General features: G+C 63.2%; 77 protein-coding genes and 2 pseudogenes (1 of these 79 only partly in view). 33 read left to right on the top strand and 46 right to left on the bottom strand.

Annotated features, from left to right (window positions below):
- Positions 1-36: 36 nt before the first annotated feature.
- Positions 37-717, top strand: a complete 681-nt coding sequence (locus K3F48_RS04865; RefSeq protein ID WP_255608331.1) for a cyclopropane-fatty-acyl-phospholipid synthase family protein — start codon at positions 37-39, stop codon at positions 715-717.
- Positions 718-904: 187 nt separating this feature from the next.
- Here the strand turns inward: K3F48_RS04865 and K3F48_RS04860 are convergent, their stop codons facing one another.
- On the bottom strand, positions 905-1,363 hold the full coding sequence (locus tag K3F48_RS04860; protein ID WP_222574288.1) for a YaiI/YqxD family protein: 459 nt from the start codon (positions 1,361-1,363) through the stop codon (positions 905-907).
- Positions 1,364-1,590: 227 nt separating this feature from the next.
- Between K3F48_RS04860 and K3F48_RS04855 the strand changes: the two genes are divergently transcribed.
- The 3 genes from K3F48_RS04855 to K3F48_RS04845 are packed head-to-tail and all read left to right on the top strand — an operon-like array spanning position 1,591 to position 6,957.
- Positions 1,591-2,343 (top strand): ImuA family protein, encoded by a 753-nt coding sequence (locus tag K3F48_RS04855; protein WP_222574287.1) that lies wholly within the window; start codon positions 1,591-1,593, stop codon positions 2,341-2,343.
- The gene (locus K3F48_RS04850) at positions 2,258-3,781 is read left to right on the top strand and encodes a DNA polymerase Y family protein (RefSeq protein WP_222574286.1); all 1,524 of its coding nucleotides are present in this window, start codon (positions 2,258-2,260) and stop codon (positions 3,779-3,781) included. Before K3F48_RS04855 ends, K3F48_RS04850 begins: the two co-directional genes overlap by 86 nt.
- Positions 3,778-6,957: an error-prone DNA polymerase gene (locus K3F48_RS04845; protein WP_222574285.1), complete on the top strand. Its 3,180-nt coding sequence runs from the start codon at positions 3,778-3,780 to the stop codon at positions 6,955-6,957. Before K3F48_RS04850 ends, K3F48_RS04845 begins: the two co-directional genes overlap by 4 nt.
- A gap of 190 nt (positions 6,958-7,147) precedes the next feature.
- Here K3F48_RS04845 and K3F48_RS04840 read toward each other — a convergent pair whose 3' ends face one another.
- Positions 7,148-8,002, bottom strand: a complete 855-nt coding sequence (locus tag K3F48_RS04840; protein WP_370631357.1) for a Rha family transcriptional regulator — start codon at positions 8,000-8,002, stop codon at positions 7,148-7,150.
- On the opposite strand from K3F48_RS04840, the gene K3F48_RS24815 reads away from it, so the two are divergent.
- The 4 genes from K3F48_RS24815 (at position 7,985) to K3F48_RS04825 (ending at position 11,007) form a co-directional block, all read left to right on the top strand.
- Positions 7,985-8,113, top strand: a complete 129-nt coding sequence (locus K3F48_RS24815; RefSeq protein ID WP_370631356.1) for a hypothetical protein — start codon at positions 7,985-7,987, stop codon at positions 8,111-8,113. The genes K3F48_RS04840 and K3F48_RS24815 overlap by 18 nt on opposite strands.
- 913 nt (positions 8,114-9,026) lie before the next feature.
- On the top strand, positions 9,027-9,377 hold the full coding sequence (locus K3F48_RS04835) for a hypothetical protein (protein WP_222574283.1): 351 nt from the start codon (positions 9,027-9,029) through the stop codon (positions 9,375-9,377).
- Positions 9,378-9,481: 104 nt separating this feature from the next.
- On the top strand, positions 9,482-10,315 hold the full coding sequence (locus K3F48_RS04830; protein WP_222574282.1) for a hypothetical protein: 834 nt from the start codon (positions 9,482-9,484) through the stop codon (positions 10,313-10,315).
- Entirely contained in the window at positions 10,315-11,007 is a 693-nt protein-coding gene (locus K3F48_RS04825) for a hypothetical protein (RefSeq protein WP_222574281.1), read from the top strand. The genes K3F48_RS04830 and K3F48_RS04825 overlap by 1 nt, the downstream gene beginning before the upstream one ends.
- A 92-nt stretch (positions 11,008-11,099) precedes the next feature.
- On the opposite strand, the gene K3F48_RS04820 is transcribed toward K3F48_RS04825, so the two are convergent.
- From K3F48_RS04820 to K3F48_RS04800, 5 genes are all read right to left on the bottom strand, one after another.
- On the bottom strand, positions 11,100-11,528 hold the full coding sequence (locus K3F48_RS04820) for a DUF4326 domain-containing protein (RefSeq protein ID WP_222574280.1): 429 nt from the start codon (positions 11,526-11,528) through the stop codon (positions 11,100-11,102).
- A gap of 50 nt (positions 11,529-11,578) precedes the next feature.
- Positions 11,579-11,758, bottom strand: coding sequence for a hypothetical protein (locus K3F48_RS04815; protein ID WP_222574279.1), 180 nt, complete (start codon positions 11,756-11,758; stop codon positions 11,579-11,581).
- A gap of 36 nt (positions 11,759-11,794) precedes the next feature.
- On the bottom strand, positions 11,795-12,013 hold the full coding sequence (locus K3F48_RS04810; RefSeq protein WP_222574278.1) for a hypothetical protein: 219 nt from the start codon (positions 12,011-12,013) through the stop codon (positions 11,795-11,797).
- Positions 12,014-12,083: 70 nt separating this feature from the next.
- Positions 12,084-12,533, bottom strand: a complete 450-nt coding sequence (locus K3F48_RS04805; protein ID WP_222574277.1) for a hypothetical protein — start codon at positions 12,531-12,533, stop codon at positions 12,084-12,086.
- Positions 12,534-12,596: 63 nt separating this feature from the next.
- Entirely contained in the window at positions 12,597-13,175 is a 579-nt protein-coding gene (locus K3F48_RS04800; protein ID WP_222574276.1) for a hypothetical protein, read from the bottom strand.
- A gap of 1,051 nt (positions 13,176-14,226) precedes the next feature.
- Here K3F48_RS04800 and K3F48_RS24810 point away from each other — a divergent pair.
- The 3 genes from K3F48_RS24810 (at position 14,227) to K3F48_RS04785 (ending at position 16,962) form a co-directional block, all read left to right on the top strand.
- Entirely contained in the window at positions 14,227-14,655 is a 429-nt protein-coding gene (locus K3F48_RS24810; protein ID WP_370631355.1) for a hypothetical protein, read from the top strand.
- Position 14,656: 1 nt separating this feature from the next.
- On the top strand, positions 14,657-15,961 hold the full coding sequence (locus K3F48_RS04790; RefSeq protein WP_255608304.1) for a MobA/MobL family protein: 1,305 nt from the start codon (positions 14,657-14,659) through the stop codon (positions 15,959-15,961).
- Between the two features lie 500 nt (positions 15,962-16,461).
- Entirely contained in the window at positions 16,462-16,962 is a 501-nt protein-coding gene (locus tag K3F48_RS04785; RefSeq protein ID WP_222574273.1) for a hypothetical protein, read from the top strand.
- A gap of 71 nt (positions 16,963-17,033) precedes the next feature.
- Here K3F48_RS04785 and K3F48_RS04780 read toward each other — a convergent pair whose 3' ends face one another.
- Complete coding sequence (locus K3F48_RS04780) at positions 17,034-17,456, bottom strand: single-stranded DNA-binding protein (RefSeq protein WP_222574272.1); 423 nt, start codon at positions 17,454-17,456, stop codon at positions 17,034-17,036.
- 519 nt (positions 17,457-17,975) lie between these two features.
- Between K3F48_RS04780 and K3F48_RS04775 the strand changes: the two genes are divergently transcribed.
- A complete protein-coding gene (locus tag K3F48_RS04775) occupies positions 17,976-18,659 on the top strand; it encodes a BPSL0067 family protein (protein WP_222574271.1) in 684 nt (227 codons plus the stop codon).
- 915 nt (positions 18,660-19,574) lie between these two features.
- Here the strand turns inward: K3F48_RS04775 and K3F48_RS04770 are convergent.
- The gene (locus K3F48_RS04770; protein WP_222574270.1) at positions 19,575-19,982 is read right to left on the bottom strand and encodes a hypothetical protein; all 408 of its coding nucleotides are present in this window, start codon (positions 19,980-19,982) and stop codon (positions 19,575-19,577) included.
- A gap of 66 nt (positions 19,983-20,048) precedes the next feature.
- Here K3F48_RS04770 and K3F48_RS04765 point away from each other — a divergent pair, with 66 nt between their 5' ends.
- Complete coding sequence (locus K3F48_RS04765; RefSeq protein WP_222574269.1) at positions 20,049-20,333, top strand: hypothetical protein; 285 nt, start codon at positions 20,049-20,051, stop codon at positions 20,331-20,333.
- Positions 20,334-20,417: 84 nt separating this feature from the next.
- On the opposite strand, the gene K3F48_RS04760 is transcribed toward K3F48_RS04765, so the two are convergent.
- The 11 genes from K3F48_RS04760 to K3F48_RS04710 all read right to left on the bottom strand — a co-directional run bounded on the left by K3F48_RS04760 (position 20,418) and on the right by K3F48_RS04710 (position 33,780).
- Entirely contained in the window at positions 20,418-20,738 is a 321-nt protein-coding gene (locus K3F48_RS04760) for a hypothetical protein (RefSeq protein WP_222574268.1), read from the bottom strand.
- Between the two features lie 299 nt (positions 20,739-21,037).
- A complete protein-coding gene (locus K3F48_RS04755; protein WP_222574267.1) occupies positions 21,038-21,316 on the bottom strand; it encodes a hypothetical protein in 279 nt (92 codons plus the stop codon).
- A 311-nt stretch (positions 21,317-21,627) separates the two neighbouring features.
- Positions 21,628-23,292 carry a ParB N-terminal domain-containing protein gene (locus K3F48_RS04750; RefSeq protein ID WP_222574266.1) on the bottom strand — a complete coding sequence of 555 codons (1,665 nt, stop codon included), beginning with the start codon at positions 23,290-23,292 and terminating at the stop codon, positions 21,628-21,630.
- A gap of 239 nt (positions 23,293-23,531) precedes the next feature.
- Positions 23,532-23,915 (bottom strand): hypothetical protein, encoded by a 384-nt coding sequence (locus tag K3F48_RS04745; protein ID WP_222574265.1) that lies wholly within the window; start codon positions 23,913-23,915, stop codon positions 23,532-23,534.
- A gap of 276 nt (positions 23,916-24,191) precedes the next feature.
- Complete coding sequence (locus tag K3F48_RS04740; protein ID WP_222574264.1) at positions 24,192-29,249, bottom strand: DEAD/DEAH box helicase family protein; 5,058 nt, start codon at positions 29,247-29,249, stop codon at positions 24,192-24,194.
- Positions 29,250-29,363: 114 nt separating this feature from the next.
- Positions 29,364-29,690, bottom strand: coding sequence for a hypothetical protein (locus K3F48_RS04735; protein ID WP_222574263.1), 327 nt, complete (start codon positions 29,688-29,690; stop codon positions 29,364-29,366).
- 217 nt (positions 29,691-29,907) lie between these two features.
- The gene (locus K3F48_RS04730) at positions 29,908-30,342 is read right to left on the bottom strand and encodes a hypothetical protein (RefSeq protein WP_222574262.1); all 435 of its coding nucleotides are present in this window, start codon (positions 30,340-30,342) and stop codon (positions 29,908-29,910) included.
- A gap of 65 nt (positions 30,343-30,407) precedes the next feature.
- Complete coding sequence (locus K3F48_RS24190) at positions 30,408-30,959, bottom strand: phosphoadenosine phosphosulfate reductase family protein (RefSeq protein WP_255608327.1); 552 nt, start codon at positions 30,957-30,959, stop codon at positions 30,408-30,410.
- A gap of 506 nt (positions 30,960-31,465) precedes the next feature.
- Positions 31,466-32,443: an ArdC family protein gene (locus tag K3F48_RS04720; RefSeq protein WP_255608298.1), complete on the bottom strand. Its 978-nt coding sequence runs from the start codon at positions 32,441-32,443 to the stop codon at positions 31,466-31,468.
- 246 nt (positions 32,444-32,689) lie between these two features.
- Positions 32,690-32,914 carry a hypothetical protein gene (locus K3F48_RS04715; protein ID WP_222574259.1) on the bottom strand — a complete coding sequence of 75 codons (225 nt, stop codon included), beginning with the start codon at positions 32,912-32,914 and terminating at the stop codon, positions 32,690-32,692.
- A gap of 494 nt (positions 32,915-33,408) precedes the next feature.
- Positions 33,409-33,780 (bottom strand): ArdC-like ssDNA-binding domain-containing protein, encoded by a 372-nt coding sequence (locus K3F48_RS04710; protein ID WP_222574258.1) that lies wholly within the window; start codon positions 33,778-33,780, stop codon positions 33,409-33,411.
- A 352-nt stretch (positions 33,781-34,132) separates the two neighbouring features.
- On the opposite strand from K3F48_RS04710, the gene K3F48_RS04705 reads away from it, so the two are divergent.
- Entirely contained in the window at positions 34,133-34,621 is a 489-nt protein-coding gene (locus K3F48_RS04705) for a MucR family transcriptional regulator (RefSeq protein ID WP_222574257.1), read from the top strand.
- Positions 34,622-35,187: 566 nt separating this feature from the next.
- Here K3F48_RS04705 and K3F48_RS04700 read toward each other — a convergent pair.
- The 6 genes from K3F48_RS04700 to K3F48_RS04680 all read right to left on the bottom strand — a co-directional run bounded on the left by K3F48_RS04700 (position 35,188) and on the right by K3F48_RS04680 (position 42,767).
- On the bottom strand, positions 35,188-35,823 hold the full coding sequence (locus K3F48_RS04700; RefSeq protein ID WP_255608325.1) for an alpha/beta hydrolase: 636 nt from the start codon (positions 35,821-35,823) through the stop codon (positions 35,188-35,190).
- Entirely contained in the window at positions 35,708-36,304 is a 597-nt protein-coding gene (locus K3F48_RS24185) for a hypothetical protein (protein WP_255608295.1), read from the bottom strand. The genes K3F48_RS04700 and K3F48_RS24185 overlap by 116 nt, the downstream gene beginning before the upstream one ends.
- 35 nt (positions 36,305-36,339) lie before the next feature.
- The gene (locus K3F48_RS04695; protein ID WP_255608293.1) at positions 36,340-38,616 is read right to left on the bottom strand and encodes an adenosylcobalamin-dependent ribonucleoside-diphosphate reductase; all 2,277 of its coding nucleotides are present in this window, start codon (positions 38,614-38,616) and stop codon (positions 36,340-36,342) included.
- A 185-nt stretch (positions 38,617-38,801) separates the two neighbouring features.
- Positions 38,802-40,919 carry an ATP-dependent helicase gene (locus tag K3F48_RS04690; RefSeq protein WP_255608291.1) on the bottom strand — a complete coding sequence of 706 codons (2,118 nt, stop codon included), beginning with the start codon at positions 40,917-40,919 and terminating at the stop codon, positions 38,802-38,804.
- The gene (locus K3F48_RS04685; protein ID WP_222574255.1) at positions 40,903-41,829 is read right to left on the bottom strand and encodes a hypothetical protein; all 927 of its coding nucleotides are present in this window, start codon (positions 41,827-41,829) and stop codon (positions 40,903-40,905) included. The genes K3F48_RS04690 and K3F48_RS04685 overlap by 17 nt, the downstream gene beginning before the upstream one ends.
- Positions 41,826-42,767 carry a DUF3991 and TOPRIM domain-containing protein gene (locus tag K3F48_RS04680; protein ID WP_222574254.1) on the bottom strand — a complete coding sequence of 314 codons (942 nt, stop codon included), beginning with the start codon at positions 42,765-42,767 and terminating at the stop codon, positions 41,826-41,828. Before K3F48_RS04680 ends, K3F48_RS04685 begins: the two co-directional genes overlap by 4 nt.
- A 258-nt stretch (positions 42,768-43,025) precedes the next feature.
- Between K3F48_RS04680 and K3F48_RS04675 the strand changes: the two genes are divergently transcribed.
- The 8 genes and pseudogenes from K3F48_RS04675 to K3F48_RS04645 all read left to right on the top strand — a co-directional run bounded on the left by K3F48_RS04675 (position 43,026) and on the right by K3F48_RS04645 (position 53,222).
- Positions 43,026-43,382 (top strand): WGR domain-containing protein, encoded by a 357-nt coding sequence (locus K3F48_RS04675; protein WP_222574253.1) that lies wholly within the window; start codon positions 43,026-43,028, stop codon positions 43,380-43,382.
- Positions 43,372-45,558: an ATP-dependent RecD-like DNA helicase gene (locus tag K3F48_RS04670; protein ID WP_222574252.1), complete on the top strand. Its 2,187-nt coding sequence runs from the start codon at positions 43,372-43,374 to the stop codon at positions 45,556-45,558. Before K3F48_RS04675 ends, K3F48_RS04670 begins: the two co-directional genes overlap by 11 nt.
- A 446-nt stretch (positions 45,559-46,004) precedes the next feature.
- A pseudogene (locus K3F48_RS24180) lies at positions 46,005-46,121 on the top strand (IS630 family transposase); the annotation flags it as partial.
- Between the two features lie 265 nt (positions 46,122-46,386).
- A complete protein-coding gene (locus K3F48_RS04665) occupies positions 46,387-46,707 on the top strand; it encodes a HigA family addiction module antitoxin (RefSeq protein ID WP_222574251.1) in 321 nt (106 codons plus the stop codon).
- Positions 46,708-46,728: 21 nt separating this feature from the next.
- Positions 46,729-48,699, top strand: coding sequence for a site-specific DNA-methyltransferase (locus K3F48_RS04660; RefSeq protein ID WP_255608288.1), 1,971 nt, complete (start codon positions 46,729-46,731; stop codon positions 48,697-48,699).
- Entirely contained in the window at positions 48,699-51,035 is a 2,337-nt protein-coding gene (locus K3F48_RS04655) for a DEAD/DEAH box helicase family protein (protein ID WP_222574250.1), read from the top strand. The genes K3F48_RS04660 and K3F48_RS04655 overlap by 1 nt, the downstream gene beginning before the upstream one ends.
- Before the next feature lie 442 nt (positions 51,036-51,477).
- Entirely contained in the window at positions 51,478-51,918 is a 441-nt protein-coding gene (locus tag K3F48_RS04650; protein ID WP_222574249.1) for a hypothetical protein, read from the top strand.
- Positions 51,909-53,222 carry a hypothetical protein gene (locus K3F48_RS04645; protein WP_222574248.1) on the top strand — a complete coding sequence of 438 codons (1,314 nt, stop codon included), beginning with the start codon at positions 51,909-51,911 and terminating at the stop codon, positions 53,220-53,222. Before K3F48_RS04650 ends, K3F48_RS04645 begins: the two co-directional genes overlap by 10 nt.
- Positions 53,223-53,416: 194 nt before the next feature.
- Here K3F48_RS04645 and K3F48_RS04640 read toward each other — a convergent pair whose 3' ends face one another.
- From K3F48_RS04640 to K3F48_RS04620, 5 genes are all read right to left on the bottom strand, one after another.
- Positions 53,417-53,899: an amidase domain-containing protein gene (locus K3F48_RS04640; RefSeq protein WP_222574247.1), complete on the bottom strand. Its 483-nt coding sequence runs from the start codon at positions 53,897-53,899 to the stop codon at positions 53,417-53,419.
- A 43-nt stretch (positions 53,900-53,942) separates the two neighbouring features.
- On the bottom strand, positions 53,943-60,215 hold the full coding sequence (locus tag K3F48_RS04635; protein WP_222574246.1) for a hypothetical protein: 6,273 nt from the start codon (positions 60,213-60,215) through the stop codon (positions 53,943-53,945).
- A 3-nt stretch (positions 60,216-60,218) separates the two neighbouring features.
- On the bottom strand, positions 60,219-67,583 hold the full coding sequence (locus tag K3F48_RS04630; RefSeq protein ID WP_222574245.1) for a hypothetical protein: 7,365 nt from the start codon (positions 67,581-67,583) through the stop codon (positions 60,219-60,221).
- A 491-nt stretch (positions 67,584-68,074) separates the two neighbouring features.
- A complete protein-coding gene (locus K3F48_RS04625) occupies positions 68,075-71,299 on the bottom strand; it encodes a patatin-like phospholipase family protein (protein WP_222574244.1) in 3,225 nt (1,074 codons plus the stop codon).
- A 669-nt stretch (positions 71,300-71,968) separates the two neighbouring features.
- The gene (locus tag K3F48_RS04620) at positions 71,969-72,391 is read right to left on the bottom strand and encodes a hypothetical protein (protein WP_222574243.1); all 423 of its coding nucleotides are present in this window, start codon (positions 72,389-72,391) and stop codon (positions 71,969-71,971) included.
- 335 nt (positions 72,392-72,726) lie between these two features.
- Here K3F48_RS04620 and K3F48_RS04615 point away from each other — a divergent pair, with 335 nt between their 5' ends.
- Positions 72,727-73,119, top strand: a complete 393-nt coding sequence (locus tag K3F48_RS04615) for a hypothetical protein (RefSeq protein WP_222574242.1) — start codon at positions 72,727-72,729, stop codon at positions 73,117-73,119.
- A gap of 43 nt (positions 73,120-73,162) precedes the next feature.
- Here K3F48_RS04615 and K3F48_RS04610 read toward each other — a convergent pair whose 3' ends face one another.
- From K3F48_RS04610 to K3F48_RS04590, 5 genes are all read right to left on the bottom strand, one after another.
- Complete coding sequence (locus K3F48_RS04610; protein WP_222574241.1) at positions 73,163-74,191, bottom strand: 2Fe-2S iron-sulfur cluster-binding protein; 1,029 nt, start codon at positions 74,189-74,191, stop codon at positions 73,163-73,165.
- A 74-nt stretch (positions 74,192-74,265) separates the two neighbouring features.
- Positions 74,266-75,930: a hydroxylamine reductase gene (hcp, locus tag K3F48_RS04605; RefSeq protein ID WP_222574240.1), complete on the bottom strand. Its 1,665-nt coding sequence runs from the start codon at positions 75,928-75,930 to the stop codon at positions 74,266-74,268.
- 142 nt (positions 75,931-76,072) lie between these two features.
- On the bottom strand, positions 76,073-76,507 hold the full coding sequence (locus tag K3F48_RS04600) for an Rrf2 family transcriptional regulator (RefSeq protein ID WP_222574239.1): 435 nt from the start codon (positions 76,505-76,507) through the stop codon (positions 76,073-76,075).
- A 125-nt stretch (positions 76,508-76,632) separates the two neighbouring features.
- Positions 76,633-76,950: an RHS repeat-associated core domain-containing protein gene (locus K3F48_RS24175; protein WP_255608281.1), complete on the bottom strand. Its 318-nt coding sequence runs from the start codon at positions 76,948-76,950 to the stop codon at positions 76,633-76,635.
- 290 nt (positions 76,951-77,240) lie between these two features.
- Positions 77,241-77,603, bottom strand: coding sequence for an Imm8 family immunity protein (locus K3F48_RS04590; RefSeq protein ID WP_222574238.1), 363 nt, complete (start codon positions 77,601-77,603; stop codon positions 77,241-77,243).
- A gap of 405 nt (positions 77,604-78,008) precedes the next feature.
- On the opposite strand from K3F48_RS04590, the gene K3F48_RS04585 reads away from it, so the two are divergent.
- Positions 78,009-78,152, top strand: coding sequence for a hypothetical protein (locus tag K3F48_RS04585; RefSeq protein ID WP_222574237.1), 144 nt, complete (start codon positions 78,009-78,011; stop codon positions 78,150-78,152).
- Positions 78,153-78,843: 691 nt separating this feature from the next.
- Here K3F48_RS04585 and K3F48_RS04580 read toward each other — a convergent pair.
- From K3F48_RS04580 to K3F48_RS04565, 4 genes are all read right to left on the bottom strand, one after another.
- On the bottom strand, positions 78,844-82,026 hold the full coding sequence (locus tag K3F48_RS04580) for an efflux RND transporter permease subunit (protein ID WP_222574236.1): 3,183 nt from the start codon (positions 82,024-82,026) through the stop codon (positions 78,844-78,846).
- A complete protein-coding gene (locus tag K3F48_RS04575; RefSeq protein ID WP_370631354.1) occupies positions 82,023-83,597 on the bottom strand; it encodes an efflux RND transporter periplasmic adaptor subunit in 1,575 nt (524 codons plus the stop codon). The genes K3F48_RS04580 and K3F48_RS04575 overlap by 4 nt, the downstream gene beginning before the upstream one ends.
- A gap of 45 nt (positions 83,598-83,642) precedes the next feature.
- Positions 83,643-83,972 carry a hypothetical protein gene (locus K3F48_RS04570; RefSeq protein WP_222574235.1) on the bottom strand — a complete coding sequence of 110 codons (330 nt, stop codon included), beginning with the start codon at positions 83,970-83,972 and terminating at the stop codon, positions 83,643-83,645.
- A 228-nt stretch (positions 83,973-84,200) separates the two neighbouring features.
- Positions 84,201-84,608 carry a hypothetical protein gene (locus tag K3F48_RS04565; RefSeq protein WP_222574234.1) on the bottom strand — a complete coding sequence of 136 codons (408 nt, stop codon included), beginning with the start codon at positions 84,606-84,608 and terminating at the stop codon, positions 84,201-84,203.
- On the opposite strand from K3F48_RS04565, the gene K3F48_RS04560 reads away from it, so the two are divergent.
- The 4 genes and pseudogenes from K3F48_RS04560 (at position 84,602) to K3F48_RS04545 (ending at position 86,172) form a co-directional block, all read left to right on the top strand.
- A complete protein-coding gene (locus K3F48_RS04560) occupies positions 84,602-85,009 on the top strand; it encodes an IS1 family transposase (RefSeq protein WP_222574233.1) in 408 nt (135 codons plus the stop codon). The two genes, K3F48_RS04565 and K3F48_RS04560, sit on opposite strands and share 7 nt — an antisense overlap.
- Positions 85,010-85,066: 57 nt before the next feature.
- The gene (locus K3F48_RS04555; RefSeq protein ID WP_370631353.1) at positions 85,067-85,345 is read left to right on the top strand and encodes a type II toxin-antitoxin system Phd/YefM family antitoxin; all 279 of its coding nucleotides are present in this window, start codon (positions 85,067-85,069) and stop codon (positions 85,343-85,345) included.
- Between the two features lie 3 nt (positions 85,346-85,348).
- Positions 85,349-85,765, top strand: a pseudogene (locus K3F48_RS24805) (type II toxin-antitoxin system VapC family toxin).
- Positions 85,762-86,172, top strand: a complete 411-nt coding sequence (locus K3F48_RS04545) for a hypothetical protein (RefSeq protein WP_222574230.1) — start codon at positions 85,762-85,764, stop codon at positions 86,170-86,172. Before K3F48_RS24805 ends, K3F48_RS04545 begins: the two are co-directional and overlap by 4 nt.
- Here K3F48_RS04545 and K3F48_RS04540 read toward each other — a convergent pair.
- Positions 86,133-86,480 carry a hypothetical protein gene (locus K3F48_RS04540; RefSeq protein ID WP_222574229.1) on the bottom strand — a complete coding sequence of 116 codons (348 nt, stop codon included), beginning with the start codon at positions 86,478-86,480 and terminating at the stop codon, positions 86,133-86,135. The genes K3F48_RS04545 and K3F48_RS04540 overlap by 40 nt on opposite strands.
- 129 nt (positions 86,481-86,609) lie before the next feature.
- On the opposite strand from K3F48_RS04540, the gene K3F48_RS04535 reads away from it, so the two are divergent.
- A complete protein-coding gene (locus tag K3F48_RS04535; protein ID WP_222574228.1) occupies positions 86,610-86,876 on the top strand; it encodes a helix-turn-helix transcriptional regulator in 267 nt (88 codons plus the stop codon).
- A 337-nt stretch (positions 86,877-87,213) separates the two neighbouring features.
- Here the strand turns inward: K3F48_RS04535 and K3F48_RS04530 are convergent, their stop codons facing one another.
- Positions 87,214-88,305: a hypothetical protein gene (locus tag K3F48_RS04530; RefSeq protein ID WP_222574227.1), complete on the bottom strand. Its 1,092-nt coding sequence runs from the start codon at positions 88,303-88,305 to the stop codon at positions 87,214-87,216.
- A 275-nt stretch (positions 88,306-88,580) separates the two neighbouring features.
- Positions 88,581-89,696 carry an RHE_PE00001 family protein gene (locus tag K3F48_RS04525; RefSeq protein WP_222574226.1) on the bottom strand — a complete coding sequence of 372 codons (1,116 nt, stop codon included), beginning with the start codon at positions 89,694-89,696 and terminating at the stop codon, positions 88,581-88,583.
- A gap of 325 nt (positions 89,697-90,021) precedes the next feature.
- On the opposite strand from K3F48_RS04525, the gene K3F48_RS04520 reads away from it, so the two are divergent.
- From K3F48_RS04520 to K3F48_RS04510, 3 genes are read left to right on the top strand one after another with little or no spacing between them, the layout of a single operon-like run.
- On the top strand, positions 90,022-90,447 hold the full coding sequence (locus K3F48_RS04520) for a putative toxin-antitoxin system toxin component, PIN family (RefSeq protein ID WP_222574225.1): 426 nt from the start codon (positions 90,022-90,024) through the stop codon (positions 90,445-90,447).
- A complete protein-coding gene (locus K3F48_RS04515) occupies positions 90,444-90,710 on the top strand; it encodes a toxin-antitoxin system HicB family antitoxin (RefSeq protein WP_222574224.1) in 267 nt (88 codons plus the stop codon). The genes K3F48_RS04520 and K3F48_RS04515 overlap by 4 nt, the downstream gene beginning before the upstream one ends.
- Before the next feature lie 43 nt (positions 90,711-90,753).
- Positions 90,754-91,668: a recombinase family protein gene (locus K3F48_RS04510; RefSeq protein WP_222574223.1), complete on the top strand. Its 915-nt coding sequence runs from the start codon at positions 90,754-90,756 to the stop codon at positions 91,666-91,668.
- Between the two features lie 40 nt (positions 91,669-91,708).
- On the opposite strand, the gene repC is transcribed toward K3F48_RS04510, so the two are convergent.
- The 3 genes from repC to repA all read right to left on the bottom strand — a co-directional run bounded on the left by repC (position 91,709) and on the right by repA (position 95,431).
- Complete coding sequence (gene repC, locus K3F48_RS04505; protein ID WP_222574222.1) at positions 91,709-93,043, bottom strand: plasmid replication protein RepC; 1,335 nt, start codon at positions 93,041-93,043, stop codon at positions 91,709-91,711.
- A 211-nt stretch (positions 93,044-93,254) separates the two neighbouring features.
- Positions 93,255-94,241 (bottom strand): plasmid partitioning protein RepB, encoded by a 987-nt coding sequence (repB, locus tag K3F48_RS04500; protein ID WP_222574221.1) that lies wholly within the window; start codon positions 94,239-94,241, stop codon positions 93,255-93,257.
- Complete coding sequence (repA, locus tag K3F48_RS04495; protein ID WP_222574220.1) at positions 94,238-95,431, bottom strand: plasmid partitioning protein RepA; 1,194 nt, start codon at positions 95,429-95,431, stop codon at positions 94,238-94,240. The genes repB and repA overlap by 4 nt, the downstream gene beginning before the upstream one ends.
- Positions 95,432-95,953: 522 nt before the next feature.
- Between repA and K3F48_RS04490 the strand changes: the two genes are divergently transcribed.
- A protein-coding gene (locus K3F48_RS04490) for a DUF3658 domain-containing protein (RefSeq protein ID WP_222574219.1) crosses the window boundary here: on the top strand, positions 95,954-96,004 show its start. 762 nt of this gene lie beyond the right edge of the window; only the first 51 of its 813 coding nucleotides appear in the window; it begins with the start codon at positions 95,954-95,956; its stop codon lies off the right edge, out of view.

Raw genomic sequence — 96,004 nt, 5'->3', positions numbered from 1 at the left:
GCGAACTATGACGCCGCATGGCAATTCGAATCGTGGATGGGCCCAAATGTGCTTTGGCTCGCGGAGTGGACGAGCCAGGCGGTCCCCTTGCGGCCCGGCATGCGCGTTCTGGACATAGGCTGCGGCAAGGCGGCGAGTTCGATCTTTCTGGCGAAGGAATTCGGCGTCACGGTCTGGGCTGCGGATCTATGGATCAAACCTTCCGACAACTGGCTGCGAATCGAGGCGGCCGGGGTCGCCGACCGGGTTTTTCCGATCCACGCCGAGGCGCATGCGCTCCCTTTCGCGCACGACTATTTCGACGTCATCGTCAGTTTCGACGCCTACCATTATTTCGGCGCGGACGATCTCTTCCTTGGGTATGTCGCGAAGTTCCTGCGTCCAGGTGGCCGCCTCTGCTTCGTCTCGCCGGGCGTAACGGAAGAGCTGCCGGACGGACCACCTGAGATGCTGCGCCCCTATTGGGAGTGGGAGTTTTGCAGCTTTCACAGCCCGGCGTGGTGGCGGCGGCACTGGGAGAAGACCGGGCTCGTCGAAGTGGAACTGGCCGACCTGCTCCCCGACGGTTGGCGACACTGGCTCGAATGGAACGAGGTCTGCGCCGAAGTTGGTGCTGGCTTCGATCTGACCAAAGAGAGCGAAATGCTTCGGCTCGATGCGGGGCGGACGCTCGGGTTCACGAGGGTCGTCGCCGCCAGACGACCCTCAGGAAAATAAATTCGGCACCTTATTCCCTCTCTCCGTCAGCGGAGAGAGGGTAGCAAATTTATGACCCTCGCAAGGCTCGAGCAGTTCATCGGTTCGAAGCAACCTCACCCTCGCGAATGGCAGCGGTGGGTCAAAAGTAGGCGTCACCTCATCACCAGATATCGTCGAGCAGCCGGAGCGGCAAGCGCAGGTCGGCTCATAGCCGCCGTCTTTGCTCTCGGGTAATGGCTTGGTCCAACGCTTGAAGGAACTGCGACCGGTTAGCTGAAGAAAATGGCGGAGGGCCGCCGGTGATTTCGCCCGTTGAGCGGATATGCTCCATGAGCGAGCGTTGCGCGAGAGCCAAACCGATCGAGTCCTGTGTAAAGGCGCGACCATAGGGTGCGATAGCATGCGCGTCCTTTGCCAATATCCGTCCGGCCAAAGGAATATCGCTGGTGACGACCACATCTCCAGCAACCACCTGCTCTACGATCCAATCGTCGGCCACGTCGGCTCCGGCGTCAACGATTATCCTGGCGATCAGCGGCGACCGCGGGATTTGTATAAAACTGTTGGATACGACGAAAGTCTGCAAACCATAGCGAGAGGCAACTTTGTAAGTTTCATCTTTCACGGGGCACGCGTCGCCGTCGATGTAGATCTTGATCGTCATGACGCATCCTAACCTATCGGGCGTCGGGTCGTCGCCGCACGGAAGAAAGTCCCATTCATTCTTTCCCGTTCACGAACGGCGAGGTCGTGCCACACTTACACGTTCCTGGATCGTGGCCTTACGCGCAGAGAAATATCCGCAAGCCCGTCCTCTTGACTCCCGACCTCGAATGGGAGAACATTTAGAGAACATGACATTGAGCCCACACCCAGAGGTCGAGAAGGCGATTGCGGCACGAGCCCGCCATAGAGTCGTTGCGCGCGCAGATCGAGAAGATCGAAGGCCGAGCCCGGCGCGTCAAATCGGTCCTTCCGTTCGGAATCGCCGACATCGATGCGCGTCTTCCGGGCGGTGGCCTCCCCCTCGGCGCGCTCCATGAGATCGCTGGCGGCGGCAACGGCGCCGTGGACGGCGCGGCCGCGGCGCTGTTCGCCGCCGGGATCGCGACGCGTACGAAAGGCAAGGTTCTCTGGGTCATCACGCGATCCGACCTCTTCGCCCCGGCGCTGGCGCAGGCGGGCTTGCCGCCCGATCGCGTGATCTATGTCGAGGCCGGCAACGACAAGACCGTGCTCGCATGTGTCGAGGAAGGCTTGCGGCACGGCGGTCTCGGCGCGGTCGTCGGAGAAGTCGCGCGTCTCGACATGACCGCGTCCCGGCGTCTCCAGCTCTGCGCCGAGGGAAGCGGCTCGATCGGGCTCGCGTTGCGGCGCTGGCGCCGGCAATCCGAAGCCGTCGACTTCGGTCAGCCGACCGCCGCGGCGACCCGATGGCGCGTCTCGGTCCTACCCTCAGCGGCCCTGCCGATCCCCGGCGTCGGCCGCCACCGTTGGCTCCTGGAGCTGATCCGCGTCCGCGCCGGTGAAAGCGCGGATTTCGAAGTGGAGGCGTGTGATGGCTCGGGTCGCCTCGCTGTTCCTGCCGAGCTGGCCCACGGACCGGCTTCGAAGGAAGGCCGGCGAAGCGGCGTCGCCGGCTGAGACGCCGCTCGTCCTGATCGGCCACGACGGAAGGAGGCAGGTGGTGCGGGCTGCGGACGCCTCGTCCATAGCTGCGGGCGCGCGCGTCGGAATGTCGGCCGCCAAGGCGCGGATTCTCGTGCAAGGCCTCGTCGTTCGAGATCACGACGCCGCGGCCGACGCCCAGGGCCTCGACCGTCTCGCGCTGTGGGCGCTCCGACGCTACGCGCCGATCGTCGCGGCTGATTCCCCGGACGGCTTGGTGATCGACTCCACCGGCGCCGATCATCTCCTCGGCGGCGAAGAAGCGATGCTCGCCGGCCTGATCGACAGGCTTTCATCGTCCGGCGTGCGCGCTCGCGCGGCGATCGCCGACAGCTGGGGCGCGGCGCACGCCTTGGCTCGCTACGCCGGGCGGCCCGCGCTGATCGCACCGCTCGGCCATGGCGGTTCCGTGCTGACGGGCCTTCCGCTCGCCGCGCTTCGCCTGCCTGCCGACATGGTCGCGGCGCTCCATGTTCTCGGCTTCGAGCGGATCGGCGATCTCCTCGCGCAGCCGCGCGCGCCGCTTACTCTGCGCTTCGGGCCGCAGCTCGGGCGACGCATCGATCAGGCCCTGGGAATTCTCAGCGAGCCGATCGAGCCGATCCGCCCCGACGAGCTGATCGAGGTGAAGCGCAATTTCGCGGAGCCCATCGGCGCGGCCGAGACCATCGCCCGCCATATCGGCGAGCTGGTCGTCCAGCTCTGCGCCGGACTGGAGGCCGAGGGACTGGGGGCCAAGCGCCTCGACCTCATTTGTCACCGGGTCGACGATCGCGTGCAGGCGGTCCGTGTCGGGGTCGCCATGCCGGTGCGCGACGTGAAGCGCCTCACGCGGCTGCTGACCGACAAGATCGACACGATCGAGCCCGGCTTCGGCATCGAAACCCTCAGCCTCGCCGCGACACTGGCCGAGCCGCTCGCGGAAAAGCAGACCCTGACCGCAATGGTCGATGACGGAGCGCCGGACGTGTCCGATCTCGTCGACACCCTCGTCAACCGCGTCGGTGAGCGCAGCCTCTACCGAGCTGCGCCGGTCGCCACCGAGACGCCCGAGCGCTCGGTGCGCCGAATTCCGCCCATGGCGCCGGACACAGGCGCGACATGGCAGGGGCGCTGGCCTCGGCCGTCGCGGCTGTTGCCGTCGCCCGAGCCGATCGAGACAATGGCCGCCCTGCCGGATCATCCGCCGGTCGCCTTCACCTGGCGCGGCGTCCGGCGACGCGTCCGCCGGGCCGACGGCCCCGAGCGTATCCGCGGCGAGTGGTGGCGGAGCGATGCAGAGCTGACCGCCGTGCGTGACTATTTCCGCGTCGAGGACGACGCCGGCGAACGCTATTGGATCTTCCGCTCCGGAGATGGCGAGGACCCCAACAGCGGCTCGCAGCGCTGGTTCCTGCACGGAGTGTTCGGATGAGCGGCCCATTCCGCTACGCCGAGCTGCAGGTCACATCGCATTTTTCGTTTCTGCGCGGCGCGTCATCCTGCGATGAGCTTTTCGCCCAGGCTGCGCTTCAGGGCGTCGAAGCGGTCGCCGTGGTCGACCGCAACTCGCTGGCCGGCGTCGTGCGCGCATTCGAAGCCGCCAAGGCGACCGGCGTGCGCCTGATCGTCGGCTGTCGCCTCGATCTCATGGACGGCATGTCGGTGTTGGTCTATCCGACAGACCGCGCCGCCTATGGCCGCCTTTGCCGGCTGCTTTCGCTCGGCAAGAAACGCGGCGGCAAGGCGAAATGCATCCTCGAATGGGCCGATCTCGTCGCCTATGGCGAGGGCCTGATCGTCATCCTCGTTCCGGACGAGCCCGATGAGACCTGTGGCCTGCGATTGCGCCGGCTGCGCGACGCTTTCGGCGACCGCGCCTATCTCGCATTGACGCTTCGTCGGCGCCCCAACGACCAGCTTCGCATCCACGAGCTCTCGACCATGGCCGCGCGGATGCGCGTGCCGAGCGTCATCACCAATGACGTGCTCTATCACGCGCCCGACCGGCGCATGCTGCAGGATGTCGTGACCTGCATCCGCCACGGCGTCACCATCGACGAGCTGGGCGATCGGCGCGAGCACGGCGACCGCTACATGAAGCCGCCCGAGGAAATGCGCCGGCTGTTCCCGCGCAATCCCGAGGCGGTCGCGCGCACGATCGAGATCGCGGCACGTTGCCGCTTCGACCTCAGGGAGCTTTCCTACCAATATCCGGAAGAGCGCGACGATCCGACGCTCACTCCGCAGGAGACGCTGGAGAAGCTCGTCTGGGAAGGCGCAGAAACGCGCTATCCCGAAGGCGTGCCGGAGAGCGTCCGGGCGTCCCTGCGGCACGAGCTGGGCCTGATCGAGAAGCTTCGATACGCGCCGTATTTTCTCACGGTGAACAGCATCGTCCGCTTCGCCCGCTCCCGGGATATCCTCTGCCAGGGTCGTGGGTCGGCCGCCAATTCCGCCGTCTGTTACGTGCTCGGCGTCACCTCGATCGATCCCGGCCGCAACGACCTCCTGTTCGAGAGGTTCGTCAGCGAGGAGCGCCGCGAGCCGCCGGACATCGATGTCGATTTCGAGCACGAACGGCGCGAGATCGTCATGCAGTGGGTGTTCGACACCTATGGCCGCGACCGCGCGGCGCTTTGCTCGACCGTCATCCGCTATCGCGCCAAGGGCGCGATGCGCGACGTCGGCAAGGCGCTCGGCCTCACCCAGGATGTCGTCGAGACGCTGTCGAGCCGTGTCTGGGAACAATCGGAGGGCGCCGAGGACGTACACGTCGGAACCCTCGGCGACCGTCGCTTGCGCTTGGCGCTCGACCTCGCGCGTCAGCTCATGGGGACGCCCCGGCATCTGTCGCAGCATCCCGGCGGATTCGTGCTCACCCAGGACAGGCTCGACGAGCTTGTCCCGATCGAGCCGGCCGCGATGGACATGCGGCAAGTGATCGAATGGGACAAGGACGCCATCGACGCCTTGAAGTTCATGAAGGTCGACGTGCTGGCTCTGGGGATGCTGAGCTGCATGAAGCGCGGCCTCGACATGCTCGCCGATCACAAGGGAATCCATCTCGATCTCGCCGCCATCCCGGCCGAGGACCCGCGGACCTATGCGATGATCCGGCGCGCTGACACGCTCGGAACCTTTCAGATCGAATCCCGCGCGCAGATGTCGATGTTGCCGCGGCTGAAGCCGCGGACCTTCTACGATCTCGTCGTGCAGGTCGCGATCGTCAGGCCGGGACCGATCCAGGGCGACATGGTCCACCCCTATCTGCGCCGCCGGGAAGGGCTGGAGCCCGTCGTCTTCCCGAAGCCGGAGCTCGAAAAAGTGCTCGGCAAGACCTTGGGCGTTCCGCTCTTTCAGGAACAGGCCATGCGCGTGGCGATCGAATGCGCCGGCTTCACGCCCGGCGAAGCCGACATGCTGCGCAAATCCATGGCCACTTTCAAATTCACCGGCGGCGTCTCCGGATTCAAGCAGAAGCTGATCGAAGGGATGGTCGACCGCGGCTATGAGCGCGACTTCGCCGAGCAGACCTTCCGCCAGCTCGAAGGCTTCGGCTCTTACGGCTTTCCGGAATCGCACGCGGCCTCTTTCGCGCTCATCGCCTATGCCAGCGCCTGGCTGAAATGCTGGCATCCCGATGTGTTCTGCGCGGCGCTGCTGAACGCTCAGCCCATGGGCTTCTATGCGCCGGCCCAGATCGTCAGGGACGCGGTCGCGCATGGAGTCGATGTGCGGCCGGTCTGCGTCAACGCCTCGCGCTGGGATTGCTCGCTGGAGCCGACCGAGGACGACAGCCGCTTCGCGGTGCGCCTCGGCCTGCGCATGGTCAAAGGTCTCGCCAACGCCCATGGGGGCGCCATCGTCGCCGCACGGGCCGACCGGCCCTTCGCCTCGGTCGATGATCTCTGGCGGCGCGCTGGCGTCCCTTCCGCGGCTCTGGTCCATCTCGCCGAAGCCGACGCCTTCCGTCCGGCCCTGGGGCTCGCCCGCCGCGAGGCGCTATGGGCGATCAAGGCGCTGCGGGACGAGCCGCTTCCTCTCTTCGCGGCCGCCTCCGCGCGGGAGGCCGAATTCGTGCCCGAGGTGAACGAGCCCGTCGTTACGTTGCGGCCGATGACGGCGGGCGGCGAGGTCGTCGAGGACTACGGCCATGTCGGACTGACATTGAGGGCGCACCCGCTCAGCTTCCTCCGCGAGGATCTCCGGCGCCGGCGCATCGTCACCTGCGCCGAGGCCATGGCGGCGCGCGACGGCCGCTGGCTGGAAGCCGCGGGCATCGTCCTCGTCCGCCAGCGTCCGGGCAGCGCCAAGGGGGTCATGTTCGTCACCTTGGAGGACGAGACTGGCATCGCCAATCTCGTAATCTGGGCGAAGGTGCTCGAGGCGAACCGGCGCGCCATCCTGTCGGCCGGCATGATGGCGGCGTACGGCCGCGTCCAGCGCGAGGGCGACGTCGTTCATCTGGTCGCACAGCGCATCACGGACCTCTCGGCCGACCTCGCCAGCGTGGGCAGCCGGGAAGCGGCGTTTCCTCTTCCGCATGGCCGGGGCGACCAGCTCCGCAGCCGGGGCTCGATACGCGTGAAAAGCCGGGATTTTTGCTGATCGAAATCTCTACAGCCGCCTCGCCGCGACGGCTGCGTCGAGATAAGTCGACGCAGCCGCCAGGGTCGAGAGCGCATCAGCGATTTTGGAGCGCGGATGTCTCCTCGACGGGCGATGACCCGCGCGCCGAGAAGCTGGAAAGCTGCGGAGATCCGCTCGCCCTTTCGTGACGCGATCTTTTATCGAAAGATCAATGTCCTCGGCGCGGCAAGCCGACGATGAGCTGCTGGTCCGCGGCTTGGGCGGCGCTCGAGATCACCCGTTCGAAATTGTGGAACGCCGGTATTTCATCGAGACCCGCTCCGGGCGAGACCGACTCTCGGAAGGACCGGAAGTAGCTCTCGAGCGTCTTGATCTGATAGGAGAGGGCGACTGCGTCGCTTCCCGCAGCAATGTCGTAGGGAAAGAGACCGCCGGGGCCGGCGGGCCAAGCAGTATTGAGCTGGCGACGATCGAACGCGAGCGCATAGAGAGCCGCCTCCGTGATTGCTTCGCGCTCGGTCGGCCCACCGCCGAAATCGACCGTGACGAACCCTTTGGCCAGCGCGGGAAGACGCCCGAGGGCGGCGTCCTTATTGCCGATCCCGAGCGCCTCGCAGGATTCTTTTGCGAGCAGCGGGAAGCGCTTGTCGCCGGTGTAGGGGATATTTCCGACGAACAGGATTTTGAGCAGGTAGTCCGGGCTGATGAAGTCGCCGGAGTAGATATCCTTGAAGCGCCGGCGGCAGTGCTCGGCGAATTCCGCTGACGCGGACAGGGGCTCCCCGGAGCCGCCGGCGCGCTGGAGGCCGAGCTCGGTCTCCATGGCGTTGAACGCGTCGATGTATTTAATTTTCCACTCCAACGCTTCATCTCCAGTGAAGCCGAAGGCGAGAAGCGCGAAGCCGTCGCGGGTCATCGCGAAAGAGCGAATGGCGCGGTCCTGCACGGTTGGATGAGGGTGAGAAATCTCCCTAAACCAATGTTTTTGCGCATCCCTCAATTTTGAGGACTGGAGCAACCCGTCGATATCGCGCAGGACGTTGTCATGGCGTTTGCCGAACACATCGGCGACCTGTCGGCTGTCGGCGAGGACTCTCCCATCGGCGACGGAGACGAGGATTTTGACCGGCAGGTTTTCGGCCGGAGCGCCGGCATCGTGGTTTTGATGTTCTGACATTTTCCACTCCGTATTGAAATATCAGCTGTTTTCCAAACAGCCGCTATGCGCCTGGGGCTGTGCCCGGGCACCACGAGAATCAGCTTGCGAGTGGTGTGTGCGAATATGAAGCGCTGCGGCGGCCGGAAATTCGCGCAAGAGGCCGCTCAAAAAATTCATCGGACCGCGCCGCGCGCGCCGAATTCCGCGCCGGCACCCCCTTCGAATTCAACTTTTGCGTATTTTTCTGCGCGCCAGCGCGTTTTGCGTGTGATGTTCGCCGGTTCGGCTCTGAGCGCCCCGGAGGGGCGTCCGGCACCAACGGTGCAATGGTCCATAATGGTTGTTTTTGAGTGTCGCGACATTGACTCCCGACTGACGCGGGAGTGTCGCGAGAGTGCTGCCGAGCCGCGGCGCGCAAGCAAGACTGGGACCAGCATAAGAGGACGCGCCAAAAAAAGATAGTGACGGGCCGAATTTCAAATTGGGGTTCGCGCACCTTCCGACTTTCATCGCGAGACGAGAGCCGCGGCGAACGGCGCCCTGGGCCTGCCGGGGCGGTGGCCTGTGGCCGCAGGAGCGCGAGGAATGGGCGATGACAGAGCGCAAAAAATCGCTGATCGAACTGAAGGCCTATAGCCGACACGGCGACATCTACCGATGGCTGCGGGAAAATTATGCCCGCGTCGAGCCCGAGATCGTCGGATTGAAGCGGACTTGGGATTCGATCGCCGCGGACATCGGTCGAGAAGGCGTTCAAGGGCTGCGAGGCAAGACGCCTTACGGAAATTCGGTGCGACGAATCTGGCCGCGCGTCTGCCGCGACGTCAACGCGGAACGCGAACGACAGGCTGCCGAGGCTCGTGAACGCGAATCGAGGGCGGAGCAGAGGCGAAGCTACCCGTCACGACAACCGGCGGACTTGCGGCCGATGGTCGCGACGAATGGCGCGGCGAGCGCGGTCGGGAGCAGCGCCGTGGGCGGCCGCGTGCTCGCCCTGCCGAAAGCGGGGGCGCCTGGGGTTCGCGAGGGGCTGGTGCGACATCCGATCGAGCCCCAGCGGGCGGTGCAGCAACGTGTCGCGGCCGAGGCGGACATTCGCACACGCATGAGCGAGATCGGGGAGGACGGGCGTCTGACGCCGCGCGCGATCGAACTGACAATGGCGTGGAGCGGGATGCAGGCGCGCCGGGCGGACAAGTGGACGGGCTTGGCGCAGGGACTGCTCGTCCTCGAGGACGAGGTGCTTCTGGTCGAGTTCGAAACGGCGAGGCGACCATGACGAAGGGACAAAAAAATCCGAGTTCATATTCGCGCACGGTCGGCCGACGTTTGCGGCGTCGGCGCGGCCAAGACGGCGGCGGTCGAGAAGCGGAGGCTATCACCATGGCAAAGGTCGAAAACCAAATCGAAGACACGGGAACCGCGGTCACTGGCGCGTCGAAGGCGGGCGAGGCCGCCGCGCTTCCCGTGCTGATCATGATGCTGGGCCGGGGTCGAGTCGGGAAGACGGCGACGGCGACGACGCTCATTCAATACTATCGGTCGGCGGGCGGGCAGTTGCAGGTCTGGAATGCGGACCAGCAAAACGAGACGCACAGCCTGTCGCGTTTTCATATGGACGCGCTCGAACCGCGCCCGGGGAGCACCTTCGAGGACCGAAAGCGCTGGCTGGAGGATCGGATTCAGGATCAGAGTCGGGGGCGATTTCACGCCTTGATCGACTTTCCCGGCGGGGATTCGACCGTGCTGAAGCTGGCGCAGGAGACGCGTCTCGTTCGATTGCTGAAACGCATGGGCATTCGGCCGGTGGCGGTTCATGTCGTCGGGCCGGAGAAGGCCGATCTCGATTATCTGCGACATATGGCGGCGGCCGATGTGTTCATGCCCGAGGCGACGCTCATCGTTTTGAACGCGGGGCTCGTCCAGTCGGGTCAGTCGATCGCTCAGTCGTTTGCGGAGATCATGACGGATAGCGTCGTTCGGGACGCGGTTTCGAAGGGCGCGGTGGTGATCACCATGCCGGCGCTTCCGTGCATGTCGGAGATCATGGATCTGGGGATCTCGTTCCGCGACGCTGCGGATGGGAGGTTCGAGGGCGACGAGGAGCTGCTGTCGCTGTTCGATCGTGCTCGGACGGAGATTTTCTTGGAGGAGGAGCTTGCCGAGGCGTTGAGCGGGATTCCGCTCGCATGGACGCCCGCGGCGAAGGAGGCTTGATGATGTTGGATCACAGCAATCGGTCGGGAGGCGCTCAGGCGTCCGAGGCGGCGACGATTACGGAGCCGCTCGAAGGCGCGATCCGCGAGGTCGAGCAGGCGGCTCACGGCTGGGGCGTTCGGACGAACCATCCAGAGGGCCGGTTCATCGCGGTGTTCATGGCGGCGCTGCGGGCGCTCGGGTCGCTCGTTGCGGGATCGGTGGCCGAAATGCGGGAAATCGTTCGTGGCGCGCAGAGCGCGACGGATGCGGAGATCGCGCGGCTTCGAGAGGCGAACCGGATGGCGGCTCTGGCGATCCGGCAGGCGGAAGTGGTGCAGGAGACGATCGTCAGCAACGTCTGCAAGGACTTGGTGAAGAATCTGACGAGCGAGTCGCAGCAATGGCTAGTGCTGGCGGAGAACAATATCCACCGTCGCCGGACGCGCATTTTCGCGATGAAGATGAGCGCGGCGGCGTTGGCGCTGCTGAGTGTGAGCTTCTGGTCCGGTTATCAGATTCGCGTATTGCAGGACGAGCCGGCGCTGCAATCGCTGGCGCGCTGCGCGAAGACGCCGATGCGAGTGGCGATACAGGGTCAGCCGACGGGTGACTGGGTGTGCAAGCTGGAGACGCTGGCTCCGCGGGAGTGGCGAGATTTGCCGGACGAGCTGAAGCGTCGGTGGCTGACATGGTGGCCGTTTTCGGGCTGAGGCCGAGCCGGCGGGTCTGACACGGAGGAGGGGCGAATGCGCGGCGCGCGTCTGCCCCTTTTTTTCCGAGCGGACTGCTCGGCCTGCAATGTTCAATCGCATGTGAAGGCGAGCAATTTCTCGACGCGGTCTTTGATGAGATCGCCATGGCACGGCTTGTCGAGCGGGGCGCCGTGACACCAGCACATGAGGATGAGGCGCTCGCCGGCGCGCACGCGCTCGGCGAGCTTTTCGGTCGCGGCGGACATCGGCCCGCCGCGCGCGATGTCGGCGTCGTATTTCTTCTTGTAGAGCGCGATGACTTCGGCGCGGCGGGCGTCGTCGCGGTGATTTTGGAGAATGAAGGGATTGCCGAGGATCGGATTGCATCTGTCGATATCGACGACGGATTCGCCGGGGCGCGGCTTGGCGGCGGCGCCCTTGCGCTTGTTTCCGAGGCGGAGGCTCCCCGAAGCGGCGCGGATTTGGTCGCGTGCGGCGGCCGCTGCGGAGGGGTCTCGTCGGGAATCGAGGGCGTTCATTCGCTTGTCTCCTGTCAGAGTGGCGAATCCGAAGCGCTGAGGGCGTTCGGTCATTCGGGGTCGGGGGGCTGCTGACTGGCGCGGCGATAGGAGGCCTTGCCTTTTTTCGGCGCGATGATTTTGGGGCGGGCGTCGAGAGCAGTCTCGGCGCCGGCGTTGGCGGCGCGTCGGCGCAGGGCGCGGGCGGCCTGGTTGATCGGGCGAGCGATGCGCCGCCGGGAGAGAGGCATAGCGATGACTTTCGTGGTGGCGAGGCGAGCGGCGAGCTACCATTCACCATAGAGTTCGCCGTCCTCTAGGCGCCAGACGTCCCAGTCGAATCCGGAGGACGTCCCGTCGCCGTAGAAGGCACGGCCGGTCACTTTCAAGACGGCTCCTCCTTCGAGCGAGGCGACCTCGTCGTCGATCTCGATGTGCACGCAATTTTCGGATGACGTCATGAGGCGCGCGACATAGCCTTTTGCGGTTTCCGCGGTGAGCTGCATTGGTCGCTCTCCTGGTCGGGTGGATACGTTACTGAAATGCGGAAGCCTTGTGGCTGCTGCAGGTCGTGCGTCAAGCGTCGAAGGCGGCGATTTCGGCGTCGGGCGATTTGCGCTCTGCGGGCTCGGCGCGATCGGCGGCTTTCACGAACTGGGCGACGAAGGTGAAGCTCGTTCCCGAATTGCCATTGAACGGCTTCCAATAGCCGCGCAGGTCGAGCGTTGCGCCGATCGCATATCCGGCGACGATCGTGTCGAATTCGTCGCGGCTCATGTGATCGGGGGCATACCAGACGGCGCGGGCCTCGCGGCCGTTCGGCTGGTCGCCATAGAAATGGATGGCGCGGTCGCCGGCGATGGTGAAGCGGGCGTCGGGGTGATCGGTGAGGGTGACGCGGAGGGCGTCGCGGGATCGCAGGAGGCGACGGGTGTGGTCGGCGGCGATGGCGTCGGCGCGGCGGCGCTGTTCCTGCTCGCGCTGCTCGGCTGCGTTCGGGCGGCGGAGCTTGGTGAAGTCGAACATGTCGTTCTCCATCGAGATCACGAGATAGGGAGGCGGGGACCTTTCGATCCCCGCCGCTCGGGCTCAGCCGAAGGCTCCCAATTCGGCGGCGGCGGACTTACGCTCGACGCTTTCGGTCTCGCTGTGGGCGACGTAGGGCTTCCAATCTTCGCCGGTGATTTGGAGATAGGCCTCGACGGCTCCCTCGGCGGCGGCGAGGAGGGCGTAGGCCTGGATGGCGAGATCGGCGGCGAACTGGCGAGCGCGCTGGGCCTTGGACTCGAAGCCGGCAGGTGCGTCGCGATCCTCGTCGCGGGCTTCGTTGGCGAGCTTGGCGGTGAGGGTTCGGGCCTCCGTCACCTTTTCGGAGTAGAAGCGTCCGGCTCCCTGGGCGGAAGCGACGTAGGTTCCGACAAGGCGCTGAAAGTGCATTTTGGTGGCGGTCTCGTTGAGCGCTTCGTCGAAGGCGGTCCAGGTCTTGCGGAGCAGCGTGTCGTGGGCGTCGCGGATCCCGGAAAAGTCGGGCACGGAGAGGGCGAAGGCTGCGGCGACGTTTGTCGCGATCGCGTCGTTGGGGCAGAGGAGGCGCGCGCTCTCGAGGGAGATCGGGGGACGAGCGGGCTTATTGCGTTTCGCAGCGGACGTTTGGGGACGCTTGGTCATGATCGTGATCCTGATTTTCTGGGCCGCGGGTTTCGCCGGCCCGATGCCGGTTTGTTCCCCTCGGTGCGGTCCCTGAAAGCCTGGCCATGAGAGCGGGCCTGCACCCACGTCCGGCGACCATCGGGCGGCGGCGCGGGCCGTAGCGGAGCGAAGGACGGCGAGACGCCGACTTTTTTGCTTCGCGATGCAAAGATGTCCGGGGCGAGGAAAAAAGATCCGGCGCTCGCGCCGGTCAAAAAATGAACTGCCCCGGCATCGGCGGAAAAAAGTCGGGGGCCGCCGTTGCGGGGCCGGTCGGCCAGGCTTAGGGACGCAACAAAACCGAGGGGGCAAACCGACGTATCGGGCCTGCCGAGCGAAACGCCCCCAGAGAAATCAAGCGATCTTCGAGACCGAGCGTGATCTCCCGACTGCCGCGACTGCGAGACGCATCCCGCCGAACCCTCGATCGACCGGAGCGCGCCGACGACTGCCGACGCGCGCGACGAACCGTCGATACCGCGGCCTCGACCTCGATCGCCCCCGACGATCGCCCGCGGCCCATGACGCGCGCCGCGACCGGACCGCCCACGGCGCTCGACGAGACTGGCGCCCCAGCACATCAGCGCATCGGACGGACCGAGGCGCGCACTGCCGGGAGCCCGCTTTCTCGGAGACAGCGACGAGGCTCCCACCCCGACAGCGCGCTCGCCATCGACAGCGACGAGGTCGCGCCCGCCGTGCGAGAGACCCTTGGCCAGCGCTCGCCTTCGCGCCGAGCCATGCAGGGCTACGCCTGCCGCCGGCCGTGGCGCCCACTCGCCGATCACAACGGCGAGATTGGCTGCCCACGGCGCCGCGAGATCGCGGCGAGCGCAAATCCGACGCGCTTCCGAAGGGGCGCCCGGCCCGAGCGGCGGGATTGAAGGGCGCCCGCCTCTCCGCACGCCCGCCTCTTCAAAGTGAGGGAACCGAATCTTCGTTCTGAAAACCGCATGCGGACGCATGTGCGGAAACTCGTCCCGCGCGCGGGAGCGCGCTGGGGAGAAACAGCCGTCGTCAGGCCTTTGGCATGCAGGGATTGTTCGCGCGTCGGATCGGTTCGCGCGAAAGCGATCGTAACCGGAACGGCCGAGACGTCGATTGCGACGGCTCGGTGAGCGCCGCGCGCGGCGCGAGTAGAGCGCGGTTCCGATTTATCGGAATTCGCCTATTGGTGGAGAATCGGAGCGGCCGGAATGAATCTCGTGAGGGCGGCCACGGCTCCGACGATGGTTCCGACCAAGACGAGGGTCTGAAATCCGATTGCGCTGATGACCCATTTGAGGGTGTTGGCGTTTGTCTCGGTGATTTTCCGATCGAGGCCCTCGATTTTGAGCTCGAGGCGGTGCTCAGCGCTTTCGATTTTTTGGGCTTCGAGATTCGCACCGATTTCGCGGAGCCTCTCGGCCGCGCGTCGGAATTCCGGCACGGGCTGGAGCGACGCGCGGCGAGGATTTGAAATGGCGATACATTTTTTGAACGTCGGCTCGGTTCGGCGGTCCGAAGGGCGCAGCGTGATTTCGGCGGCGGCGTATTGCGCGCGATCGAGGCTGAAGGACACGAAGACACTTCGCGAGGTGGACTTCTCCGCCGGGAACGATCTCATTCATTCGGAGATCTTGCTGCCTCTCGGCGCAGATGCTCGGTGGGCTGAGCGAGAGATCCTCTGGAACGAAGTCGAAGCAGTCGAGACGCGCAGCAATGCGCAGCTCGCGCTGGAAATCGAGGCGGCGCTGCCCGACGATCTACCTGCGGGCGACGAGGTGGGGCTCTGCAGGGAATTCGTGACGCCGCTATTCGTCGAGCGCGGAAGGGTGGTGGACGTGAACCTGCATCGCGCCGTCGGCGCCGATGGACATACCCGCGTGTATCTTCATGCGCTGTTGTCGATGCGGGAGATCGGATCGGATGGTTTCGGGAAAAAGCTGGATGATTGGCATGGGCCGAAGCTCCTCATGCAATGGCGCGAGCGCTGGGCGATACTCTCGAACAAATATCTTCTCGCCGCGGGCCGGGATCGGTTGATCCGGGCGGGCGCGGATGCGGTGCGCGGCCGAGGGCTCGAACCACTTTTCGACGACGCCGAAAGCGAGCGCCTGGCGGAGAACTATGAAATCGCTTGGCGCAATGGCGAGCGACTGCTCGGTGAGCCCGATCTGGCGCTGAGGGCGTTGACCAATGCGAGCGCGACGTTCTCGCACCGCGAGATGATCGCGTTTGTGAGCAAAAATACTGCAGGAAAAGAGCAATTCGAGACGGCGCGGGCGCGCGTGGAATGTTCGGTCGAGCTTGTCCGGCTCGCCGACGGCGAGAGTTTCAGCACGCGCAGCCTCGTCGCGACAGTGCAATGCGCGCCCAGCCAACGCGGAGCCGTTGCTATGGCTTCCGGCGGCCTCGACGCGACGGAGACGAGCCAGACGCTGGAGGAGGCGATTTCTCAATGGGAGCGCGCAGGCCTACGGCTTCGCGGGGTGGGCTTGACATATGAGACGGCGAAGGCGTTTGAGAAGAAGTCGGGCATCAAGAGCGTCGGTGTTCACGGACTTCTCGGCCGGTGGAAGAAGAAGCAGGATCGACTGGCGTCGACGGACGTACTGGTCGTGAATGACGCCAAAGGCTTGAGCGCGCGGCAGAAGGAATGGATGTTGCGGGCGACGCGCGCGGCGCGGGCGAAGCTGGTGTTGGTCGACGGAACCCGACTCGTCGAAATCGACGGCGGCGCGACCGGACTGAGCCCCGAAGAAATGACGGCCGTGAGCTGTTGACGGCGAGCGAACTGCGCACATCCTTTAAGCACAGGCCATTGTCGAAGCGATAGTAAGCATTTGGAGAGAAGTGTCGATGAACGCCCTCATTAAATTGACGGATATCGATCGCCCGCGCGAACCGCTCGAGGTCGAGGTCGTGGAAACGAACGCGCGAGCGATGATCGTGGGGGTTCCAGGCACGATCATGGAATTCGAGTTGCGACGCTCGCTGGATGGCGCGTGGTTCGAGGGAACGATCGGCGGGCGGCATTTTCGCTTCGATCCGAACGCGTCCACGACGCGCGAGAGAGCGAGCGCGGCGACAAAGGGAAGAAAAGTCGCGGCTGCGTGACTTTTCCTCTTATATTCAATAGGTTGAAGTTGCATCCCGAAGCCGCGTCTGATTTGATGAAACGATCGGCAAGAGGAGAGTGGCCATGCGCATTGAATTGACGCCCGGCATGACGAATGTCGTGCGCTTTCCGATCGAGCGGCGAGCAAAGCCCTCGATAGACCTCGTGCGCGATATCGCGCCGGATTCGCGAGAAGTCTCATTGGTGATCGAGTCGTTCGGATTCGACGACGACATTGATGACGTTCGCGACGCCGCCGATCGAAAAATGACGGAATTCATCGCGGTTACGGTGCGTCGGGAGCCCGGCTCGCAGCGACAGGCGGAGCTCGACCTGCTGCTGCAGCCGATCGTCGAACGCGCGGTGTCGCTGTGCCGTGAGGCGCATGACGCGTCGTTGGCGGCGGTGAAGGCGCAGCGCCTGGTGGTCGAGGCGCAGTCGGAAGGTTGCTATTGGCTGACGCCGCTCAGCGAGCGGGCGTCGGCGCATACCTTCTACGCTGCGCGATTGCTGGTCGACGCGCATGTAGCGTGTCAGCGCGCGGCGGGCGCGTCGCGTGCGATCGAGATCGCGAAGCGCGGCGAGACCTGGGCGCCGTTCGACTTGCACGCGGAAGCACTTGCGTTGTGCGTCGACGAGCTCGCAGCGAGGTCGTCGAATCGCTGAAGCTTTCCCGGTTTACGGCGCTCTAAAATCGGGACGAGGGGAGGCGTCGAACCTCCCCTTCGGGCGATCGATCAGTAGGGAATGGCGTCATCCGGGGAAGGAGATGCGCTCCTTTGCCGGCGCCCGAAGGAGCCGTCCCGCGCATCGGCGTCGCGGTGCTCCGCGTCTCGATTGTCGGCGGCCTGCGCGAGGCGCGAGAAATCGTTGCAGATGAGATCAACGGTGAACACGCGCTCGCCATCGTCCCGCTCATAGCTGTTCTGGCGGACGCGACCGCGTGCGTGAACGAGATCGCCTTTGCCGATATGGTTTTCGATGTGTCGAACGATCGAGGTCGAGAACACGACGAGCTCGTTCCAGTGCGGGTCGTCCCGCCACTCTCCGCCCTCGTCCTTGTAGGAGTAGTTCGACGCGATGGTGACGTGCGTGGTTGAGCCGACCTTCTTGACCACGCCAACGCGTCCGATGATCTGAAATTCTGCTATGTTTCTCATTACATTTCTCCGAGCGGGGCCGCAGCCCGTTGCACGGCGTTCACGAACAGCCGGAAAGGCGATCCGGAGCCTCCGGCCGCAAGGCCGGAGGTCGAGCTTCAGCGCTGAGCTCCTGGAGACCCTGAATTTTGCGCCGCGAGGAATGTCCGCGCTCGGGCGCCCCGCCGTTCGAGGCGGGGCGGCGCGGACAGGGGAAAATTCTGCGGCGCCTGGAGCCGAAGGAGTCGACGACGACTGTAGAACGCCGACGTGCAATCGGGCTTTCGGCTTCTCGCTCGATTCGATTCTTCATTCTTCCCTTTTTCGAAATTCCTCGCATCTCGCGGGGGCGACGCTGCGGCGCGCCGGCATGAGCGGCGGCCGGACTCCGCTCCCGGAAGCCCGTCGCAATCAGGAATTAGCCAAAGGCGAAGCGACGACACGGCCGGAAGATCCCCGACGATGATTTCGCGGTTGACAGGAATTTCACATTCGCGCCGAGGAGAGCAATGTTGAGAGCCTTCTGCAAAAGGAGGTCTCATGTTGCGAAAAATGAATGTGTCCCCTCCGCGCGACGGCGGTGGTGGAAACGGCGGTCGGCGCAGTCGACGCGGCGACTCATGCCGATTGATCGTGGCGGCGCTGGCGGCGGTCGCTGGATGGCCGCTCTTGGGGAGGGCGCCGGCAAGCGCCGATCCGACTCCCGTCGTCGAACGCGGATTGCCCGCGACGGTGATCCCGACCTATCGCGAGAAGGGAGCGCCGAATTTCAGTTACCCGACCGGCGGCTCGGATACAGGTCCCGGAAACGGAGGAGGAGGAGGAAATGGCGGCGGCGGCTACAATGGTGATGGCGGTATTGGCGCGGGCACGATCGCTACCGACTACAGCCAATACAACGGCCAAAGCGTCGGAAGTGGGCAGTGCGTCGCGCTGGCGCAGGTCACATCGGACGTCGGGCTGACTTCCACCTGGGTTCCAGGAGAACAGGTTCAGGGCGCGAGCGACATCGCAACGGGGACTGTGATCGCGACATTCGGCGAGGACGGAACCTACACGAACACGACGGGCCAAAGCCACACGGCAATTTACCTCGGTCAAAATGACCAGGGCATACAGGTAATGGACCAATGGCTGAATCAGCCAGCCCATTACCGGACGATATATTGGACAGGGAACAATCAATATGAGACGGGGGACAAATTCTATGTCGTATCACACTAGGGCGCTCGCCATCCTGATGCTGATGGCTCCGACGGCGGCCTTCGCCGTCGAACCTTGCAAGAATAACCTATCGGGGATCACGATCATTTCGGGACTGGCGGACCCGCCGGGGACACTCACGCCGGACACGGAATCGCTGACGCCCGACGGCTCTCTGAAGGAGCAAGGATGGCATAATCTCAAGAAGGCGCATCAACCGCTAAAACTGGTGTGCCGATATAAGGATGGAACGCGCGAAACTTTTGTTTTCAAGAGTCCGATTGACCAATGCGTGTACACTCCTGGGCATGTGGTGTGCAAATAGAGCTGCCCGTCGACTATCGAACTACGAGGGAGGGTCGAGTGCAACCGCAGCATTCGACCCTCAATTCATATTCGCGCACATGGAGCGCACGGTTGCAGTGCGGACGATCTTGGAGCGGCCGCCTGCAATTCGGGAGCCTTTCATGAATAAGGAATCGTCGGCGTCACGTCTTCATCCGAACGCAAGTCGGGTTTCGAGCTCTCTCGTCGGATTCCTTGTGGACGCCCTTTCGATAGCGATCGGAGCGGGTGCGCTGGGAGGCGCTGTCGCCGGCATTGTCGTGGCTCTGTTGGACGGTCCGAGCGCAATTCGAGGGCGTATGCTCGATGCGCCATTCATTCATCCTGCTTCGCGCGTGAGCGACGACTTGGCGCGACTATTCGAAAGAAGTGCGGGTGAGCGAAGCGAAGCTTCGGAATCCCAACTCGCGGGCATGAATCTGTCGCAACATAAGCGGATGGCGCCGCGCTCGACTTTTCGGAGCGATGGAACTCGGGAGCATCTGCCGCTCGCAAGCGGAGAGTGAGGCTGCGAGCGAGTGCATTCTCGACACACTCCGGCGCCCTCTGCGTCCGATTTCGTTGCTGGCGCAAACGCCGGGCATATCCACATTACGCGGCGATAGGTCGAAGCCGTAAATTGCGATCAGACACCCACGGCAGAGACGGATATTCGGTCGCTTGCTTGCACATGCCGAGATCGTCGTGAAGGATCAGTGTGCGGACGGCGATCTTGCGGATGCGCCCATCACGGAGGGACCGCACGATGGCGAGATCGGAGCGGCCGCTCACATAGACGTCTTCCCATTTCCCTGTGGCGACGCTGCGGCGGGAGGCCGCGACAACGCCGTTCAAAAACGCCAGAACAATCCAGGGATCGCGGCACACAGGCGTGCCGCGAAATCGATCGCGCCAATAGCGATCGTTCTGTAGATAGTAGATGGATCCGACGGCGATGACGCCGACGCCCTTCGGATTGTCGCCGCCCTGACGGCGCTGTGCATAATATTGCCGAATCATATCGAAACTCCGAAGCTGGGGACATCCGGTCGCAAAGCCTCCGTGTCAGTCCGCCCAGGCGCCGACATGAAGAACGGACCCGTCTTTGAAAGTGACCCGAATGCCGACGCCGCATTCGATTTCGGTCTTCGCGTGATCGATTTCGAAGGGCCAGTCCCTTTTGATCAGCCTCATGGCGTATTCGACGGTCATCTCTTTGCTGTCTTCGCCGTCGAATGCGAATTGCGCCAGATGCGCGATGCTGGTGGCGCTCCCGAATATTTCGGCGGCGACATCGACGTGTGTCCTGGCCATCGTCGTGTCTCCTGGAGTCCGCCAACCGAATGGGCGAGGCGGCGAGAATGGGAATGACCGCCGCCTCGGCTCTCGAGCACGATCAGGCAGCCCTGACGATCGTGTTGTTGGGGAATTGGACGGTGGGATGACAACGCCACATCATGGACCATCTTCCGCCGCCGTCGTCTTGGAAGGCGGCTGAGCAGGAGAGGGTGGTGTATTGAGATCGATCTCCTCGACTTCGTTGCCGTCGTCGTCCAGCAATACGCAATAGACGTGCGTTCGAACGAGATTGTCGGGCTCGATGCGGGCGCTCTGCCCGTCCGGCAGAGAGACCCAATTGGAGGATTTCTCACGAGCGCGCGCATGGGCGTCGACGAGAATATTTGCGCCGTCTCGGGGCGTGGGTGCAGCGACTTTGAATTCTGCACAGTCGCTTTCCACCTGCTCTTCGATGAGAAGGATGCGGTAGGTCGGCATTCGGGGGCTCCATAGGTCGAACGGCTATGAACGCGCGGGGCTTTGCGCCGTGATCTCGGTCGCCTTCGTGAGAATGCGAACGAGGTTTCGTGTCTCGTCGAAGGTGAGACTCGCGTGCCCGAAACTGTCGCCGAACCGAAATTGCACGGCGACGATACGCGGGGACTCGTTATAGACGCGAATGCAATCTTGTGCCGTCATTGGTCTCTCGGTCTTGGGAACGCGTTTCAGAAGTGGAGCGCGCCATCGCGACGCAATTTGCAGTATTGCATCCATTGTCGGGCCTCCTCCGATTTCGGTTAGTCCTCGGCGTCGGCGCCGGAATGCCGAATTGTGAACGGTTCGCTGCGGTCGAACAGACTCGCGAAGGCGTGCGCTTCTCTGGCCTGAAGCGCGAACTGATCGGCGAGCCGCAACGCCGAGTCTCCCGTCGGGAGCAGCGATTTTGTCTCCAGCGATGGAGGAGCGGCCGCCAGCGTGCGGAATTCCGCTTCATGCTCTTTGAAGCGCTCCGCGGCGACGCGGCAGATATTGGCGAGCGTGGCGAGATCGTGTTCGGTGATGAATTTCGATTTCATCGGGGTTCCTCATGTTTGCGTCGAGAGTCGTCGGAGACGAGCGCGCGAAGTTTTTCGATCGCCGCATTCGCGTCACGGCGGCTGAGGTAGGACGCTTCATAGAGATCGTAGGCCTCCGTCCTCGGCTGAGGAGGAGGTGATCGACTGTTCGTCAAGAAATCGATGCGCCAGCTTCCGTCCTGGAATTGAAAGGCGTACATGGTCGGACCTCCCGTCTTCGGCTGGTAATTCGCCGTGTTCGGCCTGACGACCAAGTCGCTGGCGCCTCTATGGGCGCGGCCGGCGTCAAGCCGGCCGCGCCGTCGCCGCGCTCAGGCGAATTCCTCCGCTTGGTGATCCTCTTCGGGATCGGGGTCCTCGTCGGAGGCGCCGATCTCCGGATCGGGGCCGTCGACATTCCCCTCTTCCTCCTCGGAGCATTCGGTCGCCCGGGCGAGCTCGCTCGCGATCTCCTCCTCGGAAAGGGCGAAACGCGCGGCCGGAAGCACGAATGTTCCGCCGGAGACCTCCTCGATGAGAGCGGCGCGCGTCTCCTTGGCGCGCGGACGCGGCAGCACCGAGTGCAGCGCGGCGGCCTTTTCGAGCGCAGCCTTCGAAAGCGCCGACAGAAAATCGTCCGTCGCCATATTGGGAAGATGCGCATCCGCGCCGATCGCGTCCCCGACGAGGCGGGCGGCGACGCCGCTCGAATGATAGCCGGGGCGGCAGTTGAGAACATGGGCCAGCATGTCGCGCGCGGCCTTCCGAACGAGGGCGGCGTCCTGGGTGATGCGTCCCTCATTGGCGAGCCGGTGCGCGAGGCCTCGACGCATGCGCGAGGAGTAGCCGCTGGCTTTCACATCGACATTGTCGGCCGCGAAGGCGAGGACGAGCAGACTGAGAAGCGTGAAGTCGTCGATTTCGTTTTCCGCGAGCGCTCTGACGAGGGCGTCGGTGCGGAAGTCGCCGATGATCGCGAGACCTTTTTGCGTGATCTCGGGGCGGGTGCGAGCGGGCTCCGAGAGCGTCTCGGACGTCGCGCCGGAGGCTGCATTCTTTCCCTTCTTCGGCTCCTCCTTCGGCAGGCGGTAGAGGATTTCCTTCACGGATCCGTCGCGGGTGTCGACGTAACGGCCGATTGTGTCGCTCTTTCTCGGCTGTCCCCAATTCCGCTCGGCTTTCGGCGGAAGCTTGCCCTGGCCGTATTCGTCAATCTGCAGGAGAACGCCATTCTTTGGCAGATTGGCTTCGATCCATGCGGCTTGTGCGGCGAAGAACGCCTCGACCTGGGTGGTGTAGCGGCTGTCCTGATCGCCCTGCTCGAACAGATCGTCCTCCCAGACGATGCCGAAAGCCTGCTCTTCGTCCGGGCCGAACTTCGCATTCTTGGCGTAGATGCGCCGTTTGTCGAGGGCGCGAGAAACTTCGTGCCAACTGACCGTCTCCTGGCCCTTCTTGGGCTTGTGCTTCTTCCAGACAGATGCCTGCTCGTCGGCGCCGGCGGCGGCGATGATACGCAGGTGGCTCTCCTGCGGCATGTCGCCTTTTGCGATATGATCGAGGATAGCTGGATGGACGTTGGCGAGCAGGCGCAATTTCTTGATCGTCCGTACCGGCAGGGCGAGAGCATCGCCGATCGCCTCTTCCGTCCAATTATCGGAAATGAGCGCTTCGATGGTGCGCCATTGGTCGACCGGCCCCATCTGAACTCGGACGACGTTCTCGGAGAGCGCGCGGAGATTGTCGGCGCCGTCGTCGGGGCCGCGGACGAGGACGATAATCTCTTTCAAGCCGGCGCCGATGGCGGCGCGCACGCGGCCGTGGCCGGCGACGATGACGAGATCGTCGCCGTCGGGGCGCACCACGGGCGGCTGTGTGATGCCCGTCGCCTTGATATTGGCGATCATTTGCCGGTCGGCATGCTCGCTGGGAGCGATGCGGCGGGGATTGCTGGGATTGGGCTTGAGATTGCGGGGGTCGACGTGACGCAGTTCCATGTCGATGAACTCCTCTTTCAATTCGAATTGCCGTTCTTCTTTTCGAAGACGAGGATCGAACGCCCCGATCGCGGACGGCGGGGCAAGAGCGCGCGGAACGCGCGGGAGCAGAGCGACGCACTCTTGCGGCGACGGCCGCGCATGGGGCAAATCGCCTTTTTCTTCATTCTGATTTTCGTGTTTGTTCCTCTCGGCGCTCGCCTATCCTCGACGATCGCAGCGCGCAGGAGCCGCGTCGTTCATTCGGAGAAATCAAACAGCGATCCTTGGCGCAGGACCGTCGGCGGCTCGGGCGCTGTGGCCGGCGACGCCAGACCGGAGAGCGCATCCGGTCGGGGCATCGGCTCGTATTTGGCTTTCAGACGCTCGAGCAACTCGCGCTCTCGGCGAGCGATGTCACTGTCGCGCTGCGCCTTTACGATCGCGAGAAGGTTCGCCGTCGTGATCCGCGATTGGACGAGGATCTCCACGTCGCAAAATGTAAATTCCGCGGAGCCATAACAGGGCCATTGCAGCGTTTGTTCGAGGAATTCTGCCTTCGTTTCCAAAGCCAGAAAGAAGTGCTCGAAGAAGCCTTGCCTATCGTAGTAGGCAATGTTTCCAAAGCTGTTGGAGAGGCGCACATACAGTCGGTCAGTGAAGCCGCTCTTCGGGCAGTCGTCGGCGAGGAATTTCAGCAGCGAGTTGGCGAACTAGGCCTTGTCGTCGACCGTATGGAATTTGGTCGGCGTGAAGTCGGCGGCCGTCAGTTGCGGCATTCGGAGAGATCGAGTGATTGCGGTCGGGAGCATCGAAGATCTCCTGATTGGAATGGGGCGGGCGCGGCGCGTGGCGATGCGGGCTCCATGGGATCGCCCGCGCCGAGATGCTCAGACCAGCCTGCGCCGAAGGTCCGCGCGTCAGGCCGCAGAGGGGGCTTCGGACTTGCCGTCGTCGTTCGCGGCGAGCGAAGCGTCGAGCGCCGCCAGCTCGTCGCGCTTCATGTCGAGCTCGTTTTCGTAGGCGAAAGCTTTATCGAGACGCCGGCGATAGGCCGGGAGGCGTTCGGCGGCGTCGTGCATGGCGCGCTTCTGCTCGGCCAACTCCACTTCGAAGCGCGAGAGGCAATATTCGAGGCGTGAAACGATTCCGAGCGGCGTCAGATCGTGCGAATACTCGATCTCCATATGTCGGCCGGCGGGCTGCATCGTCAGCTCGACCTGCGCGAGCTTCTGGCGCGCGACGGATCTTGCCGTGACGGACAAATCGAAGCCGCCGATATTGGCGATGCGCCATTCGCCGCCCTTGCCTTCGAACTCCCTGGCGCGGATGCCTCTGAGGAGGGCGGCGCCGGCGTCCTTGCGTTCGACGAATCGCTCTCCGTTCACCTCCATGCGGAAGGCGTCGCCGCGGGTCGGGGTTCGTCTGGCGATGTCCTGCTCGATCTCGGCGATCCGCTTTTCGGCGTGACGGAGCGAGGCCTCGGTTGTGGAGATCGTGCGGCGGACGGCGTATTGATCGTCGAAATGCGCGTCGCGCAGGCGTTCCAGGCGAGCGATCTCGGCTTCGAGCCCGGCCTTCTGCATGAGCCTCGGGTCGCCCGATGCAATGGCCTTCGCCATGGCGAATTGATTGACCTGCGATCCGGCGTCCTCCAGCCGACGGATGCTGCGGTCGCCGGACATGGCCATCTCGATGAAGCGGGCCTTCCGTTCGAGCAATTGCCAGCCCGTGGCGTCGACACTGCCCTTGGTGGCATAGGCGTAGAGCTCGATCTCCTCATTCTCGTTGCCCTGGCGCTCGATACGGCCTTCGCGCTGTTCGATGTGCGAGGGGAGCCAGGGAACGTCGAGGTGATGGAGCGCGACTAGACGGCGCTGGGCGTTGACGCCCGTGCCCATCGTGTCGGACGATCCGATCAGGATGCGGGTCTTGCCGGCGTTGATGTCCTGGAACAAACGCTGCTTGGCGCTCGACTTCTTGTAATCCTGCATGAAGGCGATTTGCTCGGCGAGAACGCCGAGCGCGACGAGCCGCGACTTGATCCAGCGGTAGGCCGAGAAGCCGCGCGTCGCCTCCACATTGAGCGTGCCGAGATCGGAGAAGATCATCTGCGCCGCGCCGGGCAGGAGGTAGGGGACGCCGTCGGCCCTTGTGTAGCGGCGGTCCGCCGTCTCGCGCCAGATCGCAAAGACGTTATCGATCAGGGCATTGAGCTTGTTGCCGTCCTCATTCGCATGGCCGGGGAGGACGAAGCGCAGATCGATGGCGGCGTGGCGGCCGTCGGTGATGACGGAGAGGAGAATGTCGTCGCCCTTCTCAGGCTTGGTCTTGCGCTTCTCGATGACGGCGATGCGCTCGGCGAGGATTTTCTGGTAGGCCTTGAAGGCGGCGGTCGGCTCGGCCGTGACGATCTGGCGCTTGCCGCCCTTGACGCTCGGCAGACGCAGATAATGGCGCAGGTCCGATTTGAGCACGACGTCGGCGACCGAGCGATACATGGCCATGAGATCGGCGACATTGACGAATTCCGAAAAGCGCGTGACCGGCTTGTAGAGGCCGGATGGCTGCAGCTCGAGCTCGGTGCGCGTCTCGCCGAAGGTCGCGGCCCAGGCGTCGAACTCGTGAATGCCCCGCTCTTCGAGCGTCTCCGGCTGCATGAAGCGTTGCAGGGTGAACATCTCGCCGAGCGTATTGGTGATCGGCGTGCCGGAGGCGAGGAGCAGAGCCCGGCCGGGGTTCTTCTCGTCGACGAAGCGGGATTTGACGAAGAGGTCCCAGGCGCGCTGCGATCCGTCCGGATCGACGCCCTTCAGGCTCGTCATATTGGTGGCGAAGGAGAGCTTGCGAAACTCCTGCGCCTCGTCGACGATGAGCTGGTCGACGCCCATCTCGCCGATGGTCAGAAGGTCGTCCTTGCGGCTCTGCAAGGCTTCGAGCTTGGCTTCCAGGCCTTCCTTCATGCGCTCGATGCGCTTGCGCGAGATTCGGTCGTCGCCATCGATTTTCTCGAGCAATTCGGAATAACTGGCGAGGTGGGTCTGAATGAGCGCCTGCTCGAAGGCGGCGGGCGCCGGCACGAATTTGAAGGCGCTGTGGGTGATGATGATGCAATCCCACTGCGCCGTGGCGGCGCGAGCGAGGAAGCGCTGGCGCTTGTCCTTGGAGAAATTCGTCTCGTCGGCGACCAGAATGCGGGCGTTCGGATAGAGCAGGAGGAATTCGCGGCTCGCCTGCGCCAGGCAATGGCCAGGAACCACCAGCATCGCCTTGGCGACGAGGCCGAGCCGCTTCTGCTCCATGATGGCGGCGGCGATGGTGAAGGTCTTTCCGGCGCCGACCGAATGGGCGATGTAGGTCTTGCCGGCGCTGACGATGCGCCAAATGGCGCGCTTCTGGTGGTCGTAGAATTTGATGACGCTGCTCGCGCCGGGAAGCTGGAGATGGGCTCCGTCGAAATGCCGCGGGACCAGATTGTTGAACTGGTCGTTGTAGATGCGGGTGAGCCGCTCGGCCCGTTCGACATTGGTCCAGACCCAACGCTCGAAAGCCGTCTTGATCTTGGCGAGCTTCTCCTTGGCCGCCTCGGTCTCGGCGGCGTTCAGCTCGCGCCGCTCTCTGCCGTCCTCCTTCCAGACGTCGTAGATTTGCGGGATCGAGGAATTGAGCGCGTCGCCGAGCAGCAGGCCGGCGTTGCGCCGCGCCGTGCCCCATTCGGAGGTCGCCTCGGCGCGACCGGAGAAGGCGGAGAGCTCGACGGTCCAGGAGGCGATCTCGATGGTGTGGCGGATCGAGGCCTCCACGCCGATGACCTCGGCGACGAAGGCGGTGACATCGGCGGTCGGGATCCATGGCGCGCCGAGCCGCGCCGAAATATCCGAGGGCTTCAGATCCTCGGGCTGGACCGGGCCTAGCGCCTCGACATTGCGCCGATAGCGCGCATCTCGCTCTGCGGCGATGATCGCGGCGGCGAGCTTGGTGCGCACTGGGCCGGACAGATAGGCGTCGGCGGTCTGCCAGCTTTCGAAGCCCTCGATCGTGGTCTGAGGATCGAGGAAGACGCGATCCCCGAGCTCGGCGAGCGCTTCGTCGCGCGAGCGGCCGAGGAGCTCGGCGATGCGGTCGATGTCCACATGGCCGAGCTCGTGCAGGGTGACGGCGAGGGCGTCGGCCGCGCTCTCGATCGTCGGCGTCGCCGGCGGATGCAGCACGCGCTCGGAGAAGATCGGTCCCTTCTTCGCCACGCCGGTCTCGACGTCATAGTCCTCGATCGAGGCGACGAGCCAGACGTCGGGGTCGTCGAGGAAGGGCTGGAGATTGGGGCGGCGCTGGGTCTCGCGCGCCTCGCCGGTTTTCGGATCCGTCGTCTCGCTGATGGTGGTGAGATTGATCGCTCCGAAATTGCGCAGGAAGCTGTTGTAGGCGATGCGCAGGCGCGTCTGGGCCGGACCCCAGGGCTCATTGGCCTCCTGGGCGCGCAGGACCTCGCGGATGGCGTCGCGGATCGGAATGAGGGTGCGAATGATGCGGGCGTGTTTTGCGGGAATGCCTTCGCCCCCCTTGCCGCCGCGCACCTCGATCTTGCAGGGCGCGCCGTCGATGATCTGCATCAGCGCGTCGTCGACGATGACGAAGCTGCCCTCCTTGATCGTCGCGCCTTCGGCCGCCGTCCCGACGCGAAGGGCGGGCCGGCTCGGCGCGGTCGCGGCGACGCGCTCGCTCGGCTGATGGATTCCGCGCGGCAGGCGCGAAACGGCGGCGTCGATCTCGTCGTCGAGCGCGGCGCGGTCCTTTCGCAGGCAGGTGTAGGTCGGCCCATAGGCGCTGCTGGTCCGCGCATGGAGCCCCATGACCATCTCTGGATGATCGATGAAATATCGATTGATCGAGAGAGCCTCCTCGCCATCCTCGGCGGGGATTGCCTCGGCGAGGTCCTGCCAGAGCGCGCCGGCGGGCTCCTGGTCAGCGGCGCGCCTCTGCAGGAACAGGATGTCGATGACGACGTCGGTTCCTGCGGCGGCGTTCATGGCTCCCTCGGGAAGCCGGATCGCGCCGACGAGATCGGCTATGACGGCGATATGGGCGCGCGCCTTGTCGTCGACCTTGTCCATGGTCCAGCGGCTGGTGACGAAGGCGGCGAGACCGCCCGGCTTCAACCGTTCGACCGACCGCGCGATGAAATAATCATGCAGCGAAAGGTCGAGGCGCTCTGCCCCCTCGAGACGCGCGCGCCGGTCGCTGAACGGCGGATTGCCGATGACGAGCTCGAAGCTCTCGGAGAGGCGCGCCTTCGTAAAATCCTCGCGCCGGATCCAGGCGTTCGGAAACAGCTGCGATGCGATGCGTGCGGTGGTGGCGTCCATCTCGACGCCGGTGAGGCTCGATTTGCCGGCGAGCGCTTCCGGCATGAGGGAGAAGAAGAGCCCCGTCCCGCATCCGGGCTCCAGGATCGCGCCGCCGGCAAAGCCCATGCGCTGGACGGCGCGCCAGATGGCGCGAATGATGAATTCGGGCGTGTAATGGGCATATTGCGTGGCGCGGGCGAGGCTCGCCAGCTCTTCGCGCGGGACGAGCCGCTCCAGCTCCTCGCCAAGATCCTCCCAGCCCTCGGCGAAGCTCTCGCCGGCGCGGCGGAACATTATATCGGCGAGGTCGCACGCGCCGAAGCCGACGAAGCGGCTCAGGACGTCCTGCTCCTCCGAAGTCGCATTCCGCTTTTCAGCCTCGATTTCGAGGGCGAGCCGGATGGCGGCGAGATTGTCGGCGGCGCGGGCTTTCCAGCCGTGGGCGAGCTGGCGGTCGCCGCGCAGCACGAAGTCCTGCGCAGGAATGGCGGGCGGCGCCAGGACGGCCGGCGCTTCGTCCTCTTCGGGGACATCGGTCGAGGGACGGAAACCTCCGCTGTCGAGCGTCAATCCTCCGGAGAGGCTGGTCGAGTCGAACAGAGAAAGCGTCAGCTGATTGCTGTCCTTGGCCATGGCGAGAAGTCCTTTCGGCGAGCACGAAAAAGCCCGGCGCGCGATGGGCGGCCGGGCATGGGCAGTCGAGCGAATGATCGAAGGGGAAGGCTCGGGAGCCGGCGGTCGGCGGACTCACCAGTGTCCGAAGGCGGCTTCGATGGCGAAGCGCTCGCGGCGATCGACGAGATCGAGCGCTTGCATGTGAAGCGCGGAGCCCGCACGCACCCGCGCGACGACATGCGCCCAGGCCTCTCTGTCGTCGCGAAAACTCGGTGAACCTTGCTCCGAATTGTCGAACTTCTGCAGCTCGATGCGGGGTGCGCCGTCGCGATAGCTGCCGCAATCGGATATGACCCAGCCGTCGCGGCGCGCGGCGTCGTGGTCCAACGCGTCGAGGCCGAACGCCGCCGCGGTGGCGGCATCACGAGTTTCGGATTCAGTCGTGCTGATCTGTTGCATCGGAGTCTCCTCTCGATCTTCTTCTCGAAGACCCCGATCACGCACCGAGGACGAACGGCTGGGGCAAAGGCGGCGCTCGTGCGCCGGGATTGATCCGGCCCAGCGAAGCGGCCGGAGCGACCCACCCTTTGCGGCGGCCGTTCGTTCGCGGTAACGACTCCTTTTTCTGCTTCTTCTTTTTGGATTTCCTTTTTTCGAACCTACGAATTGCGCGGCGTCACGAATGGAGCCGAACGAGCCGAGCCGCCGGCGTCTTGTCACGCGCGATACGTTCCGAGAGCCAGCGCCGACAATCGATCCTGTCGACGACGCGCTGCTCGCCGAGATCGAGCAGGCAAGCTGCGCCACCGAATGCGTCGAACGAGGGGAACACGCAGCCCTGACTCCAATGGAAACCCCATAGGCCGGTCAATCCGAACGTTCTCGCACAGCGCTGAACGAATGCGATCACTTGTTCGGGATCGCCGTCGTCCCCGGAGACGATGCGAAGACATCCTCTATCGGCGTCGCTGGCTTTCACTGTGAAGCAGACGTGCTCAAATCTGGCGTCGAGCTCCTCGGCATATTGCTCATAGAGAGCAATCGCCGGTGGCACGAATTCGGAACGGCCGAGGGGAAGGACGCAGGAAAAATGCGTGTAGGAGCGGGACATGTCGATGTCTCCTCTGGGAGGCGAGAAACGGATTGTGAAAAAGGGGAAGCCGAGACCCGCAGACGTCAGCCGGGACCGGCGGCGTCGCCGAAGGCGCCGGCGGGCAGGCGCCAGCGCTCGGGAGATGTGCGTATCGCCGGCGACCAATGCTCGGACATGGCGAGCTGCACGAGATCTGGCCGAGCGAGCGCGGCCGGATAGGGTCTGCCGCGATTGGCAACGGCATGGATGGAAGCATCGCGTTTGACGGTGCAGCCGAAGCGCCGTTCGTATTCGGCGATCATCTCGAAGCGCTCCGGCGCCATCCATCTGACCGTCGCCAACTGATCGGGCGAGGCGAAGATGCAATGCATGCAGGAGACGCGTCCAAAGCCGAGTTGATAGGCGACATGCGGAACGACGCCGTGACGCCGGAGCAGATCCCAGACTTGTCGTTCCTCCAAGCCGTGGATCGGACGCCAATGATCGACGTGGCGACGCCGGCGGGTTCCGCCGCGCGTATCGGTGCGATGCGGTTCGAACGTCAGATAGCGAGCCCTCGCTGGGCTCTCCTCGGCGCGCTCGCCGGTGACGACGAGCGTGCGCTTGCCGAGGAAGCGGGGCGAATTGCAGATCATGCTTCGCATCACGTCGATCTTCGCGACGGAACTGCACCATCGAAGCCGCAAATCGGCCGTGACCTGGGGGAAGCGCAGACGCGTGCCAGGACCGCCGCGGCCGCAGAATGTCGCGATACTTCCCTCGGGCGTTTCGAACGCCACGCAGGCGGTGGGCTCGTGATCACGCAACATCTCGCGGCGCAGGCCTCCGTCGCGCCAGGAAAAGTAAATCTGAACGCCGAACGCCGCGGCGATCGCTCGGCAGTAGCCCGCGGTGATCGGCCAATCGAACGTCGGCGGCCCGCGACCGTCGACGTCATGATGATGCAATTCGATACGAGCGGGATCGGCTCCTTGATCAATGAGATGGATTAGACAAGCGAGCGAATCTTTGCCGCCAGAGCAAGCGACAAGAATGTGATCGTAGCTCCTGAGATCGGGAGCAATGGAGGTTTCGGGGCGAGAGCGAGCGTGCGGATGCTCGCCGCCTGCGGGGTTCGTCGATATGGCGCGTGTCATGGCGATCACGCGGCCTCGACGAGGGGCGCGTCGCTATCAGCGGCGTCCTGTTCATCCGAGTCGCTTTGGCTTTCGGCGAAGTCCGGATGAAAGGCGAGGCAATAATCCGCGGCTTTCTGCGCCGCCGCCGCAGCGCGAAAGATTTCGCGTTTGTCGGTCTTGAGTCTCTCTAGCCAAAACGCTACATAGCTCGCGTGGTTCTCTATGTCTGTCGGCAGACCGAGTTCTGTGTTGACGAGACAACTTGTAATATCCGCGATTAGTTCCTCGAGCGCGTATTTCGCGGAGCCGAATTCTCCTGTCAGATCTCGGTTCAGACGGCCTGGCGCCGCACTCCAATGGGCGAGTTCATGAATCGCGACCGACGCGAGTCCTTCCGGCGAACGGAACGCGTTTTTCGGCGGCAAATGAATGCTATCGGTAGCCGGACGGTAGAAGGCGCGATCACCGCCGATGCGGATGACGGCGCCGCTGTTGCGCATGATGATGTCCGCCGCGTCGAATCGACGCCATGGCGCCTCTTCGATCGTGGGCGGCGTAAAGGCGGGAATGCCGTCTATCTGCGAACCGTTAAAAACAGTGAAGGAGCGAAGCAGCGGAATGTTACGCGTGTGCTCCTTGCCATCCGCGGGAGCGTCGCGATCTTCGACGCGTAGGCTCTTGTAGAAGTAAACGGTTGTGCCTCTCTCGCCCGCTCGAACCTGCCATCCTCGATCCTTCGCCTGCTTGTAGCTGCAAAAGCGAGGATCGCCGTTCGCGAATGAAAATTGCGACAAGCCGAGCAAAAGGACGTTGATCCCGTGATAGCGACGCCCCGTGACGGCGTTGATCGGCGAGAGCGATCCTCTCGATTTTTCGGGATCCCAGGGTCGACGCCAGGGAGGCGTGCCGGCTTCGAGAGCAGCGACGATTCGGTCCGTCACTTCTTGATAGTGATCGCGGCGCGTCGGCACATGGGCTTTGTGCTTCTTGAAATTGCTCATTTGGTTCGTCCTTTCCATTCTGGTCTCGAAACGAACCTGGACGCCCCGCATCACGGCCGCCGGGGCAAGGGCGGGCCTCGGCCCGGGCGCTCGCGCCGGACCCTTGCGGCGGTGGGCGGGCATGCGGGATGGAGCCTTCAAATCTCCTCTCTTGGCGTCTTCCCTTTTGTTGCGACCCTCGCTGTCCTGCTGTGCCATCCGCTCATGTCGCCGAGGCGCCCTGGACACATGAGCGGCCGACGTCGATCACGACTCGACCACAAGTCCCATGAGCATGATTTCTTCCGCGCCGTAGACGTGCCGCTTGCCGCAGTCCTCGCATTCATACCGGCGGGCATCTGGTTCACAGCAGTCTCTCACCGCGCCGCAGGCGACGCAAAAGCCCTGCATCAGCTCCGACGCTTCCTCGATCTCTTCGAGGGTGAATCGCGTGGGGATGATCTTTCCGGATTTTGCATACTGGATAGCCATGGTGGATGCTCCTTCGATGAAATTGCAGAAAGGGGATATGTTTCGCGGCCGCCAACTGTCGTCACGGTCGCGCTAGTTGCTCGTCGTCGTCTTGGTCGGAATTCGATTCTCGCGAGCGCAGCGCGATGTCGTCGTCGCGCGCATACTCTTCGACCAGATTCCTCGCCCACCGACGGGCTTCATAGAGTTCGTCGCCGAAATCCTCTCATTTGTATGAGACCCGCGCGCAAGCAGCGCTGACGAGTTCGGAGAGGGACGGGTCGTTCTCGAAATCTTCGTTCAGCTCTTCGAGCACATCGTCGTCTGAAAGCATCAAAAGCGGATGCCAGCCGGCGGGCGTTTGACAATCGACGAAGATCAGCCTTGCCTCTTCTTTCGAGAGACGCCCGATGCCGTAGAGAAGTCCTCGGCGGAGGCGCAGAAGGAGCGATCGCACGCGAAGCCGCCACAGGCGAACGCGCTGGCGAAGAGGAGCGTCGCCTATCCATGATTGGTCAGTCATGACAATTCTCCTTCGCCGCGGGAGCGTGTCGGCTCGCCCCATCGAGCCCCGCTTCCAACACGAGATCGTCGAGAATATCGTGCGTCGACTTGCCGACGACGGTGTCTTTGGTGATGAGGACGGCCATGCCGCCGAAGCCGTTGCGGCGCATCCTCGTGCAGGTGAAGGACGACACGACGGTCGGATAGGACAGAACGTCGACGGCGTTGATCGGCGAGAGCGGTCCGCCCGATTTTTCGGGATCCCAGGGCCTGCGCCAGGGAGCCCTGCCCGCTTCGAGAGCAGCGACGATGCGGTCTGTGACGCCTTGGTAATGATCGCAACGCGCGGACGCGCGTCCATTGCTCTTCATGTTGTTGTTCATGGGATTCGTCTCCGTTTCATGCTTCGGAACGAACTCCCACGCCCCGCATCACGGCCGCCGGGGCAAGGGCGGACTCGCCGCTCGTGGCGAGAACGGGCGCGCGCGCCTTCACCCTTGCGGCGGTGGACGCGCATGCGGGAACGCCGCTTCGCGCTTTTCGATCTTGTTTCGCTTCGGCTGTCGGTGTTTTCTACTTGCGCCGATTATCACCACGCCGAAGCCGCTCGGCGTGGTGAGGAGCAGTCCATTCGACCCGTCCTAAGAAAAAGTCGCTGAAAGCGCTTGCGCTGGTATCGAGGAGCGGCCAATAGTTACGAAATCTTATTCGTCATGAACTTCGAGGAAAATACGAATGACGGCTTCCGAGGCAGAACCTTCTCATTCGACCACGCTCGCGGCCGAGGTCGTCGCGGCCTTCGTCGCCAATAATTCCCTGCCGATCGGAGATCTGCCTTCGCTGATCCACGCTGTGCGCGGTGCGCTGGAGAACCTCGGCAAAGCGTCGATCGATACAACGCCGCCACTGGTGAAACGGGAGCCGGCAGTTTCGGTCCGCAAGTCGATCACGCCCGATTTCATCATATGTCTCGAAGACGGAAAGAGCTTCAGATCGCTTCGACGCCATTTGAGGGCTCTCGGCATGAGTCCGGAGGAGTATCGGGCAAAGTGGAACCTTCCGGCGGACTATCCGATGGTGGCTCCCAATTATGCGGCCCAGCGATCAGAAATGGCAAAGAAGATCGGGCTTGGTCAGCATCGCGAGAAGGCCGCGCCGCGCCAGAAGGCGGTCGCCGTCGCGCCGGTCAAGCGTGGACGCCCTGCTAAAAACACGAAGGTGTAATCAGCGACTACTTCGCCTCGGCGACGCTCGTCATGGAGGCGATAGGCTTCGCACGCCCAAGGCGATGACTCCGCCTCGACCTGAGCCCCATTAACGGATCCGACACGAGTTCGTCGCTGGAATCACACGTCCCCGATTCGGACATTGTCTGTTCGACATACGTACGGAAATTCCAAGAATGAAACGCCGCCATGACGGTCTCTTGCAACTTGTTTGAAAGAGGCTGAGCCGGTCCGCGCGGGACCAAGTCGCCGAGGGTCATTTCGAGCTGATCGAAGCGATACCGATTTTGCTCGAGACTCCTGGTCGCCTTCGCCGATCACGCCGCGGCGCCGCAGCACGTCTCGTATTGCTTCCCACGACTCGCAGGAACGAGGATCGTAATGGCCCCCGGCCGCGCTTTCCGGACAACGGGCGCGCGCTTGCGGGACCGCCTTCGACAATCCGTCACTGATCCGCCTCGTAGAAGCGAAAGCAACAATTTTTCCCGGTGCGTCTGACGCCGCCCTCGACGATATATTGGGCCTTCGACGCGGCTCCGACGACCGCGCTCTTTCGGCGCGAATTCAGAGATGCTTGCCGAAAAAGCCCTGGATTCTCTCGCGATATTCGGCGTTGGTGCGGAAATAAATGTCCTCGTGGCCGACCCCTTCAACAGCCCAGAAGGCCTTCGGCTCTGGAGCGCGGGCGAAAAGTTCGCGCGCTTCGTCGATATGGGTATTGGGGTCGCGAACGCCCGAAATGACGAACACCGGCGCGCGGAGCTTCTCGATCCGGTCGATCGGACGCAGAAACGCCGGGTCGAGGCCTGTCATTGTCCGCCCGACGACGAGCAGCGCCGGCGTCACGAGATGGCCGAGCGGACCGAAAGGCGCCGTCAAACGGTCGTCGATGGCGCGGCCGATGTCGGGATAGACGGATTCGAGCACGAAGGCGTCGGCCGTGATCGGTCCCTGTCCCAGGAGCGCCGCGGCGCCGCCGAGCGACTGCCCGATCACGGCGATCTTTCGACCCGGCAGCTTTTCTCGCATATAGGAGAGCGCCGCGGCTGCATCGGCGCTCTCTTCTTGACCGAAAGTGATTTTGTCACCCGTGCTCTCGCCGTGCGCGCGAAAGTCGATCGCGGCGACGGAATAGCCGGCCTCGTTCAAAAAGCGCATTCGGGCGATCATCGCGAGCCGGTTGGCGCGCACGCCATGCAAGAGCAACACGCCGCCGCGTTCGGGTGCGCCCGCCACGAATGACGAACTCCCGCGACTTTCGAAATGGCGGATTGCAACAGATGTTGTCCGGCGCCTGCCTTCCGGCGTCCTCGGATAGGAAGTCGACGGCGCGATCACAGAACATGGATCGAGAAACCAGGTCCTCGCCCCGGACGTCATTGTAGCCCGCGGCTCTTGCGGCCTCGACGATGCGTCCGAGCCCGCAGGCTGGATCGTAGATCGAACCTTCGAAGGCCTCCTCTTCGAAGAAGCGATGATCGACCCAGCTCTCCTCCACGTACCAATCCTGCGGATGCCGCACCCAGAGATGGGCGTTGAGCGCGCGATCGGGCACGGCTGAAAGGATTTCTACTGGCTGGGGGCGGTCGTGGCGCTGCCGGTGTGACTTGCGGCGCGCAGGCATGATCGGGCGGTCCAGCTCGACCGAGATCGAGGACGGCCGTAGGGTCAAGTCATTCATGAAACGTCTCCTCATACGAGGCTGGCGATGAGACCTCAGCCAGAGCATTTCGACCAACCGCAGTGACGGCAGGTCAGACAGCCGTCGTTCTTGATGAGGCCCGGCTGGCTGCATTTCGGGCAGAGCGGGCCGAGCGTCCGCGCCAGCGGATGTTCGTCGGAAGCGTGCGCGACAATCGCTTCAGACGGAGCGAGAAATCCGATGTCGATCATGTGTCGCTCGATGATCGAGCCGAAGGCGGCGACGAGGGAGGGGACATAGCGCCCTTCGCTCCAATGCCCGCCGCGCGGGTCGAACACGGCCTTCAACTCTTCCGCGACGAATCCGACGTCGCCGCCGCGTCGGAACACCGCGCTTATCATGCGCGTCAGGGCGACGACCCAGGCGTAATGTTCCATCGACTTCGAATTGAGGAACACTTCATAGGGCCGCAGCCTCCCATCCTCTTCGATGTCGTTGATCGTCACGTAGAACGCATGCTCGCTTTCCGGCCAGCGCAGCTTATAGGTCGCGCCGGCGAGCTTCTCTTGGCGTGGCGTGATCGCCGGATGCGGCTGTTCCGGGGGAACGGTTGCTGCGGGCGTCGTCGTCGACAGGATGGAGCCGGTGATCTCATTCGGACGATAGGTCGTGCAGCCCTTGCAGCGGGAGCGATAGGCGTCCACGTAGATCGTCTTGAAGTCCTCGAACGAGATATCGGCCGGGCAATTCACCGTTTTGGAGATCGATGCGTCGACGTGGTCCTGAATCGCGGCCTGCATGCGAATGTGATCGGCGGGCGTCAGGGTCTGCGCGGTGACGAAATATTCCGGTAGTTCCGCGTCGACGCCGAATTTTTCGCGGTAGAGGCGTACGGCGTAGTCTTCGACCTCCTGCTCGCCGAACGAATTGTCGGGTTGGCGTGTCTTGCGGAGATAGGTGAGATCGAAGATCGGCTCGATTCCTGATGACACATTTTCGGCGAACAGCGAAATCGTCCCCGTCGGCGGGTCCGAGGTGAGCAGGGCGTTGCGAATGCCATTCTCGAAGATTCCGGCTTTGATGTCGCTGTCCAGATTGCGAACCGTCTCGCCGGCCAAATAGGCGTCGCGGTCGAAGAGCGGAAAGGCGCCCTTCTCTTTGGCGAGTCCGATCGACGCGATATAGGCGTGTCGATTGAGCAAGCGATTCCAGCGGGCCGCCATCGCGGCGGCCTCCGGCGTCCCATAGGTCAGCCGGCACATGGCCAGGGCGTCTGCGACGCCGGTGACGCCGAGACCGATGCGCCGCTTGGCCAGCGCTTCCTCACGCTGTTCGGGGAGCGCGAATTCCGACACATCGATCGTATTGTCCAGCATGCGCACGGCGACTGCGGCGAGGCGTGCGAGGCTGTCCTCGTCGAGGTGGGCGCGCTCCGTGAAGGGGTCGCGCACGAGCTTGGCGAGATTGATCGAGCCGAGGAGGCAGGCGCCATAGGGCGGCAGCGGTTGCTCGCCGCAGGGATTGGTGGCCGCGATCGTCTCGCAATAATAAAGATTGTTGCGGGCGTTGATGCGGTCGATGAAAATGACGCCGGGATCGGCGTAGTTGAAATTGGCGCGCATGATCTGGTCCCAGAGGTCGCGAGCCCAGATCGTGCGATACACCTCGCCGCCGAACACGAGTGGCCAATCCTTGTCTGCGTCGACCGCCGCCATGAAAGCGTCGGTGACGAGGACGGAGAGATTGAAGTTGCGCAAGCGCGTCTTGTCGCCCTTCACCGCGACGAAGGCCTCTATATCGGGATGATCGCAGCGCAGGACGCCCATCATGGCGCCGCGCCGCGTGCCGGCCGACATGATCGTGCCGCACATGGAATTCCACACATCCATAAACGACAAGGGGCCAGAGGCGTCAGCGCCGACCCCTTTGACGAGAGCGCCCTTCGGGCGGAGCGTCGAAAAATCATAGCCGATGCCGCCGCCGTACTGCATGGTGAGCGCGGCCTCACGAAGATGCGAGAAGATGGCGTCGAGATCGTCCTCGATCGTTCCCATGACAAAGCAGTTGAAGAGGGTCACTCGGCGCGAGACCCCTGCCCCGGCGAGGATGCGGCCGCCCGGCAAGAATTTGAAATCCTGCAGCGCCGAATCGAAGGCTCCCTCCCATTGCGCGGGATCGTTCTCGACGCTCGCGAGCGCGCGCGCGACGCGACGCCAGCTGTCTTCGACGGTCAGGTCGATCGGCTCTCCGGCGGGTGTTTTCAGCCTGTATTTTTCGTGCCAAATCTGTTGCGAGATCGCGGGCAGCGTCGCGCCTGTCCGGCGCGATGGGGTTGCGGATATCATATTCATGATTTGCTCCTCGAGCAGCGAATGGTTTTCTCCGATAAAACCCCGAAGACCGCCTCACGCCCGTCGGGGCAAGGGCGCGCGGAACGCGCGGGAGCCTCAGCGACAACCCCTTGTGGCGATGGGCGCGCAGGCGGCATATGTGTCTTCAATGATTTTCGGTTCTCGTTCCTTCTTGCGGCCTCGGCTCACGGCCGCCGCAAATGGCTCGGGAGCTTCCGCCAATCGACCGGTTGGCGTGGCGTGCCGCGGCGCCGCTCTGCATCGCGCAGGCGTCCTCTGACGCAGTGCTCCTCGGGTATGTCATCGACGTATAGAGACGGCGCTCCGAAGCCGCGTCGGAAAGCGCAGTAGGAGATGCTGACGCGGCGCATACCGCGCGTCAGCGCGACATAGGCCAGCCGGCGCTCCTCATCGGCGTCACGATTATAATCCGACGGAAACACCCCGGCCTCCCAGGCGGGAAGAAACACATGCGGGAATTCCAATCCCTTCGCCTTGTGCAGCGTCATCAGGCGTACGCGGTCGGTTTCGTCCTCGCCGGGGCGGCTGGTGGCGAGCGCCGCATGATCGAGGAGCTCGCGCGCCGTGTGGAACTCGCCGGCGAGCGAGATCAGCTCCTGCAGGTTTTCGAGCCGATCCTCCGAACTCTCGGCCTTGCTGTCACGCAGCATGGCGCGATAGCCGCTCGCGTCGAGCAGCAGCGAGATCTGATCGGCGAGCGTGTGCGAGCGATCCTCGCCGATGCGGCGCAGTTGGTCGGCGAACTGCAATCCGGCCGCGCGGCATTTCGTCGGTAGCTCGGCGGTGTCCAGGGCGCGCAGCAGCGAGACATTTCGAAACGAGGCCTCCGCCTCGACCGTCTCCATGGCCTTGGCGCCGAAGCCGCGGCGCGGCTCATTGATGACCCGGCGGAAGGCCTCGTCCGATTGGCGATCGTCGGGCGTCGCCGCGAGACGCAGAAGCGCGAGCGCGTCCTTGATCTCTGCGCGCTGATAGAAGCCGACGTCGCCGACGATCACATGCGGAATGCGGGCGCGCATCAAGGCTTCTTCGAAGCCGCGCGACAGGAAGGAGGCGCGATAAAGAATGGCGATATCTTGCCAACCCGTTCCCTCGGCGTGGCGGGCGAGGATCTCGTCGACGACGCCGGCGGCCTCGGCCTGGGCGTTGCGGTAGGCGACGATCTCGATCTTGTCGCCATGCTCCTTTCGTGTGTAGAGTGTCTTGCCGAGACGTTTCTGGTCCCGAGCGATGACCGCATTGGCCGCGGCGAGTATGTGTCCGGTCGATCGAAAGTTCTCTTCGAGCCGGACCTGCACAGCGCCGGGAAAGTCTTGGTGAAAGCGACGAATATACTCTATATCAGAGCCACGCCAACCGTAAATAGCCTGATCATCGTCGCCGACGCAGAAGACACGTCCATGCTCTGCCGCGAAAGACTTCAGCCAACTGTATTGAGCGAAATTGACGTCCTGATATTCGTCCGCGGCGAGCCAATCGAAGCGCGACGCCCAGCGCGCGCGATAGGCGTCGTCCTTGCGCATGGCGAGGGTCGGCCACAATAGCAAGTCGCCGAAATCCGCGGCGTTCGCCTTGCGCAGGGCGCGCTGATAATCGGCGTAGACGCGCGCGGCGGCGCGCAGTGTATGGGGATCGACCGGCTCGCGAGAACGATCGCTTTTGGCGATCTTGGCTTCGACCCAGGCGGCGGCGCCGGCCGGCGTGATCAGATTGTCTTTGAACTTCGCGATGCGGTTGCACATAATCTTCAACGGATCGCGTGCATTGGCGTCGCCGCTCTCCTCGCCATCGAGGCCTTGCGCCTTCATGACGCGCTTGACGAAGCGGCGGCTGTCGTCGGCGTCGACAATGTCGAAATTCGGCCGTAGCGCGGCGATCTCCGGCGCGTCGCGGAGCTGACGGGCGGCGAGCCCGTGATAGGTGCCGAGCCAGGAGGGGGCCGCCAGGCCGTCGAGCGCGGCGCGGATGCGCGACGCCATTTCGGCGGCGGCCTTGTTGGTGAAGGTGACGGCGAGGATGCGCGAAGCGGGAATGCGCTCGACGGCGATACGATGCACGACGGCGGCGGTGAGCGTCGAGGTTTTTCCGGTTCCGGCTCCCGCGAGGACGAGGATCGGCCCGAAATGCGCGGCGGCCTGCGCTTGGGCGGGCGTGAGCGTCGCTGCCGTCTTGTCAAAAGCGTCGGCGGGCGGCTGCGGCTCCGAGGGTTCGTCGAAGCAAGGCTCGTATCGGTCCCACTCCTCCATGCCGGCGAGCGGGTCGATGTCAGAGTATCTCGACATGGCAGTTCGCTCCATTGCAGCGGATGAGTTCTCCGCGTTGTGTGTCGACAGTGGTGAAGACGACGAAGTGATCGTCGAAGTAGAAGGCGCCCGTGTCGTTGCGTTCGCCGTCGACGACGACGCCCTCGACGATTTGCGAACCGTCGTCGGCTTCGACCTGGACGAGCGTGTCCAGGCCCCGTTTGCCGGTCGGGATGTGTCGGCAACGACGGCGCGTCGCCTCGGGCAGATGGGAGAAGGCTTCGGCCAGTTGCGCGAGCGTGTGGTCGATGGCGATATCGTCGAGGGTGTCGGTGACGTCGATCGCGTCGCCGAGCTCACCGAGCCTTTGAAGGAAGAGTGCGCTGGCGAGCTTCGGCGGCCACGGCTCCCAGGGCGACATGCCGGGCGGCAAGGGCAAGGGATCCTCGTCGAGCGGCTCGAGCGTAATCTGCAGGCTCGCTCTTATGTCGTCTCGGCTCCAGCCGACGACATGATAGGCTTCATTCGCCGCCGCCTGACGATCGGCACGCTTATGGAGGGCGTAGCTCTCGTCGGACCACGGCGGCAGACCGTAGCGTCGATCGACCGCTTGTTGCAGGCGCCGATCGAGCCGTGCGAAGCCCTCGCCGAGATGCGGCTTCAAAGGCATGAGCACATCGAATCCGACCACCCCCTCGGTCGCATCGTGCAATAGCTCGCGCAGAGACTCACGGGGGGTGAGCTTTCCTTCGCGTTCGCGCAAAGCCAGAACGGCGAGGCTATGCTGGGCGACGCTGAGCGGCAGGTCCCATGCCGAATGTCCTCCCCAGCGATAGGCGCGCGACAGCCCGATCGCGAGATCCTCGTCGGTCCAGGCATCCGGCTTCGGATCGAGCAGGTCGAGCCGACCGCCCGATTTGAGCAACATCCAGGCGCGATGTGATGTCATGGTTTCGTCCTTTCTCGTTGGTCGAGCATGTCGTTCCAGTCGCTGTCCTCGACGGGCGGCCGTAATCGCTCGAAAGCGACGCCGGCGGCCGCGGCGATCTCTCGATGGCGCGCCGCGTAGCGGTCGCCCGCGGGATTGGCGTCGGTGGCGCTGCAGAAGCGCGAGTCCGGGATGTGCGCGAGGCGAGCGACGATCGCCTCGATCTCAGAGATCGTTTTCTGACCCATGCCGCCGCCGGTCGCCGCATACAGCGTGTCGGCGCGAATGTTCTCCAAGGCGGCAAGGCTGAGCGCGTCGATCGGCGCCTCGGCGAGGGCGAAGCGCGTCGGCGGCTCCGAACCGCCGGGCAAGCGGAACAGGATCTTGTCGCCGCCTCGCACCGATCCTTTGAAATCCGGTCCGCGGATTTCGATATGGGTGACGGTTCCCCGGTCGTCGTGATGGGCGAACCAGGCGCTTCCGTATGGCCCTTCTCTCACGACGTCGGCGGCGCGAGCCGTCTCCAGGACGCTCGGAGGAAGGCGGCGCTCGTCGGTAAGATATCGCCAGACCGGCGATCCGCGCCGAAGCCGGGAGCGGCGCGCCCATCTGATCGGGAGCGGGCGATCGGGAGAGCGTCCCCTTTCAATGTCGGCGGCAGGAATAGTTGGCTGTATCCCGGTGAACCGGCGGAGCACCTTGCGGACCTCGCCGAAATTCAGGCGGGGTTCGAGATGCTGCACGAGATCGAAGACGTCGCCCTTCGCGTCGCTCTGGGGATCCCACCAGCCGCGGCCCTCGTGGTTGACGATCAGGATTTCTCCCCGTCCGCGGCGATATTTGAGGCAATGCTTCGTGCTCTCTCGGCGGTCGAGCCGCCACGGCGGCGTCGATCGCTCCAGCAGCGCGGCGCAGTTCGTGCGCGCGCGCAAGATTTCGATCTCCTCGTCATGTCTCATGGTCTCTCGGCGCTCCCTTCGGGTTTCACGGGAAGGGCCGGAGACTTCGAATCCTCCTTTTCCTTTCCCAAAACGCCGTCGGCAGACCGCGAGGCGGCCGCGCCGCAAGGGCGCGCGGAACGCGCGGGAGCTCGGCGACGAACCCTTGTCGGCGTGGGCGGCGCTAGCGGTAGCCATCTTCCCTCTTCCTTTGCTCCAGATTCCCATTCGTGATTCACTTGTGTGCGAATGCGAAGCGGGCGGGCGTGGAGGGCCGGCATGGCGGCGATGGACGAGATCGCGATCCTGTTGCAGGGCCGCAATGCGGAGGCGAACCGCCACCGGGCTTGGCGCGTCGAAGCCGGGCGCGATCTGTTCGGAAAATGGATGGTGCGCGTGTCCTTCGGCCGGATCGGCTGCCGGGGGCGGACATTCGCGCGAGAATTCGCGTCGGAGGACGATGCCTGCGCTTACGTGCGCGACGGCCTACGCCGTCGGAAAGGCGCCGTTCGGCGCTGCGGCGTCGAGTATCGCGTCATCGACGCGTCGCCGGCGGCGCTGCCTTTGCTGGCGACGCTCAGAATATCGAGCGACCCGATGAAATTCGAAGCGGCGGGGCCTCGCCGTGAAGCCTGAACGGCCCTCGGACGCCGCCGCGTCGCGGGAAACGCTCGTCGGCTCGGTCGAACGTGTGACTTTTCACAATGAAGAGAATGGGTTCGCCGTTCTGAAGGTCAAAGCGCGCGGCAAGCGCGACCTCGTGCCGGTCGTCGGCCACGCCGCTTCGATCTCGGCCGGCGAATATATTCACGCTGTCGGCGTCTGGGTCGCCGATCGCACTCATGGTGTTCAATTCAAAGCGGATTTTCTGAAGACCACGCCTCCGACGACGGCGGAAGGCATCGAAAAATATCTGGGCTCCGGCATGGTCCGGGGCATCGGCCCCAAGCTCGCCGCGAGAATTGTCGCCGCATTCGGCGTGGCGACCTTCGAAACCATCGAAGCGACCCCGGAAAAGCTGAAAGAGGTGTCCGGAATCGGGGAGTTTCGCGCCAATAAGATCGCCTCCGGCTGGGCCGAGCAGAAGGCCGTCCGCGACATTATGGTGTTCCTGCACTCGCATGGCGTCGGGACGTCACGCGCCGCGCGCATCTTCAAGACCTATGGGTTCGACGCCATTCGGGTCATGACCGAGGACCCGTATCGGCTCGCCCGCGATATTCACGGAATCGGCTTTCGGACTGCCGACGCTATGGCCATGAAGATGGGCGTCACTAAAGAAGCGCCGCAGCGCGTGCGCGCCGGAGTGTCGTTCGCGCTGCAGGAGGCGACTGACGACGGTCACTGCGGCCTACCGGTCGAGAGCCTGCTCACGCTCGCAGTCAAGCTGCTCGACGTCGACAAGGCGATCGTGCGGACGGCGCTCGATCACGGGCTCGCCGGCGCGGAAGTCGTCGGCGACACGATCGGCGGGGAGCCCTGCATCTTCTTGCGTGGGCTTCATACCGCCGAGCGCGGCGTCGCCGAACGGCTGCGGGCGTTGGCCGACGGCGCGCCGCCCTGGCCGGCGATCGACGTGGTAAAGGCCGCGCCGTGGGTCGAAAAGCGGACGGGAAAGACCCTGGCGCCGTCGCAGCGCGCGGCGATCGAGATGGCGCTCCGATCCAAAGTGGCGGTGATCACCGGCGGCCCCGGCGTCGGCAAGACGACTCTTCTCGACGCCGTCTTGCGCATATTGGTCGCCAAGGGAGTGAAAATTCTGCTCGCCGCGCCGACCGGCCGCGCCGCCAAGCGCATGGCCGAACAGACCAGAATAGAGGCGAAGACCATCCACCGTCTGTTGGAGATCGATCCCAAGACCGGCGGATTTCGGCGGGGTCCGGACAATCCGCTCGACTGCGACCTGCTCGTCATCGACGAAACCAGCATGGTGGACACTTCGCTGATGTACGCGCTCGTCAAGGCGATCCCAACGCCATCAGCGCTCCTGCTGGTGGGAGACGTCGATCAGCTGCCCTCCGTCGGACCGGGGCAAGTGCTGGCGGATATTATCGAATCCGGAGCGATACACGTAGCGCGTTTGACCGAAGTGTTTCGGCAGGCGGCTGAGAGCCGCATCATCGTCAACGCCCACAAGATCAATCGCGGTGAATTGCCGGAACTGCCGCGGCGCGGTGAGGATTCGGATTTCTGGTTCGTCGACGCCGCAGATCCAGAGAAGGGCGCGGCCAAAGTCGTCGAAATCGTTCGTGACCGAATTCAGCGGCGTTTCGGTCTCGACCCTATCCGCGACATTCAGGTGCTCTGTCCGATGCAGCGAGGCGCGCTCGGGGCGCGAGCACTCAATGTCGAGCTGCAGAAGGCCCTCAATCCCGACCCGCCGGCGAAGGTGGAAAAGTTCGGCTCGATCTTCGCGCCGGGCGACAAGGTCATGCAGACCGAGAATGATTACGATCGCGACGTGTTCAATGGCGACCTCGGAACCGTCGTGCGCATCGACGAGGTCGAGGGCGCGCTCGTCGCGAGCTTCGACGGCCGCGAAGTGGAATATCCGTTCGGCGAGCTCGACGCCTTGGTCCCGGCCTATGCGACGACGATCCACAAGTCGCAGGGCTCGGAATATCCCGCAGTCATCATCACGCTGGCCACCCAGCATTACACCATGCTGGCGCGCAATCTCCTCTACACGGCGGTCACGCGCGGCAAGCGTCTAGTCGTCATCGTCGGTCAGCGCCAGGCGCTGGCGATGGCCGTGAGACGCGGCTCCGGCAGAGAGAGATGGACGAAGCTCCGCGAGTGGTTGGCGCGCTGATGCGATGCGACGCGTTGAAACTCGGAACGCCTTCTGTTCGATGTGCCAGAAGTGGCATTTCCCCGCACGCATCTAGACATGCGGGCGGCAGGGGAGCAGGCTGAAATTACCCGATGGGACGTCCAGGCATTCTGGCATCCTACAATGGCACCGCCATGCGCGCGGTCATTCACAACATCATTCTCGCATCTCCTCTTCGTGAAGGGCGGCGACAGTGATGCTCGCGGACAATGTGGTTGCAACTCTCGCCGATGCGCGAAAGTTGATGGAGTATATGGAAACTGGGTTTGGCATGTATTACGATGAGTTTGACAACCATTAATGTAAGCCTTGAGTGCTTTGACCGCCGTAAAGTACACGAGTATTAATGCAAATATTCCGACACCGATATGACGTAGAATGCACGAGACGGAGCCGGTATATTTGGTTTTATGCGAGATCTGGCGAAGTCGGTTCTTGAGCGCATCGAGGCGCGGCCTGCTGAGACCCTCCACGCGGCAGTCGGCGAAGCGCTGCGAAGCCCCACGCCATCTGAATGTTCGAACTATTTTGCCGCATGCGGCACGATGCAACTTGATCGGATTCTGCTTGCCTCGTCGAGGTGGGTTTGGTCTGCGGCGTTGTTATGGGTACACGCGCTCGGTTTTTGACCGCTGCCGAGCGCAGAATTTCTAAGCTAAAGGACGTCGATCGGCGTCAAGACCCCGCACTGATTCAAATACGGCATCGCAGCAAGGGAGCGCTCTCCGGGGAACAAGTCATCGAAATTTGGCTTGTATTGCGTCGCTTTACAGGGCACAAAAATAGCGGACGAATCGGATAATGCACATGGCCCGCACCCACATTAAAGACCCCGCCCATCCGGGCGGATTCGTGAAATCCGAAATCATCGAAGCCCGCGGGCTATCGGTGACAGATGCCGCGCACGTGCTCGGCGTCACACGGCCGGCATTATCGAAGCTCCTGAACGAGCGCGCGCACCTTTCTCCTGAAATGGCGCTCCGGATCGAAAAAGCCTTCGGCGTCTCGATGGAAACGCTGATGCGGATGCAGAGCAGCTTTGACATCGCCGAGGTCCGGAAGCGGGAGGCGGAGATCATCGTTGCGCCTTTCAAGGACAAGCCTGCCCCCCAACCAGCGCTGGCCTGAACACAGAAGTTTTTCGAGGAAATGATGGCGCTTAAGATCGAGAAGAAGCCGCCTGGCACCCCCGCGGCAATCCCATCGGCCCCGGCTGTCGATCCCCTAGAGCTGCTGGACCGCGACGAGCTGATCCAAGCCGTCCGCGCAATGCAAGGCAATGGCGTTGCGCTCAGCTTCAGCGGCAAGCGAGCTGCCATGGAAATTGCCAAGCGGGTGCGTCCTCGCGTCACCCGGCGCATAACCGAACTGCACGTCGGCTCGGCCGAGGAGCAGTCGCGGAATACTCTTATAGAAGGCGAAAATCTGCAGGCGCTTGCGACTCTCTACCAGCATCGCGGGCAAGTGGATCTGATCGTAACCGACCCGCCCTACAATACGGGTAACGACTTTCGCTACAATGATCGCTGGGACAGCGATCCGAACGATCCGGATTTGGGGCCTCTCGTCTCGCTGGAGGACGGTGCGCGCCATACGAAATGGATGCGGTTCATGTGGCCGCGCCTTCAAATGATGAAGGCGATGCTGAAGCCGAGCGGCGTACTGGCGATCTGCATCGATCACCGGGAGCTTTTCAGGCTCGGCACAATGCTCGATGAGATTTTCACCGAGGAAAATCGCATCGCAATCATCAATTGGCAGAAGAACTATGCGCCCAAGAACAATGTCGGCAAGCGCGCGCACGTATCCACGGCAACGGAATACACTCTGGTCTATGCCAACAATATCGATGTGGCGAAGACACGGCTGCTTGATCGCACCGAGCGTATGAATGCTCGCTATGAGTCCATCGATGGTGATCCCGAGCCTTGGTCGCCCGGCGATCTAAGCGGTCCCGGCGCAGACACCCATGCCGGCCAAGTTTATGCGATTCAATCGCCATTCTCCGGCGACATGATGTATCCGCCCGACGGCCGTTGCTGGGCGGCCGAGCGAGCGCGCGTAAAGTCCATGCTCGAAGCCTGGGGCTCAACCTACGTGTCGAAGGACCTCAAGGACGGGAAGGCTCCGGCTTTGGCAATCCAAGGCTCCTTGGCAACAGCAAAAAAGAAAGCGGAAGCCATCCTGAAAAAGGGAACCTGGCCGGTCGGCTATTGGCGTGACGGCGGCTATGGGGCTTTCCGTCTGAAAAAATACCTGAAAGATGTCCGCCGCGGCGTCATCCCCATGACCTATTGGGCCGATGAAGAATACGACTCGCCGGAGATCTTAGGCGCGACGTCGTGGAACCATGAAGAGTCCGGTCATAGCCAGACTGGCGTCAATGAGCTGAATGCCATTGTTGGCCGCGGGCACAGCTTTGAGACGGTGAAGCCGCTCAAGCTATTTTCCAAGATCATTCAGATTTGGTGCCCGCCGAAGGGACTGGTGCTCGATCCCTTCGCGGGGTCCGGCACAACAGGCCACGCGGTGCTCTCGATGAATGCGGCTTCAGGTTCCGAGCGGCGGTTCATCCTGGTGGAGCAGGGCCGCCCTGAACGCGGTGACAGCTATGCCCGGTCTCTCACTGCGGATCGCTTGCGACGGGTGATCGAGGGCGATTGGGCAAACCAGAAGGGAACGCCCCTCGGCGGCGGCTTCGAGTTCCGGGCCCTTACGCGGCAGATCGATGCCAAGGCCGTTCTCTCGATGAAGAAGGACGAGCTGATCGATGTGGTTATCACCTCGCATTGGGAAATGGGCCGGCGCAACAGCCCGACGCTCATTCGTCTCGACGATCCTAAATTCACCTACCTGGTCGGCCGCAACGAGCAAGGAGAGGGGTATTTCATCATCTGGAACAATGGAGGGCCGGTGGGCCAGCTCGACCGCGATAGCTACAGGATCGTGCTCAAAGACGCGGAGAAGGCGGGACTCAAGCCGCCATTCCATGTCTATGCCCGCTATGAGGTTTACCAGTCCCGCAACGTCCAGTTCTGGAAGATCCCCGACAAGATTTTGGCGCACCTCGGGCTGAACGAAAATAGCGACCCCTTCAACGATGATGAGGCTCGCGCTTAATGGATTTGCTGCCATTTCAGGCCGATGCCTCCAGCCAAATCGCCGACCGATTTCTTGCCTATATGGAGGACCCGCTTACGGTGCGGCGCACCCAGATCGTGCCGTTCTATCAAAACCTGTCCTCGATCACGGGAAGCGGGAAAACCCTCATTCTCGCCGATACGGTCGAGCAAATTCGCAGCCATCTTCCTTTGGAGCCGATCGTGTTGTGGCTGTCGAAGGGCCGGGTGGTGGTCTGGCAGACCTATGCCAATCTCTCGACCGGCAAATACTCCGGCCTCGTCGGGGGGTTCAACGTCAAGCCGCTTCTCGAATGCCGGCCAGCCGACGTGGAAAGCGGTGATAGTGGCCTGCTTCTCGTCGCCACCGTGGGGAAATTCAATCAGCGCGACAAGGAAGAGGGCGATCGGAAGATTTTCCGCGTACAGCTCGATGTAGCCGATCGGTCTTTGTGGGATCTTCTGAAAGCGCGAAAGGACACTGCTGGCAGACGCCGGCAGCTTATCGTCGTCTATGACGAAGGACACAATCTGTCGGACCTACAGACCCAGCTCCTCCTTGAACTGCAACCGGATGCGTTGATCGCCGCAAGCGCCACTATGCGAATCCCGGAAGCGCTGGCCGGGACCATTGGCCGCCTTCGGCATGACAAAGAGTGGACGGACGCGGATTTCGTCACGACCGTTCGCAGCTCGGAGGTCGTTGCTTCCGGCCTAGTGAAGAAGCACATCCTTCTCGGCGGCTACGTGACGCCGATGGAAAGCGCCGTCGACGACATGCTGGCCGAAATGAAGGCGGCGGAGCAAGCGGCGGCCGCTCTGGGCCTGCCGTTCCGGCCGAAAGCAATCTATGTCAGCACGACGAATGCCGCTGATGGCGTATCTGTGCGCGACGACGTAGAGCGCCCCTTCCGGGATCGGCAAGCGCGGCCGATCCTGATCTGGCGGCATCTTGTCGAGCATGCCGGCGTCGATCCCCGCACGATCGCGATCTATTGCGATCTCAAGTTCGATTCGAAGCTTCCACCACCGTCCAGCTTCAACCTGTTTTCCAAAGGAGACAGCGATTACGACGATTTCATCGCCGGCAAGTTCAAGCACGTCATTTTCAATCTTAGCTTGCAGGAAGGATGGGACGATCCCGAATGTGCTTTCGCCTATATCGATAAGGATATGGGCTCGGCCGACCAGGTAACGCAGGTTGTCGGTCGGGTCCTTCGTCAGCCCGGCGCGCAGCACTATCCGTCGCCCATCTTGAATACGGCACACTTCTACATCCGGACCGACGAGAAGGGCGTTTTCGAGGCGATACTGGCCGACGTGAAGCGAAAGCTCGCGGCCGATAGCCCCGAAATCTCCCTCACGGTCCGCAGAAGCACGGGCAGCGGCAGCCGTCCATACCTGGAGGCGTTGAAATCCAGGACGCTGCCGACCGTCTCGATCGACAGCACTCACGCCAGCGCGCCGATCAAGGCCGTCGTCGATGCGATCCAGGATTACTCCGGCGGCGGCGTGAACACTGTGGGGAAGGGCGGCCGCATTCAGGTCCTGCAGACGATCGGCAGCGGCGAGAGCGCGGTCGAGGAATGGGTGGAATTTTCGCATAGCAACTCGGTAACAGCCCGCTGGATCATGCGGCGGGAAGTGCAGCGCCTGTTCCCTAGCCATGGTGATCGCCAGCGCAACCCGATCAATCTCTGCGACATCGAGCATCCCAAATTCGATGCCCGCGTCGAATATAACAGCTTGGCCGCGGATCATATTCGGGAGCAGGCCCGGAAGGTCGTCGAGGCCTATATCGAGCATTCTGCAATCGTACAAAACGCTCTCGATAATCCCTATGAAGTGGGCTCGGTGCCGGTCGACGAGAAGAAAATCGTCAAGTTCAGCAACGCCCTGCACGAGGGCTATAGCGATCTCAACGGTTTCGAGCGGCCCTTCGCCGAAGCCCTCGATAAGACCCGCCGTGTGTGGTGCCGGAATCCTTCGCAGGGTGGATTTGGCATTCCACTCCTCGATCGTGGCAATACACGAACCTTCAATCCCGACTTCCTAGTTTGGGCGGATAAGACGATCGCCGCAATCGACACAAAGGGCGATCACCTCATCACCGAAGATGCGGGGCGAAAGCTCTTCTTCATCGAAAAGATCGAAGAGGGACCGGAACTCGTCATTCGATTGGTTACGATGGGCGAATGGGAGGTCGCGGCCAATGGTGTCTATGGCAAGCGCAGTGGGTCGACCGGACACACCGTATGGGTGCTGAAGCAGGGGAAGCCCTTTCCAACGCATTGCAAAAACGCAACTGACGCAGTTCATCTCTGCCTCCGAAGTTAATCGTGACCCCGCCTCCAGTTCGGCGATGATCTTGCTGGTGATTTGGTCATCCAGCCGACCACAAGAGCCGCCGTGGCGTCGCGAACCCGCTCGCCCGAATGCCGCTCGGGCAGCTCGGAGAGTATCTCCGCCCGACGTTGCGCCGCCTCGCACTCTCGCGGGTCGATGTTATCAAAATCATGGACAGTCTGGCCGTGTCGCAGCAATCCGGTTCCACAAATTACGAATCAAACTCGACGCCAATCCCAGGAATTGGGCATCAATCCTGCAATTGTGCAACAGGAAAGTCCCTTAATTTCAATGCGCTGGAGTCCCAAAAATTGCGACAATCTGACACGGATGTCGGACTGTCGGGGGATATTGAGACTGGGCATACTGGTTGTTTAAACTGTTTAAACAATTGAGTTGGAGTGAGCGCAGTAGCAGTCGTTCGGGACAAGAGATGACGATTCGAAAAAGACAGGGAAACCGCCCCGATCGCCGGATCGCAGCAGCAGGCTTTGCCGACTGCGCTACGAAAGAGAAGTTGGTCGAGCGGCTCCGTTATGTCGGATCGAGCAACCATAAACTTCATCCGGGGAATTATGGATTTGCCCCTCCGCAAAATCCTCGCCCTTCAAAATCGCCTTGTGACGAAATTCGTGCGATGTTGTTGGAGGAGGCGGTCGAATTGTTCCGCTCGGGGATAAGGCATGGAATGTTCAGCGAGTTTTCCGCTGGCGGCGTGCCTAAGTATGTCTGGGCGGTTGATGACGCCGGGGTGGCCTATGAGGCAAAGACTCGCCCGGAGCGCGAGACGGACTATCATGGATATCGTCTCGGCGAAGATGACCGGCCTATGCGCGAATATGTTCGCAAAGAATGGAAACTGCGATGTCGATGACCCTGGAAATGGCGCTTGCCCCGGAACGTCTCGGCGAGGGATCTCCCGAAGAACGCGCGGCATTCGGCCTTTTCACGATCCGCAGCGCTCATGGATTCCTCACCGAAGGGTTCGATACTTTTATCAACGGCTACCGGTCGGGACCGCTCGTTTCCGGCTACCATGTGGCCGAGTGGCTCGCCTGGAACTGGTGGCGTTTGAGGTGGGAGCCCCGATCAACCGTGCCAGGCTGGGATAACGCCCACCGAATGACAGCCATCGGTGAAGGCTATGTCTGGCCCAATGTGACCATTTTCTCGGACGGTTTACGAACGGCCTTGCTTTCGGCGCCTTCCTCTCGCTCCGAGGCAAAACCCTTTCGGTATGTCGGAGCCCTGCCCACGGTGATTCCGTCGACCGCCTTCGAGGCGGCTAGCGATGCGTTCATCTTGCAGATTCTGGGACGTCTCAAGGCGGAAGGCATCAAGGACTCCAATCTGTCTCGCCTGTGGGACGACCTCTCCGCCGAGCGAAACAACCCGTACATCGCCAAGCGCCGCAAGCTCGAAGCCTACCTCGGACGCGACCCGGACGCTGTCGAAGACGATGCCGTCGAACGACTCGTCGCCGACGCTGCGGCGATGGGCGATACCGCCGTAGAGGAGATCGCGGCGGACAGCCGCGCCGAGAAAATATTCACTGCTGCCGATATTCGCGATCTGGCCGGAAGATACGGACATCATGGATCGCCGCGAGACGCCGTGAGACTAGATTCCGCGCACAAAGTCCCGCGGGGAGCGGACACCGCGGCATGGTTCCTGGGCGCCCGGCTTGCGCAAGAGCTCCGCGCACAAGAGAAGCTGGGAGCTACAGCTATTTCGGATCGGCGCCTGGCCGAGCTTGCTGGAACCAAGGTTACGGCATTAACCGCGAAAGATGACGGGCGAAGCGCCAAACTGTCTTTCGTTTTGGACGAAGGCGCTATGGATTCCCGGATCGTTCTGTGGTCGGTTCGGCGAACGAGCCGGCGGTTCAATCTTGCCCGGTTGATCGGCGACAGACTAATCGACGCCAGCGGCACGCTGCATCCCGCGACGCGAGCATCAACATACCGCCAGAAGGCGCAGCGAGCTTTTGCGGCGGAATTGCTCAGTCCCTTCGACGCCGTGGACGAGTTTCTGGCCGGCGACTATTCGGCGGAAAAGCAGGACGATGCGGCCGGAGTTTTCAACGTGTCGGAGATGACGATCAATTCCCTACTGAAAAACAACGGCCGCATCCCCCGCGACGACAGAGACTTCGAATTCGAAAATCCATCGGCCTGAAAGTCCGCTGTCCCTGTTGTCGCGTTGCCCTTAACTGCGCGAACACAAACACTAAATATATCATCCTACTAACAGAAATCTCGATTGCCCCTTATTCGAGAAATTGCTCTTAGAGGCACCACGGATTCGACGCTTTATTGCTCCTAGTCTTTGCCAAGTTGCACGGTTTCACCGGATCGGGAACGGCTCCGGAATCAGCCGTCCTCCAGACGAAAGGCGTCCGTGAACCACTGCCTCCAGACCGTGTCCATCTCCTCGCAACAGCGCGACGTCGAATGGGCGTAGACTTTCGGGGTGGAAAGCGGATGCTCGACTGGGCTCCAGACTTCACAGACCATGAAGGCATGGCGCGGCCGCTCAAGCTTTAGGAAGCCGATGTCGCCAATGATGGTGTCGGAAAGGTCGATCTTCTTGACATTGTCGAACGCCGCCGAGAGCCTGTTCAACTCGTCGACGAGGTCGACATTGCGGACCGCCAGTCCTTTGGGACAGAGCGGGGCCGCGCTGCTCGGGTCCCTAATGGTTATGCCGCCGGCGTCCAGGCAGTGGGCGAGGAAATGCGCGCAGTCCGATTTGTTGCCGCCCTGCAAATAGACGCCGCAGGCGTTTGATTGCTGACCACACCATTGTCTGGCGTAGCCGATCGCTTTCATGTTGTCGTAGGCGTGGCGGGCCATGATAGGGTCTCCGGGAGCGGGTTGCCGAGGGACTGCCTGTCTGTCAGCCGGGAATGGACTCGTTGTGCGAAACGACCGGGATCGGCGGCGAGACGGCGATGATGCGAGCCTGAGCTTCGACGGCCTTGCGCAGCGCCAGAGGCAGGACCTCGCCTGCGGGATCGCCGCCGCCGGTGCGGCCGAACAGCCAATCGAAGTCGAATTCGCCCGAGACGATCTTGGTCCCGTGCAGAAGTGAAACGTCTGTCCAGAACTCAGCGCCGCCGCCGCCTTTCGCATCGACGCGCAGGAACAGGCCGGGATCGGCGGCATCGGCCTGCGGAAGCGTGAAGCCGTTCGCGACCGTCGCCGCCGGCGTCATGCGGCCGTCCGCGCGCAATTGCCGGACTTTGACGCTGTCGGCGCAGATGTGCAATTCGAGCGCCTTGGCGAAAGGCTTTCCGTCGTCGACGGCGAGCAGCGTCTCGAATTGCAACGTTATGCCGGCGGTCGTGCGCAGGGTGAATTTCACGCTGGCGAACTTGCGCACATGCGAGTCAGGGCCGACAAGCCGCATCAGCAGCCGTAAGGCGCCTCCCTGGCGGAACCCGGTCGCCATCAGATCGAAATAGGCCTCGCGGTAGGTCGGCGGAGCCGCGAGGCTGTGATCGCACAGGATCGCGGCCGGCGTCTCGAACTCGACGATGCGCACGCAATCCTCCGCCGGATATTCCGCCCCTCCTTCGTCGGGCGGGGTCAGCGGCGTCGCGTTCCCGGCGAGCACCGCCGAGCGGCAAAAGGTCTCGACCGGCCGCCCCGGCTCGCGGATATAGCGCGTCGTCAGCGCTGCGAGATGGCGGTGGACGTACAGCGGGTACTCGCTGAAAAAAGTCGAGGACACCGGCCAAGTGGCGGCGGCTTCGCCTTCGCGCTTGAGAACGATGCGCTTGTGGTCGGAGGTCAGCATGGCGACGACGCTGTTGAACCGCGCCGGCTCGGCGGTCAGGGTCTGCCCGACTTCGGCGGGTTTATGCGCCGCGGTATGCACGAAGTCGAAGTCGCGGCTGATCCGCGTCCAGGCGAGGAACGTCGGGGCGCTCGACGTGGCCGTTCTCACCCGAGCGTTGGCCGCAGGGAAAAGCTTGACGAAGGCGGGCTTGGTGCCCGGCCCCTCGCCGGTCGGCGGCGACCATTCGAAGCTCGCCAGCATCACCGTGGCGCTGCTGCGGCCCTTGGCCGTGTCGGCGGTAAGGCTGGCGTGCAGAGAAAGCGCGTAGCGTTCTGGCGCGATCGGTTGATGCAGCAGGATCAGCCGCTTTGACATCGCGGGGTCCAGCCGCGCGACGGCGACATCTTGCTCCTCGGCTCCGGCGACGTAGCCGTCGACAGGGAGCTTGGTCGCGCGCGCTTCGAAGACGCCGCCCACTTTCGTCACGAACAGGAGCCGCGCCGAACTGTCGATCGCGGCGCCGAATTTCAGCAAATCCATCTCGCCTATCGGCTCGAACTCGATCCACCAGGCCCGCTCGGCGTCCAGTGCGTCGGTAATGGACTGCGGTTGCTCGACAGTCCATTCGGGATCAATGTGACGGCGCAGCGACACTCCCAGGAAATGCTCTTCGAGCGGCTGCTTCTCCGTCACGCCGCCGACGGCGAACGGCGCTAGCGTCACCAGACTGTTCGGGAAGGCCGGCGCGCTCGCCCCGCCGGTGTCGAACGTGAGCCCGACCGGACCCTCAACGGTCAAAGTCATTCCGAGCGCGAGCGTCTCGTCGAGCGGACGATAATCGAGGTATGGAGTCGGACCGATCTCCTTGCGCGACCGCAGGATCTCCACGGGTTGGTTGTCGTCGGCGAAACCATAGCCGAAGCCGATCTTGATCTCGGCGTCGATCCGGTCGGCGAGGCCGCCGCGCGCGAACGGCGGCTCCTGCAAGACGGCGAGGATCGGCGGCGCCGTCCGTTCGTCGTCCTCGCCCTGCGGCGCCGTCGTCAGCGGAATCAGCGCCCGCAGTTGCGGCCGCGTCAGGAGGATGCGCGCGGGTTCCGCCAGCATCGCGACGCGCATCGTCCAAGCCGTCGCCGGATCCCTTGGCTGGGCTTTCCAGGCTTCGAGTTCGGATCGGACGCGCAACGCGCCGGCGTAGCGCGAGCGCAAAGTGAACCGGTGGCGGAAATAGGTCGCCGAAGGCGCGTCCCACATGTGCGTTTGCAGCGATGTGCGCGAGGGCAGGGGCAGAAGCGCCTTCGTGACGGTTTGCGCGTCGAAGTTCGAGCGGTCGAAGAAGGCTTCGGCTTCGAACTGGACTACTTCGCCGTCGTCGTATTTGAGAGGAAGCGCAGAATCAATCGGCGCATCCGGATAGGCGCGATGGTCGCGCGGCGCGATGTGGCGATAGATCGGCCGCCCCGTCGGGCGCCAGCGCTGCGAGGTCACGTCGATCTCGCCGATGAGGCGCCAGAAGCGCGTTCGCTCGCTCCGGTTGGCGTCCGGCAGACGATCGTTCGTGACGATCTCGTAGCGCCGCGAGCCCGTAACCGGCTGCGAGACGATCATGTCGCTGGCGAGCGACGGCGCTCCGTCCTTCTGCGCGTCCGTAAAGGCCAGCATCGTCTCGATCCTGACGGCGGCGGCCGGGAAGGCGACAAACTTGTTCTCGAGGCAGCGGGTCGCGAACTGCAGCAGGCGCGAGTCGAAAACGGCGGGTCGCGGGGGATGCGCAGCAAGATCCCCTTGGAAATCCTCGGAGCGCACGAGCGCATCCACAGACAGCCGCGCCACATGACCGTCCGGGACCTTGACGGCGAAAGCTGCACCTTCAGACGGTTGAAGAACGACAGCGTCGCCGCGGGACAGTTCGACCGTGCAGAAGAACGCCTGTTCGATCTTGTTGAAAATCTTCTGCTTGAGGTTATCCACGTCCCAGTCGACGTCTTGCGTCAGACTATCGACAATGCCCTTGAGCCGCCCGAAAAGGTTGAAGGTCGCGGTTTTCGGCTCGGCAGCCGCTCCCGCCAATTGGTCGAGCACGACAAGCTCCAGCCGCAATTGCTCCACGGCGAGATCGGGCAGCCGATCGAGCGCGGCGGCGAGTTCCTTGTCGAGGTGGCGCATGACATAGGCGGTGAGCAGCGCGCGTTCGAAGCGGTCAACTTTGGCGGCGTCGTCGCCCGGCAGCAGGCGCTGGCGCAGATCCGAATTGCCGAGCCAGCGGTCGAAGTCGAGATAGCCGACGCGCGGCGCATGCACCCTGACCGTCACCGCTTTGCTGAGCCCGGCAACCCAGTTGTCGCCGCCGGGCGCCATCAGCAGCACGGGCGCTTCGACGCCGTCGGGCGAGCGCGCGCCGACGTCCGCGCAGGTCATGACGGATGGGGAATTCGCTTCAAGGACGAGACGCAGCCAGAGCGCGTCGGACTTTGCATCGAACTCCTGCGTCTGGGTCTGGTCGCCGTAGCCGATCGTCAACGCGACGCGTAGTGGACTGACGGAATCGTGCGGATCGCTGCGCTTTGCCGTGGAGGCGATGCGGATCGACGTCACCTCGGCGAGCGTGAGCGCGTTCGTGTTTTCCAGGAGAAATGGGATTCCGGCCGCATTTGGGTCGGACGCCGGCCCGTCGAAGAAGCGCAGACGCAACCGCTCCGGCGCCCCGGTCCACCGCAGGTCCGTGAGGCTCGATACATTAGTCATTTCGGCGACGGTGGCGCTGCCGATAACGAGCGCCCCGCGCCCATCCGACTCGCGAAAAAGGTCTCGCGCGCCGTTGAAAGCGCGATCCGCGAAAAGGCCGATGCGGGGATAGTCGGACGCGAGCGGCGTAACGCCCGTTATCGGCGCTCCGATCCGCAGCGGGGCCACGCCGGCGCGCACTTCCTCCATCGCCGCCTGGCCAATCGCGGTGCGGCGGCTGTCGTCGGTCTCGGCGATCAACGCGCTGTCCGGCGCCTCGAGGTCCGCGCCGGGCATCCATGGATGTTTTCGCGGGCCCTGTACTTTCAGGGGCAGCGAGCCGGCGTTGGTCGTGACGAAGGCGAAGCTCTGGAACCTGCGCCCGTAGGCCAGACGCGGAGTGCGAGCGAAGCCCGCCGCCGAGGAGGACCCCACCTGGTAGAAGGGCGGGGCGCGGCCGCCCGCGTCGGCCTCGCTGTCCGGCAGACGGGTCTGCGACAATTCGCTGCTGGCGAACGGAAAGCCCTGGTATTCGACAAACATCGGCGCGCGGCCCTCGACCGCCGCTGGCAGCATCGGATGGATCACGCCGCTGGCCCTGCCCCCGGCCCCGTCTTTCCACGCGAGATCGGCGAGATTGGCGTGTGCCCACGGGTTGTCGCCGTCCGCGGCCCTGTCGAGGCGCCGGATGCCGACTGCGACGCCGTTCAGATGCTTGGCGAAGGCGTCGATCCGCGATCCGTCGATGTCGCCGGCGATCTGGATGGCGAGCGGTGGCGGCGCAGTGTCGGGCGCGAAGCGAGCGGTGGCGTCGAAAAGCGTGTCGAGCGGCATGACAGCAGCGAGATAGGCGTGTTCGAGACGCGTCGCGACGAGCGTCTTCTGGCCGGCGTTGCCAGGGAATTCCGGCGTCGGGGCGACGTCGAGCAGCGGACCGAAGACGCCGAGCTGCGGTGGGCGCGCGTCGTCGCCGAGCAGGCGTTTGACAAAGTAATTGGCCTCCCTGACGGTCTTGCGGAAGTCCTTCGATGCGTCGGCCGCCGCGGCGTTCGCCGTTTTCAGCGCCGCCTTCAGGAACTCGCCGCCCGCCGCGACCCGGATCGCCTCGGCGCCGTTGAACGGTCCGGTGAGCCGCTCGCGGAATTGGCTCCAGGCGATCGGCGTCCCCTGCATCGCCACGGCCTTGATGAGCGCGTCGTCGCCGCCCCGATTGATGGCTGCGGCGTAGGCCTCGGCGAATTTCTGCGCTGGTGGACCCGCGAGGTTCGGGGCGCTTGTCTCGATCCATCGCAAAATCGCTTCCTCGGCTCCGCCCTCATCCTGCAGCCGCTGCTCGGCGTTGAAGAGCGCCCGCACCAGCAGGTCGAGACCATTGCCCTTGATATCGCCGTCGAACTCCGTCGCGTCGCCGTCAAAGCGGCGCAGAAGCGCGTCTAAATACCGGATCTGGAGCGGCGCGTTGGCGGCGATCGCCTCGAGGCCGTGCACGTGGCGCAACGCCTTCACCAGCGCACGGCGGTCGGGCGTGCTCTGCGCGAGCGGGCTTTCCCTCATGGCCTTGCGCAAGGCCTCGGCGACAATCGATCCCCGCACGTCTTCGCGCTTCAGTTGCAGAACTTCCGGAAGGCCGCCGAGCGCGTCGAGCAGCGCGCTGACGAACGGCTCAAGCAGCGGCCCTTCGGAGGTCGGCTTGAGCATGCCAATATCAAGGTTGTCGAGCGCCGCGCAGAGGCTCGCGGCGGCGGCCCAGGCGGCGACCGGAGACACAGACACGCCGCCTCCTTCCGCTGGCGCCGGCTCGAAAAGGTCTCCATATTCGGCCTCGTCCGTATCCTCGCCGGGACGGAGGGGCAGAGCCAGCGCCAGCGTCGGCGCCGTGAGAGAGGCCGCGCGCGCCTCGAACCAGCGCGTGGCGCGTCGCAGATTGTCGGCGTCGGGGTAGACCTTGAAGAAGCCGTCCGCGGTCAGGGCATCCTCCACCGTCGTCAGGTCGAGCGGTTTCGGGTCCGTCAGCAGGTCGACGCGACAAATGATTTCGCCGAAGCCGCCGAGCGGATCGTATTTGACCTCCCAGACCGGGTCGCCGGGCGCGTTCATCAGAGTGGGCGCATGAGGGCGCTCGCTGGGATCGGCGAAATAGGGGAGCAGCATATAAGGCTTGCCGACGACCGGCGGCCTCAGCAGATGGGTGAGCGCGAATTTGTGCGCGATGGGCGCGTTCCAGGCCTGCGCGGCGCGCAGCCGGTGCGTTGCTCCGACCTTCGTCGAATCAACCTCGGTCTCCTTCCCGGCCTCTTCACTCTCCGCGCTCGACCAGTAGCGGCGCTTCTCCTTCCTCGGATCGAGCTTATCCAGCCAAGCGAACAGATCTGCGGGATCGGCGAACGGAGTTTCGGACTCCTGGTCGGCCTCCGGCCTGACGATGGCGAGCGCGGGACCCGGGTCGATGGACCAGACGTAGAACTGGACCTTCTGAACGGCCTGCAGAAACTTCTCGAAGAGGGCGCGCGCATCGTGTTCCTCGCCAGCGCCGGGCGTGCCGCCCGTATCGGAGCGGCATTCGAAGCTGAGGTTGATCGCGAACAGGGGTTTCGTGCTGTCGCCGGGGTGATAGGAGGCTGGCTCGGCGTCCGCTAGACAATGGACAATTTTGGTAAGCGCCATCGCTCAGCTCCTTGCGCCTTGCAGCGACTTCGCCTTGTTCCGGAGTTCCTGCGAAACGTCGGCGGTGACCCCCGTCTGCGTCATCGTTTCGGATCTGCCGCCGCGCAGCTTGTATCTGACGCCCGCGCGCGCCGAGATCTTGAACAACCGGCTTATGCGTATCTCGACCGTGAGTGATCCGTCGGCGTCGACCTGACCACTGTCGCGGTAGGTCATGCGCAGCATCACCACGATGCCGACCGTCACAATGCCGACGACGTCGACGTGCCCGGCGATCACAAGTACCGCGGCGACGGTAAGGCCGCCGCCGGGCCGGCCCAGCGTCTTGCGATAGCTCAGCGCCGCCGAGAGCGTGATGAACACCTGCCCGGAGAACGGGCCGAACGCGAAAGCGAGCGAGGCCGACCCGCCGGCGCTCGCCTCCACCGCGACCGAAAGTTCGCTGTCGAACGGCCGGTATTCGGCGTCAACCTGAACGTAGCCAGCCCCGCCGATGATGAAGATCGAGAAGATAAACGGCCGCTCTATCGTCGAGAGGTTGAAGCGGTTGGCGAGCACGAATTCGGGACAGGCGGCCAGCTTGAAACGGTTGCCGATCGCGATGTTCGAGACGCCGCTGGTGCCGAAATTCAGCGCGATCGGCGGCATCGCGAATTCGTGCTCGACGCCGACAGGAATGCCGTCGATCTTGATGACCTTCAGGCCGCCGATCTCGTCGGGGAACAGCGTCGAGAGGAAGTCCTGGATGAACTTGAAGCTCGGGTTGAGCCTGATGTTCTTGGGGTCAAATTCGACCTGCAGGCCTTTCTCGCGCGTGAAGGCGAGCGCGAATTTCTCGAACCGCACCATGGACTGGCCGCCGACCACGGTGTCGATGGTCGTGTCGATGCGGCCGAAACCGCTCTCCGTCACCTGACTCTGATCCTTGGAGGCCTCCAGCCGCACCTGGCCGGTGACGGTCATGTCGATGAAGTCGGCGGCAAAAGGTCCGACAGCGAACAGATTGCGCCGGCCGAAGATCGGCGCCTTGATGTCGACCTGCACCCAGGCGCGCGCCTGCGCCTTGTCGAAATCATGCGTGACCTTGATGGCGTCGGCCATACCCGTTGGGAGCTTGCAGCCGCTGAGGAGCTTGTCGAACTTGACGCCGCCGAGATTGCGGAAGACCGAGGCGAACTCAAATTTCGAGAGGTCGACCGGCAGCAGGCGGTCCCCGATCTTGTCGAAATTGAGAGAAAGGCCTAGCGCCTTCAATTCGTCGCCGAGCACGTTGAAGAGCGCCTTGGTCTCGGTCGTGTCGATGATATCGGACAGTTCGTTGTAGCCGGAGCGGATGCGGTCGATGTCGGCCTTTAGGCTTGCGATCTCCGGCGCCGAGCTGACCGCCGAATAGAGTTTCAGCACGTTCGATGGTGCCGCCATGAGGCCGCCGTCGCCGATATGCCCAGCGGCGGCGAACACGCGGTCGGCGTACATGCCAGCGGTCTCGACGGACCGGCTCAGGTCGTTCTGCAGGCCGCGCACCGTGCGGTCGAAGGCCTTGACGGACTTGATTAGCTTTTCGGCCTTGTTCGGGAGGTCGCCGACCGCTTCGTCAATCGAGTGGTTCAGAGCTTGGTGCGCAGCTTGCAGCTGCTCGTCGAGATATGTCTGAACGTCTCCCGCGAGCGCGCCCGCGTATTTGCTGACCCGGTCGAGATCCTCGTACACGGCGCTGCACGCCTGTGAAACTTCGTCGACGCCCGCGAGTTCGGCGACGGTCAGTTTGCGGATGGTCCGGCCGACGGTCTCGCTCAAGGACGCGATGGCGTTGCGCAGACCGGCTTTCGCCAGCGCTGGCTGGCCGTCGAGGTCTTCCGGCAGGCCGCCGAGAAGTTCCACAAGCGCGGGCCTCACTGCCTTTTCGATCACCAGCTGCTTCATCAAGCCGGAGGGCGAGAGAGCAGTCGAGGCGTCTTCCAGCGCCTCGGCGACGTCATCGGCGACGGGCGCGATCCGCTCAGGGACGACCCGCGCGTCTCTCTGAATATCCGCGAGCGCGCTCTCCAGAGCCTGGCGGGTCGAGACGACCAGGGGCTCGATGATGTCGCCGAGCCTGATCAGCTTTTCCGCGAGAGCTGTGGTCAAGGCCGTCGCCTGCTGGTCGACGTCGGGCCAGATCGCGGCGAAGGCCGCCTGGACTTCGGTGAAGCCGGCGTATGCGAATTCCGCCGCGAGCGCCAATAGCTCCGCGTCCTTTCCGGCGGCAAGCTTCGCCAGTTTGGCGAGCTCGGAGCCAGCCATGGCAATGGCCTCGCTTATCTGAGTGAGCCCGTTGTCGGCCGCCTGCTCCACGCTCTCGAGCGCCGCGCGCGCCTTGGGGGCCTGCGCGCGTGCTTCGAGGGCGACCTGACGCAGCGCAGCGAGCGCGTCCTGGCCGCGTTGCTTGAGTTTGATGAGCCTTTCGTCGTTGTTGTCTTTGATCGCGGCGACAGCCTGCGACGCCGGATCGAAACGGGCCAGGGCGTTGTCGATCAGACCGGCGCCGGCTTCCGGCGCCAGCGCGTCGAGCGGCGCGTGGAAGTCGTGGAAGAGACAATCAACAGCCTTGCGCGCCGAGACCAGGCCGGCGAGAGCCTGCGCTTGGTTGCTGGAAATCGCGGCCAGTTCCTTTGCGAGATTGCCGGCGATCGACTGGCTGACCTCGCTGAGTTCGACGGCGAGGCGCTGCCTCGCTTCGCCTACGGCGCTCTCGACCTCCCCGGCGACGTTGCCTACGCAGGCCTGCAGGCCAACGAGGAACGCCCGCCGTCTTTGGTCCGACCACGGCTTGTCGCGATCGTAGGCGCTGGCGTATTGCTCGACGCGCTGCCGTGCCCGCGCGATCAGCGCCTCGAATTCGATCTCCGCGTCCACGAGTACGGCGCGCGCCTTTTCGACGCCCTCTCGGACATTGCCAAGGTCGTGGCTGATGTCGGAGAAAAGCGGGCTGATGTGAGCCGACACCTGGCCAACCATATTTTCGATAACGGCGGTTTTCTGGGATATGTGCGGGAGACCGGCGATGATCTTGTCCGCGTCCGCCGCCAAATCGCTGATCGCCGTGCAGATCAGCATCTCCTTGCGCCTAATCTGTCCGACGGCGTCGGTTTTCACCTTTTCGCAAAAGGCGACGCCGGAGGTGAGCTTCTTTATGTCGATGTTCGCAAGAGCTCTCAGCCTGTCCTTCAGCGGGTCCGGCCGTTGCTTCAGGGCGGTGACGACGGCGCCTGAAAGGTCGGGCCATGCAACGTCGAGCTCGCGCTTGATTCTTTTGACGTCGTCTGCGTTATGGGCGCCGGCGGCGGCGATCAGTTCGTCTTTCAGAGCCTTCAGCTTTGTCGCGCTGTCGTTCCCGATCGCCGCATTCTGCCCGTCGGCGCTCCAGTACTCGAGCGAGTTTATTTCGGGGGCGACGATGGCGCCCTGATTGTTGAGATTGAGCGCCTCCTTAAGGTTGGATTGCAACGGCTTCGCATCGGCATAGGACGCGCGCATGAAGGTCACGGCCTGGAGCCCGACGAAAACCGGCTTGCCGGCGCGGCCGGCGTTGATCGCCGTCTTCTGCGCCGCCGGGGCAAGGCGCCAGGTGAACCGGCGCAGTCCCGGCAGGATCCGGCTCACCGACTGCTGCCGGGCGTCGACCGAGCTGGCGGGGTCATCGGTCCGCTTGGGGTCGAAGCGCTCGTAGATCGCCTTCGCATACGGCATGTTGACGAAGTCGAGACCGAGGCGGGAAGGCCATTGATTGGTGTCGCTCGTCGTGGCCTTCAGGTCGGCGAAGAAGAAGAGATAGTCGAGATCGAGGCATTCCTGCGCGGCGGTCGGCCTGTCGCCATCGCCTTCCGCGACGGTGACGAAGGCGACGTCCGGCATCGGATAGACCTGCGGCCGCTCGCGCGCGCTGAGTCGGTTCCAGAGCGGAATCCGCCAACCGTAGTCTTCGACGTCCGTGCTCCAGGCGCTGTCGACGTTGATGATCTTCGAGTTGAAGCGCACGCGGTCGAGAAAGCCGGCGCTGCGCGGCGCGGCGTTGGGAAAATCGGGATAGGCCCGTTCCGGCTCGAGGATTTCGACGTATTCGCGCACCTTGCGCAGGATCGGCCGTTGCGAGCGGCTCTGTTGGGGATCGTCTTGCGCCTTGGGCGCGAACTGCGCCGAGGCGTTGACGGTGCGCTCGTAGATGACGACATGTTTGGCGCGGTGCCAGTGCGCGCAGATGCGGCCGAGCACCTCGACCTTCTGCCGCTCGACATGGCCGTTGCGCGTCTCGCTCAGGATGGTGACGAGGCCGTTGAGAAATTCCGCCTTCTGCGAGGCATCGCCGCCGAGCGGCGAGAGGGCGATCGATTCGATCGCGCCGCCGCGTGAGTCGGGCCGGGCGAGCAGAATGTTGAACAGATTCGCGGATTCCACGGGCCAGAGCGCGCCGCCGCTGAGGCCCTGCGGATGCTTGCGCGGCTTGCCGCTGTCGTTCTGAGGCTGCGGCGGCTTTCCGTAATCGGCGGGGAGTTCGTCCGGGCCGTCGGCGGTGCGCCGCAGCACGGCCGGGCGGTGAAGCGCCGTCGCGCGAAGCGCGAAGCTGACGCCTTCGGAGAACCGCGCGGGGGCGAAGTCGACGGGCGATTCGGGATCGCGCGCCCAAAGCTCCAGTCTTTCCTGCCGGCGTGCGAGCACGCGGGAGAGCTTGTCCCAGCGTCCGCTCAGCGCGCGATCGGCCGCTTTTTCGCGAGCGGCGCCGACGACACGGCCAGTCAAGGCCTCGATCTCGGCGACGCGCGCGAGGCGCGCGACCGAACTCTCCCGGGCAACGTCCACGCCGACCGTCAGGCCATAGAGGAACTCGGCGCGGAAGAAAGCAAGCGACGCGCCGAGCCCGTATTCGCCGCGCTGGCGGAAGATGTCGTAGCTCGCTTGTTCCGGCATGAAATAGCCGCGCGCAACGTCGCTCGGCCGGATCCAGATTTCCGCCGCCGGGATGAGCCGGTACTCGACGGCGCGCCGGCGCAGGTCTTTCTTGGCGTCGTCGGTGTCGTCGACATATGGCCTCGGCGGCGTCTCCGCCGAGGTCTCGAGGAGATCATGGATTTCGAGCCGGCGAGGCTTGTCGGCGCTTTCTCCCACCGCCTGCGGCGGCAGCACGTAATGGTAATAGTCGGTGACGCGGCGAAACTGCCAGATCCGGTCGTTGCTGCTATAGTTCGCCACGGACGCGCTTTCGAGGTCGCCGCGCGCGCCGAGCGCCCGCTGCGTGAAACGCAGCAGCGAGAACGGCTCTTGCGACAGCACGACATAGTCGCGGTCGGTTTCCCGCGCGGCCGTTTCGTCGAGGATTTCAACTTCAAGCAGACGGTCTTCCGTGGGCCCGATCGTTTCGGTCGCGATCAGGTGGAAACGCGCGTCGCCGCCGGAGCCACTGGAGCTCTGGGGTATCAGCAGCGGCGCCGGCCGGCCGCTGCGGTCGGCGCGTCCGACGTCGACGCCGACCGGCTCTATGCGGGACAGAGGCGCGGTGAGACGGAGCTGGACCGCCACGCGGCCGTCGGAAATTTCGATCGGTGCGGCGCCATAATTCACGCCGTAGCGCGCACCGGGGCCGCCGACCCTCAGACTGCCTTCGCCCCAGGACTCCCATACGCCGCCGCTATTCGCCGTCCGCTCGAACTGCAGCGACGATAGGTGGCCGCTCCAGCGGACCGGTCCCTTCGCGTGGATGAGATATGAGGCGAAGAAGGGCTCGCCGCTTTCAATCGCCGCCTCGTCGTCCCGTCGCCAGTTGTCATCGCTTCTGAGGATGAACAGGCAGCGGCGGCGGCCGGTCAGAAAGTTCGGCCCGTCGGCGTACACCTCAAGCGAAGCTGAGACGCCCATGTCGATTTCGCTGATCACGTCGGAGAGGGCGGCGAGGCTCAGTCGCAGCCGGCGGCGCACGTACACAGTCTTGGGCGTCGCGCTCGGCTTAGGCCCCGGCCGCCCCCACTCGACCAGATTGTCCTTGTTGCGGAAAGACGCGGGAAGCTTGGGCGAGAAGAGAACGAATCTCGCCGTCTGAATCGCAGCGACGCCTGTGAGATCCGGCAGGAAGGATTGCGGCTGGCCGGCCTCCGCCGTCTCAAGTCCCGCGCGCGCGGCGCTCATCGCGTAGGCGCCCTGCGCCAGCGCGCCGGCGGTGAGAATTTCCCCGTCGACGGGACGCCCCGCGAAAGCGTCTCCGACACCTTCGTCCCACATGAGCTTGAACGAGCACTTGAGATCCCACGTGGCGTCGCGGTCCTTGAAGATCGAGGCGTCGTCGATCCCCCAAGTCAGGCGGCATTCCACGAGGACGGCAGAGGCGGTTCTGAGCCAGCCACCCGTCTCACGAGCAAGACAGAGCCCCAGTCCGCCATACGAGCGCACGTCCTCTTCGCGGGGCGGGACGGGATCGCGATCGACGGCGATCCGCATCCGGTAGATCAGCTCGTTGCCGGTCACGCGCAGGAACTGATCGGAGGCTTTGACAGCTTCCAGCCTGAGCCACGCCTTGGATTCGGGGACATTGAATCCGCTTCGCCACAGGACGTCGAACAGGAAGGCCTCTCCGCCCGTCGGCCAGAATTCCTCGGGTGTGACGCCGCGATTGCCTTCGAACGGAACGAGGACGCGCCCGGCGCCCGCGCGCCGCGCCGAGAAACCGAACGCGCCGAGGCGCGGCGGATGCGGGAGCTTGTCGTCGTCGAACTTGAAAGAAGCATTCCCGCCGCCGAGCCAGCCGCCGACGAGCGTCGTAAAATCGGTGATCGCGGCAGCCGGTCGGCTTGTCAGATAGACCGCACCAAACGGAAAGGCCGCGGGGTTGTTTTCCCCCGCCGAGGTCAGGGTGCTGCGCCGGGTCGGCAAGGGGAGATGCAGGTTGAAGCGGAAGAGCGAATGCCCCTCGTTCCGGAAGACGACAAGCTCGCTGTGCGTCGTTGAGCCGGCCCGATAGACGCATTCGCTCACCAGCGGCCAGCGCAGGTCGAGCGACGGCTTGCCGTCGCTGTATTGATCGATCAGAAAGGCGCCGCGAAAGGCGACCCCGTCGGGCTTGTCGGTCTCCTTTTCCTCGTCGATCCAGATGGACGCGGCCTTGTCTCGGTTGTCGGCGAACCATTTGGGCGCGTCGTCAACGAGATAGAGGTTATTGTCCGGCGTCTCGGGCTCGGCGTTGACGCCCTTCGGTAGCCAGTGCACCAGCGCGCGCAGATCGGGAAAGCCAGTCTTCAGCGCGAAGTAGATCTCGATCGTCCCCAATTGCTTTGTCGAACCTGGTTGCGGCGTCAGAGTGGGCGGCCAATCGAAATCGCCGTAAAGCCTGAATGCGAGACGCATGGCGAGCCGCCCTCAAAATGGAGGTCCTCACTGCGAAGACGCTTGTGGCTGTTCAATGCACGGAGCGCGTTCCGGTTGCTTGGATGCCGACTGACGCTCCGCCCGAGATAGCGTCGCGTTAGTCAGTGCAAATAACGCTCAATGTCTAAAGAGCTCCCCAAGCCCAGCGCTGTCACAAGGTCAATGCCGAAAGCTTGCACAGAGTGTCGCACGTGGCAAGTAGCGTTGTCGCCCATGATCGATGTCAACGCATGCTGTGCAATTCGCCTCACTCATAAAGCCGACTTAGCTGCGCAGCTTCGCTCTTCCCTCGATTTTGAAAAGGCGGCCCACGGCGTAGGGATGCAGCTCTCAGCGACTACAGCTGCCTTCTGATCCACCCGCCGCGTCCTTCGATGCCCCGCGCCCGTGATGATCTCGATCTGCCGAGTCGGCGCCACTTCAGGCTCCGATATATGTTTACGCTCTGAAATCGACATGTATCCGACCCCCTAATCTGCACCTCCGGGGGGCACCTCGCGCGCGCGCTTCACGTGAGCCCTCGCTCGTCTTTCTAGATCGTCGGCGAGTTTAAAGCGTTTCTGGCGATTGCCGTGTAGAGAGAAGATTTTCTCACCGATATGCCGGCCAAGCCGCCGATAGCTTTCAAACTGGGATTCGACAAAAAACTGATTGAGGGTGGTCTCGTGCGGAAAGCTCGAATGCGCCGTAGCGTAGCTCCAGATATCCTGCGACTCGTCGCCATGAATCGCGGGCTTTACGTAGATGAGCACGCCCGAATTTTCGCCGCCCTCCGGCTGTTCGCGATAAGTGATTTTCGCGACGGCGCAATATGGCCAACGGCCGCGCGTCTTCGGCCAATTAATCAGGCCAAGGCCGCGAATTTCGTCGCCGAAATCCGCCTCTGTCGTCTCGAACTCTATCTCGACGCCAAAGTCGACCCGGGCCTTGCGAATGGCTCCGCCCAGCTCCGCGAACTCGAATTTCTCGTCCTTCCCAGCGTCGACGACCACGATCGTGCGGCAGCGGCGGCGCAACATTTCATAGACGCCGAGGTTATCAAAATGGCCGCCATCGCTGAGATGAACGAAAGGCGTCTCGTCACTGGACCAGCCGAGAAGCTCTGTAGCTAGGTAGCGGAGCGCGAACTGCGGGCCCGCCTTCTTCCATGCCGTGTCATCCTTGGGATTGCCCAACCACCAACCGAGACGCGCATTGAACAAGGTCATGAGAAAGGCCAGCGGCGGCGACGAATTATAGCCCATGGAGGGGCTGACGGCCGCTCCTGAGATCGCCATGGCGGTGCCGAGAGTAATCCCCGCGCCGTATTCCTTGGTGGGTCGGTATCCGAGGTGCGGATTGCCGACAGCGAGAGGCGTCACGGTAAACGATGACGCTTTCCGCTCCTGCCGAGCCAGACTCGGTGAGCGCGCCAAATTCAGACATAGATTAACGACGTGGAGCGGCTTGTGCGTGTCGAGCTCATGCATTTTCACATTGTCGCGGTCGTCGAGGCCGGTGAATAGATTCGGCCAACGATCGATGTTCGAGGCTCCGAGATAGGCGCGCACTAGGCGATTGCGGTAGCAGGCGTGCAGCGAGAAAACATTGATATTGATGACGATGCTGGCGAGGGCGATCCATACGAGAAGGAATACGAAAGTTAGTTCCCAGTCGGTCAGCGTTAGCGTTGCGAACATCTTCGAGGCTGCCCATTCAAAGATGCTCGTCAGAGCGATTGCGAGAGTCACGAAGAACAAGATTGCCCCAGCGAGGGCGAGGCGCGTCCATTTTATCTTGTCCACCGGGCCCGCGTTTACGCTTTCGCCTTTTCCCGACGCCGTGCTGAAGCCGAAATAGGCGGCGGCGCCTCCGGCAAGCAGTCCCGGCAGAGTCTTAAACAGCCCCGGTAGAGCAGTGAAAGTCTTGAGCGGCTCTGTCAACCAATCGGTTTTTAAGGCTTTGATTAGGTTCGACCAAGGCGTCAACACGAGCACGGCCGTGATCGACCAAACGAGCAGCACCACCATGAGCAGCCCGCCAGCACGCGCCATCCACTCGCGGACGACCTCCCGATCGACGTGGTCCCAACTGATGCCGGTTACGCCGGTGAAAAGAACGCTTCCCGCGAGATGCGCGAGAACGGCTCCGGCAACGCCCAAAATCAGGCAATACTGGGCATCGAGGGAGCACTTTCGGAACAGGACGAAGGCTAGCGTTAATCCAACGCCCGCCCCGAGCCCGCCGACAAAGCGGGCGAGGACGAGCCACAGCCAAGACGAATCGAAATCCCAACCACGGTCTCGCCAACCACGGTCTCGCTTGTAGAGGAGCCAAACCACCTTGTAGAGGAGCCAAACCAGCGGAAACGCTAGAAGGAAGGAAAGCGTCCAGACCAGAGCGGATATTGCCGCGAACCAGCCTAGGGCGGCCGTCCATGTGATCTCAGCAGCATTCACGTCGACAGACAGGGCGGAAGCAAGGAAGGCCGAGATGAAAATCAAAGGAACATTCAACCAAGCGACGAGGATTTCGCTTGCGCCGAAACCACCGTGCGCTTGCGCCCGCCCTGCGAACCGCGATGGGGAACCCTGTAATGGCGCATTGTCCCGCCTCTGCGCGCCGATGAGTTGCGTGCTTGTGAACAACTCGGACAGGGCGTAGGCCACGCCAGCCAACAGGAGCAGGTTGGAACGGCCCCCGCCCCACACCCAGTGTTCGGGCACGGACAGGGCTCGGACATACCCGAAGAACACTGCGGCGGCCGTCACAATACCGATCAACAGCAGGAAGGCGGGTAAGAAATGCAGCCAATTCAGGAGCAGATTGCCGAGATAGGTGGCGAAGGTCGTCCAGAGGTCCAGCGACATGAGGCCGCGACGCGGCGTCAGATAGCTGGTGTAGCTCCTGAGCATCTCGACCTCGATAGGCTCACGTCTGAATGGGGGCGCCGCGCCGTCGTCACCGGCGAGTTTTGGCTCGATTTTTTTCATCGATGGGGCGATGCACTCTTCCCTCTCCTCCTCCTCGCTACCGCAGCGGGACGCGAGTCCCTCGTTACTGTCCGCGATGTCTGCGAGCTTGGCCAAGGCGCTCTTTTTGGCTTCGGCAAGCCCCTCGCACTGCTTGACCTGGTCACGAGCGACTTCTAGGGATCGCTTTAGATCTGGCCGGTTCAATGCGGCGGCTTTCTTTTCCGCCTGTTCAAGGCATTGCAATACGACAGTGGTGGTCGCAGCGGTTTTGACGCCTCTGTCAGCCTCATGCGCCAGTTGGCCGGCGGCGCGCCTCCTATCTTTCTCATGTTTGCGCCAGGCGGAAAGCCATGCGCCGATGTAGCCGCCACCCGACACCGTGGAGATATAGTCGAACCCCGACAGCAGCTTATACTGCGCCAGCGCTTGTAGAACGCCTAGGCAGAAGCTCGCGCTGCGAATCCCGCCCCCGGAAAGACACAGCGCCGTGAGCTCCTCCTGAAAGAGCCGCCGCGCGAAGTCCGGTGAAACGTCTTCTGGGGGAAGCCGAGGCCCGGCCTGCGACAGGGTTGCAGGCGGATAATAAGCTGGATGAATAGATATCGGAGGCCGCCGCTCGAAGTGGCGACCTAGCGCCTCCAGCTCTTCGAGAATGGCCCCCTCGACGCCCTGGTGCGTGACTTCCACGTCGTCGAACTCGGCGCAAGGCCCGATTGCTTTTTTGCTCGATGTCTCGGACATTGGTCGCGTTCCCCCATAAGGAATAACAGGGCGCTCTGGACGAGCGGAGCAGAGGTCTAAGCCGAAGCGAAACGCGTCTAGAACGCCGCTCGACGGTCATCAGCGGTTCTGCGGTAACACCGATTTGCAACTCGCAACGCAACCATCGAAACTGCCCCAGGAGAAATTTGCCTGGCTGCGCCTGCCCACCGGTACGGAAGAACTCGAACACACGATCGAGTTGGACGAGGGCCTTCCAGAACCTATTCCTATATTAGGGATCATAGGCCGATGATGGGGAATTTCAGCTGGAGTTGTCGAGCAGGTGTCTTCCCACCGCGTGTATGGGACCTTCGGCCGACATTCTCGAGTTCCGTCGTGCGACGTCATGTCGGACTCTCACGATGACGACAAGAAATGCGACCTCACGTAGGGCGAGTTGCGCCGACGAGAAGGGCCGGGATACGACAACAGTCGCGCTCTACATTAGATTGCAGTCGGAGTTGGCGCGCCGTCTCCAGGCGTCGTCAACTAGAGCTGATAGATATAGGATTTCCTGGAAGGGATCCTCGGTGACGCCAATTGTCCGGACAAACGCAATGTTTTTGCATTATCCCACACTTTGACATGCTCTCCGGAAACTTCGTTATCAGCGACGCCAAAGGGACAAACGCTACATGACCACGATTTTCAAACCTTGCCTGAAAATCCCGACATTACAATAGAAGCCACCAGGGACGTCCGAAATTTTTCGCCGCGCTGCGGTCCAGCACCACAACGGAGAATTTCGAGTATCTTTCGCTCGGATCTTTCGTCATTGTCATCGGCCGGCTCCATCATGTCTTCGCCAACTCCGAGCGCTGCGTCGAGCGCAGCCTCACTCGCCGCCGGCTGTAACAGCCACTCCCCTTCCAACCGTTCGAGATCGGGCAGCTCGCCAGGCTGGCGAGGCCGAAGGCTTCGAGAAACCTCTGCGTCGTCACATAAGCGAACGATCTCCGCGGGCGTCGCCTGCTGCAGACAGGCGATCGCCGCGAGCACCAACGGTTCGGTCGGCGTCAATTCCGGCGCGCCAGCGGCGCGCGGTTCGCCGAAATTCGCCGCTTGGATCATTATCGCGCAATCCGGCGATCGCCGCCGCCGCCGCGGCGGTCGAGGCGCACAGCGCGAGTCGGCGTCGCCACGCGCTCGCGCAGGGCGGCTCGGTCCGCTCGAAGAGCGCCAAGCCGACGCCGACGACGGCGCCCGGCGGAAGCCGCGCCCAGCTTGGAAAAACAATGTCGGATAACGTGTTAGATGGGTTCGTCGATGCCGCAGGATAGCGGGGGCTGTGAATCGGCTCGACGCGTTGACCCCCAATCGGCAAGGGGTTACAAACCTAAGCCGTTGATTTTTCTTGTATATTATTGTGGCCTCCACGCCGATTGGGGGTCAACGTGCCGCGCCGAATGACACTCTACGGCAGGAGGGTCGTCTATCACGGCAAGGTCGAAGGCGTCTCGCCGGGCTCGGGCAGCGTGTTCGCGCTGCTCGCGCTCGACAACGCCGCCGGCAATTTCATCCACATCGTGCAGCGCGTTCCCGTGCGCATCGCCTTGCGCGCCGATGAGCTGGAGCAGAACCCGCGGCGCCCCGGCCTGTCGACCGTGACGACGATCGACCTGCGCGACGACCAACCCCCTGCCGACGACTCTCGAGTGACGACCACATCGGCCGAATATGCGCCGACGATTTATGACGACGATCTCGCGCAGGGAAAGGCGATGGCGGAAGAAGTCGTGAAGCAGAATCTCGTCGGCGGCGCCGTCGAGGCCGAGCGCGGCTGCGTACTCGGCGAGTGACGCGACGGTGGCCGAGCGTTGATCGTTCGCCCACCTGTATGCGTCAGGCCGGCGAAAAGCGCTCGCTGAAGATGCGATCGTGTGGGACGCCTCCTGCGAGAGCGACGGCCTCCGTCGCTTCGATGAGCTTCGGCGGTCCGCAGACATAAATGTCGGGACGCGTGGAGCTGTCGGCGAGGGCGGCGGCGAGCGCTTCCGCTGGCGTTCCGGCAAAGCCGGACCAATCCGGCCCCGGCCTCCAGACGCAAAGCGTCGCGCCGAAGCCGGGCAGCGACTTCGACAGCTCTTCCACCACATCGGTCGCGAAGAGTTCGTCCTGCGTGTTGACGCCGAAAAACAGGTGCGACTCGCGCGCATCGCCGAGCTCTGCCATTTGACGCAGCATGGACAATATCGGCGCGACCCCCGTGCCGCCGGCGACGAACCAACGCGGCGCCTGGCTGCCGTCGTCGACGATGAAGCTGCCTTGCGGACCTTTGACATGAAGAACGTCGCCGATTTCGGCGCGGCCCGCTAGATAGGCCGAGAAAGCCCCCTGCGGATGCAGCCGAATCGATAACTCCAGCGTTCCCTCCCAATTGGGCGTGTTGGCGAGCGAATAGGCGCGGGTGATCGACGTTCCTGGAAGCGTGAGCTCCATGAATTGCCCGGGGATGAATTCCGCCGCGCGTCCATGCGTGGGATCGTCCTCATACCGAAGAACGAGCCGGACGGCGCCGGCGCCCGCGGGCCCGACATCGGTGATGCGGGCGCGGCGCTCGGGAATGCGAGAAAAGCCGATGACGGCTTTGTCGAACGGCGCTGTCAGCTCGAGATCGCTATGCGCCGCGGCGCGACACAACAGAATGTCGCCGGCGGCGCGGTCGGCGTCGGTGAGCGCCGACCGGCTGTAAGACCCGAGCGCCACGACGCCAGCTTTGCGCGTCACGCGGCAGGTTCCACAGCCGCCTTCGCGGCAGGCGGCGGGCAGAAAAATATTCGCCTTCGCGGCTGCGTCGAGCAGCGTGTCGGAGGGATCGGCGTCGAAAACGAGCGACGCGCCATCGCGCGTGACGAGATTGACCTTGAACATGCGGGAGATCCGATGTGGGATTTCGCTTCGCCCGGGCGTCTCTCGACGCCCGAGCGCGAGGCTGCGCTCGGGCGTCACGCCGCCCGCGCGAGTGAAGCTTCGATATCGGCCTTGGCGTCCGTGATCGGCAGCACTCCGAACTTCTGGACCAGAACATCGACCAGCGCCGGCGTCAGAAAGGCCGGCAGCGTCGGGCCGAGCCGCACATTGCGCACGCCCAGCGCTAGCAGGGTCAGCAGCACGGCGGCGGCCTTCTGCTCGAACCAGGAAACGATCAACGACAATGGCAATTGGTTCACGCCCGCGCCGAAGGCCTCGGCCAGCTTGGTCGCGACGACGAGAGCCGAGTAGGCGTCGTTGCACTGGCCCATGTCGAGGAGGCGCGGCAAGCCGCCGATCGTTCCGAAATCATGTCGATTGAAGCGATATTTGCCGCAGCCGAGCGTCAGCACCACCGTGTCCTGCGGCGCATGCTCGGCGAAGTCGGTATAGTAGTTGCGTCCCGGCGCCGCGCCGTCGCAGCCGCCGACCAGGAAGAAGTGGCGGATCGCCCCCGCCTTCACCGCCTCGATCACCTTGTCGGCGACGCCGAGCACCGTGTCGCGGCCAAATCCGATCGTGATGGTCTCCTCGGCCGCGTCCTCCGCGAAACCCGGCAGAGCGGCGGCGGCTTGCGCGACGATGGAGAAATCGCCGTTGTCGATATGCCGGATACCCGGCCAGCCGACCGGCCCCGCGGTGAAGATGCGGCCACGGTAGCGCGGCTGCGGCTCGATCAGACAGTTGGAGGTCATGACGATCGGACCGGGGAACTCGGCGAACTCCCTTTGCTGATCCTGCCAGGCGCCGCCGTAATTGCCGGCGAGATGCGGATAGGCCTTGAGCTTGGGATAGGAGTGCGCCGGCAGCAGCTCGCCATGCGTATAGATGTCGATTCCCTTGTCCTTGGTGGCTTCGAGAATGGCGCAGAGATCTTTCATGTCGTGGCCGGAGACGAGCACCGCCTTGCCCTTTTTGGGCGTCACACGGACTTGCGTCGGCTCGGGCGTTCCGAAATTGCCGGTATTTGCAGCGTCGAGCGCCTCCATGGCGAGGAAATTGGCGCGGCCGAGCGCCAGAGCTTCTTCGAGCAGAGGGCCGATTTCCTCGGGCCCGCTGGCGAGAAGATCGAGCGCATGCTCGACCGCTTCGTAGATGGCGTCCCGCTCCTCGCCGAGCACCTCGGCGTGATGCGCATAGGCGCAGACTCCCTTCAGGCCGTAGAGCACCAATGACCGAAGCCCGACGACATCCTCGCCGAGCGCCGCCGCGTCCTTCTTGACCGAGGCCTCGGCCGCCTGGGCGAGGAGCCCATTCAGCTCGGCGGCAGGAACGAAAGCGGCGGCGCCCGCGAGCGCTTCGGGCGCCTTTCCGGCGCTCGCCGCGGCGGCTTCGTAGAGCGCCTGCGCGCGTTCCTTGATTTCGCCGGCAGTTTGGATGAGGCGCACGAATTTGGCCGCGTTGAAATTGACGTTGGTCAGCGTGGTGAAGAAGGCATAGAGCACGAAGCGATCGGCCTCGACGTCCGTCGCGCCGAGCGCGCGGGCGCGATGCAGATATTGGCCGATCCCTTCGCAGACATGCAGCAGCACGTCCTGCAAATCCGCAGTCGCGGCGTCCTTGCCGCACATGCCCTTCGACCCGGCGCAGCCTGCGCCCTCGTCCGAACGATAGGTCTGCTCGCATTGATAACAGAACATCTGCGCGTCCTCCGGCCTTTCGATGCCGATCGAGCGCTCCGGGCTCGGGGCGCTAAATCGGTATCCCAGTTACCTATTAATCGGCGCGCGCGTCAAGAAGCCTTCCAAAGAGCCTCGCCGTCTTTCGGGACGCCCGCCGTTTCTATTCGGCGAGATCGGGAATCGAGGCAGCTTCCGTCTTTTCAAGACAGTCGCTGATGGTGAAGCGATCGAGCTCCCGCAGAAAGCCTTGCTGTGCGCTCGCCAGCATGCCCTTCAGCCGGCAGCGCGGCAAAAGCGCGCAGTCATTCCACCCGTCGCGAAAACAGTCGACGAGCGCCTGATCCTTGTCGAGGGCGCGCACGACGTCCCCGATGCGGATGTCGCGCGGGTCCTTGGCAAGACGAACGCCGCCCTGCGCGCCGCGGATTCCCTCGACATAGCCGGAAGCGGCGAGCTCTTGCAGCACTTTCGCCATGTGGTGCCGCGACACGCTGAAATAGTCGGCGATCGCGGCGGCGCTCAACACCTCGTCCTTCCGGCTGGCCAGAAGGATCAATGCCCGCAGGCCGAAGTCGGTGAAGGTCGTAAGTTTCATGGAACGATTTTAACACGGTATCAGAAATTCGTAAATTCGAGCAGCAGCGCGCCAAAATCGAGGCCACGCCCAAGAGTGGAATGCTTTCAACGCTCTTCAGCTCGCCGTCGCCGTTTCAAATCGATTCAGCCTAGATAATTCCCATTACGAAAATTGTCGATGAATGAGGAGATGCCCAACCCAACGTTGAAGGCATCCCACCACATGTCGGGTGTCGGAACAATCGTTCCCGACGGGTCCACGGAATTGACCGGGTTGTTGTTCGCGTAGGCGTAGGTGTTGATCCCGCCCTCGAGCCCGATCGGATCGCTCTCGACATAGCGGCCGAGGCGCGGATCGTAGTCGCGCTGCCCGTTGCTGAACAGGCCCGACTCGGCGTCGTAGACCTGCCCCGGGAAGCGCAGGCGGTGCGAGAAGCCCGCCGCCGCCGTCGGCGCGCCCATTGCCGAAGGGGTCGTGATCCCAGAGCCAGACGCGCGTGTTCTGCGAATTGACGATCTGAAGCGGCGCGCCGAGATGATCCGGGGCGATGGAATAGGCCGCCCCGCCTTGGATCGTCCCCACTGGCAGATCGCCGTGCCAGACGATCTCCTCCAGCGCGGCACCGCTCGCGCCATAGGTCCCGATGATTGAACAGGCACCTGCCGCCGGGCGCCGCGCTGCGGTAATTGATGCGGAAAGTGATGAGGGAAAGACGGGACACGGACTCTCGTTTTCCGACGCAGGGCCACGGTCATTCTACATAGTCTTCGAACTCCCATTTTCCGTATCGCCCTAGCTGCTCAGCAACTTCCTCCCACGTCGCCCCACTGCACTCTTTGGCCACGTCTTCCCAAAACGACCGAATTGCACGAATATCGAAACTGCCAACAATAAGGTGGTGCCGACCTGAGAATGCGCCCCGCTTGGATTGATCGGCAACCCAGAGAGGATTGCATACGAGCATGTCGAACGATTCCTCACCGTCAACACCTTCGGGGCCAAACATTGTTTGGACAAGTACACAGAAGGGTTGATCCTCCGGCAATCCCGGGGTTTCCAAGTCGAAAATGTCTGGACTATGGATGCGCTTTAGTTCAGGCCTGATCGTCGTCATGGCACGATATCCAAATGCCCGTTGCTCTGCCACTGGCCCGTAGGTTGGAGCCGCTGTTCGAAATTTGCCTGTGAGATTCCTAGCCGTGGCTTATAGGATGGAGGACGGAATTGGCGAAGTCCATCTGCGCTAATCAATGTTTTTCCGTCAGTGGCAACGGTGAACCCTTTCCCAACCCACGCTTCACCCAACCTTGCGGTATCTGGTGCCGTCGCCTGTCCAAGACCGAAGTTGCCTTTACCGCGTGCCGCGTCCCTAAGGATACCGATTTCATTCGCTAGACCCGAGAGAGTCCGGTACGACCGAAACGCGATCGCCGAAATTCTTGCAGCGCATCCTCGCGCCATGGCGACCATCGCCGCCTATGGCAGCGCCAGAAGATCGTCGAAACGACGAGCCGACGCCTTGGCCGAGGCGCTGACGAGCCTCGGCGTCGACGCCTCCCGCCTACGCTCGAAAGCGCTCGGATCGAAGCCTTCCCTCGTGACAGGATCACGCAATGGTTCCGAGCCGAACGGCGGCCTGCTGCTCGGTGTCCGCTCGAAATGAGGCTCGATTTTTTCCTTGAGAGCAGCAAAGGTGAAATTTCAGCGCGAGCCGAACGCCAATAGGCGCCCGCCGGGATAGGCCAGGTCCAGCCGATCCGGCCTCGACGAGGCGCGATCGTAAACGAGATTTATCGTTCCTCGATAAGCCCGAACCCGAAGGTCAGCCCACAGGGTTGTCTCTCCGGCATCCAGTCTCGTTTTCGGAACCCATCTCTGGGCGACATAACCCGGAAGATGACTCGCGAGTCGCCGTAAGCACGCGCCCCCCCGACGCCACTTTCGAGAAGGCCGCGCCCCGGGTAGCCATGCGAGAGCCTGAACACGAAATCGCTTTTTTCTCGCGCGCCAGCCAATCGATATTCTCGTGGCGCACGACTTGCGATTCCGGCGCATGATCGTTCAGCATTCGGCGGTCGTCGGGCGTGCCCCCAATTCATCGTCGCGATATGGCAGTGACAGCCATTCTAGAAACCTCGTGTCGCTGCGTGTCGAATAGGTGAATGGATTGGGCGCGACATTGACGGCCCCGCTCTCGAAACCTCGCGCAATGCGGCTCGGGAGACGGATGGGTTCCATGACACCGTCTCGATCCCTCCCGCGTCCGATCCGGGGCCGTCCTCCCTCCGAGTGAGCATTCCATTCACCGATCCGGTGATCGTCGCCAAGCTCGCCTATCACTGCCACGCCGTCGATCACGTGGACAAAGGAATGATGGGCATCGTCGAGGTGACGGCTTGACCGCCGAACCGGTCGCCGTCCTCGGCGTGAGGCATGCGGAAGCCCTTGATCAGCGCATAGATCGCCGGAATGACGACGAGCGTCAAGATCGTGGATGACGCCATGCCGCCGATCATTGGCGCGGCGATCCGCTGCATGACCTCCGAGCCTGCGCCAGTGCTCCAGAGGATTGGCAATAGGCCGGCGATGATGGCCGTGACCGTCATCATCTTCGGGCGCACGCGTTCGACCGCGCCGAGCATGATCGCTTCGTGCAGATCGGCGCGTGTGAAGGAGCGCCCCTGCGCGGCGCGCTCGGCGACGATCTCTTTCAGCGCCTGATCGAGATAGATCAGCATGATGACGCCGGTCTCGGCGGCGACGCCGGCGAGCGCGATGAAGCCGACCGCCGCCGCCACCGACATGTCGAAGCCGGAAAGCCACATCATCCACACGCCGCCGACCAGCGCGAAGGGAAGAGACGCCATGACGATCAGCGTCTCCGTCAAACGGCGGAAATTGAGATAGAGCAGCAGGAAGATGATCGAGAGCGTCAACGGAACGACGATCTTCAGTCGCGCCTCGGCGCGCTGCATATATTCGAACTGCCCGCTCCATGTCACATAGGAGCCCGCCGGAAGAACGATCGAGTGCGCGACGGCCTTCTGCGCCTCCTCGACATAGCCACCGATATCGCGGTCGCGGATGTCGACGAAGACATAGACTGCGAGCTGGCCATTCTCCGTGCGGATCGACGTCGGCCCGCGAACGAGCTCGATCCTCGCGACCTCGCCCAGTGGCACCGCGCCACCGCGCGGCAGCGGCACCAACACTTCTCTCGCGATCGCCTGCGGGTCGGAGCGGAACTCGCGCGGATAGCGAATATTGACGCCGTACCGCTCGCGTCCTTCGACGGTCGTCGTGATCGTCTCTCCGCCGAGCGCGGTGGCGATCACCTCCTGCACGTCGCCGATCATCAAATTGTAGCGTGCGAGCGCCGGATGATCGGGAACGATGTCCAGGAAATAGCCGCCATTGACGCGCTCCGCATAGGCGCTCGCCGTGCCGGGGACGCGTTTCAGCACTGTCTCGACCTGCCGGGCAAGCCCTTCCATCTGCCCGATATCCCGGCCGAATATCTTCACGCCGATTGGTGTGCGTATGCCCGTCGCGAGCATGTCGATGCGCGCCTTGATCGGCATGGTCCAGGCGTTGGAGACACCCGGAAATTGCAGGGCCGCGTCCAATTCAGCGACGAGCCTGTCGGTGGTCATGCCCGGCCGCCACTGGTCCTTTGGCTTCAAGCTGACGACCGTCTCGAACATCTCGAGCGGCGCCGGGTCGGTCGCGGTCGCGGCGCGGCCCGCCTTGCCATAGGCCGACTGCACTTCCGGAAAAGATTTGATGATGCGGTCCTGCGTCTGCAGCAGCTCGGCCGCCTTGGTGACTGAAAGTCCGGGCAGCGTCGTGGGCATGTAGAGAAGCGCGCCTTCGTCGAGCCTCGGCATGAACTCGCCGCCGAGCCGGCGGGCCGGCTCGATCGTCGCAATGAGCGCCACCGCGGCGAAAAGAATGGTCGCGGCCTTCGCCTTCAGCACGCGCGCGATGATCGGCCGGTAGAGATAGATCAATGCGCGATTGATTGGATTTCTCGCCTCCGGCGTGATCTTTCCACGCACGAAGACGACCATCAGCGCCGGAACGAGCGTCACCGAGAGGAACGCCGCCGCCGCCATGGCGAAGGTCTTGGTATAGGCGAGCGGCGAGAACAATCGGCCTTCCTGCGCCTCGAGCGTGAAGATCGGCAGGAAGGACACAGTGATAACCAGCAGGCTGAAGAACAGCGCCGGCCCGACCTCCGTCGCGGCTTCGATCAATATGTCTCGGCGCGGCTTGCCGGGCGGCGCGCGCTCCATATGCTTGTGCGCGTTCTCGATCATCACGATCGCCGCGTCGACCATCGCGCCGATGGCGATGGCGACGCCGCCGAGGCTCATGATGTTGGAGCCGAGGCCGATCGCCTTCATCGCCGCGAAGGCGATCAGCACGCCGATGGGCAACATGACGACAGCGACGAGCGCGCTGCGCATATGCAGCAGGAACAGCGCGCAGACGAAGGCGACGATGGCGCTCTCCTCCAGCAGCGATCCGCGCAGTGTCTCGATCGCCGCATGGATGAGTTGCGAACGGTCGTAGACGGTCGCGATCTCGATGCCTTTCGGCAGTCCCGGTGCGAGGCGGGCGAGCGCCGCCTTCACATTGTCGATCACGCTCAGCGCATTGACGCCGTAGCGCTGCAGCGCGATTCCACTCGCGACCTCCCCCTCGCCGTCGAGCTCGGCGACGCCGCGCCGCTCGTCCGGCCCGGTCTCCACGCGCGCGACATCGCGCAGCAACAGCGGCGTGCCGTTCTCCGCGCGCAAGCCAATGTGTTCGATATCGGCGGCGCTTTTCAGATAGCCGCGGCCGCGCACGATGAACTCGAATTCGGAGAGCTCCACCGTGCGGCCGCCGACATCTGTGTTGCTGGCGCGGATCGCCTCGCGCAGCTGCTTCAAAGAGACGCCCAGACCTCGCAGCCGATTCGGATCGACGACAACGTTATATTGCTTGACGAAGCCGCCGACGCTCGCGACTTCCGCTACTCCTTCGGCCTTGGAGAGGCCGTAGCGCAGCGTCCAATCCTGGATCGAGCGCAGCTCGGCAAGGGTCATCTGCTTGGCGACGAGCGCATATTGATAGACCCAGCCGACGCCGGTCGCATCGGGTCCGAGCGTGGGCGTTACCCCCTGCGGAAGCTTCTTCGCCGCGGCGCTCAGATATTCGAGCACGCGCGAGCGCGCCCAATAGAGATCGACGCCGTCCTCGAAGATCACATAGACGAAGGAGACGCCGAAGAAGGAAAAGCCGCGCACCACCTTCGAGCGCGGCACAGTGAGCATGGCGCTCGTCAGCGGATAAGTGACCTGATCCTCGATGACCTGCGGCGCCTGCCCCGGATATTCGGTGTAGACGATGGCCTGCACGTCCGAAAGATCGGGAAGGGCGTCGAGCGGAAGTGTGCGCAGCGCATATGTCCCCGCTCCGATGGCGAAAGCGGCGCCGAGGAAGACGACGACCAGATTGCGGGCCGACCAGGCGATCAGACGGCCGATCATCGCGCCGTCTCCGATCCCGTGAGAGCATGCAGCGCCGACTTCAGATTGCTCTCTGCGTCGATGAGAAAATTGGCCGCCGTCACGACACGGTCGTTCTCGTCGAGCCCGCTTCTCACCTCGACGAAGCCGTCGCCATGCCGGCCGAGCTTCACCTCGCGCGACTCGAAACGGCCGTCGCCCTTGTCGATAAGGACGAGCGAGCGCTTGCCAGTCTCGATCACCGCGCTCTCAGGCGCCGTCACGACCGCGTCCTGCTCGCCGGCGAGAATTTCCGCCTCGACGTACATGTCCGGTCGCAGGGCGAGATCGGCGTTGGGGAGTTCGATGCGCACTCGCGCGGTGCGCGTCTCGCGATTGATCTGCGGATAGACGACCGTCACATGGCCGTTGAAGACCCGGCCGGGAAGGCCGCGCGCCGTGATCCGCACTGGCTGACCGAGTTGCAGCCGCGCATAATCGTACTCGGCGACGTCGATGAGGACCCAGACGATCGAGAGATCGGCGATGCGGAACAGCACCTGCCCCGCGTCCACCTTCATCCCGTCGACGACGTTGCGCTCGAGAATGACGCCGTCGCGCGGCGCGGGCCAGGAGACGCTCGTTGGCACACGCCGGCTACGGGATATTTCCGTGACGAACTCGGGCGGCGCGTTCAACGTCTCGAGCTTGCGCCGCACGCCCTCGAGCAAGGCCGCTTCGCCGCTCCGAGAGCCCGCGAAAGCCAGATAATCCGCCGCAGCGGCGGCGATTGCCGGTGAATAGAGGCGGACGAGCGGCTGCCCTTTGGCGACACGGGCGCCCGTCGTCGCGTCGGAGACTTTCTCGACGAAGGCCTCCGATCGCGTCGCGACCACGGCGACGCGTCGCTCGTCGACCTGCACCGCGCCGGGAACACGAATCTCGGCGACGAGCGACTGACGCCGCACGGCCTCCGAGCGCACGCCCGAGCGCTGGATTTTTCCCGGCGCGATGCGGATCGCGCCATCCTCCTCGCCTTCGCCCTCAAAGACGGGCGTATAGTCCATGCCCATCTGGTCCTTCTTCGGGACCGGCGAAACGTCCGGAAGGCCCATCGGATTCCGGTAATAAAGGATTCGCTTCGCGCGCGGCTTTGCCCAGAGCGCAGAGAGGATCGCGCGCAGGTCGGCGGCCCCGACAGGCAGATAGTCCATGCCCATTGCGTCCTTTCGGGGCGCAGGGGAAATATCGTCGCCGCCCATCGGGTCGCGATAGAAGAGCGGCTCCTCGCGAGAGGGCGCGGGCGGATCGGGAAGCTTTCCGAGCAGCGGCGCGATCTCGGATCGGCGCACGGGCAGAAAATCCATACCCATGCCGTCCTTCTTTGGTCGGCGCGACAGCTCGTCGCCGCCCATCGGGTCGCGGTAGAAGAGAATGGATTCGTCTAGCGACGCGCTTTTCGAAGCATGGTCGGATCGGGTGGCGCCGGAATCGGAGGCGTGAAGCACAGTGGCGGCCACGCTCGCGGCGAGCGCGAGCGCGCCGAAAAAAGGCGCGTAGGGAGGCATGATGTCGAACTCCGGCCGGGAACGGCGGATTGCGTTGAAGCTCACGAAGCCGTTCCGCCGCGTGAGCGGCGGAAGTCGGCGAATGCGGCTTCAGGCGATCGGAGGTCTAAGGTCGGGAGCGACGGCCAGGGAGGCGGGATCTGCGTCGCTCGTGGTGACAATCGTATCCGAAACCGAGACGACGGGCACGCGGAAGAAAACCTCGAAGGGGCCGCCGACTGCCGGGACCTGCCCGCAAGATACGGCCGCGCATTCGTCGACGGCCGGGGAGTCGTGGCCTCCGACGACCTTGTGGCAGTCTTCCATGGCAGTGGCGGTCATGCCCTCGCATCCGTGGTCGGCGCGCGGCGCCGGACTTCCGCCGACGACCAGCGAAGCCAGCGCGAGAATGGGAAGAAGCGCGCGGAGCAGACGAAGCATGATCCTTTTCTACCAGCGGGAAGCGAAAACGTAAACCCGGCGCCTCCATACGTGGCGAGACGCGGCCGGAAAGAAGTGATCGTTCCCGGATACGCGCGTCGATTGGCAGTCGGAATATGCGAAACTCGCAGTTCGCTCAAAGGCGTGCAACGAAGACGCCAAATCGGATTGGAGAGCCCTAACCATCGATAGCTGAGGTGTCGGGTTTTTCGGGGCAGTTGGGCTGCGTCAAAGTGACTCGGCTTTTTCGGCTTCCCGAACGCGGCAATTGCTGAATCCATCGGTTCTCGACCGAATCGGAGAGGTCGAGATCAGAGCCATGACCGAAATCATCTGCAAGCGCTGTGGCGCGTCGAAGTTCAAGAAGAACGGGATCGTTCCGGCCATCAGCGCTACCACTGCCACGACTGCGGATGCGACTTCACCATGACGCCGCCGCGCGGCCGGCCGCCGGCGATGAAGGCGCTGGCGACGCTGCTCTACGCCATGGGAAACATGAGCTTTTGCTCGATCGCCAGCCTGCTCGGCGTCTCCGATGTGGCTGTGCTCAAATGGATTCGCAGCGAAGCGCGCAAGCTGCCCGAACCGAAAGTCGAAAGCGAGCCGGTGATCTTGATGCTCGACGAGATGTGGCATTTCATCCAAAAAAAACTCGCAAGCTCTGGATTTGGCGGGCCTACGACCCTGTGGCTCGGAGAACCGTCGCCTGGATTGTGGGTGGCCGTGATGACGAAACCTGCCAAAAGCTCCTCGACAAAATCGGCGTCGAAGGCAAGACCTTCGTCACGGACGACTGGGACGGCTACCACCGCCTCATCGAGGAGGACCAGCTCTTCACCGGAAAGGATTTGACCGTTCCCATCGAGCGCGACAACAGCAATGTCCGCCATTTCCTCGCCCGCTTTCGCCGGCGAACCAAGGTCGTGTCGAAATCGCAGGAAATGGTGGACTTGTCGCTGCGGCTCTACCACCATCTGCACGACAATCTGGAGGCCCTCGCCGAAAAACTATCGGCTTTCCGAGCTATCTTCAGTTAGGATTCTCCGCTCGTTTTGCGGGTTGAAATTTCTTCGACAATATACCAAACTAGTCTGATGACCAGTCTTCGAGGAACCGCCATGAAGTCTTGGCCCGTACAGGAAGCCAAAGCCCGTTTTTCCGAGCTCTTGAACGCCTGTGAGCGGGAAGGGCCGCAAGTCGTCACACGGCGCGGCGAGGAAACCGCCGTGCTCCTTCCGGTCGAGGAATGGCGCCGGCTGACCGCCTCCCGGCCCAGTCTCAAAACTCTCCTGCTCGCGCCGCAAGCCCGTTGCGACGACCTGCCGCTCCCAAAACGGGGCGGAGGAAAACATCGGGCTTCGCTGGACTTCTGATCGATGTATCTCCTCGACACCAATGTCGTCTCGGAGCTGCGACGAGCGAAGCCCCATGGCGCGGTCCTCGCCTGGCTCGAATCCGTCCCCGATTCCAGCTTGCGCCTCTCCGCTCTCACGCTCGGCGAAATCCAGGCGGGCGTCGAGAAGCTGCGCTCACGCAATCTGGAAAAAGCCGAAGAAATCGAAAATTAGGCGGATCAGATCGAGCAGACTTTCGCGGTCGTCCCCATCGACGCCAAGATTTTCCGCCTTCACGCCCGCTGGATGCACGCCCGGCCGGATCACTGCTACGAAGACGCGTTGATCGCCGCCACGGCAAAAATCCACGACCTCATCGTCGTCACCAGAAACGCCAAAGATTTCGCCCGCTACGACATTACTTTGTTCGATCCCTTCACGTTCTCAGCCAGAAAATGAATCCCACGTCCGACCTCGTCAACAAGCTCTGGCGCCTCTGCGCGGTCCTGCGCAAGGACGGCATCACCTATCCGCAATATGTCACCGAGCTGACCTATCCGCTGTTCCTCAAGATGCTGGCCGAGCGCAAGCTCGAGGAGGGCAAGCTGCCGGACGGCGCGCTGGCGCGACATCGTCGCGGAAGATGGCGTGACCAGGGTCGGAAGCGGCGCTCGCGCCTCGCATGCGGACAGAAAATGATGACTGACTCGCGGCACTCTGAACAATCATTCCGCGCCTGTCCGCTCTTCGAAGAAAACGTCGATCAGTCGCAGCTGGGATCGACTTCGATGTCACGCTGCACGATAGCAGATCAGCTCGCGCGCGATTATTTCCTCGCCTTCGCATCGCCGGCGGCTTGCATCTGAGGTCGCGATGGCGTGAAGCAGAAGCTTCTTCCGCCGAGTGTTCCCTCATATGCCGCGCCACGGGCGCGACGGAACAACCGGAATTGAACATTGGTATTCGGCACCGAAAGGCTCAGGACGAATTCGTCCATCGCGATGACTTCGACTTCGAGCGGCTCGCCGGGTCGATCCAGATCGGCCAAAACTATCCGTCCGTTCACAATGATCTCTCCCGCGTGCAAGGCGTCGGGGCCGTGCTGGCTACGAGCGCGCGACAACAAGGTCGCTGAACCACCCGGGAGACTTTCGCTCGGGCGATCAAAAAACATCACTTCCTCTCCGCGGCGGGCAGCCCGTGTCGGAGATCGCCGTAATGAGCAGGGTGAATATAGTCGATTTTGGACTAGTCCGAAAGGGACTTTATTCGGAGCTGCCTTCACCGACCGGAGCAGCCCGGCATGGGCCGCTCGGTCCACAGCAAGCCCTACAAGGATCTTCTGGCTCTGATGATCTCTGCGCGAGAACGCGCTGGGCTCACTCAGACCGAACTCGCCGATCGAATCGGTCAGACGCAATCCTTCGTCTCGAAGTGCGAGCGCGGAGAGCGTCGTATGGACGTCGTCGAATTCATCGAATTCGCGGACGCTATGGGCCTCGACCCAACTTCGATATTCGCTCAATTCATTTTACAAGCCTACGGTCGGACAACTGGGAGGAAGGCCTAGGCCCGCCATTCAAGGAGGACCGGGTTCAACATTCAAGAAAAGCATTTTCGTTACCTCGGGCCAACATATTGCACTCTCCGCGAGATCGCGCGCTCCCTGCGCACGTCTTGATCGACCCGATGCCGCCGCAAGCCCGAAACCGCTCGCATCTCGAGCAACCCCGCAGAAACGGTATTCCACGCGGACCCGTGCAGCGCGGCGCGCATCGTCTCCTTTCGGGCTCCTTCGACTTCGGCATTACGTCGAGTCGAGGCGCCCACCCCATTTTCTCATCGCCTCCGACACCCACTTTTCAGGCAGAACTCGAACGTCCGCGTCAATTCGCCGGTTCAGTCACTCAGAATGTGTAACGGGCGTCGTCCCAGCGCAGCAAGACGCGCGCGTCGCGATCCGGCAGTCGGACGCGCTGCTCGCGCAAGCCCGCCGCGATCGCGTGTCCGACATCCGGATCGACCCAGTAGCCGTGCGCCATCAGGAAAAACCAAGCGAACGGACAGCCCATCTCGCGGTCGATGGCGTCGGCGCGCTCCATGAGCCTCGGCGCCGACAGCGTCGGGTCGGCGAGCAAGCGCTCCGACGGAAAGCGCCGCGGCCGCGGGACGAAGCCGACCTCCCGCTCGCCACAATACTCGTAATCGCGGATCTCGAGCGCCCAGTGGTCGTAGACCCGCTCGGACGCCGAGCTCGAGCGCTCCCAATCCTCGAAGAAGCGAAGCTCGCGTGGCGCGACGTCGAACCAGTCCGGCGTGGCGTCGAGGAATGGGACATTCCGCGAGCCGTCGGGACCGATCTCGCGGATGACTCGCGTCTCCAGCTCCGGCCGGAGCGCCTCCCGTCGGTCGCGCTCGATCCGTGCGCAGCGGCCGAGGAAGCTGCGCAGATGCACGACCGCGCCGCTCGTATGGCCCAGCAGCCGATAGACCGGCCCCGCCAAGGGAGCGAAATTCATTGGGGCATCCCGGGACACCCAGGACGGCTCCAGGAGATCGTCGAGGCTATGGGGCCGAAAGTCCGGATCGACGATCGGCCCGGCCAGCCATTCGACCTCGCGGCCGAGCGCGATCTGCACATAATCGGCGACGCCCGGGCCGGTCGCGGCGCAGGCGAACACGCTGGCGCCGCGCCATTCGGCAAATCGAAGATCGCCAGAGCGATGGCGCGCCCAGAATTGCGTCAGATCTCCATCCAGCGCGGCCACTTCCCGGGTGATCCAGGCGCGGTGGTCGCGGATCCGCGTCCCGTCGCCGGCCACGACGGTCCGCGTGTCGCGCCAATAGGGGTCGTCGATCGCGGCGATCGCGAAAGAAAATCCTGGAAACGCGCGGCTGAGTGTCGAAGCGAGATCGGCGTCGCCCGTCGCCGGCGTCAGCCCCGCGAGCACCGCCGCGACCGTCGCGGCGTCGGGCAAGCGAACCGGCTCGAGGGTCATGACAAGCGCCTTTCTCCCAGGTCGCGCGGAACTGTCTGGCGCGTCGATCGAAGACCCGTCCCCGACGGGCCGGACGTGCAGAGCTCAGATTCACCAATCCGCCGATCGATGTCCATCCTCAGCGTCGAACTCGGGCGCAGCAGCACCCCCTCGTCTTCCACCGCCATTCAGACGATGTCGTAGGGACGCCTGAGCGGAACGCACCGTCTACTCCAATCGGGGTCGGCCAGACATGATCTCGCCGGCCACGCGTGCGACTATTGCGTTCCCTTTCCTCAGACAACAGCCCAAGCCCTGTATCGCCCACGCCCGGTCAACTCGCGAAGGTTCGACGAGAGTTCGCCGATCATCGTGGTGGCGGCTTGTTGCGAGACCCGAAGTTCCTTGGCGGCGAAAGGGACAGTGACGACCGGCGAAGCAAGACACAAATCGACGAGCTGCGTCATTCTGGAATTCGCTCTTCGGCCTTTGCATTTTCTGAGCAGGAGCTCGCGCGCGAGCGTCAATCTGTCGAGTTCCTTCGCGTCCGCCTTCGCCATCGTTTCGATTGCACACGCGAAAGCGAGCAATCGAGATTCAAAGTCATCTCGTCCAACTCGGCGATATTTGGCCTGTCGAAATCCCGAATGCAGCGCTGTGAGACAGTGCCGCGTCTTTCCGCGGGAACGTAGCAAGGCCGCGGCGAGCAAGGGGCCGAGCCAAGCGCTGCGCTGTAACGGCTCGATCTCCTCCCAAGCATCGAGCGCGACGCTCGCCGCCATCAAAGGCGGAAGGTTCTGGGTGCGGCCCAGACACTCGCGCCACTCCGCGAGGCGGGCCTCCTCGTCCCAATCTTCGTCGTAAACCAAACCAGAGTCGTCCCGCTTCAGAGGCGCCGGCTCGCTTCGCTCTATCACACGTGACGTTCGCGCCAGCAATTCATCGATCTCGTCGAATTCTCCTGTAATGATCGTCTCGCCGTCCTCATCATCCAGCTCCCCATCCGCCGCTTCGTCCATGGCGCGCGAAGCATTGGTCGGCTCGCACGCCACGCTTTGTGGTCTCCATGCGCCGCGTAGACTGGCGAGGCCATCGGTCGTCAACGCCCACGCCGGTTCGCGATCGGCTATGCCACGGCGTGTCAACAGTATGGCATGGGCTCGCACGAGTTCGTGCGTCGGCGTGCGCACGTCCGTTCCAGCGTCATGAAGCACGAGGTCTTCGAGCTGCACGAATTCGCCCGCGCGCCACAAGGCGGCGCAGGCATCGTGGAAATGCGCGCGAAGAACGAACGCTTCGGCGACCGGACTGGAGCGAAGCCGTTCGTCGAAACGCGCGAGGGCGTCCGACGCGCTGTCGAAGGGCCGTTGCAAGCGCTCGTATGAAATAGAAGCGGGAAGATCTAACCCCATTTTAATTCCGTGCAGATCAAGACAATTATCAAGCTATCTCGATTTTAACTTGAGTGATAGACGATACTTTTTTCTCTTTCGTCGACCGAAGCCGAAATGTATCGCCGCAGCCGCCGAAAGCAAGCCTCGGGACGGCTCCGAAGGCGGGCTTTCGGCCCGCAAATCGACGAAAAGCGCTATTTTTCCAGCCTTTCGGGGCTCGGCAGCAATGCTGCGGCGGCGAACTTTGGCCTTCGGATACGTTTTCAAACGACCGTTTTATCATGTCTTACAATTTTGGAATTTCGGTCGGTGACACATCCCATAGGATGTATTATACGGAGCCATGAAGCGCCTCGTTCTCGACACCTCAGTCGTCGTCTCGGCATTCCGCAGCTCGCGCGGCGCGAGTTTCGTCATTTTAGACCTTGTGGCGAAGCGGCGCCTTATCCCGCTCGTCTCGACGGCCTTGTTCCTCGAATACGAGGACGTTCTGCAAAGACCGGAACAGCGGGAGGTTCATGGGCTCGATCTGAGCGCGGTTTCGAAAGCGCTTAAAGAGCTGGCAGCGCTGTGCGAACCGGTCGAGCCTCATTTCAGCCGGCGGCCGCAATTGTCGGACCCTGCCGACGAAATGGTCTTGGAGGTCGCGTTGAATGGAAGGGCCGACAGTATCGTCACGCATAATGTGCGCGACTTCCACCAAGCGGTCTCAAAATTCCAGATTCCCGTTTTGACGCCCGGCGCCTTGCTGGAAAGGATCAGAAAATGAGCAAAGCGACCTATCCCTTAAAGCTGCCGACCTCCCTCAAAAAGGAAGCGGCCAGGCTCGCGAAGCAGGATGGCGTTTCGCTGAATCAATGGATTGCGACAGCGGTCGCCCAGAAAATCGGCGTCGTCGAAACGACGGCCGAGTTCCTGAAGCGTCGGGCTGGAAACGCGAGCGGTTCCGGTTTGTCGGAGATCCTTCGGCATGCTCCCGATCGCGCGCCGGATCCCGGCGACGAGTTGCCCCCCGATTGGGCTTCGTCGTGAAGAAAAGACTCCGTTGGTCTTCTCGAAGACGATCACCTGATCCATGCCGCTGATCGGCTACGCCCGTGTCTCGACCGAGGACCAGGTCACGGACGCCCAGACCGATGTGCTGAAGGCGGCCGGCTGCGTCGAGATTTTTCGCGAGCATATGTCGGGGGCGAAAGCCTCGCGGCCGGAACTGGCCAAGGCGCTGGCGCGAGTGCGCCGCGGCGACGTGCTGGTGGTCGCGCGGCTCGACCGATTGGCGCGCTCACTGTCGCATCTCCTGGCCGTGATCGCCGAGCTCGACGCCAAGGGCGCGCATTTCAAATCGCTCGCCGATCCGATCGACACGACGACCCCGCAAGGCCGCTTCGCCCTGCAGGTTCTGGGCGCCGTGGCGGAGTTGGAGCGCGCCCTGATTCAGGAGCGCACCAAAGACGGCTTGCGCGCCGCCAAAAAGCGCGGCCGCATCGGCGGCAATCCCAAGCTCCGCGCCGGCGACCGCGACGCCATCCAGCGTATCGTCGACGCCAAGGCCGCGAACTATTTCGCGCGCGTCAATCGAACAGCCGAACATTGGCTGCCGGTCGTCAAGCAAATGCGCCCGGATCACCGCTGGCAGGATGTCGTGCGCGTGCTCAACGCCAAGCGCGATAGCTCCAGCGGCGCTCCCCTGCCCCAGTGGACCGTCGAACGCCTGAAGCGCGCGGTCAAATGCTTCGTCGCCGAAGGCTTGATCGAGCCCAGCCTCCTTCATCAAGCCGCGAGCCGAAAGATCAGCAGCGAACGCCTGGTCACACTGGTCGCCGGGATCAAACGCGCCAATCCCGATCTGACGCTCGCGCAAATCGGCGCGCAGCTCGAAGCCATGTATGAGCGCACGCCGCGCGGCGGAGCCCGATGGTCGCCCTCCTCCGTCAAAAGCCTGATCGACCGCGCAGAAAAGCTCCGATTGCTCGACGCCGAAACGCTGTGATCGAGCGGACTGCCGAGGCTCGTGAAAATCCATCCCCACGTCACCCCGTTTTCTTGCGTTCTCGCGCCGCCTTTGCGGCCTTGCCACGCAACAGCGCCATCAGCACCGGCCCGAGAGAGAACTCCCCTGCCCGCGCCTTTTCGGTCAGGACGCGGAGATAACCGCCGGCGCTCTTGATCTCATCGCCGCGTTGCAGGATCGCGGCGATGACGATCGATGCGTCATGCTCGCCCAAGACCTCCAAGGCCTGCGCCCAAGCGTCCGGCGAAACGCCGAGCGCCGAGCGCACTATCGCCGCGGCCGCCGCCAAGTCTCGCCACGAGGAAATCTCGCCGCCCCTGCCGTAATCGACAATGTCGGGACAGGCATCCAGCACCATGCCGAGCGGATAGGTTCGAAGCTGTGGCTTTGGATCGACAGGTCGAGAACAATCCGAGGATGCTTCAGGGCTCCACTCGATCGGAACTCTACCCTCTTCGAGATTTGGCTCGGACGGATCGGCCCTGCCTTCTCGAAGGCTAGGTTCAAGATCAGAAATATTTGTGGTTTGATTCTGTATGTGCCGCTCAGTTTGAGACTCATTGCCGCTTATATTCTGAGCTTTTACGTGAGCTTCCAACAGCTTGTGGATTTCGGCCGCCAGCGCGGCGAACTCGCCGACCAAAGCCTCCAGATCGCCATGTGAAAGCCCGCGCCCATAACGGCCAGAGAGCGCCGCATAGCGCTGGTGCGCATCATCCCAGTCGCCTGCGACACGCTCCTCCAAGCCGGTCTCCATCATCTTGACGATGTCGCGGCGGGTGAGCGTGATCCGTTCGCGCAGCAGCGCGATCGCGCGGTTTTCGGCCCGCACCTCCTCGGCGAGATTCTCGATTTCAACGGCGCGCGCGACGAGCGGAGCGAGGTCGAAGCCAAAAGCGTCCTCGATAGCGCCCCCCTGCCCTTTTCGAGCGAAGCGCTTGCCGTTCGGGGAATCGCGGCGGATGATCAACCCGGCATCGACGAGGCAGGCGAGATGCCGGCGCAGAGTCGCCGGCGCCATGCCATGGGCGCGGATCGAAAGTTCCTTGTTCGAGGGAAACACGATGATGCCGGCGTTGGCAGATCCCGCGTCCGCCGACTTCGAATCATTCGCCGACAAAGTGAGAGCAGTCTCCTGATGGAAGCTCAGCAGCGCGTGCAATACTGATAGCGCGCGCTCGGTGACGCCTAGCGGCTCTTTGGCTTCGGTGAGCGCCCGAAACAATCGCCATTTGTGGACGACGGTCTCCGATGCGCCGGGCTTTGCGGAGAAACTCTCGGTCGCGGCCTGGCTCGCCACCATGGCGAGCGACAGCGGCCGCCGCCCAAAGGGCGTCGTTGGACGTGTCTGCATGATCCTTTGCCTCGTTCAGGCAAAAGAAATCCGCTCGCCGAAATCGCGCCGACTCTTGACAGTGATTCGCGGAAGTGGGATTCTCTAAGGTGTCAGACTTTGAGAAGGGCTTCCGGGACGGAGACGTTTCGGGGGCCTTTTTCTTTTGCGGTATCTCCGAAGTTTCAGTTGAGCTTGAACTCGTCAGTCAGGTTCGGCTGGCTTCGATATCTCAATGTTGCGAGTTCGCAACATCGGGCGGTTCCGACGCGCTCCCTTCCTGAAACCGTTTGTATAGGTCCGGCAAGTTCTCGGTCAGCCATGTCGAGAACTGACTTTCACTTTTATGAATAGCGAAGGTGTGGCCCTTGGCTGTCCAAGACACATAGGCGATTTGTTTGCCTGTCGAACTAGTGATCTCCTTACGCTCGACATATGTCGCCGAGGCCCGCCCCTCGTCGAGAGCCTTCAGAACAGCGAGAAATCTCTGATCGGACGCCATGCTGGCGAAAGTGCTGCGTGCTATGACGGTAGAAGACCTATCGATGGCGCCTTCTGTGGAAAAAGCGCTTGCGAGGTCTTGCCATCGCGGCTGTCCGACGCCGGGAGCGCGTCCAATTGCTCTAATGATATCGCGGGGGACGGCTTCGACGACGGATCTCATTTTCGAGAGCCCCGTTCTATCGACGCCGAGCGTCGTCCAAACCGCTTTCGAAGTGAGTCCTTGTGCTTCCATTTCCTTTGCAAAAAGCGCGCGTTCGATCCATGTCAGCGCTTCTCGGCCTCCGTTTTCTGCGCCTTGCTCTAGGATCAGCTCGGCGTCAGTCAGCGGTCGAATGAAAGCGCGAACCTTTCGGTCAAGGGACTTGAGAGCCTGAAGGCGGCGATGGCCGTATGCGAGCTGATACCTGCCGTCCTTTTTCGGGTGCGGTCGGACCAGAACGGGGATTTTTTGGCCTTCTGCTTCGATCGAAGCGACGAGCAAATTGAACGCCTCTTGATCCTGCTCGAGGCGATCGCCAAAGGGGGATGGATCGATAAGGCCGGCGTCCAGAGTCGTGACGGAATCCGCTGTGAGATCGTCGAGGCTGCGACTCAGCCCGGTGATCGCTGTGGAAACGACGCGTTGACGTGGTTGGGACGCCACGCTGTGTAGCTGCGGCGGGTCGATGGCAGGTTCGGTGGATCCGAGCTTGCTCAGAATGGAAGGTCTCTTCAAGCTCTCCCCCATGATTTGTGGATGAGCGCCAGAATTTCTGCGTTCACGCTATCCATGCTCTCGAGCGCCCTCTTCCAAGATTCTCGCGGCACATCGCCGGGCTCGAGTTCGTAGAGCGATTTCTTCGCGAGACCGGCCGCAGCGACGGCTGTGCTTTCGAGCGCCGTCGAAACGAAGACGTGTTCGTCGAAAAGGTGTCTCAGTAGCCCAACGATATGTGCTTGTGGCCCGTCGCTGGGCGTATGGCGCGTGACGAGAAAACGTATCCAATTCTGCTCGAGCCGGGCACCGTTCCGTGCGAGCTCATCGGCCAGATCTCGAAGCATAATCAGATATTGATTCATGCTCGCAACATCCAGCATCGCCGGGTGGACCGTGATGATGAGGATTGTAGCGGCAAAGAGACCAGCGAGAGTGCCAAACCCGAGATTAGGCGGCGTATCGAGAATCGCGATGTCGAAATCTCGAGCGACTTGGTCGATCGATTTTTTCAGTCGCATGAAAAACAAGCCGAGCTCGTCGCGTTCACGCGATGCGAGCGCACGTGCGGTATCGTGCTCGAATTCCATCAATTCGAGGTTGCCAGGCACGATCGAGACGCCTGGGATGTAGGTGTCCCGAATGACTGAGCGAAAGGGTTTGTGGTCATTGTATCGAATGGCGGCGTAAGCAGTTTCGTCGGGGCCGACGTCGAATTCGGGTTGCAGGCCGAAGAGACTCGTGAGCGAAGCCTGCGGGTCGAGGTCCACGCAGAGCACGCGATAGCCTTGGATTGCAAGATAATGGGCTAGATGGATGCTCGAGGTAGTCTTGGAGGATCCGCCTTTAAAGTTCGTGCAGGTGACGATTTGAAGTGGCTCGCTCGGCCGCCTCCAAGGTTTGAGGGCGAGGGCGTCCTCTGGCCTGACCTCAGCGAGATAGGACCGCAGCTCGGAGACCTGTTGAAGTGTGTAGACACGCCGATTGTTATCAAGGCGTGCAGGTTGAGGTCCCTTGCCTTCCAGCGTAAGCGATCGGAGGGTCGATTCGGGAACCTTGAGGAGGCGCACGAGATCGTTTGTCGAGAACGTCCGTCCGAACGCTTTTTGGGACGACGGAGGATATAGCCGAGTTCGCAGCGACAGCAGCTCCTGAGAGAGAGCGGCTGTGAACCGATCAATTTTCGCCGTCGTATCCGACATAGCGTCCATGTGGTCCAAATTCCCGTATGACGGATTCGACGTCGTTCGATGAGGAACACCGTCAGGGTTGCCGATTCTGTCGAGAACGGCAAGAAAAAAAGAGTTAACGAAAATTGACAAGCAAGCCCAACTCTCGGAAGCGCAGCATGTTTCGTCTGAAATTGCCACCGCCCCGGGTGAGTGATGCTGATGCTATCGCCGCGGATCTCCGGAGTGGTGTGGTTCCCGATCTGACGAAGCGGAGTCGACGCTGAACGGCCTTTCCGCCAGCCGCGCCCAATCGACTGAAGCAAACAGAGAGCAGACTGGCCAGTTCGGTCAGTTGAAGAATCTTAAGCTGACATTCGCGCCTAGTTAACGTCGCTGCCGGTCCTCGACTCTGAAGCGGCGTTCGTCGTATTCCAATTACAAAGAACCTCTCACGTGGCTTCTTGGCCGAACCGAGTCGACGCAGGGCCTAGACGAGGGCGCCCCGCTGGTTGGCATTCGAAGCATCCACAAAGTGGCGGGCAGTTCATTAGTGAGGCTGCTATGACAATCGGCGATAAGCCTTCGACGCATGTAATTTTCAACATGTCCGCT

This window comes from Methylosinus sp. Sm6, assembly GCF_019802345.1.
Lineage (GTDB): Bacteria > Pseudomonadota > Alphaproteobacteria > Rhizobiales > Beijerinckiaceae > Methylosinus.
The sequence above is the reverse complement of the archived record's forward strand: the minus strand, read 5'-3'. Positions and strand labels throughout refer to the sequence as shown.

Coding starts and splice junctions, on each gene's coding strand:
- K3F48_RS04630 (WP_222574245.1), bottom strand. CDS start 67,583: ATGCGTCTCGCATTCAGGCTTTACGGCGATTTCGATTGGCCGCCCACT.
- K3F48_RS04845 (WP_222574285.1), top strand. CDS start 3,778: ATGAGCGGCCCATTCCGCTACGCCGAGCTGCAGGTCACATCGCATTTT.
- K3F48_RS04820 (WP_222574280.1), bottom strand. CDS start 11,528: ATGAACGCCCTCGATTCCCGACGAGACCCCTCCGCAGCGGCCGCCGCA.
- K3F48_RS04620 (WP_222574243.1), bottom strand. CDS start 72,391: ATGATCCAAGCGGCGAATTTCGGCGAACCGCGCGCCGCTGGCGCGCCG.
- K3F48_RS04665 (WP_222574251.1), top strand. CDS start 46,387: ATGGCCCGCACCCACATTAAAGACCCCGCCCATCCGGGCGGATTCGTG.
- K3F48_RS04525 (WP_222574226.1), bottom strand. CDS start 89,696: ATGGGGTTAGATCTTCCCGCTTCTATTTCATACGAGCGCTTGCAACGG.
- K3F48_RS04600 (WP_222574239.1), bottom strand. CDS start 76,507: ATGAAACTTACGACCTTCACCGACTTCGGCCTGCGGGCATTGATCCTT.
- K3F48_RS04685 (WP_222574255.1), bottom strand. CDS start 41,829: ATGACATCACATCGCGCCTGGATGTTGCTCAAATCGGGCGGTCGGCTC.
- repA (WP_222574220.1), bottom strand. CDS start 95,431: ATGGACGCTATGTCGGATACGACGGCGAAAATTGATCGGTTCACAGCC.
- K3F48_RS04815 (WP_222574279.1), bottom strand. CDS start 11,758: ATGCCTCTCTCCCGGCGGCGCATCGCTCGCCCGATCAACCAGGCCGCC.
- K3F48_RS04510 (WP_222574223.1), top strand. CDS start 90,754: ATGCCGCTGATCGGCTACGCCCGTGTCTCGACCGAGGACCAGGTCACG.
- K3F48_RS04590 (WP_222574238.1), bottom strand. CDS start 77,603: ATGACGACGATCAGGCCTGAACTAAAGCGCATCCATAGTCCAGACATT.
- K3F48_RS04660 (WP_255608288.1), top strand. CDS start 46,729: ATGATGGCGCTTAAGATCGAGAAGAAGCCGCCTGGCACCCCCGCGGCA.
- K3F48_RS04765 (WP_222574269.1), top strand. CDS start 20,049: ATGAAGAACGGACCCGTCTTTGAAAGTGACCCGAATGCCGACGCCGCA.
- K3F48_RS04695 (WP_255608293.1), bottom strand. CDS start 38,616: ATGAATATGATATCCGCAACCCCATCGCGCCGGACAGGCGCGACGCTG.
- K3F48_RS04800 (WP_222574276.1), bottom strand. CDS start 13,175: ATGACCAAGCGTCCCCAAACGTCCGCTGCGAAACGCAATAAGCCCGCT.
- K3F48_RS04540 (WP_222574229.1), bottom strand. CDS start 86,480: ATGTTTTTTGATCGCCCGAGCGAAAGTCTCCCGGGTGGTTCAGCGACC.
- K3F48_RS04810 (WP_222574278.1), bottom strand. CDS start 12,013: ATGCAGCTCACCGCGGAAACCGCAAAAGGCTATGTCGCGCGCCTCATG.
- K3F48_RS04740 (WP_222574264.1), bottom strand. CDS start 29,249: ATGGCCAAGGACAGCAATCAGCTGACGCTTTCTCTGTTCGACTCGACC.
- K3F48_RS04625 (WP_222574244.1), bottom strand. CDS start 71,299: ATGTCCGAGACATCGAGCAAAAAAGCAATCGGGCCTTGCGCCGAGTTC.
- K3F48_RS04805 (WP_222574277.1), bottom strand. CDS start 12,533: ATGTTCGACTTCACCAAGCTCCGCCGCCCGAACGCAGCCGAGCAGCGC.
- K3F48_RS04640 (WP_222574247.1), bottom strand. CDS start 53,899: ATGGCCCGCCACGCCTACGACAACATGAAAGCGATCGGCTACGCCAGA.
- K3F48_RS24810 (WP_370631355.1), top strand. CDS start 14,227: ATGCAGGGATTGTTCGCGCGTCGGATCGGTTCGCGCGAAAGCGATCGT.
- K3F48_RS24190 (WP_255608327.1), bottom strand. CDS start 30,959: ATGATCTGCAATTCGCCCCGCTTCCTCGGCAAGCGCACGCTCGTCGTC.
- K3F48_RS04545 (WP_222574230.1), top strand. CDS start 85,762: ATGAATCCCACGTCCGACCTCGTCAACAAGCTCTGGCGCCTCTGCGCG.
- K3F48_RS04515 (WP_222574224.1), top strand. CDS start 90,444: ATGAGCAAAGCGACCTATCCCTTAAAGCTGCCGACCTCCCTCAAAAAG.
- K3F48_RS24185 (WP_255608295.1), bottom strand. CDS start 36,304: ATGAATGACTTGACCCTACGGCCGTCCTCGATCTCGGTCGAGCTGGAC.
- K3F48_RS04790 (WP_255608304.1), top strand. CDS start 14,657: ATGGCGATACATTTTTTGAACGTCGGCTCGGTTCGGCGGTCCGAAGGG.
- K3F48_RS04530 (WP_222574227.1), bottom strand. CDS start 88,305: ATGACCCTCGAGCCGGTTCGCTTGCCCGACGCCGCGACGGTCGCGGCG.
- hcp (WP_222574240.1), bottom strand. CDS start 75,930: ATGTTCTGTTATCAATGCGAGCAGACCTATCGTTCGGACGAGGGCGCA.
- K3F48_RS04705 (WP_222574257.1), top strand. CDS start 34,133: ATGACGGCTTCCGAGGCAGAACCTTCTCATTCGACCACGCTCGCGGCC.
- K3F48_RS04730 (WP_222574262.1), bottom strand. CDS start 30,342: ATGTCCCGCTCCTACACGCATTTTTCCTGCGTCCTTCCCCTCGGCCGT.
- K3F48_RS04710 (WP_222574258.1), bottom strand. CDS start 33,780: ATGAACAACAACATGAAGAGCAATGGACGCGCGTCCGCGCGTTGCGAT.
- K3F48_RS04675 (WP_222574253.1), top strand. CDS start 43,026: ATGGCGGCGATGGACGAGATCGCGATCCTGTTGCAGGGCCGCAATGCG.
- K3F48_RS04635 (WP_222574246.1), bottom strand. CDS start 60,215: ATGGCGCTTACCAAAATTGTCCATTGTCTAGCGGACGCCGAGCCAGCC.
- K3F48_RS04565 (WP_222574234.1), bottom strand. CDS start 84,608: ATGCCACATCTCGTCGAGCATCAAGATCACCGGCTCGCTTTCGACTTT.
- K3F48_RS04835 (WP_222574283.1), top strand. CDS start 9,027: ATGGTCGCGACGAATGGCGCGGCGAGCGCGGTCGGGAGCAGCGCCGTG.
- K3F48_RS04830 (WP_222574282.1), top strand. CDS start 9,482: ATGGCAAAGGTCGAAAACCAAATCGAAGACACGGGAACCGCGGTCACT.
- K3F48_RS04570 (WP_222574235.1), bottom strand. CDS start 83,972: ATGCTTCGTCTGCTCCGCGCGCTTCTTCCCATTCTCGCGCTGGCTTCG.
- K3F48_RS24815 (WP_370631356.1), top strand. CDS start 7,985: ATGGCGTTTGCCGAACACATCGGCGACCTGTCGGCTGTCGGCGAGGAC.
- K3F48_RS04690 (WP_255608291.1), bottom strand. CDS start 40,919: ATGTCGAGATACTCTGACATCGACCCGCTCGCCGGCATGGAGGAGTGG.
- K3F48_RS04735 (WP_222574263.1), bottom strand. CDS start 29,690: ATGCAACAGATCAGCACGACTGAATCCGAAACTCGTGATGCCGCCACC.
- repC (WP_222574222.1), bottom strand. CDS start 93,043: ATGCAGACACGTCCAACGACGCCCTTTGGGCGGCGGCCGCTGTCGCTC.
- K3F48_RS04775 (WP_222574271.1), top strand. CDS start 17,976: ATGTTGCGAAAAATGAATGTGTCCCCTCCGCGCGACGGCGGTGGTGGA.
- K3F48_RS04825 (WP_222574281.1), top strand. CDS start 10,315: ATGATGTTGGATCACAGCAATCGGTCGGGAGGCGCTCAGGCGTCCGAG.
- K3F48_RS04580 (WP_222574236.1), bottom strand. CDS start 82,026: ATGATCGGCCGTCTGATCGCCTGGTCGGCCCGCAATCTGGTCGTCGTC.
- K3F48_RS04860 (WP_222574288.1), bottom strand. CDS start 1,363: ATGACGATCAAGATCTACATCGACGGCGACGCGTGCCCCGTGAAAGAT.
- K3F48_RS04520 (WP_222574225.1), top strand. CDS start 90,022: ATGAAGCGCCTCGTTCTCGACACCTCAGTCGTCGTCTCGGCATTCCGC.
- K3F48_RS04780 (WP_222574272.1), bottom strand. CDS start 17,456: ATGAGAAACATAGCAGAATTTCAGATCATCGGACGCGTTGGCGTGGTC.
- K3F48_RS24175 (WP_255608281.1), bottom strand. CDS start 76,950: ATGGGCGCGCCGACGGCGGCGGCGGGCTTCTCGCACCGCCTGCGCTTC.
- K3F48_RS04535 (WP_222574228.1), top strand. CDS start 86,610: ATGGGCCGCTCGGTCCACAGCAAGCCCTACAAGGATCTTCTGGCTCTG.
- K3F48_RS04750 (WP_222574266.1), bottom strand. CDS start 23,292: ATGGAACTGCGTCACGTCGACCCCCGCAATCTCAAGCCCAATCCCAGC.
- K3F48_RS04850 (WP_222574286.1), top strand. CDS start 2,258: ATGGCTCGGGTCGCCTCGCTGTTCCTGCCGAGCTGGCCCACGGACCGG.
- K3F48_RS04650 (WP_222574249.1), top strand. CDS start 51,478: ATGACGATTCGAAAAAGACAGGGAAACCGCCCCGATCGCCGGATCGCA.
- K3F48_RS04655 (WP_222574250.1), top strand. CDS start 48,699: ATGGATTTGCTGCCATTTCAGGCCGATGCCTCCAGCCAAATCGCCGAC.
- K3F48_RS04615 (WP_222574242.1), top strand. CDS start 72,727: ATGACACTCTACGGCAGGAGGGTCGTCTATCACGGCAAGGTCGAAGGC.
- K3F48_RS04645 (WP_222574248.1), top strand. CDS start 51,909: ATGTCGATGACCCTGGAAATGGCGCTTGCCCCGGAACGTCTCGGCGAG.
- K3F48_RS04865 (WP_255608331.1), top strand. CDS start 37: ATGGGCCCAAATGTGCTTTGGCTCGCGGAGTGGACGAGCCAGGCGGTC.
- K3F48_RS04755 (WP_222574267.1), bottom strand. CDS start 21,316: ATGAAATCGAAATTCATCACCGAACACGATCTCGCCACGCTCGCCAAT.
- K3F48_RS04555 (WP_370631353.1), top strand. CDS start 85,067: ATGACCAGTCTTCGAGGAACCGCCATGAAGTCTTGGCCCGTACAGGAA.
- K3F48_RS04720 (WP_255608298.1), bottom strand. CDS start 32,443: ATGAGCAATTTCAAGAAGCACAAAGCCCATGTGCCGACGCGCCGCGAT.
- K3F48_RS04610 (WP_222574241.1), bottom strand. CDS start 74,191: ATGTTCAAGGTCAATCTCGTCACGCGCGATGGCGCGTCGCTCGTTTTC.
- K3F48_RS04680 (WP_222574254.1), bottom strand. CDS start 42,767: ATGAGACATGACGAGGAGATCGAAATCTTGCGCGCGCGCACGAACTGC.
- K3F48_RS04770 (WP_222574270.1), bottom strand. CDS start 19,982: ATGATTCGGCAATATTATGCACAGCGCCGTCAGGGCGGCGACAATCCG.
- K3F48_RS04760 (WP_222574268.1), bottom strand. CDS start 20,738: ATGCCGACCTACCGCATCCTTCTCATCGAAGAGCAGGTGGAAAGCGAC.
- K3F48_RS04715 (WP_222574259.1), bottom strand. CDS start 32,914: ATGGCTATCCAGTATGCAAAATCCGGAAAGATCATCCCCACGCGATTC.